The 115,343-nt window shown below is 40.0% G+C and carries 109 protein-coding genes, 1 other RNA gene and 1 CRISPR repeat array (1 of these 111 cut by a window edge); of the genes, 20 read left to right on the top strand and 90 right to left on the bottom strand.

Translation table 11 applies throughout. The annotated features are described in order from the left end of the window. From ACXYSM_RS01840 to ACXYSM_RS01785, 12 genes are all read right to left on the bottom strand, one after another. On the bottom strand, positions 1 to 717 hold the 5' portion of the coding sequence (locus ACXYSM_RS01840; protein ID WP_458634149.1) for a LicD family protein. 129 nt of this gene lie to the left of the window's left edge; only the first 717 of its 846 coding nucleotides appear in the window; the start codon lies at positions 715 to 717; the stop codon falls past the left edge of the window. A gap of 145 nt (positions 718 to 862) precedes the next feature. After that, positions 863 to 2,182 carry an LCP family protein gene (locus tag ACXYSM_RS01835; protein WP_314944622.1) on the bottom strand — a complete coding sequence of 440 codons (1,320 nt, stop codon included), beginning with the start codon at positions 2,180 to 2,182 and terminating at the stop codon, positions 863 to 865. Continuing rightward, entirely contained in the window at positions 2,179 to 3,027 is an 849-nt protein-coding gene (pheA, locus tag ACXYSM_RS01830; protein WP_458634148.1) for a prephenate dehydratase, read from the bottom strand. The genes ACXYSM_RS01835 and pheA overlap by 4 nt, the downstream gene beginning before the upstream one ends. After that, entirely contained in the window at positions 3,024 to 3,500 is a 477-nt protein-coding gene (locus ACXYSM_RS01825) for a shikimate kinase (protein WP_458634147.1), read from the bottom strand. The genes pheA and ACXYSM_RS01825 overlap by 4 nt, the downstream gene beginning before the upstream one ends. Beyond that, positions 3,493 to 4,776 carry a 3-phosphoshikimate 1-carboxyvinyltransferase gene (gene aroA, locus ACXYSM_RS01820; RefSeq protein ID WP_458634146.1) on the bottom strand — a complete coding sequence of 428 codons (1,284 nt, stop codon included), beginning with the start codon at positions 4,774 to 4,776 and terminating at the stop codon, positions 3,493 to 3,495. The genes ACXYSM_RS01825 and aroA overlap by 8 nt, the downstream gene beginning before the upstream one ends. A gap of 89 nt (positions 4,777 to 4,865) precedes the next feature. Continuing rightward, entirely contained in the window at positions 4,866 to 5,204 is a 339-nt protein-coding gene (locus ACXYSM_RS01815; protein ID WP_458634145.1) for a YlbF/YmcA family competence regulator, read from the bottom strand. Positions 5,205 to 5,215: 11 nt separating this feature from the next. Beyond that, positions 5,216 to 6,319 carry a prephenate dehydrogenase gene (locus tag ACXYSM_RS01810; protein WP_458634144.1) on the bottom strand — a complete coding sequence of 368 codons (1,104 nt, stop codon included), beginning with the start codon at positions 6,317 to 6,319 and terminating at the stop codon, positions 5,216 to 5,218. 9 nt (positions 6,320 to 6,328) lie between these two features. Beyond that, entirely contained in the window at positions 6,329 to 7,495 is a 1,167-nt protein-coding gene (aroC, locus tag ACXYSM_RS01805) for a chorismate synthase (RefSeq protein ID WP_458634143.1), read from the bottom strand. Positions 7,496 to 7,504: 9 nt separating this feature from the next. Further along, positions 7,505 to 8,572: a 3-dehydroquinate synthase gene (gene aroB, locus ACXYSM_RS01800; RefSeq protein ID WP_458634142.1), complete on the bottom strand. Its 1,068-nt coding sequence runs from the start codon at positions 8,570 to 8,572 to the stop codon at positions 7,505 to 7,507. A gap of 18 nt (positions 8,573 to 8,590) precedes the next feature. Next, a complete protein-coding gene (locus tag ACXYSM_RS01795; RefSeq protein WP_458634141.1) occupies positions 8,591 to 9,445 on the bottom strand; it encodes a shikimate dehydrogenase in 855 nt (284 codons plus the stop codon). After that, complete coding sequence (gene aroD / locus ACXYSM_RS01790; RefSeq protein ID WP_458634140.1) at positions 9,435 to 10,112, bottom strand: type I 3-dehydroquinate dehydratase; 678 nt, start codon at positions 10,110 to 10,112, stop codon at positions 9,435 to 9,437. The genes ACXYSM_RS01795 and aroD overlap by 11 nt, the downstream gene beginning before the upstream one ends. Then, the gene (locus ACXYSM_RS01785) at positions 10,109 to 11,272 is read right to left on the bottom strand and encodes a class I SAM-dependent rRNA methyltransferase (protein ID WP_458634139.1); all 1,164 of its coding nucleotides are present in this window, start codon (positions 11,270 to 11,272) and stop codon (positions 10,109 to 10,111) included. Before ACXYSM_RS01785 ends, aroD begins: the two co-directional genes overlap by 4 nt. Positions 11,273 to 11,532: 260 nt before the next feature. On the opposite strand from ACXYSM_RS01785, the gene ACXYSM_RS01780 reads away from it, so the two are divergent. Then, positions 11,533 to 12,984 carry an alpha-amylase gene (locus ACXYSM_RS01780; RefSeq protein WP_458634138.1) on the top strand — a complete coding sequence of 484 codons (1,452 nt, stop codon included), beginning with the start codon at positions 11,533 to 11,535 and terminating at the stop codon, positions 12,982 to 12,984. 46 nt (positions 12,985 to 13,030) lie between these two features. Here the strand turns inward: ACXYSM_RS01780 and ACXYSM_RS01775 are convergent, their stop codons facing one another. The 12 genes from ACXYSM_RS01775 to cdaA all read right to left on the bottom strand — a co-directional run bounded on the left by ACXYSM_RS01775 (position 13,031) and on the right by cdaA (position 24,600). After that, a complete protein-coding gene (locus ACXYSM_RS01775) occupies positions 13,031 to 13,705 on the bottom strand; it encodes a DnaD domain-containing protein (RefSeq protein ID WP_458634137.1) in 675 nt (224 codons plus the stop codon). A gap of 8 nt (positions 13,706 to 13,713) precedes the next feature. After that, the gene (metA, locus tag ACXYSM_RS01770) at positions 13,714 to 14,658 is read right to left on the bottom strand and encodes a homoserine O-acetyltransferase MetA (RefSeq protein WP_016466652.1); all 945 of its coding nucleotides are present in this window, start codon (positions 14,656 to 14,658) and stop codon (positions 13,714 to 13,716) included. A gap of 193 nt (positions 14,659 to 14,851) precedes the next feature. Next, positions 14,852 to 15,364: an adenine phosphoribosyltransferase gene (locus tag ACXYSM_RS01765; RefSeq protein WP_006154681.1), complete on the bottom strand. Its 513-nt coding sequence runs from the start codon at positions 15,362 to 15,364 to the stop codon at positions 14,852 to 14,854. 141 nt (positions 15,365 to 15,505) lie between these two features. Next, positions 15,506 to 16,099, bottom strand: a complete 594-nt coding sequence (locus ACXYSM_RS01760) for a hypothetical protein (RefSeq protein WP_458634136.1) — start codon at positions 16,097 to 16,099, stop codon at positions 15,506 to 15,508. After that, positions 16,099 to 17,967 carry an ABC-F family ATP-binding cassette domain-containing protein gene (locus tag ACXYSM_RS01755; protein WP_458634135.1) on the bottom strand — a complete coding sequence of 623 codons (1,869 nt, stop codon included), beginning with the start codon at positions 17,965 to 17,967 and terminating at the stop codon, positions 16,099 to 16,101. Before ACXYSM_RS01755 ends, ACXYSM_RS01760 begins: the two co-directional genes overlap by 1 nt. Beyond that, complete coding sequence (locus tag ACXYSM_RS01750; RefSeq protein WP_458634134.1) at positions 17,964 to 19,163, bottom strand: CCA tRNA nucleotidyltransferase; 1,200 nt, start codon at positions 19,161 to 19,163, stop codon at positions 17,964 to 17,966. The genes ACXYSM_RS01755 and ACXYSM_RS01750 overlap by 4 nt, the downstream gene beginning before the upstream one ends. Continuing rightward, a complete protein-coding gene (dapB, locus tag ACXYSM_RS01745) occupies positions 19,160 to 19,927 on the bottom strand; it encodes a 4-hydroxy-tetrahydrodipicolinate reductase (protein ID WP_458634133.1) in 768 nt (255 codons plus the stop codon). The genes ACXYSM_RS01750 and dapB overlap by 4 nt, the downstream gene beginning before the upstream one ends. A 375-nt stretch (positions 19,928 to 20,302) precedes the next feature. Continuing rightward, positions 20,303 to 21,151 (bottom strand): DegV family protein, encoded by an 849-nt coding sequence (locus ACXYSM_RS01740; protein ID WP_314944659.1) that lies wholly within the window; start codon positions 21,149 to 21,151, stop codon positions 20,303 to 20,305. Between the two features lie 4 nt (positions 21,152 to 21,155). Then, positions 21,156 to 21,530, bottom strand: a complete 375-nt coding sequence (locus tag ACXYSM_RS01735; protein ID WP_004252208.1) for a DUF1149 family protein — start codon at positions 21,528 to 21,530, stop codon at positions 21,156 to 21,158. Positions 21,531 to 21,595: 65 nt separating this feature from the next. After that, positions 21,596 to 22,945, bottom strand: a complete 1,350-nt coding sequence (gene glmM / locus ACXYSM_RS01730) for a phosphoglucosamine mutase (RefSeq protein WP_458634132.1) — start codon at positions 22,943 to 22,945, stop codon at positions 21,596 to 21,598. Positions 22,946 to 22,976: 31 nt separating this feature from the next. Next, the gene (locus ACXYSM_RS01725) at positions 22,977 to 23,756 is read right to left on the bottom strand and encodes a CdaR family protein (RefSeq protein WP_458634131.1); all 780 of its coding nucleotides are present in this window, start codon (positions 23,754 to 23,756) and stop codon (positions 22,977 to 22,979) included. Continuing rightward, positions 23,743 to 24,600, bottom strand: coding sequence for a diadenylate cyclase CdaA (cdaA, locus tag ACXYSM_RS01720; protein WP_458634130.1), 858 nt, complete (start codon positions 24,598 to 24,600; stop codon positions 23,743 to 23,745). The genes ACXYSM_RS01725 and cdaA overlap by 14 nt, the downstream gene beginning before the upstream one ends. Positions 24,601 to 24,732: 132 nt before the next feature. On the opposite strand from cdaA, the gene ACXYSM_RS01715 reads away from it, so the two are divergent. Then, positions 24,733 to 25,701, top strand: coding sequence for an NAD(P)/FAD-dependent oxidoreductase (locus ACXYSM_RS01715; protein ID WP_458634129.1), 969 nt, complete (start codon positions 24,733 to 24,735; stop codon positions 25,699 to 25,701). Between the two features lie 91 nt (positions 25,702 to 25,792). Here ACXYSM_RS01715 and ACXYSM_RS01710 read toward each other — a convergent pair whose 3' ends face one another. The 23 genes from ACXYSM_RS01710 to rlmD form a co-directional block, all read right to left on the bottom strand. Continuing rightward, positions 25,793 to 26,032, bottom strand: coding sequence for a hypothetical protein (locus ACXYSM_RS01710; protein WP_458634128.1), 240 nt, complete (start codon positions 26,030 to 26,032; stop codon positions 25,793 to 25,795). A 5-nt stretch (positions 26,033 to 26,037) separates the two neighbouring features. Next, positions 26,038 to 26,439, bottom strand: coding sequence for a hypothetical protein (locus ACXYSM_RS01705; protein ID WP_458634127.1), 402 nt, complete (start codon positions 26,437 to 26,439; stop codon positions 26,038 to 26,040). Next, the gene (locus ACXYSM_RS01700) at positions 26,421 to 27,668 is read right to left on the bottom strand and encodes an Mbeg1-like protein (RefSeq protein ID WP_458634126.1); all 1,248 of its coding nucleotides are present in this window, start codon (positions 27,666 to 27,668) and stop codon (positions 26,421 to 26,423) included. Before ACXYSM_RS01700 ends, ACXYSM_RS01705 begins: the two co-directional genes overlap by 19 nt. Positions 27,669 to 27,671: 3 nt before the next feature. Further along, the gene (locus ACXYSM_RS01695; RefSeq protein WP_000743073.1) at positions 27,672 to 28,058 is read right to left on the bottom strand and encodes a DUF1310 family protein; all 387 of its coding nucleotides are present in this window, start codon (positions 28,056 to 28,058) and stop codon (positions 27,672 to 27,674) included. Positions 28,059 to 28,105: 47 nt separating this feature from the next. Next, entirely contained in the window at positions 28,106 to 28,408 is a 303-nt protein-coding gene (locus tag ACXYSM_RS01690; protein WP_458634125.1) for a hypothetical protein, read from the bottom strand. Positions 28,409 to 28,412: 4 nt separating this feature from the next. Continuing rightward, on the bottom strand, positions 28,413 to 28,799 hold the full coding sequence (locus tag ACXYSM_RS01685) for a DUF1310 family protein (RefSeq protein ID WP_458634124.1): 387 nt from the start codon (positions 28,797 to 28,799) through the stop codon (positions 28,413 to 28,415). A 47-nt stretch (positions 28,800 to 28,846) separates the two neighbouring features. Then, positions 28,847 to 29,071 carry a hypothetical protein gene (locus ACXYSM_RS01680; protein ID WP_458634123.1) on the bottom strand — a complete coding sequence of 75 codons (225 nt, stop codon included), beginning with the start codon at positions 29,069 to 29,071 and terminating at the stop codon, positions 28,847 to 28,849. Further along, entirely contained in the window at positions 29,068 to 29,463 is a 396-nt protein-coding gene (locus tag ACXYSM_RS01675; RefSeq protein ID WP_458634122.1) for a DUF1310 family protein, read from the bottom strand. Before ACXYSM_RS01675 ends, ACXYSM_RS01680 begins: the two co-directional genes overlap by 4 nt. A gap of 47 nt (positions 29,464 to 29,510) precedes the next feature. Continuing rightward, entirely contained in the window at positions 29,511 to 29,735 is a 225-nt protein-coding gene (locus ACXYSM_RS01670; protein ID WP_458634121.1) for a hypothetical protein, read from the bottom strand. After that, the gene (locus tag ACXYSM_RS01665; protein ID WP_458634120.1) at positions 29,728 to 30,126 is read right to left on the bottom strand and encodes a DUF1310 family protein; all 399 of its coding nucleotides are present in this window, start codon (positions 30,124 to 30,126) and stop codon (positions 29,728 to 29,730) included. The genes ACXYSM_RS01670 and ACXYSM_RS01665 overlap by 8 nt, the downstream gene beginning before the upstream one ends. A 142-nt stretch (positions 30,127 to 30,268) precedes the next feature. After that, positions 30,269 to 31,180, bottom strand: coding sequence for a DNA-binding protein WhiA (gene whiA / locus ACXYSM_RS01660; RefSeq protein ID WP_458634119.1), 912 nt, complete (start codon positions 31,178 to 31,180; stop codon positions 30,269 to 30,271). After that, positions 31,177 to 32,154: a YvcK family protein gene (locus ACXYSM_RS01655; RefSeq protein WP_458634118.1), complete on the bottom strand. Its 978-nt coding sequence runs from the start codon at positions 32,152 to 32,154 to the stop codon at positions 31,177 to 31,179. Before ACXYSM_RS01655 ends, whiA begins: the two co-directional genes overlap by 4 nt. Beyond that, on the bottom strand, positions 32,151 to 33,041 hold the full coding sequence (gene rapZ / locus ACXYSM_RS01650; RefSeq protein ID WP_458634117.1) for an RNase adapter RapZ: 891 nt from the start codon (positions 33,039 to 33,041) through the stop codon (positions 32,151 to 32,153). Before rapZ ends, ACXYSM_RS01655 begins: the two co-directional genes overlap by 4 nt. A 51-nt stretch (positions 33,042 to 33,092) precedes the next feature. Next, complete coding sequence (locus tag ACXYSM_RS01645) at positions 33,093 to 33,473, bottom strand: RidA family protein (RefSeq protein ID WP_001140424.1); 381 nt, start codon at positions 33,471 to 33,473, stop codon at positions 33,093 to 33,095. A gap of 9 nt (positions 33,474 to 33,482) precedes the next feature. Then, entirely contained in the window at positions 33,483 to 34,070 is a 588-nt protein-coding gene (yihA, locus tag ACXYSM_RS01640) for a ribosome biogenesis GTP-binding protein YihA/YsxC (RefSeq protein ID WP_049494688.1), read from the bottom strand. Between the two features lie 8 nt (positions 34,071 to 34,078). Beyond that, on the bottom strand, positions 34,079 to 35,311 hold the full coding sequence (gene clpX / locus ACXYSM_RS01635; RefSeq protein ID WP_458634116.1) for an ATP-dependent Clp protease ATP-binding subunit ClpX: 1,233 nt from the start codon (positions 35,309 to 35,311) through the stop codon (positions 34,079 to 34,081). A gap of 31 nt (positions 35,312 to 35,342) precedes the next feature. Then, a complete protein-coding gene (locus tag ACXYSM_RS01630) occupies positions 35,343 to 35,513 on the bottom strand; it encodes a hypothetical protein (RefSeq protein WP_000442255.1) in 171 nt (56 codons plus the stop codon). Continuing rightward, positions 35,513 to 36,019 (bottom strand): dihydrofolate reductase, encoded by a 507-nt coding sequence (locus tag ACXYSM_RS01625; RefSeq protein ID WP_458634115.1) that lies wholly within the window; start codon positions 36,017 to 36,019, stop codon positions 35,513 to 35,515. The genes ACXYSM_RS01630 and ACXYSM_RS01625 overlap by 1 nt, the downstream gene beginning before the upstream one ends. 128 nt (positions 36,020 to 36,147) lie before the next feature. Then, entirely contained in the window at positions 36,148 to 36,666 is a 519-nt protein-coding gene (locus ACXYSM_RS01620; RefSeq protein ID WP_458634114.1) for a Dps family protein, read from the bottom strand. 149 nt (positions 36,667 to 36,815) lie between these two features. Next, entirely contained in the window at positions 36,816 to 38,597 is a 1,782-nt protein-coding gene (locus ACXYSM_RS01615) for an ABC transporter ATP-binding protein (RefSeq protein WP_458634113.1), read from the bottom strand. Between the two features lie 10 nt (positions 38,598 to 38,607). Continuing rightward, positions 38,608 to 40,344, bottom strand: coding sequence for an ABC transporter ATP-binding protein (locus ACXYSM_RS01610; RefSeq protein ID WP_458634112.1), 1,737 nt, complete (start codon positions 40,342 to 40,344; stop codon positions 38,608 to 38,610). 124 nt (positions 40,345 to 40,468) lie between these two features. Continuing rightward, positions 40,469 to 41,227 carry a triose-phosphate isomerase gene (gene tpiA, locus ACXYSM_RS01605; RefSeq protein ID WP_006148028.1) on the bottom strand — a complete coding sequence of 253 codons (759 nt, stop codon included), beginning with the start codon at positions 41,225 to 41,227 and terminating at the stop codon, positions 40,469 to 40,471. A 117-nt stretch (positions 41,228 to 41,344) separates the two neighbouring features. Beyond that, on the bottom strand, positions 41,345 to 42,712 hold the full coding sequence (gene rlmD / locus ACXYSM_RS01600) for a 23S rRNA (uracil(1939)-C(5))-methyltransferase RlmD (RefSeq protein WP_458634111.1): 1,368 nt from the start codon (positions 42,710 to 42,712) through the stop codon (positions 41,345 to 41,347). Positions 42,713 to 42,767: 55 nt separating this feature from the next. On the opposite strand from rlmD, the gene ACXYSM_RS01595 reads away from it, so the two are divergent. The 3 genes from ACXYSM_RS01595 (at position 42,768) to ntdP (ending at position 44,952) form a co-directional block, all read left to right on the top strand. Continuing rightward, complete coding sequence (locus ACXYSM_RS01595; RefSeq protein WP_458634110.1) at positions 42,768 to 43,544, top strand: aminoglycoside 3'-phosphotransferase; 777 nt, start codon at positions 42,768 to 42,770, stop codon at positions 43,542 to 43,544. 10 nt (positions 43,545 to 43,554) lie between these two features. Next, positions 43,555 to 44,331, top strand: coding sequence for a recombination regulator RecX (recX, locus tag ACXYSM_RS01590; RefSeq protein ID WP_458634109.1), 777 nt, complete (start codon positions 43,555 to 43,557; stop codon positions 44,329 to 44,331). A gap of 87 nt (positions 44,332 to 44,418) precedes the next feature. After that, positions 44,419 to 44,952 (top strand): nucleoside tri-diphosphate phosphatase, encoded by a 534-nt coding sequence (gene ntdP / locus ACXYSM_RS01585; protein WP_004252157.1) that lies wholly within the window; start codon positions 44,419 to 44,421, stop codon positions 44,950 to 44,952. 72 nt (positions 44,953 to 45,024) lie between these two features. Here ntdP and ACXYSM_RS01580 read toward each other — a convergent pair whose 3' ends face one another. The 4 genes from ACXYSM_RS01580 to ACXYSM_RS01565 all read right to left on the bottom strand — a co-directional run bounded on the left by ACXYSM_RS01580 (position 45,025) and on the right by ACXYSM_RS01565 (position 49,080). Then, positions 45,025 to 45,792 carry an epoxyqueuosine reductase QueH gene (locus tag ACXYSM_RS01580; protein ID WP_004252154.1) on the bottom strand — a complete coding sequence of 256 codons (768 nt, stop codon included), beginning with the start codon at positions 45,790 to 45,792 and terminating at the stop codon, positions 45,025 to 45,027. 131 nt (positions 45,793 to 45,923) lie between these two features. Then, the gene (asnS, locus tag ACXYSM_RS01575; protein WP_458634692.1) at positions 45,924 to 47,267 is read right to left on the bottom strand and encodes an asparagine--tRNA ligase; all 1,344 of its coding nucleotides are present in this window, start codon (positions 47,265 to 47,267) and stop codon (positions 45,924 to 45,926) included. Positions 47,268 to 47,416: 149 nt separating this feature from the next. Beyond that, positions 47,417 to 48,595: a pyridoxal phosphate-dependent aminotransferase gene (locus tag ACXYSM_RS01570; protein WP_458634108.1), complete on the bottom strand. Its 1,179-nt coding sequence runs from the start codon at positions 48,593 to 48,595 to the stop codon at positions 47,417 to 47,419. Continuing rightward, on the bottom strand, positions 48,592 to 49,080 hold the full coding sequence (locus ACXYSM_RS01565; protein ID WP_458634107.1) for a cell wall elongation regulator TseB-like domain-containing protein: 489 nt from the start codon (positions 49,078 to 49,080) through the stop codon (positions 48,592 to 48,594). Before ACXYSM_RS01565 ends, ACXYSM_RS01570 begins: the two co-directional genes overlap by 4 nt. 268 nt (positions 49,081 to 49,348) lie before the next feature. On the opposite strand from ACXYSM_RS01565, the gene ACXYSM_RS01560 reads away from it, so the two are divergent. Next, a complete protein-coding gene (locus ACXYSM_RS01560) occupies positions 49,349 to 49,897 on the top strand; it encodes an NADPH-dependent FMN reductase (protein WP_458634106.1) in 549 nt (182 codons plus the stop codon). Positions 49,898 to 49,950: 53 nt separating this feature from the next. Here the strand turns inward: ACXYSM_RS01560 and ACXYSM_RS01555 are convergent, their stop codons facing one another. Beyond that, on the bottom strand, positions 49,951 to 51,141 hold the full coding sequence (locus ACXYSM_RS01555; RefSeq protein ID WP_458634105.1) for an O-antigen ligase family protein: 1,191 nt from the start codon (positions 51,139 to 51,141) through the stop codon (positions 49,951 to 49,953). 212 nt (positions 51,142 to 51,353) lie between these two features. Here ACXYSM_RS01555 and birA point away from each other — a divergent pair, with 212 nt between their 5' ends. After that, on the top strand, positions 51,354 to 52,289 hold the full coding sequence (gene birA, locus ACXYSM_RS01550) for a bifunctional biotin--[acetyl-CoA-carboxylase] ligase/biotin operon repressor BirA (protein WP_458634104.1): 936 nt from the start codon (positions 51,354 to 51,356) through the stop codon (positions 52,287 to 52,289). Between the two features lie 59 nt (positions 52,290 to 52,348). On the opposite strand, the gene ACXYSM_RS01545 is transcribed toward birA, so the two are convergent. From ACXYSM_RS01545 to ACXYSM_RS01500, 10 genes are all read right to left on the bottom strand, one after another. Further along, complete coding sequence (locus tag ACXYSM_RS01545; RefSeq protein WP_458634103.1) at positions 52,349 to 53,539, bottom strand: acetate kinase; 1,191 nt, start codon at positions 53,537 to 53,539, stop codon at positions 52,349 to 52,351. Positions 53,540 to 53,589: 50 nt separating this feature from the next. Then, positions 53,590 to 54,543: a class I SAM-dependent methyltransferase gene (locus ACXYSM_RS01540; RefSeq protein WP_458634102.1), complete on the bottom strand. Its 954-nt coding sequence runs from the start codon at positions 54,541 to 54,543 to the stop codon at positions 53,590 to 53,592. A gap of 95 nt (positions 54,544 to 54,638) precedes the next feature. After that, on the bottom strand, positions 54,639 to 55,214 hold the full coding sequence (gene rpoE, locus ACXYSM_RS01535; protein ID WP_006148015.1) for a DNA-directed RNA polymerase subunit delta: 576 nt from the start codon (positions 55,212 to 55,214) through the stop codon (positions 54,639 to 54,641). A 177-nt stretch (positions 55,215 to 55,391) separates the two neighbouring features. Continuing rightward, entirely contained in the window at positions 55,392 to 56,591 is a 1,200-nt protein-coding gene (locus tag ACXYSM_RS01530; RefSeq protein WP_458634101.1) for an ABC transporter permease, read from the bottom strand. Then, entirely contained in the window at positions 56,588 to 57,481 is an 894-nt protein-coding gene (locus ACXYSM_RS01525; protein ID WP_458634100.1) for an ABC transporter ATP-binding protein, read from the bottom strand. The genes ACXYSM_RS01530 and ACXYSM_RS01525 overlap by 4 nt, the downstream gene beginning before the upstream one ends. Positions 57,482 to 57,675: 194 nt before the next feature. After that, positions 57,676 to 60,081: a phenylalanine--tRNA ligase subunit beta gene (gene pheT / locus ACXYSM_RS01520; protein ID WP_458634099.1), complete on the bottom strand. Its 2,406-nt coding sequence runs from the start codon at positions 60,079 to 60,081 to the stop codon at positions 57,676 to 57,678. A 130-nt stretch (positions 60,082 to 60,211) separates the two neighbouring features. Beyond that, on the bottom strand, positions 60,212 to 61,258 hold the full coding sequence (gene pheS, locus ACXYSM_RS01515) for a phenylalanine--tRNA ligase subunit alpha (protein WP_458634098.1): 1,047 nt from the start codon (positions 61,256 to 61,258) through the stop codon (positions 60,212 to 60,214). A gap of 278 nt (positions 61,259 to 61,536) precedes the next feature. Then, a complete protein-coding gene (gene ldcB, locus ACXYSM_RS01510; protein ID WP_414277204.1) occupies positions 61,537 to 62,253 on the bottom strand; it encodes an LD-carboxypeptidase LdcB/DacB in 717 nt (238 codons plus the stop codon). A 3-nt stretch (positions 62,254 to 62,256) separates the two neighbouring features. Beyond that, positions 62,257 to 62,727, bottom strand: coding sequence for an HIT family protein (locus ACXYSM_RS01505; protein WP_458634097.1), 471 nt, complete (start codon positions 62,725 to 62,727; stop codon positions 62,257 to 62,259). Between the two features lies 1 nt (position 62,728). After that, entirely contained in the window at positions 62,729 to 63,766 is a 1,038-nt protein-coding gene (locus ACXYSM_RS01500; protein WP_458634096.1) for a M42 family metallopeptidase, read from the bottom strand. Between the two features lie 133 nt (positions 63,767 to 63,899). On the opposite strand from ACXYSM_RS01500, the gene ACXYSM_RS01495 reads away from it, so the two are divergent. Further along, on the top strand, positions 63,900 to 64,436 hold the full coding sequence (locus tag ACXYSM_RS01495) for a DUF1307 domain-containing protein (protein ID WP_458634095.1): 537 nt from the start codon (positions 63,900 to 63,902) through the stop codon (positions 64,434 to 64,436). 38 nt (positions 64,437 to 64,474) lie between these two features. Here the strand turns inward: ACXYSM_RS01495 and brnQ are convergent, their stop codons facing one another. The 5 genes from brnQ to ACXYSM_RS01470 form a co-directional block, all read right to left on the bottom strand. Further along, on the bottom strand, positions 64,475 to 65,800 hold the full coding sequence (gene brnQ / locus ACXYSM_RS01490; RefSeq protein ID WP_458634094.1) for a branched-chain amino acid transport system II carrier protein: 1,326 nt from the start codon (positions 65,798 to 65,800) through the stop codon (positions 64,475 to 64,477). A 165-nt stretch (positions 65,801 to 65,965) separates the two neighbouring features. Continuing rightward, on the bottom strand, positions 65,966 to 66,247 hold the full coding sequence (locus tag ACXYSM_RS01485) for a rhodanese-like domain-containing protein (RefSeq protein WP_458634093.1): 282 nt from the start codon (positions 66,245 to 66,247) through the stop codon (positions 65,966 to 65,968). Beyond that, positions 66,244 to 66,834 carry a uracil-DNA glycosylase family protein gene (locus ACXYSM_RS01480; protein WP_458634092.1) on the bottom strand — a complete coding sequence of 197 codons (591 nt, stop codon included), beginning with the start codon at positions 66,832 to 66,834 and terminating at the stop codon, positions 66,244 to 66,246. The genes ACXYSM_RS01485 and ACXYSM_RS01480 overlap by 4 nt, the downstream gene beginning before the upstream one ends. Before the next feature lie 53 nt (positions 66,835 to 66,887). Then, positions 66,888 to 68,288: a dipeptidase PepV gene (gene pepV / locus ACXYSM_RS01475; RefSeq protein ID WP_458634091.1), complete on the bottom strand. Its 1,401-nt coding sequence runs from the start codon at positions 68,286 to 68,288 to the stop codon at positions 66,888 to 66,890. Between the two features lie 9 nt (positions 68,289 to 68,297). Beyond that, entirely contained in the window at positions 68,298 to 68,903 is a 606-nt protein-coding gene (locus ACXYSM_RS01470; RefSeq protein ID WP_458634090.1) for a nitroreductase family protein, read from the bottom strand. Between the two features lie 231 nt (positions 68,904 to 69,134). Between ACXYSM_RS01470 and ACXYSM_RS01465 the strand changes: the two genes are divergently transcribed. The 5 genes from ACXYSM_RS01465 (at position 69,135) to csn2 (ending at position 76,307) form a co-directional block, all read left to right on the top strand. After that, on the top strand, positions 69,135 to 69,944 hold the full coding sequence (locus ACXYSM_RS01465; protein ID WP_458634089.1) for an amino acid ABC transporter substrate-binding protein: 810 nt from the start codon (positions 69,135 to 69,137) through the stop codon (positions 69,942 to 69,944). 373 nt (positions 69,945 to 70,317) lie between these two features. Next, positions 70,318 to 74,448, top strand: a complete 4,131-nt coding sequence (gene cas9, locus ACXYSM_RS01460) for a type II CRISPR RNA-guided endonuclease Cas9 (protein WP_458634088.1) — start codon at positions 70,318 to 70,320, stop codon at positions 74,446 to 74,448. After that, the gene (cas1, locus tag ACXYSM_RS01455; RefSeq protein ID WP_458634087.1) at positions 74,448 to 75,314 is read left to right on the top strand and encodes a type II CRISPR-associated endonuclease Cas1; all 867 of its coding nucleotides are present in this window, start codon (positions 74,448 to 74,450) and stop codon (positions 75,312 to 75,314) included. Before cas9 ends, cas1 begins: the two co-directional genes overlap by 1 nt. Continuing rightward, positions 75,311 to 75,655 (top strand): CRISPR-associated endonuclease Cas2, encoded by a 345-nt coding sequence (gene cas2, locus ACXYSM_RS01450; RefSeq protein WP_414283979.1) that lies wholly within the window; start codon positions 75,311 to 75,313, stop codon positions 75,653 to 75,655. Before cas1 ends, cas2 begins: the two co-directional genes overlap by 4 nt. Continuing rightward, the gene (gene csn2 / locus ACXYSM_RS01445) at positions 75,645 to 76,307 is read left to right on the top strand and encodes a type II-A CRISPR-associated protein Csn2 (RefSeq protein ID WP_458634086.1); all 663 of its coding nucleotides are present in this window, start codon (positions 75,645 to 75,647) and stop codon (positions 76,305 to 76,307) included. The genes cas2 and csn2 overlap by 11 nt, the downstream gene beginning before the upstream one ends. A gap of 89 nt (positions 76,308 to 76,396) precedes the next feature. Further along, positions 76,397 to 78,544: a CRISPR direct-repeat array (repeat unit 36 nt; unit sequence GTTTTAGAGCTGTGTTGTTTCGAATGGTTCCAAAAC). A gap of 57 nt (positions 78,545 to 78,601) precedes the next feature. On the opposite strand, the gene ACXYSM_RS01440 is transcribed toward csn2, so the two are convergent. From ACXYSM_RS01440 to zapA, 4 genes are all read right to left on the bottom strand, one after another. After that, a complete protein-coding gene (locus ACXYSM_RS01440; RefSeq protein ID WP_458634085.1) occupies positions 78,602 to 79,498 on the bottom strand; it encodes a TDT family transporter in 897 nt (298 codons plus the stop codon). Positions 79,499 to 79,695: 197 nt separating this feature from the next. After that, a complete protein-coding gene (locus ACXYSM_RS01435) occupies positions 79,696 to 82,032 on the bottom strand; it encodes an endonuclease MutS2 (RefSeq protein ID WP_458634084.1) in 2,337 nt (778 codons plus the stop codon). A 109-nt stretch (positions 82,033 to 82,141) separates the two neighbouring features. Then, complete coding sequence (locus ACXYSM_RS01430) at positions 82,142 to 82,690, bottom strand: CvpA family protein (protein WP_458634083.1); 549 nt, start codon at positions 82,688 to 82,690, stop codon at positions 82,142 to 82,144. Continuing rightward, positions 82,687 to 82,989, bottom strand: a complete 303-nt coding sequence (gene zapA, locus ACXYSM_RS01425; protein WP_004252047.1) for a cell division protein ZapA — start codon at positions 82,987 to 82,989, stop codon at positions 82,687 to 82,689. The genes ACXYSM_RS01430 and zapA overlap by 4 nt, the downstream gene beginning before the upstream one ends. 86 nt (positions 82,990 to 83,075) lie before the next feature. Here zapA and rnhC point away from each other — a divergent pair, with 86 nt between their 5' ends. From rnhC to recD2, 3 genes are all read left to right on the top strand, one after another. Then, a complete protein-coding gene (rnhC, locus tag ACXYSM_RS01420) occupies positions 83,076 to 83,957 on the top strand; it encodes a ribonuclease HIII (RefSeq protein WP_458634082.1) in 882 nt (293 codons plus the stop codon). Positions 83,958 to 83,961: 4 nt separating this feature from the next. Further along, positions 83,962 to 84,576: a signal peptidase I gene (gene lepB, locus ACXYSM_RS01415; RefSeq protein WP_458634081.1), complete on the top strand. Its 615-nt coding sequence runs from the start codon at positions 83,962 to 83,964 to the stop codon at positions 84,574 to 84,576. 89 nt (positions 84,577 to 84,665) lie between these two features. After that, positions 84,666 to 87,032, top strand: a complete 2,367-nt coding sequence (recD2, locus tag ACXYSM_RS01410; protein WP_458634080.1) for an SF1B family DNA helicase RecD2 — start codon at positions 84,666 to 84,668, stop codon at positions 87,030 to 87,032. A gap of 47 nt (positions 87,033 to 87,079) precedes the next feature. Here the strand turns inward: recD2 and tig are convergent, their stop codons facing one another. From tig to ACXYSM_RS01330, 16 genes are all read right to left on the bottom strand, one after another. After that, the gene (gene tig / locus ACXYSM_RS01405; RefSeq protein ID WP_458634079.1) at positions 87,080 to 88,363 is read right to left on the bottom strand and encodes a trigger factor; all 1,284 of its coding nucleotides are present in this window, start codon (positions 88,361 to 88,363) and stop codon (positions 87,080 to 87,082) included. 112 nt (positions 88,364 to 88,475) lie between these two features. Then, positions 88,476 to 89,108: a response regulator gene (locus tag ACXYSM_RS01400; RefSeq protein ID WP_458634078.1), complete on the bottom strand. Its 633-nt coding sequence runs from the start codon at positions 89,106 to 89,108 to the stop codon at positions 88,476 to 88,478. Between the two features lie 18 nt (positions 89,109 to 89,126). Beyond that, positions 89,127 to 90,116: an envelope stress sensor histidine kinase LiaS gene (locus tag ACXYSM_RS01395; RefSeq protein ID WP_458634077.1), complete on the bottom strand. Its 990-nt coding sequence runs from the start codon at positions 90,114 to 90,116 to the stop codon at positions 89,127 to 89,129. Beyond that, a complete protein-coding gene (gene liaF / locus ACXYSM_RS01390; RefSeq protein WP_458634076.1) occupies positions 90,113 to 90,811 on the bottom strand; it encodes a cell wall-active antibiotics response protein LiaF in 699 nt (232 codons plus the stop codon). The genes ACXYSM_RS01395 and liaF overlap by 4 nt, the downstream gene beginning before the upstream one ends. Positions 90,812 to 90,909: 98 nt before the next feature. Next, positions 90,910 to 91,911, bottom strand: coding sequence for a type 2 isopentenyl-diphosphate Delta-isomerase (gene fni / locus ACXYSM_RS01385; protein WP_458634075.1), 1,002 nt, complete (start codon positions 91,909 to 91,911; stop codon positions 90,910 to 90,912). Then, the gene (locus ACXYSM_RS01380) at positions 91,889 to 92,902 is read right to left on the bottom strand and encodes a phosphomevalonate kinase (protein WP_458634074.1); all 1,014 of its coding nucleotides are present in this window, start codon (positions 92,900 to 92,902) and stop codon (positions 91,889 to 91,891) included. The genes fni and ACXYSM_RS01380 overlap by 23 nt, the downstream gene beginning before the upstream one ends. Then, entirely contained in the window at positions 92,889 to 93,842 is a 954-nt protein-coding gene (gene mvaD / locus ACXYSM_RS01375) for a diphosphomevalonate decarboxylase (RefSeq protein WP_458634073.1), read from the bottom strand. The genes ACXYSM_RS01380 and mvaD overlap by 14 nt, the downstream gene beginning before the upstream one ends. Then, positions 93,824 to 94,702: a mevalonate kinase gene (gene mvk / locus ACXYSM_RS01370; protein WP_458634072.1), complete on the bottom strand. Its 879-nt coding sequence runs from the start codon at positions 94,700 to 94,702 to the stop codon at positions 93,824 to 93,826. The genes mvaD and mvk overlap by 19 nt, the downstream gene beginning before the upstream one ends. Before the next feature lie 122 nt (positions 94,703 to 94,824). Continuing rightward, the gene (cbpF, locus tag ACXYSM_RS01365; RefSeq protein ID WP_458634071.1) at positions 94,825 to 95,853 is read right to left on the bottom strand and encodes a choline-binding protein CbpF; all 1,029 of its coding nucleotides are present in this window, start codon (positions 95,851 to 95,853) and stop codon (positions 94,825 to 94,827) included. Between the two features lie 93 nt (positions 95,854 to 95,946). Further along, complete coding sequence (locus ACXYSM_RS01360) at positions 95,947 to 96,636, bottom strand: response regulator transcription factor (protein WP_006147978.1); 690 nt, start codon at positions 96,634 to 96,636, stop codon at positions 95,947 to 95,949. 11 nt (positions 96,637 to 96,647) lie between these two features. Beyond that, entirely contained in the window at positions 96,648 to 98,072 is a 1,425-nt protein-coding gene (gndA, locus tag ACXYSM_RS01355; RefSeq protein WP_458634070.1) for an NADP-dependent phosphogluconate dehydrogenase, read from the bottom strand. Between the two features lie 76 nt (positions 98,073 to 98,148). Continuing rightward, entirely contained in the window at positions 98,149 to 99,600 is a 1,452-nt protein-coding gene (gene mapZ, locus ACXYSM_RS01350) for a cell division site-positioning protein MapZ (RefSeq protein WP_458634069.1), read from the bottom strand. Beyond that, positions 99,593 to 100,771, bottom strand: coding sequence for a THUMP domain-containing class I SAM-dependent RNA methyltransferase (locus tag ACXYSM_RS01345; RefSeq protein WP_458634068.1), 1,179 nt, complete (start codon positions 100,769 to 100,771; stop codon positions 99,593 to 99,595). Before ACXYSM_RS01345 ends, mapZ begins: the two co-directional genes overlap by 8 nt. Before the next feature lie 82 nt (positions 100,772 to 100,853). Further along, positions 100,854 to 101,235, bottom strand: an RNA gene (gene rnpB, locus ACXYSM_RS01340) — RNase P RNA component class B. 18 nt (positions 101,236 to 101,253) lie between these two features. Next, the gene (gpsB, locus tag ACXYSM_RS01335) at positions 101,254 to 101,589 is read right to left on the bottom strand and encodes a cell division regulator GpsB (protein WP_006152068.1); all 336 of its coding nucleotides are present in this window, start codon (positions 101,587 to 101,589) and stop codon (positions 101,254 to 101,256) included. 69 nt (positions 101,590 to 101,658) lie between these two features. Further along, positions 101,659 to 102,186 (bottom strand): DUF1273 domain-containing protein, encoded by a 528-nt coding sequence (locus tag ACXYSM_RS01330; RefSeq protein WP_458634067.1) that lies wholly within the window; start codon positions 102,184 to 102,186, stop codon positions 101,659 to 101,661. Between the two features lie 67 nt (positions 102,187 to 102,253). Between ACXYSM_RS01330 and recU the strand changes: the two genes are divergently transcribed. Both recU and pbp1a read left to right on the top strand, forming a co-directional pair. Then, positions 102,254 to 102,850, top strand: coding sequence for a Holliday junction resolvase RecU (gene recU, locus ACXYSM_RS01325; protein WP_006150093.1), 597 nt, complete (start codon positions 102,254 to 102,256; stop codon positions 102,848 to 102,850). Then, entirely contained in the window at positions 102,847 to 104,982 is a 2,136-nt protein-coding gene (gene pbp1a, locus ACXYSM_RS01320; RefSeq protein WP_458634066.1) for a penicillin-binding protein PBP1A, read from the top strand. Before recU ends, pbp1a begins: the two co-directional genes overlap by 4 nt. A 78-nt stretch (positions 104,983 to 105,060) precedes the next feature. Here the strand turns inward: pbp1a and ACXYSM_RS01315 are convergent, their stop codons facing one another. Next, complete coding sequence (locus tag ACXYSM_RS01315; protein WP_458634065.1) at positions 105,061 to 107,043, bottom strand: peptide ABC transporter substrate-binding protein; 1,983 nt, start codon at positions 107,041 to 107,043, stop codon at positions 105,061 to 105,063. Between the two features lie 305 nt (positions 107,044 to 107,348). Here ACXYSM_RS01315 and ACXYSM_RS01310 point away from each other — a divergent pair, with 305 nt between their 5' ends. Both ACXYSM_RS01310 and ACXYSM_RS01305 read left to right on the top strand, forming a co-directional pair. After that, complete coding sequence (locus ACXYSM_RS01310) at positions 107,349 to 109,619, top strand: SEC10/PgrA surface exclusion domain-containing protein (protein ID WP_458634064.1); 2,271 nt, start codon at positions 107,349 to 107,351, stop codon at positions 109,617 to 109,619. 125 nt (positions 109,620 to 109,744) lie between these two features. Continuing rightward, a complete protein-coding gene (locus ACXYSM_RS01305) occupies positions 109,745 to 110,227 on the top strand; it encodes an S-ribosylhomocysteine lyase (protein WP_458634063.1) in 483 nt (160 codons plus the stop codon). 59 nt (positions 110,228 to 110,286) lie between these two features. On the opposite strand, the gene ACXYSM_RS01300 is transcribed toward ACXYSM_RS01305, so the two are convergent. Further along, the gene (locus ACXYSM_RS01300; RefSeq protein ID WP_458634062.1) at positions 110,287 to 112,389 is read right to left on the bottom strand and encodes an AAA family ATPase; all 2,103 of its coding nucleotides are present in this window, start codon (positions 112,387 to 112,389) and stop codon (positions 110,287 to 110,289) included. A gap of 405 nt (positions 112,390 to 112,794) precedes the next feature. Beyond that, complete coding sequence (gene pflB / locus ACXYSM_RS01295; protein ID WP_458634061.1) at positions 112,795 to 115,110, bottom strand: formate C-acetyltransferase; 2,316 nt, start codon at positions 115,108 to 115,110, stop codon at positions 112,795 to 112,797. Positions 115,111 to 115,343 lie beyond the last annotated feature (233 nt).

Raw genomic sequence — 115,343 nt, 5'->3', positions numbered from 1 at the left:
GCTGAGATAGGCGTCATAGCCGACCGGAATAGGCATTTCTGTTCCCTCGAAAGGTAGGAAGATGTTGTCTTCAAAGGCCTGAATTGGATACTTTTTCTTCATGTATCCTGGCCCTGAACATAATTCTGTAATGCCATCACTTTCGGCTGGTCCATACTTGGTCATTTCTTTCTCAGCCTTTTTCCAGATACGATAGCGAAGCGATTTAGGAGTCAACCCTAGTAAAATGGTACTACCCCACTTCATGAGAGCTCCATGTTTTTCTGGAATGGTTTGTGCACAAAATAGAGAATAAATCAAAGCCCAGCGGACCTGTTTCTTACGCTCTGCTGGATTTTTAGGGTAGTAGTCCAAGGGAAGAACATCCAAAGCCAAGCCGTGGGGAAGATCCAAATCTTGTTGATAAGGCTTGATACAAGTCGTCTCCTTATCGCGAATGGTGATAAAGAGGTTACGGTCTACATAGTCTTTAGAACTCTTTGATAGGAAGTAACGCTCATCCGCATATTGAGGCCATAACTCTGCTAGTTTTTCATAGTCCTTTCGTGGCATAAAGAAGTCCAAATCATCATCCCAAGGGATGAAACCTTTATTACGAAGGGCACCAATGGCTCCTCCACCACAGAGATAGCACAACAAATCATGTTCTTTACAAAATGCGACGAAATATTCAGCCATTTCCAGACTACGAGCCTGAATCGCTTTCAAATCACTCATGTCTCTCCTCTTCTGTCCAATAACGAGTTATATCATTTTATTATACCATAAAAAAGCCCTAAAAATCCATCAGATACTAAGAAAAATCAAAGCCTGAGACACCCATTTAGTTAGATGTTTCAAGCTTTGATTTTAATTAATTTTTTTATCTGAATCCCATTTGGGCTAGCTTATTCTGGTAAGCTTTTTGATCCACTCGAAGGGCTTGGCCTCCATAGACATCATAGTCATCTACCCAGTCTCCAAGTTCCGGTACTGTTAGTCTTTCAATACCGTTCTGACCTCCTTCGAGGACGGATAAACCGTTGGTCAATAAGAAGGTATAAGGAAGGTTTGTAGATGTCATAGCGAATACTTTACCAAGTGCTTCTGAACCTGTGAAAAGTTTTGTAGGATCTTTAATTTGCTGTAAAACCGCAGTCATGACTTGTTGCTGTCTACGAGTACGACCATAGTCCCCTTCATCATCATCGCGGAAACGTGCATAGTTGAGAAGAGTTGAACCATTCATTTGTTGTGTTCCGACTTTAATAGTTTGTGTTGGTGATTCTGTTTCTGTCGCATGCAAGTCATCACCGACTGTCGCTTCTGTAACTGGAACACCATTTAGAGTTGAAAATTGAGCATCAATAGTTACACCATCAGGGAAAAGGGTGTCAATGGCAGTTGCAAAAGCTTGGAAATCAACAAGGGCATAGTATTTGATATCTAGGTCAAAGTTATCTTTAAGGACCTTACGCACCATTTCAGCCCCTTGTTTTCCTTCTTGTTCCCCCAATTCGTAGGCCAAGTTCAACTTATGGTCGGCTTGTTTTTGACCATCAACAACCTGACTGTAGCCATCAATGTATACTAGGTTGTCACGCATAAAACTTACAAGCTTAAGCTTTTTATCCTTACCACTTACATTTAGAACCATAATAGAATCCGTCCGTGTTTCTGAACTATTCTGTCCAATACGGCCATCTGTTCCTAAGATAAGAATATTGACACCATCTCTTGTATCCTGTCCATTAAAGACTTCAACTTGGGCAGCCTTGGCATCTTTCGACCCGCTTGAGCCATTCGGATTGGCTGACTGGAAACCTTTCAAGAACATGAAAATCATTCCTACTGCAGCACAAAGCAACAGCATTCCTAACCAAGCAAGTATGCGTTTAAAGCGAAAGACTCTTTTTTTCTTTGGTTTCTTCTGCTTAGGAATCTTAGCTTTTGGTTGCGGTAGACTACTACGTCGACTAGCTCGACTTCGATTCGTATAACTCGGAAGGCCTGTGTTAGGTTCCGTATAGTCTTGGCTTTCTGCTTCTTCTACGACAACTGAACGAGCTTCTTGTTGACCATCCAACTTAGCTTGTAAAAAAGCAAACTCTCTCTTTTCTTTATCATTTAGATAGTGGATGTTTTTTAATAGATAGTCGTAACGTAGTTTCTCATGGTGTGTCAGAGGGTTTTCTCTAGTCATTCCTTCTCCTTCCCTTTATCCTGTATGGTATAGATAGGGTAAGCTCCTAGTACTTTATAGTGGATCCCAATCGTTTCTAATTCTTTTTGAGCAAAATGGACCAATTCTTTATCAGCATAGTCCACATCAATGATAAAAAAGTACTCACCTAGTGCTGTTTTTAGGGGACGACTCTCAATCTTAGCTAGGTCAATCCCGCGCCAAGCAAAGGTAGAAAGCGCCTTATATAAAGCTCCTGGAAGATTGTCTGGCAAGGTCAAAGCTAGACTCATTTTTTTAGCATTTGCATTCAAGGGCATTTGCGGTGCCTTGAGACCTAACACCCAAAAGCGAGTGAAATTGGCTTCCATCTCTTGAATATCTTGAGCAATTAATTCCAAACCATATTCTCCAGCCGAACTTTTGGGGGCAATGGCCGCAAAAGGCTGATCTGGATGCTCGGAAACATAGCGCGCAGCGTATGCTGTACTGGCAGTGACTTCTAATTGAGCATTCGGGAAATGTTCGTCGATAAATTTCTTCCCTTGAGCCAAGGCCTGCGGATGAGAAAAGATTTTCTCAATTTTAACTTGCCCTGGCACCGCCATCAACTGTTGATGAATTGGCTGCACAATCTCCGCCACAGCTTGAATTCGAGCCTGGTGGAAAAGATAGTCCAGAGTCTCATGAACACTACCTTCAATAGAATTTTCAACTGGCACTACTGAATAGTCTACCAATCCCTGTTCATAGGCCTTGATAACGTCCGTAATATTTGAAAAAGGCTCTAGTTCCTCATGAGGAAAAGCCGTCTGCACCACATGGTGCGAAAAAGATCCTTTAGGACCTAGATAGGCAATTTTCATGTCAATTCCTCTATAATTTCCTCTGGACTTAGCTTGGACACATCAATAACTTTACTAGCTACTTCCTCATACCAAACCTGTCTTTCTTTAAAAATCGCAGCTAAACCTTCCTTGCTATTCTTTAAAAATAGTGGGCGTTGATTGTCCTTATCAGCTGAAATTCGCTGGTAAAGTGTCTCAAAATCTGCTTTAAGGTAGATGTTGTCTGTATTTTGCTTAAGCAAGGCACGATTACGTGGAGAAATGACTATCCCTCCGCCTGTGGAAATAACTTTATCTGTCTTCAGCAAATCAGCTAGGACCTCTTCTTCTAGCTGACGGAAGGCTGCTTCTCCTTTTTCTTCAAAGAAACGAGCAATCGGCATCCCCAGTCGATCTACCAGCAAGGCATCCATATCTACGAAGTCAGAATCCAGCTTTCTAGCAATAGTAGTTTTTCCTGAACCCATAAAACCTAGTAAAACCTTAGCCATGAATCAAAGTCTCCAAATCATCAAAGAAGCTAGGATAGCTAGTATTAATAGCTTCGGCTCGATCCAATTCAACTTCTCCATCTGCAACCAAGAGAGCTGCAATGGCTGTCATCATTCCGATTCGGTGGTCTCCAAAGGTGTTGACTTTGGCTCCATGGAGGGCAGATTTCCCTTTGATAATCATGCCGTCTGCTGTCGGAGTAATAGTTGCTCCCATGCTATTTAAAGCATCCGCGACAACTTGAATGCGATCCGTTTCTTTGACCTTGAGTTCTTCAGCATCTTTGATAACTGTTTGACCTTGAGCTTGGGTAGCAAGGAGCGCGATAATCGGCAATTCATCAATTAAACGTGGAATCAAGGCTCCGCCAATTTCTGTTCCCTTCAAATCTGAAGTTTCAACAGTCAAGGTTGCAGATTTGGCAATTGGATCCATATCAGTAATCTCTAATTTCCCGCCCATAGCTCGGATAACATCGATAATACCTGTACGTGTTTCATTAATACCGACATTCTTAAGTACCACTCGAGAATTTGGCACAATCAAACCTGCTATCAACCAAAAGGCTGCACTAGAAATATCTCCTGGTACGACAACCGTTTGTCCACTAAGTTTCTGTGGCCCTTGAACAGTGATTTTATTACCATCGACACTCAAATCACCTCCGAATTGTTGGAGCATATCTTCTGTGTGATTACGAGTGCACTCCTTCTCCATAATGACTGACTGTCCCTGAGCTTGCAAAGCCGCAAAAATCAAGGCTGACTTGACTTGGGCAGAAGCGATTGGCAATTCGTATTGAATAGATCTTAAGTTTTTCGTTCCCTTTAAGTGTAACGGTGGCAAGTCTCGCTCTGTCTGACCTGAAATGGTGACTCCCATTTTTTTCAAGGGAAGAGTTACACGATCCATTGGGCGTTTAGAAAGACTATCATCTCCAAACATATCTACTTCAAAGTCTGCGCCAGCAAGTACGCCTGAAATCAAACGAATAGAGGTCCCAGAATTCCCCATATCCAGGGCTTTCTGAGGTGCTTTCAATCCATCCATTCCAACACCTTTAATGGTAACGACACCGTCTTTGTCCTCAATCTCTACGCCGAGGTCACGAAATACCTGTATGGTTGACAAGACATCTTCACCACGCAAGATATCATAAACCTTCGTTTCACCCTCAGCCAAGCTTCCAAAAATGATAGAGCGATGACTGATGGACTTATCCCCAGGTACGCGAATACTACCATTCAAATGGTTAACGTTTGTTTTTAACTTCATACTAGACCTCATACTGACAATACTTTTTCTTATTTTATCATAAAAAGTCAGAAATTTCTTAAAAATTCCTGACTTTATGAGGTAAATTCTTATTTTAAAAGTTCTGAAATTGGTTCAAAGACAATTTTTTCAATATCAGAAAGGTAGATAGAAAGTTGTTGCTGTTTGGCAAAGAATTCTGACAAGAGAGAGTTACCTTGAATCTGCTTGCCAAAGCTTTCCATTTTTTCTTGGAAAGAAGTATCTGGAATTTGACCAGTTTGTGCCATGATTTGGATTTCATGTTGAAAAGCAATATAATCTGCAAAAATTTTGCTTGCTTCTGCATCCGCTTGGATGGCATCTCTAGCTTCTTTAACTGCCTTGTATTCAGGCAATTCGCGTAGTCCACGACTTAATGCATTTGCACTATCATAAATATTTGACATAATTGTCCTCCTTATTTAATAACGACTGTGTAGTCAGTATTTTCTGTAATGACTTGCTCAGCACGTTTTAAATCCTGAGCATTCTTAAAGGAAATTTGCAGAATCCCGTGAACATCCTCACGGTTTTCCTCATTGATATGGATATTGACCAAAGAAGTTCCACGTAGCAATTCCAAGATGCGTAAAATCACATCTTCCTCATCGGGAACATCTACATAAAGGTCAAATGAGCTGTCTACTCCTCCGCGTTTATGGATTTCCATAGCCTGACGTTGCTCACGCGCTTGGTTGAAAAAGTTCCAGATTTGATTTTCATCACCCTTACTGATAGCTTGTCCAATCTCGTCCAAACGGCCCTTGAAGTCCTGGATGCGTTCAATAATGGTATCCCGATTGGATAAGAGGATAGAAGTCCACATACTAGGCTCACTTTCGGCAATCCGAGTCATATCTCGAAATCCACCGGCCGCAAAGCGTCGCGCCATTTCATGCTCTTCAGCATAACTTGCAGTTTGTTCCATCAGGCCTGATGCTAAGATATGCGGAAAATGGCTAATCTGAGAAGTCACTCGGTCATGCTCTTCAGCATCAATTTCAATGAAACGAGCATGGAGACCTGACAGCAAGTCTCTCATTTCTTCGAGCGTATCCGGAGTTGTCAGACTAGATGGCGTGAAGATATAATAAGCATTTTCAAAGAGGTTGACATCTGCAGAAGCCGCTCCTGTCTTGTGACTTCCTGCCATGGGATGGCCCCCCACAAAGCGAACGGACTTATCAGCAAAATATTTTTCAGCTGTAGCCACGATAGCTGACTTGGTCGATCCAGCATCAGAAATAATGACACCTTCTTTCAAGTCCAAGTTGCCCAATTCCTTAATAAAGGTAATGGTTTGCTTGATTGGCAGGGTAAGAATGATGACGTCTGCAAGTGGAGCAAAACTGGCAAAGTCATCCGTCGCTCGGTCAATCATTCCTCTCTCCAAGGCAATATCTCTAGACGCTTGACTACGATTGTATCCTAAAATTTCATAATCAGGATGATCCCGCTTGATTCCGAGTGCCATGGAAGCACCAATCAAACCTAGTCCTGCGATATAGATGGTTTTTGCCATAAGAACTCCTTAATAATTCTTTGTATACTCCCGATGTTTCGCAACAGCTTCTTTTAATTCTTCCAGATTATCAGAGGAGAATTTCTCAAGGATTTCTTGAGCCAAAATCGTTGCTACAACTGCCTCCATAACGACACCTGCTGCTGGAAGAGCAGTAGGATCACTTCTCTCTACTGTTGCTTTATAAGGCTCATGAGTTTCAATATCGACACTCATCAACGGCTTATAAAGAGTCGGAATTGGCTTCATAACTCCACGAACGATAATGGGTTGGCCGTTGGTCATACCACCTTCGAAACCTCCAAGGTTATTAGTCCGACGAGTATAGCCATCTTCTGATGACCAGAGGATTTCATCCATGACTTGGCTACCCTTAAGATGGCCTGCTTTAAAACCAAGACCAAACTCCACACCCTTAAAGGCATTGATAGAAACAACAGCTTGAGCTAGCCTTGCATCTAGTTTGCGATCCCATTGAACATAAGAACCAAGACCAACCGGAACACCTCCGACAACTGTTTCCACAACACCTCCGATGGTATCCCCATCTCGCTTAATCTGGTCAATATAGTCCTTAATCTCCTGCTCACGTTCTTGGTTGACAATAGAAACTTCAGACTGGGCAGCCAATTTCTTAATCTCTGAGACTGTTAAGTTTTCCGGAACATTGATTTCCTTACCACCGAAGATAACAACATGGTTGGCAATTTCGACATCAAGCTCCGCTAAAAGCCGCTTGGCGACTGCTCCAACTGCAACCCGCATAGTTGTTTCACGGGCAGATGAACGTTCCAAAGAATTTCGCAAATCATCAAAGCGGTATTTGATGCCCCCAACCAAGTCCGCATGACCTGGACGAGGATGAGTGATTTTTCGTTTGCTTTTAAGTTTATCCTCAATATCCTCGGCAGACATGATATCCAGCCATTTTTGATGGTCTTTGTTAATGACATCCATGGTAATGGGAGCCCCTGTCGTCTTCCCGTGGCGAACTCCAGAAGTAAAGACAACTTGGTCACTTTCAATCTTCATACGTCCACCACGCCCATAACCGCCTTGGCGACGTTTGAGATCCTCATTGATATCTTCTGCAGTCAAAGGCAGTCCTGCTGGAATTCCTTCAATAATTGCTGTCAGACGAGGGCCATGTGATTCTCCTGCTGTTAAATATCTCATACATTCTCCTTATTTTACTAAGTAATCTTTCATTTCTTCAAGAGAAACTGGGTGAATGGTCGCTGAACCAAGCTCAGGTACCAAAACTAACTTCATGGTATTCCCACGCGTTTTTTTATCGTGAGTCAAAGCCTGATAAAGCTTGTCAAGGTCCCAGTTTTCATAATCAACAGGAAGACCAAATTTCTGACACATTTCTCGGATAGACTGAGTGATTCCAGCTGGCATGAGTCCTTTTTCTTCTGCTACCTTAGAGACCTGAACCATTCCCATAGCTACTGCCTCACCGTGCATGACTTTTCCGTAACCAGCAGTTGCTTCAATGGCATGGCCAATCGTGTGACCAAAGTTGAGATATAAACGAATGCCATTATCCAACTCATCTTCAACTACCATCTTGCGCTTAACCTGGCAAGAATGCTCAATCAAGCTCTCTGAATGTTCCAAAATGCTTTCCACAGAACCATCCATATCAGATAATAGGTCCCAAAGCTCTGGATCTTCGATCAGGCCATACTTGATGACTTCACCCATTCCTTCAATCAACTCTCTCTTACCCAAGGTCTCAAGAACAGTTGGGTCAATCAAAACACCATCCGGCTGAGCAAAAGTCCCCACCATATTCTTGGCAAAAGGGGTGTTAACTCCAGTTTTTCCACCGATAGAGGAATCAACCTGGGCAGTTAAACTAGTTGGAATTTGAACGAAATGAACTCCTCGCATGTAGGTTGAAGCCACAAAACCAGCCAAATCGCCAACTACACCACCGCCGAGGGCTACGATGCCATCACTACGAGTCATATCCTGTTTAACTAAAAATTCATAGACTTTCTGAACTGTAGTTAGGTTCTTACGTTCTTCCCCCTCTAAAAAATCAAAAACTGCTACTTGAAAACCAGCATCCTCCAAACTCAATTTAACCTTTTCTGCATAGAGTGAAGCCACACGGTTATCGGTTATAATCACAATTTTTTGTGGTTGCCAAAGTTCGCGCAACCATTTTCCTGCTTGAGACAAGCATCCTTTTTCAATCTGAATATCGTAAGGATGATGTGGAAGGTCTATTCTAATTTTCATAGCAGGTCTCCTTTTTCTTTATTGGTACTTTTGTTTTAATAATTCCCAGATTTGATCTGTTGGCATTTCCTTGCCTGTCCATAACTGAAAAGCTTCTGCAGCTTGGTAAAGCAACATGCCAAGGCCATTGATCGATTGATTCCCCTGGTTTCTTGCCCATTTCAAAAATGGTGTTTCAAAGGGTTGATAAATCACATCTGCTACCATGAGCTTGTCTGGTAAAACGATGCTGGTCGGGATTGGCTGAGAGGATCCATCCATGCCCACACTAGTAGCATTGACCAAGAGGTCAGCTTTAGTGATGCTGTCTTGAAGATCTTGAACATCCTCTAATGCAAATAAATCTACTCTAAATCCAGTCGCATTCTGTATTTTTTCTAAGTAAGGTCTTGTTTTTTCCATGGATGAAGAACGAACAAAGACAGAAATCTGACTCACTCCATCCAAGATTGCCTGTGCCAAAATTGCCTTGGCTGCACCGCCTGCTCCTAACAAAACCAGTCTTTTCTTTGATATTTTAAAAGAAGGCAAGCTCTTAAAGAATCCCTTGCCATCTGTGTTATATCCAATTAATGTTCCTTCTCGATTCACAACTGTATTAACTGCACCAATTAAACAAGCCTCTTCGCTCAACTGGTCCAGATAAGGAATCACTTGTTCCTTGTAAGGCATGGAAAGATTGATTCCATACATCTGGTAGCGACGAATATTGGCAACTGTTTCTGCTAGTTCAGCTGCATCTACTTCCCAAGCAAGATAAACACCATTGGTATTGGTTGCTTCAAAAGCGCTATTGTGAATAAAGGGAGAAATGGAGTGTTTGATAGGATTTGCGACTACAGCTGCTAAACGTGTGTAGCCATCAATCTTCATTTAGAAGCTCCCTAATTTTTTTCATGCTAGATAGTGAAATTTGTCCTGGAGCACTAGCTTCATCTAGACTTGCAAAAGACCAACTAGAACCAGTCACATCTGAAGTAATACGAGAGACCTTGCCCACTTTTCCCATAGAAATCGTTACATATTCTTGTTCAGGATTCAGTGTTTTAAAGCCACGTGTAAAGTTCATCAGATCCAACACATCTTGTTCTGTATTAGCCATAACAGCTATTTTCACAACCTTAGGGTTTAAACTTGTCAACTCAGACAATATTTCCATTAGATTCTCAGGTGTTTCTTGGAAGTTATGGTAGCTCAAGACGAGATTTGGAAAGTCCAACATCTGATCAAAAACATCCTTGTAGCTAAAATATTCAAAATCAATATAATCTGGTTGATAAAGCTGTGCCACTTCCTTGATCATTTGAACATACTCTTCTGAAGAGAGCTCAATTTGACCACCCTCGGCACGAGTACGTAAAGTGAAAACAAGCTCACGACCTGCAAATTTTTCAAAAATAGCTGGCGCTACCTGCAAAATAGCTTCCTTAGGTAAGAAGTCAGCTCGCCACTCAATGATATCAGCATCTTGGTAGCGCAACACATCAATAGCCTGAGCCTCTTCTATACTTCTTGGCATTACGGAAACAATTAATTTCATTTACTAACCTTCATGGTAATCACTTTGAGGTAATTACTACTTTCATCTTTTTCATTGTAGACAAAGTCTGCTGGAAGTCCATATTTATGAAGGACCTGATACTTTCTTCCTGCAAAACCTTTGTTAATTTGTTCTGTAAATTTTTGACGGGAAACATTAGCAGCATTGGTACTAGCAATAATGATTCCACCTGGATTTAAAATCTCTAAGCTTTGAGAAATCAACTTGTGATAATCCTTAGCTACAGAGAAGGTTTGTTTTTTATTTCGGGCAAAGCTAGGTGGATCCAGAACAATCACGTCATAGCTTAAACCTTTCCTCTTAGCATATTTAAAGTATTCAAAGACATCCATGACAAGCAAGCGATGATTGTCTAGACTTAAACCATTGGCAGCAAAATGAGCTGCTGATAATTCTCTTGAACGCTTAGCCAAGTCCACAGAAGTCGTTTCAATAGCTCCCCCCATAGCTGCAGCAACTGAAAAAGCTGCTGTGTAGGAAAACATATTGAGTAAGGATTTCCCCATGGCCAAACCATCAACCAAACTCCCACGAACTTCATGTTGGTCCAAGAAAATTCCTGTCATGAGACCGTCATTCATGAAGACTTGGTAAAGAACTCCATTTTCAAGTATCGTGAAACATTCAGGTGCATCTTGACCATAGATATGAGCAGACTCATAGTCTAGACCTTTAAAGCGTATTTTTTCATAAGCACCTAAGACTTCAGGAAAAATTTGACTAAAAGCTGCTATAATCTCTTGGCGAAGACTATAAATATAGGAGTTATACCAAGAGAAAACTACATAATCCCCGTAGAGGTCCAGAGTCATTCCACCGAAGCCATCACCTTCTTGATTAAACAAACGAAAGGCAGTTGTCAACTCATCTTGATAGTAGGTAGATCGTTTTAGTTTGGCTTTTTCAAACAAGCTTTCAAAGAAGGTTTGATTAAAAGAAGTTTTCTGGTTAGTTACAAACCAACCAATTCCCTTATTTTGTCGGGATAAATAAGCCTTCCCTAAAAATTCTTTGCTTTGGCTGAAAAGTTCAACTTCCTGATCAGTTTCAGATAAGTCTGGAAAATCAACTTCTTCCAAAAGAACCTGACCTTTGTGGAGCTTTTTTTCGACACGCCGACTGACGAATACTTTATTCATAGATACAATTATATCAAATTTGTTGAAAATTCACAAAGTAGAAAGTGATTTCTCCATTGATGTCATAGGAACTATCCAAACTTTTCGTTTCTGCTTGATGGTTTCTAAATGAGAATGGTCATTTGTGTTGAGAAATTTCATTCTATTACCGTAAAAATAGACATTCATATCCTGAGGTCTATTTTTGTAGCGCAAACGTTTGTGCATTTACTTGCTTTGTGGTAAAATGATTCTCAAATTGTTAAGTATGAGGACCATCTATGAAAAATCAAACCCTAATGCAATATTTTGAGTGGTACCTTCCCCATGATGGACAACACTGGACGCGACTTACCGAAGATGCTGAGCACCTTGCAAATCTAGGAATTAGCCACGTCTGGATGCCACCTGCCTTTAAAGCTACCAACGAAAAAGATGTCGGTTATGGTGTCTATGACCTTTTTGACCTCGGTGAATTTGACCAAAAAGGAACTGTCCGTACCAAGTACGGCTTTAAAGAAGACTATCTTCAAGCCATTCAAACACTTAAATCACATGGGATTCAACCTATGGCTGACGTCGTCTTAAACCACAAGGCAGCTGCAGACCGTTTAGAATCCTTCCAGGTTATTGAAGTCGACCCAGAAGATCGTACAATTGAACTTGGAGAACCTTTTACCATCAATGGTTGGACAAACTTTACTTTTGATGGAAGACAAAACACCTACAATGATTTCCACTGGCACTGGTACCACTTCACAGGAACTGATTACGATGCCAAAAGACGGAAGTCTGGCATCTATCTCATTCAGGGAGAAAACAAAGGTTGGGCTCATGAAGAATTAGTCGATAACGAAAATGGTAACTATGACTATCTCATGTATGCGGACTTAGATTTTAAGCATCCAGAAGTCATACAAAATATCTACGATTGGGCTGATTGGTTCATGGAAACGACTGGCGTAGCTGGTTTTCGCTTAGATGCTGTCAAGCATATCGATTCCTTCTTTATGCGTAATTTCATTCGTGACATCAAAGAGAAATATGGACAAGACTTCTATGTCTTTGGAGAATTCTGGAATCCAGATAAGGAAGCCAACCTTGACTATCTCGAAAAGATTGAAGAGCGCTTTGACCTTGTCGATGTCCGCCTTCACATGAATCTCTTTGAGGCAAGCCAAGCTGGTTCAGACTACGATTTGCGAACCATCTTTAATGATAGTCTAGTTCAAATCAAACCAGATAAGGCTGTAACCTTTGTCGAAAACCATGATACTCAACGAGGACAAGCTTTAGAATCTACTGTAGAAGAATGGTTTAAACCAGCAGCCTATGCTCTTATTCTTTTGCGCGAGCAGGGTCTCCCTTGTGTCTTTTACGGAGACTACTACGGTATCTCTGGTCAATATGCTCAGCAAGATTTTAAAGAAGTTCTTGACTGTCTCTTAGCTATCCGAAAAGATTTGGCTTATGGAGAGCAGACGGACTACTTTGATGACCCTAATTGTATCGGTTGGGTTCGTTCTGGAGCTGACAACCAATCGCCTCTTGCCATTCTTATCTCAAACGCTCAAGAGAATTACAAAACCATGTTTGTAGGTCCAGAATGGGCTGATCATACTTTTGTTGATTTACTTGGCAACCATTCAGACCAAGTAACTATTAATGCTGAAGGATATGGTGATTTCCCAGTTGCTGAACGTTCTGTAAGTGTTTGGGGACTTGCTAATTAAAAACAAAAAAACTTGCCTGATTGGCAAGTTTTTTTATTATTCGTTATTAGTCTTTCCATAGATCCATAGCATTTTTAAAATCAGATGAAACCTGAACATTTTGAGGGTTTGTTGCCTCTCTCTCTTGACGTTTCGCTTCTACCTGGGCTACGCTCCTAATCCCTTCATGACGCCAGTTTCGTAGAATTGCTTGGATATATTTCCAATTTGGTTTTCCATTTAGAACAGCTTCTCGTAAGGCTTCTTTTATCAAATCCGCACTAGTTCCGTCTTCTCTCAAACTCTTTTCCAAATCTTCAATTTCAAATGGGCTCAATAGACGACCTAGCTCCTGTTGGAAAGTATCTACCAAGCTCTTTAAATCATTAGGAGCAGATTGCACCTGGTTTGGAGCTTGTTTTTCCAAAAGTTGGTCTAGGCGCTCCAAGGCAAGAGTTGCATCGAAAATTACTTCTATTTCACCATTGAGTTCAATCGTTCGGTATTGAAGCAACCCCTTATCAGTCAAGCGGGAAATTGCTTGGTTGACTTCAGTAACTTGCTTGCCAATTTTTTCAGCAATCTGACTTGGAGACAATTCACCTAAAGCCGTTGTATTCTGTAGGTAAAAGAATTGCCAAACCAAGAAATCATCGCTTGACGAGAACAGTTGATTGTAATGTAAGAGCAGGTCACTCGGTAACACTAAGTTCCCTGATTTAAAAGCATCTAAATATGTCATAATTCCTCTTATAAGTATCCAAAATGAGACACATCATCTTCTACACTCTTCCACTCAAAAGGCGTTTCTTGGTATACTGCATAATTTACCCAGTTACTGAAAAAGAGGGCTGCAGATGAACTCCACCTCATACAAGGAAGTTCATGAATGTCATCATTTTTGAAATAATTTTCTGGTATATGTGGATCTAAACCAGCATCTAGATCTCTAAAATATTCCTTTGCGAGCGTATCGCGATCATACTCTAAATGCCCAAAGCTATAGACTTCTCTCAAATCTCGACTCGCAAGGATAGAGACTCCTACCTCTTCTCCTGATGCTAAAATCTCTAGATTTGTTTTGTTTAGAATATCTTCTTTGTGGACTTCTGTATGGCGAGAATGAGGGGATACATATAAATCATCAAAACCTCTCAGTAGAAGATGACCTTCTTTCAAAACATCTTGAGAATAAATCCCAGAAAGCTTCTGGTCCATCTGGTATTTATCTACGCCATAGCGATAGTATAGACCCGCTTGTGCTCCCCAGCAAATATACAGGGTTGAAAAGACATGAGTCTTAGACCAATCGATAACCTTAGTAAATTCCTCCCAATAGTCCACTTCTTCAAAAGGGAGATGTTCAACTGGAGCACCTGTAATAATCAAGCCATCAAAATACTGGTCTTGAACTTCTGAGAAGGTCTTATAAAAAGTCTTCATATGCTCAGAACGAGTTGTTTTCGACTGATGACTTTCCATATATAAAAATTCAATATCTAACTGCAAAGGAGTATTGGCTAAATGGCGTAAAAGCTGAGTTTCTGTAACCATTTTCAGTGGCATCAAGTTTAAAATCAGAATTTTCAGTGGTCGAATATCCTGATGAGCCGCCCTCTGGTCATCCATGACGAAAATATTTTCCGTTCGTAAAATCTCAACTGCTGGTAATTTTTTATCAATTCGAATCGGCATAGAAATCTCCTTACTGTATCATATTGGACTCAAGTAACCTGACTGTCATCAAATGGAAAAATCAAGCTGATGACACTTCTTCCCTTTATTATACTGTAAGAAGATATAGTTTTCAATTATAGTTTTTCTCTAACTAGATATAGCTTATTTTTATATCAAATGAAGAGAAAACAGCCCTAGGGACTGTTTTTCATTAATAATGCATCAGCACTTTATAGTCGTAATCTCCGATAGCTTCACGACCTTTGAGTTCATCCAGTTCGATTAAGAAGGCACAACCTGCTACGACTCCACCCAATTTTTCAATCATTTCGATGGTTGCTTTAACAGTACCACCTGTTGCCAAGAGGTCATCTACAATAAGAACACGTTGACCTGGTTTGATAGCATCTGCGTGCATGGTCAAAGTATCAACACCATATTCTTTTTCGTAGTCAGCTGAAATCACTTCGCGTGGCAATTTCCCTGGTTTACGTACAGGTGCAAAACCAATTCCCAACTCAAAAGCGACTGGACATCCAACGATAAATCCACGCGCTTCTGGACCTACGATCATATCGATCTTTTTGTCAGTAGCATATTGAACAATTTCACGAACAGCATAACTGTAGGCATTTCCATCTGCCATCAATGGGCTAATATCACGGAAAGTAATTCCTTCTTGTGGATAATTTTCAATACTTGCAATGTAATCTTTTAAGTTCATAGCGTTTCTTTCTTTTAAAGTTTTTACTCCCTATTATACCATAATTCCTAGAAAAGCAAAATAGAAAGAAGCCTTGGAATATCCTTCCAAAGCCCCTCAGTCCTTCATAAAATTCGGAGATTCACTCGCTCAATGAAATCTTTACTTCTTTTTGCTTTTAGTGCTTTGATTTCGCTCGCGATTTTGTTCGATGCGCCACTCTCGCTCAAAGTAAGACATGGTTTCAAATACTCTCTTTGGTAAGCCAACATCCAGCAAATAGATTGGGATTTTCAAAACGTTAGAATGTTTTGAACTTGTAAATCTACTTCGAAGACGATACCAGAAAAAGTTGGATTTTAAAAGTTCCTTGTCATAAAACTGAACCTCAATTATATAAAAATCCCTTGCATTTCTACTACCCTTAATTCTCGTGAGAGCAAACTTTTCTACCTGTCCCCAGGAATAAAACTGCCAGTCTTTCTTTGGATATGGTTTATAGAAAAATCCTTGAGCCGTACATTTCAAATACTCTTTATCAGAAAAAAGCCGTCGCAAATGTTGATACAAAATGAAGCCAACGATGATGATTAAGAAACCAATAAAGAGAATGAAAGCCACCAATCCCGCAGGTGCTTCTTCGGGATAGCTCAGCAAAAACGAAAAAATCCAAAGTAGAAGAGCCAATTCTAGTAGATAAAGAATAAGGCTCAAAACGATTTTCTTACTACTCCATTTAATAATTGTTTCTTCCATTAAGCCAACTCACTTAAATATTCATAGCGTTCATATTTTTCCAGTAAGTCTTCATTTTTCTCGTCTAACTCTTTTTGAAGGGTAGCTAGTTTCCCAAAGTCAGAACCATTTGCTAGCATTTCTTCCTCTATAGAAGAGATGCGGTTTTCCAAGGCTTCGATGTCACCTTCAATACTTGCCCATTCCTGCTTTTCTTGGTAGGTCATCCGTTTCTTTTCTTCACGGACTTTAACGACTTTTTCCTTCTCAACTTTTTGACTTTGTGTTACTGCTTCTGCTTCAAAGGCCTTTTCATCTAGATAATCTGTATAATGTCCAAAGAAAGGACGAATGGTCCCGTCTTCAAAAGCAAGAATCTTAGTTGCTACCTTATCAAGGAAATAGCGGTCGTGACTAACTGTCAAGACTGGTCCTGCAAAACCTTGTAAGAAATTTTCTAGAACTGTTAAGGTCGCAATGTCTAGGTCATTTGTTGGTTCATCCAAGAGAAGCACATTGGGTTTTTCAAGGAGTAATTTGAGGAGGTAAAGACGCTTCTTCTCTCCACCTGACAGCTTCTCAATCAAAGTACCGTGTGTTGAACGAGGGAAAAGAAATTGTTCTAGTAATTCTGCAATGGATGTCGTAGAGCCACCGCTCGTCTTAACTTCTTCTGCCACTTCTTGCAAGTAATTGATAACTCGCTTGCTTTCATCCAATCCTTCGATTTGTTGCGAGAAATAGGCAATGCGTACTGTTTCACCGATGATAACTTGTCCTTCAGTCGCTTCAAGTCTTCCTGCAATAAGGTTAAGAAGGGTTGACTTCCCAACACCATTGTCCCCGACGATTCCGATACGGTCTTTGGCTTGTACCAAAAGATTAAAATGTTTCAGAATCGGTTTATCGTCATAGGCAAAGGAAACATCCTTAAACTCGATAACCTTTTTACCGATACGGCTAGTTTCAAAATTCATGCTCAAGTCTGTCTCAAGGCTAGTATCTGAAACTTCTTTTTTCAAGTCATGGAATCGATTGATACGAGTTTGTTGCTTAGTCGCACGAGCTTGCGGTTGCCGTCTCATCCAAGCTAATTCTTGTTTGTAAAGTTGTTCCTTTTTATGAAGAAGAGCTGCGTCACGCTCATCCTGTTCAGCCTTGAGACGGACATAATCTTGGTAATTCCCCTGATACTCTGTTAATCCACCTCTATCCAATTCAAAAATTCGCGTAGAAAGAGCATCTAGGAAATAACGATCGTGAGTGATGAAGAGGACGGTCTTCTTGGAATTCTTCAAGAAAAGTGTCAGCCACTCGATGGTCGCAATGTCCAGATGGTTGGTTGGCTCATCAAGAAGCAAGAGATCATGATTTCCTAAAAGCACTTGCGCCAATTGAACCCGTCTACGAAGACCACCCGACAAAGCTCCAACAGGAGTTGATAATTCTTGAATTCCTAGTTTACTGAGAACAGTCTTGACCTGACTTTCGATTTCCCATGCTTGAAGAGAATCCATCTCCGCCATGACCCGTTCTAGACGCGACTGCTTTTCCTCACTGTAGTTGAGCATAAGCAGTTCATACTCCCGAATTAACTGGATTTCTTTCAAATCACTTGATAAAACAGTATCCAAGACAGTCTTACTATCATCAAAATCGGGATTTTGAGTCAGGTAGCCAATCTTGTAATCACTCTTTGCTGAAAATGGGCTTACGTCACCATCAAAACCTGAAACGCCAGAAAGAACATCTAGAAGGGTTGTTTTCCCGGTTCCGTTGACACCGATAAGACCGATGCGATCTAAGTCGTGGATGATAAAAGAAATATCCTTAAAAACGGTCTTGTCACCAACGGATTTGCTTAGTTTTTCAACGATAAAATCACTCATTTTCTCTCCCTTAGGTAAGCATGGATGGCTTTACGGTCATTTTCCAATTCTCCATCCACAATAGCATACTCAATTTCTTCTAAAACATCCCCTAATTCAGGACCTGGATGATAGCCATATTCCTTGATAAGAATGCCACCATTAATTTGAATCTCTTTCTTATCATGAATAGCCAAGCTCTCGTAAGTTTCTGTGATTGCTTGTGGGTTGACTTCCTTCCCTTGAGCTCTGCGAAGATTTTCAGCCTGTAGAAGCAAGTCCAAATCAAAACGGTAACAATCACGTTTACCTAGCTCCCCTTCTTCTCGGAGAGCCAAAATAGACAGCAAATCCTGTACCTGCTTAGCAAATTGGCGTGAAGTCTTCCAATGTTTCAAAAACTTTTGAGCATCTTCCACTTCTAAAACCCATAAAAGTGCTGCCCAAGCTTGCTCAGAAGATTCAAAAGTAAAATCTTTTTCTAAATCAAACAAAGACTGGAGTTTTTCCTGACTACCAGCCATATCTGGAAGATAATCATAAGCTTGACTCTCAATCATAGATGATAAACCTACTTGCCAATAGGGAGCCAGTAAAAGCTTATCAAACTCGACAAAGGTGCGCTCCACAGAGATTTTCTCCAAGAGTGGCGTTAAGGCCTTCATCGCTTCAAACGTTTCTTGCTCGAGTTCAAAACCAAGACTAGCTTGGAAACGAAAGCCACGCATGATGCGTAGCGCATCTTCATTGAAACGTTCACTAGCTACACCGACAGCTCGCAGAACTTGATTTTCTAAATCTTTGAGACCATCAAATAAATCGACGATTTCTCCTGTCTCATCCAAGGCAAAGGCATTGACTGTGAAATCTCGGCGTTTGAGATCTTCTTCGAGTGAACGAACAAAAGAAACAGAACTTGGTCTCCGATAGTCTACATAGACATCCTCTGTTCGAAAAGTAGTGACTTCGTACTCTTCATCTCCATCTAAAACCAAAACGGTCCCATGCTCAATGCCGATATCAGCTGTGCGTGGAAAAATCTGCTTGGTCTCTTCAGGATAAGATGAAGTCGCGATATCCACATCATGGATGGGACGATTGAGTAGGGCATCCCTAACAGAGCCACCAACAAAATAAGCCTCAAATCCTGCTTCTTTAATTTTTTCTAATACTGGTAAAGCCTTCTGAAATTCAGAAGGCATTTTTGTTAATTTCATAGTAAGTGTTCTAATCCATAGACAAGCTCATGACGCTTGACAACTTCTTTGATTCCCAAATTCACTCCTGTCATGAAGGAGCTACGATCATAGGAGTCATGACGCAGAGTCAATCCCTCCCCTTGATTTCCAAAAATGACCTCTTGATGGGCTACCAATCCTGGCAAGCGAACTGAATGGATTCGCATACCATCAAAGTTAGCTCCACGTGCTCCCGCAATGAGTTCTTCCTCATCATTAGCACCTTGTTGAATAGACTCACGAACTTCAGCCATCAACTCGGCTGTTTTAATAGCTGTCCCGCTCGGAGCATCTTTTTTCTTATCATGGTGGAGTTCAATAATCTCCACATTTGGGAAGTATTTAGCTGCCTGTGCTGCAAATTGCATCAGCAAGACAGCACCCAAGGCAAAGTTCGGAGCAATCAAGCCACCCAAGCCTTTGGAACGAGACAATTCTTTTAATTCTTCGATTTCTTGACTGGTGAAACCTGTCGTTCCTACTACTGGGGCAAAGCCATTTTCAAGAGCAAAGCGTGTATTCTCATAGGCGACAGCTGGTGTAGTAAAGTCCACCCAAACATGGGCATCAAAACCTGCTAAGTCATTTTTATCATTGAATACTGGAATTCCTTGCCATTCAGATGCAGACTCAAAAGGATCCAAAACAGCTACTAGTTCAAGTTCAGGATCAGACAAAACCATCTGACAAGCAGCTTGCCCCATTCTTCCCTTAAAACCTGCGATAATCACTCGAATACTCATCTCTACTCCAGCCTAAGATACAAAGGACGTTAGCTGACCATGAAAAATAGGGGATGGCGCTGACTTTCCATGAAAGGCAAGACAGGCATCTTTTTTCAAGAGGCAGATAGTCCGTGTTCAATTTCTAAAATACAAAGCCTGCAAGAACACAAAGTGAAAATAGGAGTTCTAATCAAGGAGTAGATACTCCTTGGAAGAACTGTCTTTTTCACACAGGGTTCCAGGCGTGTTCAATTGCTAAGATACAAAGGACGTTAGCTGCCCATGAAAAATAGGGAATGGCGCTGACTTTCCACGAAAGGCAAGACAGACATCTTTTTTCAAGAGGCAGATAGTCCGTGTTCAATTTTAAGATACAAAGCCTGCAAGAACAATCTAGACAATTGGTGTATAACCTAAAGCAATACTTCCTTCTCCAAGGTGAGTCCCGATGACACTACCAAAGGTTGCAATTGAAATGTCTGTAGCTACTCCGCCGTCTAACAAAAGCTGAAGCAAATCAGCTGCTTTTTGAGGAGCATTCCCATGAATTACAGTAATCTGATAATTTCCATTACTTGTTACTTCTTTGACAATTTCAACCAAACGTTTTGTTGCTTTCTTCTCTGTACGAACCTTCTCATAAACTTCGATAACACCTTGGTCATTGAAATAGAGGATTGGTTTAATGCTAAGAAGGTTCCCTAAAATAGCTGCGCCATTTGATAAACGACCACCTTTAACCAGATGATCAAGGTCATCTACCACGATAAAGGCAGAAGTATTTTCAATCTGTTCGGTTAACTTATCTAGTATAGACTGGAAATCATCTCCCTGCTCAGACCATTGAAAAACACTTTCTACCATGAAACCTAGAGGGGCACTTGTAATACGAGTATCAGGAAAAGCAATGGTTAGACCTTCAAACTCATCCGTCATATACTGGATGTTCTGGTGAAACCCTGAGATTCCAGAAGATAGGAAGAGACCCAAAACATGAGTATAGCCTTTTTCTTTTAATGATGATAAAATTTCATCCAACTTTGCAATACTTGGTTGACTTGTTTTAGGTAGTTCAGATGAACGAGCCATTTTTTCATAAAATTCTTGAGCGGTTAGATTTACACCTTCAACATACTCCTGTCCGTCGATATTCACAGGAATGTCAAGCACAAATAAATCTTCTTTCCGCAAGGTTTCCGCTTGTAGAAAAGCAGATGAGTCTGTTATGACCGCTAATTTCATTTTTTTAAAACTCCAAATTAATTCCTGGTAAATCTAGTGCAATTTCCGTTACTTCATACGTCAAACGGTTTAGCATATCCAAAGAAGGACGAGCAAGCGTCTCAACTTCTTCTTGACTAAAGTCACTTGGTTGATCTACGATACGACCTTCAACGTGGTTGACTTGAGAAATAGTACCGCTGATAACAAATTTATCAAAGACAATCATAAAGCTCAAAACAACTACGAGAGAAGTCACCTGATTTTCTTGGTCATGTTGAAGTAGTTGGAAGTTCACATCAACCTTTGTTTCAGGAATTCCGTTCTCATTTTCCCATTCAAAGTTACGAGCATCAAAGTGATACTGACTTACAAATTCTTGTTCACGTTTTAAATTCATCATATTCTCCATGGTTACAATTTACTTTGAATTGTAACATATTTTCTTATTTTCTGCTAACTTTCCTAAATTCCGATTTCTGCTTTCACAACTTCAGCAATGGTATCCACATAGTAATCTACCTCTTCAGTTGTTGGTGCTTCAGCCATGACACGCAAGAGTGGCTCAGTTCCACTTGGGCGAACGAGAATACGTCCGTTACCTGCCATCTCTTCTTCCATCTTATCGATAATAGCCTTGATAGCTGGTACTTCCATGGCTTTGTCTTTCATAGTGTTTTCCACACGGATATTAACCAATTTTTGTGGGTAAATTGTTACTTCTGATGCCAACTGAGATAAGCTCTTACCCGTTTCTTGCATGATCTTAGTCAATTGAACTGCTGAAAGTTGACCATCACCAGTTGTATTGTAGTCCATCAAGATAACGTGACCTGATTGTTCTCCGCCTAGATTGTAGCCTGATTTTCTCATTTCTTCAACTACATAGCGGTCTCCAACAGCAGTGACTGCTTTATTGATTCCTTCACGGTCCAAGGCTTTATGGAAACCAAGGTTAGACATAACTGTTGTTACAATTGTATTTTGAGCCAATTGACCTTTCTCAGAAAGGTATTTACCGATGATATACATAATCTTATCACCGTCGACAATATCACCGTTTTCATCTACTGCAATCAAACGGTCACTATCACCATCAAAGGCCAAACCGATAGCTGACCCGCTTTCTTTCACAAGTTCTTGCAAGGCTTCTGGATGAGTTGAACCAACGTTCAAGTTGATGTTCAGTCCATCTGGAGTTTCTCCGATAACCGTTAATTGAGCACCCAAGTCTGCAAAAATTTGTCGAGCACTTGTTGAAGCAGCGCCATTTGCAGTATCCAATGCTACCTTCATCCCTTCAAGAGCTGTTCCAGTTGAAACAAGATAAGCTTCATACTTGCGCAAACCTTCTGGATAATCAACTACAGTCCCTAAACCTTCAGCACTTGGACGTGGAAGAGTGTCTTCACTCGCATCAAGCAAGGCTTCGATTTCTGCTTCCTTGTCATCGTCAAGTTTAAATCCGTCACCACCAAAGAATTTAATCCCGTTATCAAGGGCTGGGTTGTGGCTAGCTGAGATCATGACACCTGCACTTGCTCCCTCAGTTTTAACCAAGTATGCTACTGCTGGTGTTGCAAGAACGCCAAGCTTATAAACGTGGATTCCAACTGAAAGAAGACCAGCAATGAGAGCTGCTTCTAACATTTGACCTGAAATACGTGTATCACGTCCTACGAAAACTTTAGGCGCTTCTGTCGCATGTTGACTGAGGACATATCCTCCGAAGCGACCCAATTTAAAGGCCAATTCTGGCGTTAATTCTACGTTTGCTTCTCCACGGACTCCGTCCGTTCCAAAATATTTACCCATTTTAACATTCCTTTTCTAGTATATTTTTAATTTAAGATTCTGACTTCGTCTCTGCTGATGTCGTTGAAGAGTTTTCAGTAGACGAAGTGTTACTTGTTGTGCTTGTGCTACTTGTTGTTCTAACAGCTTTAGTTGAAACTTTCATAGTCGTTTCAAAAGGTGTAATTACTGTTGGTAAGACAGATCCATTTTTATCAACAGCTTGCAAGGGAACGGAACCAGAGTAGTTTCCTGTAATCTGTTCACTCGTTGGTAAAACTGCAACAATCCGATCAATCTTAGATAGTGTATCCGCATCACTAGTTACTGAAACTTTTTCATCAGAAACAGTCACACGTTCGATTATAATCTTCTCATCAATTTGACTAGAATCAATTTGAGGTACAACAGGTACATTATCTCGAGTAACTTTCTTACCAATCTTTACTGTGATCTTTTGTGGTGTTGCTACAGCTGTCAAACCACTTGGAAGATTTTCAATGGTCAAGGGAACTTCAATCGTACCTTCTGTAGCTTGCGTCAAATCAGCAGTCACTTTAAATTTACGAGTGCTCTCCTGCATCTCACTAGCCAAGGTGACTCGATTCGAACCCGTCAAAAATACCGTTACTTCCGAGCTGAAACCACTGATAAAATATTGCTCACTATCATACTGAATATCAATCGGTACATTGACTACTGTATTGGTATAGGTTTCAGTTTTAGTTTGTCTTGCGTTGGTATTGTTTTGATAATTGATTGATGTTGCATAGATAAACAGGACACATGCAAAGAGGAGTGAGGAGATGATATAAAGACTATTTCTTTTCATTATTCCAACCTCCTAATAGACGTTCTTTTAAGCTTAGTTCTTGTTCATCCTTAGGTATCAGAATACGACGTAGTTCTTCCTCGAATTCTTCCAAACTTAAGTCATGTTTGAATACACCGTTGTAGGTGATAGAAATACCACCGGTTTCTTCTGATACAACAAATGTAAGGGCATCTGAAACTTCGGATAAACCAATGGCTGCACGGTGACGAGTTCCGAACTCTTTAGAAATACCTGTGTTTTCAGTCAATGGTAGATAGGCAGAGGTTACTGCAATTCTTTCTCCACTGATAATGACTGCTCCATCATGGAGCGGCGTATTAGGGATAAAGATGTTAATTAATAACTCTGCAGAAATCTTAGCATCCAAAGGAATTCCTGTAACGATGTACTCCTGCAAGGTTCTCACACGTTGAACAGCTACCAAAGCTCCAATCTTTCGCGGGCTCATATACTCAACCGATTTTACAAAAGCCTGTACCATCTGCTCTTCTGAACTTATAGGAGTATTTGAAAAGAAGTCCGTAGCTCGACCTAATCGTTCCAAACCTGTCCGAATTTCTGGAGAAAAGATAACAACCGCTGCAATAACTCCATAGGTAATCAATTGGTTAATCAACCAGGAAATAGTCGTCAAGCCCAAAAAATTAGCCGCAATCTGAGCTAAGATAAAAACTAAAACGCCTCGAACCAAAATCATAATCTTGGTTCCTGCAATTGATTTTGTAAATTGATATAAGATATAAGCAACGATTAGAATATCAATCACATTTATCGCAATACTCCAAGGACTGGAAAACAAACTAGACCAGTATTGAAGATTAGATAATTGCTGAAAATTCATCCTGTGTCCCCTCTCCAAAAAAGCTTCTCTTCATTATAACATTTTTAATGGAAATTTTCTCCCCCCTACCTCATTTTAAATTGGTAGAAAATATGATAGAATAAAATGATAAAAATGAAATAAGGAGAAACCATGTCTGAATTATATGATATTACCATCATAGGGGGTGGCCCAGTTGGTCTTTTCGCAGCCTTTTATGCAAATTTACGTCAAGCTAAAGTACAAATCATTGACTCTCTTCCTCAATTAGGTGGTCAACCTGCCATCCTTTATCCTGAAAAACAAATTCTTGATGTCCCAGGTTTCCCGAATCTCACTGGTGAAGAATTAACGAATCGCTTGTTGGAACAATTAAAAGGTTTTAATACACCTGTACACCTCAACGAAACTGTTCTTGAAATTGAAAAAGAGAATGATGTATTTAAGATAACAACTACTAAAGGTATTCATAGTAGTAAAGCTGTTATTATCGCTATGGGTGGTGGAGCTTTTAAACCACGTCCACTTGAATTAGATGGTGTTGACGGTTATGAAAATATCCATTATCACGTTTCTAATATTCAACAATATGCTGGCAAGAAAGTAACCATCTTGGGTGGAGGAGACTCTGCGGTAGACTGGGCCCTAGCTTTTGAAAAGATTGCTCCTACTACTCTAGTTCACCGTCGAGACAACTTCCGTGCCCTCGAGCATAGTGTACAAACTTTGCAAGAGTCTTCTGTGACTATCAAAACACCATTTGTGCCAAGTCAACTTCTTGGAGATGGTCAAACTCTGGACAAACTGGAAATCACAAAAGTTAAATCAGATGAAGCCGAAAGCCTTGAACTGGACCACCTCTTTGTCAACTATGGCTTCAAATCATCAGTTGGTAATCTTAAAAATTGGGGATTAGAACTGAATCGTCATAAGATTATCGTCAATAGTAAGCAAGAATCAAGCCAGGCTGGAATTTACGCTATCGGCGACTGCTGCTACTACGAAGGTAAGATTGACCTGATTGCGACAGGTCTTGGCGAAGCACCTACTGCTGTCAACAATGCCATCAACTACATTGACCCAGAACAAAAAGTACAACCAAAACACTCTACAAGTCTATAAGAAAAAAACCACGAATCCTAGGATTCGTGGTTTTAGAGTTCATCTGCAATAAAAAGCAACTTACTGGAATTTTACCTTAAAAACTAAAAGTCTACTTTGTACCATTTAAAGCATCTGGATATTCTTTACTCTTTGTTTCTATAGTTTCAACTACTTTTGTAGAAAATTCACCCTTCATCGAACTATCAATGTTTTTCGAAACTTCTTTCAAACTTTCTTGAGCACTTAATAGAGAAATCTTCATATATTTTTCTGTATCTTTTTCTATATTTCGTAGAGCTTCCTCGCCCCCTGCGAAAAAATCATTAATGTAATCAAATACATTCGCCATGATCCTTAACCTCGTTCTTCTAAGCGTCTTTGATGCTCCTGTGCTCTGTCAAGCTCATCTTCTAAGAGACGGTGTTGTCGCTTGTAATCCTGTTCGAGCTCCAATTCTTCTTGTTCGAGTTGCCCTTGTCTATTTCTATACGCCATCTCGATTTGCTGACTAAAGTTGGATGCTAACCGATTAGATTGATAACGCCATTCGGTTGTATCTCCACCTATCTGGTCCAAGCAATGAGCAACAATTTGATGCTTTTCTTCAATCATATGACGCAACTGTTGAAACTTATAGTTTGCTTCTTCGTACTGGTTTTCGATTTTTTTATAAGAACGTCGATAGTCATCCTCACATTCTTCAATACGTTGGCGCTTTTTCCTAATTTCATCCTCTATCATGTCATACTCTCCCATTGCTTAAATTCATTAGCTAATTCTTTATCTTCATCTAATTTTTTCTGAATACCGTTTTTGATTTGCTTTTCTAATTCTGTAAAATCTTTCTCTAATTGTTTCGCAGTATCAAGAACTGGAGTAAACCTCTTTTGAATGACACCAATAGTTGTTTCATAGTTCACCCCTCCCTCAGAATAGGCAACCTCAGTTTCATACGGACTTAGAATAAAACCCCAAGGAACATTACTACAAGATACAAGCACTTCACTTGCATCTTGAACCCCTTCATTATATATTTTTTTGAGAACGCCTAGCTCTTCTGTTACAATATAGCAAATACCTGAAGCCGTAAGCTTAGCTTGTTCAGAGTCGAGAAAGATTTGCTCATTTGATGTAAACCCATCAGCAGCTAGACTCTTCTTAATCCTTTTGAAACTCTCCATTTTAATCAGAAAGTTGTTATAAGCGACTGTACTGGTATTGGAGAGAATTTCAATTTTCCCATCCTTATCTAAGCGATAACCATAGGTCATATGCTGATTTACAAAACCTTCTTGTTCACTATCTACATAATAAACCATACCTACAGAACCGATACTACCCTTGTTAGGATCTCTTCCAACCATGCTAATCTTATCTTTAGGGTCAGCATAGTTGTAGATACGTCCTTTAATCTGATCGACAATTTTTCTCTGTTCAGGGCTAAGGATTCGGTAGACATCAGGTCCGTTGTAGATATAAGCCTGTTGGATTCGTTCGATTTGGGCCGCTTCAAGAGCAGCCATAGCATACTGAGCATCCATAGATCCAAGCGAATGCCCGTAAATGTTAATCTTGGCATTGGGATATTTTTCCATGATATCTTTCAAAGCTCTGGCAGAGGCCTTTAATTGTTCAGTAGATTGATCGCGATCGCTGAGGTCACTTTGCATGATGATTCTCTTAGCTATTACTGAATCATTTTCTGCCCAGTCATTCCAGACATCTGGTGCTTCATTCAAAATATGATCTGGACCCGTAGAACCACGAAAGAGAACCGTTACTTCCTGTACATCCTCAGCATTTTCTTTGGGATTTTTTACAACTGCATAAACCTGCTCGCCAGCTCCTGTGGTATTGTTGTAGACTTGGGTGACAGTGCCAATTTGATCACCATTAGGAGTTTCCGCTATACGATTCAATCGTAAATCTTTATATTCAGCCATTGCAGTTTGAAGATTAACTTCACTCACATATTCTTCAGTCATGATCTACTCTCCTAACAACTTACTCAACTCTCCAGAATATGTATAGCCACTGGGCTCTAATTTCCCCTCGCTATTTCTTACAATACCGAATTGAATATCTAATTTTTCATTATTATTAATATAAGTTTTAACCTCTATACCTCCCATTGGATTATAATATAAACTTTCATTATCAATCACATAGTCACGGATAATTCCTTCTTTAGTAAAAGCTTTTGGATCTTTCTTTTTCATATATTCTTCATAAATTTTTCTCGCCTCATCGCTTGTTGCGATAGCTATCATTTCTTGTTTCTTTTGGTATTGGTGCATGCTACATCCTCCTACTGCGATTCCAATCACTGCTAAAATACTGATTAAAATAATCATACTTTTTTTAGGTTTTTTCATGGTGCCTCCTTTATGCTATCCTATCAATAAATTAGGAACGAACTTACTCATAGTATAGCATAATTTTCCTCTACGTCCTCAGCTTTTTCTTTGGGATTTTTTACAACCGCATAAACCTGCTCGCCATCACCTGACACGGTTTCCATGGTTCTTCCGGTAACACTCCCCCTTAAGGCCTCCAGTTCTTTTACTCCTGGTGGAAGAGTGACATGGCCAGTATTGTTGTAGACTTGGGTGACAGTGCCTAATTCCTCATTATTATGAGTTCTAGCAACATTATCTAACTTTAAATTTCTATATTCTGTCATAGCTATCTGAAGCTGTTTATCATTGACATATTCTTTTTCCATAACCCTATTCTCCAAGAAGTTTTGCTAATTTCCCTGAGTATATATAACCACTAGATTTTAAAATACCTTCATTATCTTTAACGATTCCAAATTGAAATTCCAAATCTTTATCATGATTCACATAAACTGTAACCTCCATCCCTCCCATGGGATTGTAGTATAGGCTTTCATTATCAATTTCATACGATTTGATAACACCATCGTCAGTTAAGGCATTTTGATCCAATGCTTTCATATGACTTTCATAAACCTTTCTTGCCTCATCACTTGTCGCGATGGCAATCATTTCTTGTTTCTTTTGGTATTGGTGCATGCTACATCCTCCTACTGCTATTCCAATTACTGCTAAAATACTGAATAATACTATCATACTTTTTTTAGGTTTTTTCATGGTGCCTCCTTTATGCTATCCTATCAATAAATTAGGAATGAACTTACTCATAGTATAGCATAAGTATCCTCTATATCCTTAGCTTTTTCATTGGGATTTTTTACAACTGCATAAACCTGCTCGCCCGCTCCTGTGGTATTGTCGTAGACTTGGGTGACAGTGCCAAGTTCTCTTTCATATTGGTCATATAAAGTTCTTCCTTCACCCATGTTATCCTGATACTCTGCCATTGCGGTTTGAAGGTTATCTTCTTTAACATAATTTTGTGTCATTCATTATTGCCTTTCAAAAGTTTGGATAATTTTGGTGAAGTAGAATAATATGCTGAATGGTATGAGCCATCTTTGTTTTCAATCAAATTATAATTTATATTTAATTCATTATCTTTGTTGATAATCACTGAAACCATTAATCCCCCCATTGGATTATAACTTAAGCTACTTTCATCAATCTCATAATTCTTTATAATTCCTTCATCGGTGAATGCTTTGGGGTCTTTTGATTTCATAAAATGTTCATAAACCTTCTTCGCCTCATCGCTGGTCGCAATGGCAATCATTTCTTGTTTTTTTTGATATTGGTGCATACTACATCCTCCTACTGCTATTCCAATGACTGCTAAAATACTGAATAAAATAATCATACTTTTTTTAGATTTTTTCATGGTGCCTCCTTTATGCTATCCTATCAATGAATTAGGGACTAACTTACTCATAGTATAGCATAACTTTCCTCTACATCCTCAGCATTTTCTTTGGGATTTTTCACAACTGCATAAACCTGCTCACCCGCTCCTGTGGTATTGTCGTAGACTTGGGTGACAGTGCCAATTTGATCTCCACTTTGAGTTTTCACAACATGATTTAAATCCATTTCAGAGTCATACTCTGTCATTGCTATTTGAAGATTTTTATCGTTTACATAGTCCTTAATCATTTTTTCCTTCTTCCAAAATCCTGTTTAGGTCACCAGTATATCCATAGTATGCAGTGCTATAGGTACCATCTCCATTATCTATTAAGTTAAAATTCATCCTAAGATCTTTTTTCCCGTTCAAAAATAAACGTACCATTAAACCTCCCATTGGATTATAGGAAAGTTTTTCTTTATCAATTTCATAACTCTTAATGATACCCTCTTCGGTCAGTGCTTTGGGATCTTCTTTCTTCAAATATTCTTCATAAACCTTTCTCGCCTCATCGCTGGTCGCGATGGCAATCATTTCCTGTTTCTTTTGGTATTGGTGCATGCTACAACCTCCTATTGTGATTCCAATGACTGCTAAAATACTGAATAATACTATCATACTTTTTTTAGTTTTTTTCATGGTGCCTCCTTTACGCTATCCTATCAATAAATTAGGTACTAACTTACTCATAGTATAGCATAAAAACGATTTCTCATCAAAATGCCTCACACATATTTAATGACTTCAAAAAAACAACCACGAATCATATGATTCGTGGTTGTTACAGTTCCTCGGCAATTTTATTAATCTTTCTCAGTCGATGATTGACACCACTTTTTGTGAGTGGATTTGTCAAACTGTCTGCCAATTGCTGGATAGAATAATCTGGATGTTGGATACGCAAATGCGCTACTTCCTGCAAATCGACTGGTAAGCTATCTAGTCCAACAGTATCAATGATTTTACTGATATTGTTGATGGTTTTCATGCTTGCAGAAACTGTCCGAGCGATATTGGCTGTCTCTGCATTATTGGCACGATTGAGGTCATTACGAGTTTCTCGGAGAATCTTGACACCTTCAAAAGTATCACGTGCCTGCATGGCTCCGACTAAAATTAAGAAATCCATAATATCTTCCGCTCTCTGAAGATAGGTCACCGCACCTTTTTTTCGTTCAATAACCTTGGCATCTAGCAAAAACTGCTGCAAAAGCGAAGCAAGCCCTTGGGCATGGTCCACATAAACCGAACTAATTTCTAACTGATACTTGCCTGACTCGGGATCTCTGATGCTCCCATTTGCTAAGAATGCACCACAGAGATAGGCACGACCCGCTTCCTCGTCTCCTAAAATATCTGGATCAATCCCTGTTTCCAAGCCAAAGAAAGAATCTGCTAAGCGTAAATCCGCTAACAGTTCTTGAACACGTTCATCTGTAAAAACAGTATAGACACGATTTTTTCGAAGATTGCTTCTCTGGTGGTGACGAATCTCAGACTTAATCCCATAAAAGTGTAAGAAAGATTCATAGAGATGACGAGCCAACTTGGCATTTTCTGTAATGACGGACAAGGTCAAACCAGAGCTCGATAAACCAATACTACCCGACATCTTGATAATAGCTGATAATTCATAACGACTCAGGTGATGCTGACTTAAAATTTCTTCTTTTACTGCTACTGTAAAACTCATTTTCTCACCTGTATGATACGCATGAGCTCATCTACGATTAAATCACCATCGTGAAAGGCTCCCCCATTTTCCAAGCGTAGAAAGTTGGATGAAATAACACGTGGGACTTGCTTACACAAACCTTCAAAATCATGCTCAACCTGCACCAAATATTCATCAAAACGGTTGGTATCCATATAGTCCCTCGGAACCTTTTCTATATTCACAAGGACAGTATCGATAAATGGACGACCCAAATGGCGATGCAAAACTTCTACGTGATCACTATCTGAGAAATGCTCAGTCTCTCCTCGCTGGGTCATAATGTTGCAGACATAAGCAATTTCAGCCTTGGTTTCCAGAAGCGCCTGACCAATTTCTTCAATAACGATATTCGGCAAAATCGAAGTAAAGAGTGAACCTGGCCCCAAGACAATCATATCACTCTCAAGAATGGTATTGACGACTCGGCGACTTGCCTGTGGTTTTTTATCATCCAGAGTATTGGTAACATAGACATGGTCAATCATTCCTGGATGATCTGCAATGTGACTTTCCCCAGCTACTTCTGATCCATCTTTGAAGACAGCATGGAGTGTCAAAGGATGGTCACTTGATGGGAAAATCTTCCCTGTAGTATGGAAGAATTTACTCAGCAATTGCATGGCATTGTAGGTTGAACCCTGCATTTCAGAAAGTCCTGCTATGATAATGTTCCCTAATGGATGACCGGCAAAAGCACCTGCATCCTCAGAAAAACGGTATTGAAAGACTTTCTCGTAAAATTTTGGCATATCTGACATGGCCACAAGGACATTACGCAAATCGCCTGGCGGTGTTAACTGTTGAATATTTTTACGAAGTTCACCTGAAGAGCCGCCATCATCAGCAACGGTTACAATGGCTGCGATGTCCACATCCTTTTCCCGTAGACTATTTAAAATAACAGGGATTCCGGTTCCTCCACCAATCACCGTAATTTTGGGTTTTCTCATGAACGGTTTACCGTTTCCTTTCTTCGGTCTTTATCACGATGACTTTCATTTACAGGCCAATCTTTAGATAAATCATTTGCTAATCGCTTGGCAAAAGCAACGCTTCGGTGTTGGCCACCTGTACAACCCACTGCAATGGTTAAAACAGATTTACCTTCTTTTTTATAACCCGGTAGAATTGGTTCAATCAAGGCTAACAAATGACGATAAAAATCTTCAGATTCCTTATGATTCATGACATAGTCATAAACTGCCTGGTCTTCACCTGTCTGGTTACGAAGTTCTGGGAGATAGTAAGGGTTTGGCAAGAAACGCACATCAAATACTAAATCGGCATCAATTGGAATGCCGTATTTAAAGCCAAAGGACATCACCTCAATACGGAAAGACTGCGTTTGTTCTTGGTCCGAAAATTGCTCTGCAATGGTCTTACGAAGTTCACGAGGTGTTAACTCTGTCGTATCTACCACGTTTTGACTCATGTTTTTCAAAGGAGCCAAGAGCTCTCGTTCCAACTTGATTCCATCTAAGATACGACCGTCTGCCGCAAGAGGATGGCTTCTTCTGGTTTCCTTATAGCGCGCCACCAATTCCTTATCAGCTGCATCCAAAAAGAGGATTTTGAAATCCAAATCATCTTGATTTTCCAATTCATCCAAGACTGCCTGAATCTCTGAAAAGAAAGAACGACTACGCATGTCCACCACTAGGGCTAACTTGTGGTCATCATCCTTGGTCTCTACCAACTGTAAAAACTTTGGCAAGAGGGCAGGTGGCATATTATCGATGGTGAAATATCCTAAATCTTCAAAAGATTGAATGGCTACCGTTTTCCCTGCACCACTCATCCCTGTTACAATCACTAGGTGAAGTTGTTTCATTGTCATCATAATCTCCTTATATCAAAAGAAGTTTGGAAGAACCAAACTTCAACTCGCTTATCCAATCTCTGCGATGACTTCAATTTCGACTTTTACATCGCGAGGAAGACGAGCTACTTCCACAGCTGAACGAGCTGGAAATTCCTTATTAAAGGCTGTTTGGTAAACCTCGTTAAAAGGTACAAAGTCGTTCATATCACTCAAGAAGCAAGTTGTTTTCACCACATGGTCAAAATCTGTTCCCGCTTCTGCTAAAATCGCTCCAATGTTTTTCAAGACTTGTTCTGTCTGTTCTTGAATCGTTTCTCCTACGATTTCTCCAGTTTCAGGAGATAGAGGAACTTGACCGCTAGCAAACAAAAGGTTGCCAACAATTTTTCCTTGAACGTAAGGCCCGATTGCCTTTGGAGCTTTATCTGTATGAATTGTTTTTGCCATATGTATTCCTCACAATTTTTCTAAAATAGCATCCCAAGCCTGGTCCATTCCTGCTTTTGTTACGGATGAAAAGAGGATAAAATCATCACTTGGATCGAAGTTTAATTTCTTTTTAATTGCTGATTCGTGCTTGTTCCATTTACCGCGCGGAATCTTGTCTGCCTTGGTCGCTACAATGATGACAGGAATCTCATAATATTTAAGAAATTCGTACATCTGTACATCATCTGCTGACGGATCATGACGAAGGTCAACGAGACTAACCACTGCTCGAAGATTTTCTCGAGTGGTTAAGTACTCCTCAATCATGCGTCCCCATTTTTCGCGTTCCTTTTTGGACACACGGGCATAACCGTAGCCAGGTACATCTACAAAACGCATCTTATCATCAATATTAAAGAAATTAAGTAGTTGTGTTTTCCCTGGTTTTCCAGAGGTACGAGCTAGATTTTTTCGATTGAGCATAGTATTGATAAAACTAGATTTACCAACATTTGAGCGACCTGCAAGAGCAATCTCAGGAAGTTCATCCTGCGGATAGTGGGACTTGTTGGCTGCACTCAGCAAAATCTCAGCATTGTGTGTATTGATTTCCATGGTCACCTCTAGGCTGTCTCTAGGATTGGCTTAGCTGTCCCATCAACCGCTTCTTTTGTGATACGAACTGTCTTCACATTTTCTTGACTTGGAACTTCGAACATAACATCTAGCATGGTTTCTTCGATGATTGAGCGAAGACCACGAGCACCCGTTTTACGTTCGATGGCTTTATTGGCAATTTCCTGAAGGGCTTCGTCATCAAATTCAAGCTCTACATCGTCATATGAAAGCAAGGTCTGGTATTGTTTCACCAAGGCATTTCTTGGTTCCTTCAAGATGCGAACCAAGTCATCTACGGTCAACTGCTCCAAGGCTGCAAAGACAGGCAAGCGTCCAATCAACTCAGGAATAATTCCGAATTTTTGAATATCTTCTGCGATGATCTCTTGCATGTAAGAGCTATTTTCATCAATTGCCTTGTTGTTTTGTCCAAAACCAATGACTTTTTCACCCAAACGCTGTTTGACAATTTCTTCGATTCCATCGAAGGCACCACCCACGATGAAGAGGATATTCTTAGTGTCCACTTGAATCATTTCTTGTTGTGGATGTTTACGTCCACCTTGAGGAGGTACACTAGCTACAGTTCCTTCGATAATCTTGAGGAGGGCTTGTTGGACCCCTTCACCAGAAACATCACGTGTGATAGAAACATTCTCACTCTTCTTAGCAATCTTGTCAATCTCATCGACATAGATAATCCCACGTTCTGCACGCTCGATGTTAAAGTCAGCTGCCTGCAAGAGTTTGAGGAGGATATTTTCAACATCCTCACCCACATAGCCAGCCTCAGTAAGAGCTGTTGCATCCGCAATAGCAAATGGTACATTCAAACTTTTAGCGAGAGTTTGAGCAAGGAAAGTCTTCCCTGAGCCAGTTGGGCCAATCATTAGAATGTTTGATTTTTGCAAATCAACATCTTCATGATCTTCGCGAGTGTCATGGAAATTGATGCGTTTGTAGTGGTTATATACAGCCACTGCAAGAGCACGTTTGGCACGATCTTGACCGATCACATAGTGGTTCAAGATGTTTAAGAGTTCAATAGGTTTTGGTACTTCAGACAAGTCTGCCAAAACTTCCTCAGCCAACTCCTCACGAATAATTTCCTGGGCCAACTCTACACATTCATTACAGATAAAGGCATTGTTCCCAGCGATTATTTTTTTAACTTCTTCTTGGCTTTTGCCACAAAATGAGCAATAAACCATCATATCATTTTTCCTATTTGTAGGCATGATTCCCTTCCGTTCTAACTATTCTTTCTATCTAAAATAAGGTCATATAAAAAGCATGAATGCTATTTACCAAGTTTGTAAAGGCATTAAGCCAAAGTAGAGTAGCAAGTCCAAAGCGCTTTTTACGAAAAGCGTGTGTTCCAGCTACAAGACAGACAGCACACAAGAGAGCTGTAAAAAATCCAAAAATACTGCGCTCCATTAGACTTCCTTTCTCTTTCTATATTCGATGGTAAAATTATAGGCATTTTTTTCATCTTTGCTATAAGATTTACTTGTAACGGTCTCAAAAACAGTCAAGTCAAAATCTTCAGGGAAATAGGTATCCCCTTCAACTTGAGCATGAATTTGTGTCACAATGATCTCATCCAGATAGGATTCAAAAAGCTGAAAAATCTGCTTTCCACCAAGGATGTACAGATTTTTATCCTGATGATGATACCAGTCCAAAACATCCTCAACACTTTGGAAAACCAATGCACCATCGATTGTTTCTTCGGGATTACGCGTCAAAATCAAGGTTTCACGCCCTGGAAGTAAACGTCGTCCCATTCCATCAAAGGTTACACGACCCATTAAAATGGCATGATTCAAGGTTGTTTCTTTAAAATGTTTTAACTCTGCTGGCAAATGCCAAGGAAGACGGTCATCTTTTCCGATTACACCCTTTTCATCTTGAGCCCAAATGGCTACGATTTTCTTTGTCATGCTTTCATCCTTTTCATTGATAGTTCTATTTTATCAAAAATCTTCAAAAAAGACTGTTTTGGAATGCCCTCCTGAATAGAAAAAAATCCGTAGAAAACTTCTACGGATTTTTAGAAAAATGCAGTATCTTACAAACCAGGTGCTTGTCCTAATTCTGCTGCAAGCATCCAGACTGTTTTTTCAAGGTCAGCCTTAGCACCAACGAAGATATCATTGGTAACATCATCGCCTTCTTCATCTGTTACATCCAAAGCTTTTTGGAAAAGAGTGATGAGGTAACGATAAATGTCAAGGACACGTTCCAAACTTTCTTCGACATTGCGGAACTCTCCAACTTCTTCTTCGATTTCACTGTGTTGAAGGAATTCTGTCAAAGTAGAGTATGGTTTCCCACCGAGTGTAATCAAGCGTTCGCTGATTTCGTCTAGGTAACCATCAAGGCTATCCATGTATTCATCCATCTTAGGATGCCATACCATAAAACCACGTCCGCGCATGTACCAGTGTACTTGATGAAGAGCGATATGTGCTACATACAAGTCTGCAACGGCTTGATTCAAAACTTTCTTTGTATTTACTAGCGCTTCAGGAGCTGTCTTAGATAATGTTGTTACATCTTTTAATGCATCTTTTTTCAATTCAACCATTTTTCTCACCTCATAATATTATTTTTGTAACCATATTTATTGATTACTACCTTAGTATACTACACCTAGTAGACAAAAGCAAGAAAATTAACCCATATTAAAAAAGTTGTAATTGACTGATAATTTAAGAAAATGAGTGGCTATTTACCCTAGCTATTTTCTCTGTTTTTACTAGAAAATTGACTTTGATAAAGATCATAATAGAAACCTTTTGCAGCCAAAAGACTTTCATGATTTCCCTGTTCGATTATCTGTCCATCTTTAAGTACCAAAATCTTATCAGCTTCTTGTATCGTAGAAAGTCGATGTGCAATGACAAAGCTTGTTCTTCCCTTCATCAAACGTTTCATGGCCTTTTGAATCAAGAGTTCTAAACGAGTATCGACTGATGAGGTCGCTTCGTCCAAAATTAAGATTTTAGGATCCGCCAAGAGAGCACGCGCGATCGTTAACAACTGTTTTTGCCCAAGAGAAATATTACTTGACTCTTGGTTCATTTCCATGTTATAGCCACCAGGAAGGGTGCGGATAAAGTGGTCAACATTGGCCGCCTTAGCAGCTTCAACGATTTCTTCATCTGTTGCATCCAGATTTCCAAAGCGAAGATTTTCCTTGATACTGCCTTCATAGAGCCAGGCATCCTGTAGGACCATCCCAAACTGTCGACGATAGTCCTGACGAGACAGATCACGAATATCATGGCCATCCACTAAAATGGCACCAGCTGTCACATCGTAAAAACGCATGAGAAGGTTAATCAAGGTTGTTTTCCCTGCTCCAGTAGGTCCTACGATGGCCACCATCTCTCCAGGTTCAACATCTAGGTTGAAATTACGAATCAATGGTTTGTTTTCCACATACTGGAAATCGACATTTTTGAAACTAACTTGACCTGTCAATGGTGCTAGTTCTTTCACTTCAGCAGTTTGGACTTCTTCCTGTTCATCTAGAACTTCGAAGACGCGATCAAGCGAAGACTTAGCACTTTGCATTTGTCCTGCTAATTGAGTGATATTTTGAATTGGTTGACTAACCTGCCACACATACTGAACGAAGGCCTGCATATTACCAATCGTCAAACGCCCTGCAATAACCTGCAATCCACCTAAGACTGCAACAATCAGGTAGGTTAAATCAGATACGATGTGAAGGGCAGGCATCATCAAACCTGAAATAAAGCTAGCCTTGAATCCGACTTGTTGCAATTCATCCGTAATCTTTTCAAATCTCTCTTGAGAGTTTTCTTCGCGTCCGAAAAGTTTTAAAACATTAAAACCTGTCAAGTTTTCTTGCACAAATCCATTCATTCGTCCCAATATAGCTGCCTGCTGTTTAAAGTACGGCTGCGAACGATTTAGAATCGTTTTAGCCCCAAAATAAGTCACTGGAATCGACAAGATAACAATGATAGCCAACTGAAGATTTAGATAGAGGACCATTCCCATAACAAAAATAATGGTAAAGACTGCATTAACAATCTGTAAGAAGGATTGTTGGAGTGCATTAGATACGGTCTCTACATCACTAGTAAAACGTCCCAGCAAATCTCCAAATTGGTGCTTGTCAAAGTAAGACACAGGGATGCGGTTGATTTTTTCGCTCATTTCATTTCGCAAATCCTGTATCATAGACTGGACAGCATTGGTCATGAAATAGTTTGAGTAGTAAGAACCCAACTCATAAAAAAGGCCACGCAAGAGATAGATCACCAGAATCACTGAGATATAGCTAGTATTAAGTCCAGCTCCTGCAACACCATTTGCCATGGCAAGGAGGTTGCTAGTTAACTCAGTGATAGCAAGCCCCAATACGAAAGGCTCGATAACACTCATTATGACGCTGACTATTTTCAAGAAGACTGCAAAGAAAACAGAGAAACGGTAGGCTTTTAAATAGCTCCATAGACGAGCTAGACTAGATTGTTGTTTCATCCTTTACCTCCTATTCTTCTGTCAGAGACGCATCTTTCAACTGCGACTCAGCAATTTCTCGATAGATATCATTGGTTACCATCAATTCTTCATGACGTCCACGACCAACGATTTCGCCCTTATCAAGGACGATAATCTGGTCCGCATCCATAATGGTTCCAACACGTTGCGCAACAATCAATACAGTAGCATCTTGAGTCACTTCCTTGAGACGACGGCGCAAGATAGCATCTGTACGGTAGTCCAAGGCTGAGAAGGAATCATCAAAGATATAGATATCTGGACCCTTGATGACTGCGCGGGCAATCGACAAGCGTTGCTTTTGACCACCTGATAGATTGCTTCCCCCTTCAGCCAGATGAGTTGCAAAACCTTCTTCTCGACTTTCGATAAAGTCTTTGGCTTGGGCTACATCAGCTGCTTGGTGCAAGTCCTCATGACTGGCGTCCTCTTTTCCGTAACGGAGATTATCTGCGATAGTCCCTGTAAAGAGCAAGGCTTTTTGTGGAATAAAACCAATTTTCTGGCGGAGTGATTTGAGACGGTAATCACGGACATCAACACCATCGACCTTAATTTTCCCCAGTGTAACATCATAAAAACGAGGAATTAACTGAACCAGAGTAGACTTACCTGACCCAGTCGAACCGATAAAAGCAATGGTTTCTCCCGGTTTAGCAGTAAAGGAAATATTATGCAACACAGGGCTTTCTGTTTCCCCAGGATAAGCAAAGGTCACATTTTCAAATTCTAGATAACCATGAGTTTCAGTCTCTTGAACTCCATCCTCGTTTGGGTCAATGGAAATGGGCATGTCCATGATTTCCTTCAAACGCTCACTAGATACAGCCGTACGTGGATACATGGTAAAGAGGTTTGACAAGAATAGGAAGGATAAGAGAGCGTGGAAACTATACTCGATAAAGGCAACCAAATCCCCAATCTGCAAACTTCCTTGCTTGAGAGGATCCAAAGCAAACCAAACGATAGCTACAATCATGGCAATAATGATTTGCACAAAAAGTGGTTCCGTCAAACCAGTTAATTTGAACAAGCGATTCGAATTATCCGCATAGATTGCATTTTTCTCTTCGAAACGTTTTTCTTGGAAGTCTTCACGAGCAAAGGCACGAATCACTCGCAAGCCCATCAAATTTTCACGGACATACTGGTTAATCTTGTCCAGTGTTTTCTGTTGCTTTTCAGATAAAGGACGCGTTTTGACCGCCACATAAATGACTACTACAGCTAGAAAAGGAACGGAAAAAGCGACAATCCAGGCCAGTGAGGGACTCGTCAAGAAAATCATGAGAATACTCGACAGCATCATCATGGGAGTGATGACACCCAACTTAAGCGTCTGTTCTGCAAACTGCATGAGGACAAAGGCATCACTGGTAATACGAGTAACTAGTGAAGACACACCGATTTGTTCATATTCGTGATGAGAATACTCTTGTAATTTAGCATAAACTTCATTTCGCATATCCTTAACCATATTAGTGGTCAATTTACTAGCAGCATAAGATAGCACAATCCGTCCAAATGTTCCCAAGACGATTATGACCAACATGATGATAGCCCAAAAATAGAGCTTGTCCTTGTCGCCTTGGTTGATTCCTTGGTCAATCATACGAGCAAGAACAGTCGGTAGACCTAGATTGACAATGACAAAGAAAATAGCTCCGAGAAAGTCTAAAATCAACCACTTGGGATAACGTTTGAGATAAGACCAAATATAAAGCATAATTCTCCTTTCCTTTTCATTCAAAATGCAGAAAAGAGCGTGCTTTCGCACGCCTTTTTACTAAAAAGAAGACAGGCAGTCTTAACCTCGAGGGAGGGAACTGTCTGTCTCAGATATTTGAAGCTTATTTTACAAAGTCAAGCAATGCCAAGAAGCTTTCTGGATCAAGTGATGCACCACCAACAAGAGCTCCGTCAACGTCTGGACAAGCCATGTATTCTGCAACGTTTTCAGGTTTAACTGAACCACCGTATTGAACACGTACTTTATCAGCTACTTCTTGACCAAAGTCAGCTGCTACAACGTCACGAACAACTTTACACATTTTTTGTGCATCGTCTTGTGAAGCTGATTTACCAGTACCGATAGCCCAGATTGGCTCATAAGCGATAACTGATGAAGCTACTTGTTCTGCAGTCAATCCTGCAAGAGCAGCTGAAACTTGAGCACCTACGAATTCAGCAGCTTTTCCTGCTTCGTAAGTTTCAAGTGACTCACCACAACAGATGATTGGAAGCATACCGTTCGCAAAGATTGCTTTTGCCTTTTTGTTGATGTCTTCATCTGTTTCGTGGAAGTAGTCACGGCGCTCTGAGTGACCGATCACAACATAGTCAGTACCGATTTCTTTCAAAACTTGTGGGCTAGTTTCACCTGTGAAAGCACCTGCATTTTCAAAGTAGCAGTTTTGAGCAGCAACTTTAAGGTTAGTTCCTTTAGCAGCAGCAAGAACTGTTGTCAAGTCAAGTGCAGGAACTGCGATCCCAGCTTCAACAAGGTCAGCTGAAGGAAGTTTTGATGCTACAGCTTCAACGAATGCTTTTGCTTCTTCTGGGTTTTTGTTCATTTTCCAGTTACCAGCGATAAATGGTTTACGTGACATTTCACATACCTCTTTTTTCATTTTATTTTCTATTTATTTTATCATAAATATAGGGAGCTTGCAAATCTTACTCTGTAACTAGAAGTCTTCTTTTCAAATACTTTCCAGTCGTCAATTCTATTTAGAGTCTGGCTTTTTCCTGGTTAATTTGACCACTGCTTCTGTCCTAGCCGTGTGCGGAAACATATCAACTGACTGGATATAATGCAGGTCATAGACTTCAACCAAGCGGACTAAATCACGCGCCAGGGTAGATACATTGCAGGAAATGTAGACCATCTTTTCAGGAGCGTATTTGACGATGGTATCCAAGAGTTTGTCATCTAAACCGGTACGAGGCGGGTCTACAATCAAGGCATCGGCACGATAGCCTTCCTTGTACCAACGAGGGATAATTTCTTCTGCAATTCCAGCCTCATAGTGAGTATTGGTATAACCCATGCGCTTGGCATTTTCTTTGGCATCCTCAATAGCTTCTGGAATAATATCCATCCCTCTCAGACTTTTAACTTTTTTGGCAAAGGCAAAACCAATGGTTCCAACACCACAATAGGCATCAATCAGATGGTCATTCTCATTTACGTCCAAAGCCTTAACGGCTTCACTATAGAGAATTTCTGTCTGTTCAGGATTGAGTTGGTAAAAAGCTCTTGGTGAGAGAGAAAACTCATAGTCTAATACACCCTCACGAATACTATCCTGTCCCCAAATAATCTCTGTCTTGTCCCCATAAATCTCACTAGTTTTAGCAGTATTGGTATTGATTGCGACAGTCACTACTTCAGGATAATCCTTGACTAAATCTTTCACAAATTGAGTCAGATTTAATTGACGATTGGTCACAATGATAATCTGAACTTGCCCAGTTTTCCGTGCGCGACGAACCATGATGGTCCGAACACCCAGAATTTTCCGTTCATCTGTAATCGGAATTTGATGATAGGTCAAGAGTTCTGCCATTCGATTGGCAATCGCTTGTGTCTCCTTGTCTTGAACCAGACAGTCTTTTAGCTCAACCAAGTAGTGCGAATTTTGAGCATATAATCCTGCCTTGACCTGACCCTTAAACTTTCGAGTTTGGAATTGTAGTTTAGCTCGATAATACTTTGGTTCCTGCATACCAATAGTTGGTCTGATTTCATAGTTTTCATAGCCTGCAGGTGCAAATTTTTTCAGAGCTTGATGGAGAAGATCCGTTTTAAACTCCAGCTGCTTGTCATAATGCAGATGCATGATTTGACAGCCTCCACACTCATTATAAATGGTGCAGTCTGGTACCACTCGAAACTTAGATTTTTTATTGACCTCAAGCAGTTTGGCCTCAACGTAATTACGCTTAACAGAAGTCACCTGACAATAGATATCTTCTCCCTTGAGGGCACCTGGAACAAAAACAAGGGTTTTCTGGTAAAATCCGATACCCTCCCCGTTTATCCCCATACGCTTGATTTTTAATGGAATTTTTTGTTTGACTTTAAGACTCATAAGTCTATTATACCACGTAGTTTCTCAATGGTTAAGAATATGTTACAATAAAACCATGAATACAAAGATATCTCATTTTTCCCCATTGGATTTTCCTGAGCAATTACGAATTTATATAGAGGGAGCAACTCTTTCTGACAGCTCTTCTCATTCAGGCGCAAGGGTTCTCTATCTTGATTCAGGTTACTATTTGAAAATAGATCAAAAGGGAAGATTAGAGCGAGAAGCTAGAATTGCAAGTTGGTTTGAACAAGAGGGAATAGGAACTCCAGTCATCCACTATCTATCTACGGATAAAGACTACCTCCTGACGAAAGAGGCTATTGGTCATAATACTCTCGCTTTTTTAGACCAACCAGATAAAATTTGCCGAACCATGGCAGAGGCTCTTAAAAAACTTCATAGCTTTTATCCGCAAAATTTTCCATCAGAAAATCATTTACAGGCCTATAAAGACAGAGCCTTTAAAAACTATAAAAAAGGGGAGTTCTATGCCAAGGCCCTCCTACCCCAATTCCAAATCAACAGTCGCGAAGAGGCCTTCCAACTCATCCAAGAACAAGGGCACCTTTTAAAGACAGATGCCTTTATTCACGGGGATGCCTGTCTACCGAACTTTATTCTAAAGGATGCTGACCACTTCTCTTGCTTTATTGACCTTGGCTTAGCTGATTTCAGTGACCGACATATCGATCTCTTTTGGGCAGTTTGGTCCCTCAACTATAACCTACATGACCCTAAATACGCTGAACTATTTCTTGACTATTATGGGAGAGAACAGGTCGATGTAAATAAACTTCGACTCGTTGCTGCCTTTGAAGCGTTTGGATAAAAGGAAAACCATGAAAATCACAAAACTAGAAAAGAAAAAAAGACTCTATCTGCTAGAACTTGATAGCGACCAAACCTGCTATATTACCGAGGATACCATTGTTCGTTTTATGTTGACCAAGGATAAGGAAATTAGTCCTCAAGAGTTTGCAGAAATTCAGACCTTTGCACAATTTTCCTACGGAAAAAACTTGGCGCTCTACCACTTATCCTTCAAGGCTCGTACTGAAAAGGAAGTCAGAGACTATTTAGTTAAACATGAGATTGATGAGAAAATCATACCACAAGTCATCCAAGTCCTCAAGGATGATAACTGGATCAATGACCGTCAGTATGCCTATGCGATCATCAATTCCAATCAGCTATCTGGTGACAAGGGAAGCTACATGCTGATACAAAAGATTTCTCAAAAAGGAGTTGCTAAGACCCTTATCCAAGAAGTCTTACAAGAATTTAACATGACGGAAGTCGCAGAGCGTACAGCCGAAAAATTACTGAGAAAATATCAGGGCAAATTTCCTGCTCGCGCTCTACAAGATAAGATAATCCAAAATCTTACCAACAAAGGGTTTTCCTACTCGGAAGCTAAAACAGCATTTGACCAACTGGATAGCCAGGTAGAAGAGGAAACTGTTCAAGAACTAATCTTTAAAGAGTTGGATAAGCAATATCGAAAATATTCGCGTAAGTATGAAGGATACGAACTCAAGCAGCGTTTGACCCAAGTTTTAGCACGAAAAGGCTACGATTTTTCGGATATAGCCAGCGCTCTCAGAGAATATCTTTAATTTTTTCATGAAAAACTAAGAACTTTAAACAAAAATGTGATACAATAGTAAACGATAAACTTATAAATTGTAGAAAGTTGGTTAGTTATGAAACTTCCAAAAGAAGGCGACTTTATTACAATTCAAAGTTATAAGCATGATGGGAGTCTTCACCGTACTTGGCGAGACACCATGGTACTAAAAACAACAGAGAACGCTATTATCGGCGTCAACGACCACACACTTGTTACCGAAAGTGACGGTCGTCGTTGGGTAACTCGAGAACCGGCTATTGTTTACTTTCACAAAAAATATTGGTTTAATATCATCGCCATGATTCGTGATAATGGGATTTCCTACTATTGCAATATGGCTAGCCCTTATTATCTAGACGAAGAAGCTTTAAAATACATCGACTATGATTTGGATGTTAAAGTTTTTACAGATGGCGAGAAACGCCTCTTGGACGTCGAAGAGTATGAACGTCATAAGCGAAAGATGAATTATCCTGATGATTTAGACTATATTTTGAAAGAACATGTTAAGATTCTTGTTGATTGGATCAACAATGAACGAGGCCCCTTCTCAGAAGCCTATGTCAACATTTGGTACAAACGCTACGTAGAACTAAAGAATCGGTAAAGTTGTCAAACTAGGGTGTCTGCCCTAGTTTTTTTATAATCAAAAAAAACCTGCCTTAAGGCAGGTTTTCGTTTAAATGTCTAATTTTGTAACGGTGAACTTGATATGGGAATAATCTTTCTCGATATCCTTATCTACCATAAAGGCTGTTGCATCCTTCTTGACCTGCACCAAGTCGATATTCTGGGCTTGAGCTGCATAGACACAGCCACAGTAACATTGGCGATAGATGTCATATTCTTCACACATCTCTACAGAACGCTTGTAGCCTTGATTCTTCTTGAAATCACTCGGAAGATAATGAGTGGTGTAAATTTTCTGCACATCAATCCCGATACTATTGATGGTTTGTGAATTTTTGTGAGGACTGATGGTTAGGGCCGAACCAAAGTAGTCAAATCCTAAATCCATAGCCACCTGCGCTGTCTTATCCAAACGATAGTCAAAACAAACCTTGCAGCGATCCCCACCTTCCGGTTCTTCTTCCAAGCCTCGAACCAGTTTACGGTATTCATTGGGTTCATAAGGTGCTTCTAGATATTGGACATTGTTGCCAGTTCTCTCATTAAAATCACTGACAAACTTTTGGGTCACATAAGCACGCTTGTGATACTCAGCCTTGGGATGGATATTGGAATTAGCAAAATAAATGGTCACATCGGCATACTTAGTCAAGTACTCTAAAGTGTAGGTACTGCAGGGAGCACAACAGACGTGCATGAGAATAGTTGGTCTTTCTTCATTTTTTTCCCAAACTTGGACCATCTTTTGCATGACACGGTCATAGTTGATCTTTTGATTGGGATTCATCTTACTTAGAATTTCTTCAACATCAATCATGCTCTTCTCCTTTTCTTCTTGTTATTTTATCACAAGAAGGCTCTTTGGGCAAATAGGCTATAGTTCATTCATGAATCGATAGAATGATTGAATTTAAAGTAAAAACGCCATCTGGCGTTTTTTTATAGTTATTAAGGTTTAATACGGTGTAACATACGTGGGAATGGAATAGCCTCACGAATGTGTTTTGTACCAGCTGCGAAGGTTACCATACGCTCGATACCGATACCAAATCCACCGTGTGGAACTGTACCGTATTTACGAAGGTCAAGGTAGAATTCGTATTCTGTACGATCCATACCAAGTGATTCCATCTTCGCAACAAGGGCATCGTAGTCTTCCTCACGCATTGAACCACCGATGATTTCTCCATACCCTTCTGGTGCGAGCAAGTCCGCACAAAGAACGCGTTCTGGATTACCAGGAACTGGTTTCATGTAGAAGGCCTTGATATCTGCAGGGTAGTTAATCACAAAAGTTGGCACACCAAAGTGGTTTGAAATCCAAGTTTCATGTGGTGAACCGAAGTCATCACCATGCTCGAGATGCTCATAGTCAGCGTCTTCGTCGTTTTCATGCTCTTGCAAGAGATCAATGGCTTCATCGTAAGTGATGCGTTTAAACGGCTCAGTAATGTAGCGTTTCAAGAGCTCTGTATCACGCTCCAATGTTTCCAAGGCTTGAGGAGCACGGTCAAGAACACCTTGAAGCAACGCTTTAACATAAGCTTCTTGCAAGTCAAGTGACTCATCGTGTGTCAAGTATGAATACTCAGCATCCATCATCCAGAACTCTGTCAAGTGACGGCGAGTCTTAGATTTCTCTGCACGGAATACTGGACCAAAGTCAAAGACGCGACCTAGAGCCATAGCACCTGCTTCAAGATAAAGCTGACCAGATTGACTCAAGTAAGCTGGTGTTCCAAAGTAGTCTGTTTCGAAAAGTTCTGTAGAATCTTCTGCAGCATTTCCTGAAAGGATTGGGCTATCAAATTTCATGAAGCCATTCTTATCAAAGAACTCATAAGTTGCATAGATAATAGCGTTACGGATTTGCATCACTGCTACTTGTTTGCGTGAACGCAACCACAAGTGGCGGTTATCCATCAAGAAGTCTGTTCCGTGTTCTTTTGGAGTAATTGGGTAGTCTTGAGATTCACCGATGACTTCGATGTCTGTAATATCCAACTCATAACCAAATTTTGAGCGCTCATCTTCTTTAACAATCCCTGTTACAAAGACTGAAGTTTCTTGGCTTAGACGTTTGATCGTATCAAATTTTTCAAGACCTACTTCTTCACCAAATTTCTCGATAAAGTTTGGTTTGAAAGCCACGCCTTGGAAGAAGGCAGTTCCGTCACGCAATTGCAAGAAGGCAATTTTTCCTTTTCCTGACTTGTTAGCAACCCAAGCACCAATAGTGACTTCTTGACCAACGTAGTCTTTTACTTCGATAATTGTTACACGTTTTGTCATCATTTATCTTCCTTTTTTCGTTTAACTTGTCTAAAGACATTATTACCCACTATTGTACCACAAATAATGCCTGATAGCTAGCTTGTTCGACAGAATTTCATAAGTTTTTAAACACAAAAACCTCCGTCAAGACGACGAAGATTTTATTTTTATTTTTCCATAAATTGGTGCAAGCGACGAATAGCTTCTTTGAGTGTATCTAGGTCTGTCGCATAACTGAGACGGACATTCTCTGGTGCTCCAAATCCTGCTCCTGTAATCAGGGCCAGACCCACTTCCTCAAGAATAGCCGTTGTAAATGCTGTTACATCTGTATAGCCTTTCATCTCCATAGCTTTTTTAACATTTGGGAAGAGGTAGAAAGCTCCTTGCGGTTTGACTACTTCAAAGCCAGGGACTTGGCACAAGAGAGGATAAATAGTATTGAGACGTTCCTCAAAAGCCTGACGCATGGTTTCTACAGAGTCTTGTGGACCAGTTAAGGCCTCGATTGTTGCGTATTGTGAAACAGCGGTTAGGTTTGAAGTTGTTTGACCAGTCAATTTGCTCATAGCAGCAATAATTTCTGGATCACCTACTGCATAACCAACACGCCATCCTGTCATAGCGTAGGCCTTAGACACTCCATTGATGACAATAGTTTGTTTGCGAATAGCTTCTGATAGACTAGAGATCGGAACGAACTCATTCCCGTTATAGACCAAACGACCATAAATATCATCGGCCAGGATAAGAATATCATGTTCAACAGCCCAATTTCCAATGACTAACAATTCCTCACGAGAATAGATCATCCCAGTCGGATTAGATGGTGAGTTAAGAACCAAGACTTTGGTCTTACCTGTGCGAGCAGCTTCTAATTGCTCCACAGTTACTTTAAAGTGATTGTCTTCCTTGGCTTGGACAAATACTGGAAGGCCTTCTGCCATCTTAACCTGATCCCCATAGCTGACCCAGTAAGGTGTTGGAATGATAACCTCATCACCTGGATTAATCACAGCCATAAAGAAAGTATAGAGTGAGAACTTGGCACCAGTCGCAAAAGTGACCTCATTAGCTGCCACAGAATAACCATAGTATCGTTCAAAATAAGTATTAACTGCTGCTTTTAACTCAGGCAAACCTGAAGCCACCGTATAGAAAGAAGCACGTCCATCTCGAATGGCTGCAACCGCAGCATCCTGAATATTTTCAGGAGTATGAAAATCGGGCTGACCTAAAGTCAAGAAAAGAACGTCTTTTCCTTCAGCCTTTAACTTCTTTGCTCTTGCATCACTAGCCAGAGTGACACTTTCTTCCATCTCTAAGACACGTTTGGATAATTTCATTGTTTCTCCTTTTCGACTAAGGCGCCAGATTCAAAATCTACTAGATAATAGTCTCCTCCAGACTTGATTTCCCAGACAGGCTTTTCAGCGTACCGTCCGAAGGTAATCTTGTCGATCTCAGTTGCTCCTTTTTCTCTGACAACTGCTTCTGCTTTTTCTTGAGAAGTACCATTTTCTAGTTGATATACGTAAATATTGTTGCTACTTTTCTCTACTAAGACAGCAACTGATTTCTGGTTCTTATCTTGGCCAAGAACACTATAATAGCTTTCTAAACCATTGAAGATATCAATCTGGCTAACCGTTTCTAGATTTACATACTGCTTAGCGAGTCTTTCACCTTCTACCTTAGCAGTTCGATAAGGCTTCATGCTGAGCCATACTAAGTAGAGAAAGGAAGAAGTGATGACTAGAGTTAACAAAGTTATACCAATAATGTACTGAAATAATAGGGAATTTTTTTCTTTTTTCTGTCTCTTTTTCACTCGTCTATTTTACCATCTATCCTAGTGAATTACAAGTGAAGTTAGGGGAGGAATCTGGATTTTCAATCCGTTTTTAGGATATCATTACACAACTTCAAGCCGTGTTTTTATAGACTTTTCTACGCTCTTCATTTTTAATTAAAAACTTAGATTCTATTGATTTTATTTTCTGAGCATATCCCTTGCAAATGATTTTATTCTGTTGTAACATATATTGTAACAACAGAGTGATTCAGATTAAAAGATTAAAATTAAAAGGAGACTCCCTATGTCTAAAAAAGTATTGTTTATCGTTGGTTCACTTCGTGAAGGTTCATTCAACCACCAAATGGCATTAGAAGCTGAAAAGGCACTTGCTGGCAAATCCGAGGTAAGTTACCTTGACTACTCAGCCATTCCTCTCTTTAGCCAAGACCTTGAAGTTCCTACCCTTCCAGCTGTTGCAGCGGCTCGCGAAGCTGTTCTAGCTGCTGATGCTATCTGGATCTTCTCTCCAGTTTACAACTTCTCAATTCCAGGGACTGTGAAAAACTTACTTGACTGGCTTTCACGCGCAATTGACTTGTCTGACACTCGTGGAGCATCTGCTCTTCAAGATAAGATTGTTACGGTATCATCTGTAGCTAACGCTGGACACGATCAACTCTTTGCGATTTACAAAGACCTCTTGCCATTTATCCGTACACAAGTCGTTGGTGATTTTACCGCAGCTCGTGTCAATGATTCTGCTTGGGCAGATGGTAAACTAGTCCTTGAAGATAGCATCACTACTTCTCTAGAAAAACAAGCTGAAGACTTAATTCAGGCTATTCAATAGTCTCATATGAAAGAAAAAGATAGTAGAAAATTTTATTTCTACTATCTTTTTTGTTAATCAACAAGTTCTGAAATCATACTATGTTTGAGTGGTAGACTACACATCACTAGAAGGAAGATGAAGGCTGATTGAACCCAGAAGAGGGCCAAGTCAAAAATTCCATGTACAGCCACTACTGTTAAAAATGAAAGATAAAGTCCAAGGATAGGTCTTTTACTTGGTACCTGACTCATATCAATCAACATTCGAATTGGATCTGAAGAAGCAATCCCTAATAATACAGTACCTACTACACCGTAACTCAATATCGTATCAATGTATATACTATGAGCATGTTCGTGATAAGGAGCAAAAATACGAGGATAGGAATGCATATAAGTTAGGGGCCCCTCGCCCCAGAAGGGATTTTGTTTGAATAAGGTCATACCTGCATTCCAGATCGACACTCGTTCTTCCATAGACGAATCGAGCGTCCCCATTCGAACTCCCAAATCGCTCGAGAAGAGAAAGGCTAGACCAACACCAAAGACTCCGATACTGAGCCAGAAGGCACGCCAGTTCTTAATGGTAGTGAAAAGATAAATAATCGCACCAAAGATAATAGCTGGAAAAGCTGTTCTATTTTGGGTGAAATTCAAGCCAAACAAATTTGCAAAGATTGCAATGAGAGAGAAAATTCTCAACCATCTCAATCGAGTCGTACTAATTAGGTAGAATCCAATCATAATACAGAAGCAACAGATAATCCCATAATAATTAGGATTAAAGAAGGCTACCTCTGCACGGTTCTGATGCCAGACCTGCATCTTTGGTGATAAGAAAGTATAATCAAATTTCTTTACAATCTGAAAATGCTCTAAGGCTGCAAAAACTGATGCTAGCACACTAAGCGACATAACCGATTGCAATACCAATCTGAAAAACTTAGGGGTTAAATGGGCTTGGTAATAATAAAAGAAAATTGCAAAGAGGAACATCCCTAAAGTGGAAACCATCCCCATAACATTTTGAGCTAAAAGAGAGATAACACCACTATAGCCGATAAATAAAAGTAAGATAGAATGGTGGGATAATCGTTTTAATATCCCCTTCATCTCTCCTGTAAATATTAGACCTATTAAGTAGGCGATAAAAATAATAACGAAAATATAAAAAGGCAAGAAAATACTTAGAATAACACCTAACAAGACTAGTTCTTGCTTGGATAAGCCTTTCAATTTTTCAATGATACCTATTGATTTCACAACAGATCCTTTCTCTCTGTGCTAAAAAACTCAGATAAATAAACTATTAAAACATTTTACCATTTTTCAAAAGATTTGAAAACCACTTTGTCCATGGCATCCTAACTAAAACTAGGTAAAATTTTTATAGTAGACTAAGATACCTCTCAAAGCGCGCATCCTTTTTTAAAAATATGGTACAATAAATCTAGTTGTTCCAGAAAGGACCTAGTATGAAATCCTACCAAGAAGTTTACAAAATTTTAGCTCATGAAACAGATTATTTAAGCGGAGAGAAAATCGCTGAAATATTAAACCTCTCTCGCACCTCTGTTTGGAAGGCTATCCAACGCCTCCAGCAGGAAGGTTTAGAAATTGACAGCATCAAAAACCGTGGCTACAAACTTCTTCACGGTGACCTAATCTTACCTCAAGAAATAGAAGCTAACAGCCCAATCTCAGTTCAATTTAAGCCTATCACCAAATCAACCCAGAGTGATGCCAAGGAGGCCATGGAAGCTGGTGCCAAAGGAGACATACTCTACCTATCAACAGGCCAAACTATGGGACGTGGTCGATTTCAACGCCCCTACTATTCTCCAGAACAAGGTGGGATTTACATGTCTCTCCACCTCAAGCCCAATCTCTCTTATCTAGATTTGCCAGCCTATACACTCCTGACTGCAGCCGCAATTTATAAGGCTGTTAAAAACCTTTGTCTGATTGATTTAGATATCAAATGGGTCAACGATCTCTACCTAAATCATAAAAAAGTAGCCGGCATCCTAACCGAGGCCATCACTTCTATAGAAACTGGACTGGTTACAGATGTTATCATTGGGGTTGGAATTAACTTCTCTATCGCTAAATTTCCTAAAAATTTACAAGGGAAAGCTGGAAGTTTATTCTCTCAAAACAGTCCAATCACTCGCAACGAACTGATTGCTGAAATCTGGAAATGCTTCTACGAAACTGAGGTCGATGAGCTGCTTTACCTTTATAAAAAACAATCAATTGTTTTAGGCAAAGAAATTTCCTTTAAGAAAGATCAAGAAATCATCTCAGGAAAAGCTTGTGATATCTCTGACCAGGGGCAACTACAGATCCAATTAGCTACTGGTGAAAGAATTTGGCTCAATAGTGGCGAAGTTTCGCTCACTAAATGGTGAAGTATTTTTGAAAAATAAAAAATCGACCTCTCTTTCGAGAAGGTCGATTTTCTTATCTTTTATTTTTTCAAACGTTCAACGTCACGAGCAATGACAAGTTCTTCATCAGTTGGGATGACAAGTACGCGAATTTTTGCAGCATCTGTAGAAATGTCTCCAGTTACTCCAAAGACATTTTTCTCTGGGTCTAGATCACAACCAAACCAAGAGATACCTGAAATAACTTTCTCGCGCACAAGAGTTGCATTTTCACCAACACCAGCAGTAAAGATAATAGCGTCTGCCCCGTTTAGGACTGCCAAGTATTGTCCAATGTATTTTTGGATACGGTCAACATACATTTCAAAGGCAAGAATAGCATCGTGATTGCCTTCGTTCACACCATTCTGAACATCACGCATGTCACTTGATAAGCCTGAAACGGCTTGAAGACCAGATTCACGGTTTAGAATACGGCTAATATCATCTGGAGTCTTGAAGTCTTCTGTATGCTCCATCAAGTAAGGAATGATAGCTGGGTCAATATCACCAGTTCTTGTTCCCATCATCACACCAGCAAGTGGAGTGAATCCCATAGAGGTATCAATTGATTGACCTCCCTTAACAGCTGTGATAGAAGCACCATTACCGATATGGCAAGTGATCAATTTCAATTCTTCGAGTGGACGTCCCAAAAGTTTTGCTGCTTCTTGGGCTACGTACTGGTGGCTTGTACCGTGAGCTCCATATTTACGAACCTTGTTTTCTGTATAGTACTTCGTTGGTAATGGATAACGGTATGCTTTTTCTGGCATTGTAGTGTGGAATGATGTATCAAAGACTGCTACACTTGTAATATCTGGCAACAACTCTTTGAAGGCACGAATACCAGCAGCGTTTGCAGGGTTGTGCAAGGGCGCAAGAAGTCCTAGTTCTTCAATTTTTTCTAAGACATCCCCTTCAACTACGGTAGACTCTTTGAAGTATTCTCCACCTGCAACAACGCGGTGTCCGACACCAGTAATTTCATCATAAGCTTTAATAATTTCAAAACGAATCAAGTCATCAAGTAAGATTTTTACAGCCAAGGTGTGGTTTTCGATATCAAGAATTTGTTGCTCAGAACGACCATCAAACTTAACTGTTGATACAGAATCCTTCAATCCAATTCGCTCAATCAAACCTTTTGCAAGCACCTTTTCTTCTGGCATTTGGTACAGTTGCCATTTCAAGCTAGAGCTTCCAGCGTTAATTGCAATGGTTTTTGTCATAATTTTATTCCCCTTTTTAAGCGTTTTCAACTATTATATCAAAATTTACACTAGATTTCATGCCCTTGACACCAATTTTGAAAATTTTCCTTAAATTCCATCAAAATCTCAGGGTCACGAAGACTTGTCAGTGGATATACAAATGGCTCAACCCCTTCTCCCGTCTTCTTTTGTAGGACAAAAATGGTCTTAGACTGGGCTCCTTGGGCAAAGAGATCCTCTGGCAAAGCTATGATAGCTACTAATTGAGCCTGTTCAGTGAGCCAGGATTTCAAGAGATCACTCTGAGGACTTGTCAGGAGATCTGTTGGAGCTAGAAAAATCGCATAGCCTCCTGTCCTGAGATACTTGAGTGATTGTTCCATTAACAAATGATGAGCGTAAGTATGTTCGCCCTCAGCTGCAACTTGGTAACGCGAAGCTATCTGATTATCTGGGTAGTAGCCAATAGGAAGGTCGCTCACAATGATATCACTTTCTTTTAATACTTGTGGACGTACCGCATCTCCTTGGACAAAGCCCATTTGAAGATCCATAACTTCTGCCATACTTGCAGCCAAATCAATTAAGAGATCATCTATCTCAATTCCGAGATAGTCTACTTTTTTGTTCATAGCTATCAAGAAGCTAGCACCCAAGATTCCCATCCCAGAACCCAACTCTAATAGACTTAAATCTTCAGCGGGCCACAGTTGTTCTATCAAAAAAATTATCAAGTGACCAACCGCATCCGGGGTGAACTGGTGATTGGCTTGAAGAGGTTCTGTTTGCCCTGCCTTCATTAACAAAAATTGATAGGTCCGTAACCACTCCTCTTTTCGGAGTGCCAATCGTTTTAGAGCCTGGTTATTTTTTTTGACTTGCTCTAGATTGGTTTGACCATCTAGATAAATCCCATTTTGTTCAATTAAGGCATCATAAAAGCTTGTCGCCAAATCGTTTTGAATGATTTGGACATTTTCTAGTAAATAGGTATATGCTTGTTCAATTTTTTCAAAATCCATAATCTTATCTTACCAAAAATTGGACTATTTTTCCATTCTTCCTTATGAGAAAATGAACTAAAAAAACAACAAGGACATTTCCTTGTTGTTTGGTATTATTCTTCTTCTTCCTCAGAATCTTCGTCATCTTCTTCAACGAGATCAACATCTTCCCCAAGATCGTCTGGTGCGATTTCGTTGATTTCAGCGTCGTAGGCTTCTACTTCGTTCTTCTCATCGTCTGGATTTTCATCATCATAAGAAAGAGCTGGATCTTCTTCGTAGGCGTCCTCATCCTCTGGATCATCTGCACCATAATCAATGGCATCCGTATCTCCATCCATAAAGGCATTAACACGTTTTTTCTTAGCCTTAGGTGCTACTTCTTCATCGTCACTTTCTTCAAGAGCAATGATTTCTTCGTCAATTTCATCTACTCCATACCATGAACGAAGGCCCCATTTGTTATCTCCAAGTGAGATAAAGCTACCATCAAAGTTCAACTCTGTATAGAACAAAGGTAGGGCTTCGCGAATATCGCTATTAGAGGTACCAAGATAGTTTTGGATTTCATTGACTAAATCGCTAAAATGCATCTCGTGATCGCGACCACGTTGTTCCAAGATGGCACGAGCCACCTCAATCATAGATAGTTCACTTTTTTCTTGCCCAGCAAATACTTCTAATTCCAAAGCGTTTCTCCTCTTTTTTTTACTACTAAAGCCAGAGCATATAAACTCTGGTCTCATTTTATCACGTACTTTTTATTGTACGATAATTTTCTTTATTAGTCAAAGGTTTAGAAGAAATAATGTGAAATATTTCAGTTAATTGAAAGACCTGGGAGATACATTCACAGGTCTGTTACTTTATTTATAGCTTAAAGCTCGTTTAAAGGTTTTCCAGATACCTAAATCATCTGTTTGGAGGACTAGGCTGGCATACATACGTCCGATAAAGGCTGTTGCGGTTACGGCAAATACAACTGTTATTGCAAGCGAAATCCATGCTTCTAAACTACTTGCATAACCATTAATAGCTCTGAAAGGCATAAAGAAAGTTGAGATGAATGGGATATAGGAGCCGATTTTCAAAATCAAATTGTCTCCTGCAGCGCCTAGGGCAGTAACGCCAACAAAACCAGCTATTATCAAAATCATCAACGGAGATAAGGCCTTTCCTGCATCTTCAGGGCGAGAAACCATAGAACCTAAGAAGGCTGCCAAAACCACATACATAAAGAGACTGACCAAGACAAACAACAAGGTATTGACTGAGAAGGCTTCTCCTAAGTGGTTTAGGATACCTGAATTGGCCAAGATAGGCATATCTTTAAAGAATAAGATTGCTCCCAGTCCGCCTACAACATAAATACCAATATGAGTCAAAATGACAAGAAGTAAGGCAATCATACGAGCGTAAAAGTAGTGACTAGCACGAATACTTGAGAAGACCACCTCCATAATTTTTGTCCCTTTTTCACTAGCCACTTCTTGAGCTGTGACACTAGCATAAGTAATCAAAATCATATAGAGGAAGAAACCCAGTCCAGCTGCTGCAAAGGTTTGGACCATCTTTTTACTTTCCTTGGCTTCATCAATCTGCTCTGAGAATTGAATCGTTTGTGCCAAGTGTTGTTCCTGTTCCTGAGATAAATGCGCCTCCGTACGGTTGAGTTGGTATTGGAGTTCATTCAACTTAGTGGTCACAGCTAACTTTATACCACTTTCAAGGGAAGTTTCACCGTGATAGACTGCCTTGAGGACACTACCTTCTTGGTCAATCGTTAGATAGCCCTTGATTTTTTCATCCTTGACAGCTTCTTGGGCGCTTGCTTCATCCTGATAGTCAAAATTAATGCCATTGGTCGATTTAAGACTCTCTGTTACAGCAGGCACTGAACTAACTACTGCCACCTTATTATTCTGAGCTAGAGAGGAGCCTTGGAGATAGCCAATTCCACCAGACAAGCCGATAAAGAGAAAAGGTGAGATTACCATAAAGAAGAAACTCCAGGATTTTACATGACGTAGATAAGTTTCTTTGATTACAACCAACATATTTCTCATACTTCCACCCCTGATTCTAGTTTAAAGATTTCATCAATTGTCGGAGCTTGCTGGTCAAAGGTCGCAATATAGTGTCCTTGAGTCAAGATAGTAAAGAGCTCCTGCCCAGCATTTTCATCATCTAGAACGAGTTTCCAAGTCCCCTGCTTGGTCAAGCTCACATGAGTGACATGAGGAAGACTTTCCAGTTCTTCCTGGCTTTTTTCACTTGCAACAAAAAGTCTCGTTTTGCCATATTGATTCCGAACATCTTGGACAGGTCCATGTAAGACTACTTGTCCATCACGAATCATAAGGATATCATCACAGAGTTCTTCGACATTGGTCATGACGTGGTCTGAGAAGATAATGGTCGCCCCACGTTCTTTTTCTTTGAGGATAACCTGCTTGAGCAACTCGGTATTAACTGGGTCTAGGCCACTAAAGGGTTCATCAAGGATAATCAAATCTGGTTCATGCATTAAAGTAATGATCAGCTGGATTTTTTGTTGATTCCCTTTCGAGAGACTCTTAATCTTGTCTGCCAATTTTCCCTTTACTTCTAGCTTCTCCATCCATTGAGGGAGTTTTTCTTTGACTTCTTTTGCATCCATGCCTTTTAGGGTTGCCAAATAACGCACTTGTTCTAGAACTGTCAACTTAGGCATGAGGCTACGTTCCTCAGGTAAATAGCCAATCCGAGCATAGGTTTCCTGACGAATATCCTCGCCATCAAACTGAATGTCTCCCTGATAATCTAAAAATTTCAAAATACTATGGAAAATAGTGGTCTTTCCTGCACCATTTTTTCCAACTAGACCTAAAATACGCCCTGGTAGTGCTTGGAAATCTACACCAAATAGAACTTGCTTAGGGCCAAAACTTTTTTCAAGATTACGGACTTCTAACATATGCCACCTCCTACTAATCTTACCCTCATTATACTCCTTTTTTTAGCCATTACAAGGATTTATGTACATTTTTATTAGTAGAATTTACTAGGAATTTTTTTCTCAAAACAAATCAGATTCAACCTTATTTTTCTTTCTAATATTAGGCATTTACAAAGATAAAAAAATCCATCCTTAGGATGGATTTTTTACTGTTAACGCACTTCTGCATTCACTTTTTCTTCGAGCGATGCTTGGATTTTTTCCATGTAGCGTGCGACTTCTTCGTCTGTCAAGCTATCTTCTGGATTTTGGAAGGTCAAGCTATAAGCCATAGACTTCATACCAAGTCCTAGTTTTTCACCTGAGAAGACATCAAATAGTTTGATAGCTGTCAAACGTTTCACTCCTGCAGCTCGAATGGCATCAACTACATCTTGGTGAGTGACTTCTGCTTTGAGAAGAAGAGCGATATCACGACTCACCGCTGGGAACTTGGTAATTTCCACAAATGGAGCAGCTGGTTGAAGGGCTGCTTCGATAGCTGAAAGGTTCAGTTCTGCTACATAAGTCTCTGGAATATCATAAGCCTTAGCTGTTACAGGGTGCACTTGACCGAGGAAACCAAGAATTTGGTCACCGAGTGAGATCAAGGCTGTACGTCCTGGGTGGAGGCTCTTGATCTCTTGCGTTGCGGTATAAGTCACCTCAAGTCCTAGACGAGCAAAGAGGGCTTCCAAGATTCCCTTGGCATAGAAGAAGTCAACAGGGACTGCTGGTGTTTGGAAGTCTTTTTCAGCGACTAAGCCTGTCAAAGCAAAGGCAAAGCTATTGATTTCATTTGGCAATTCTTCTTTTGGATTTCCTGTTTGCTCGAAGACTTTTCCAATCTCGTAAAGGGCCAAGTCTTTGTTCTTACGAGCCACGTTGTAAGCAACGGTATCCAAAATACCTGAAACCATATTTTGACGGAGGACGGAACGATCCACAGTCATTGGCCACATGAGCTCTGTTAAGTTGCTTGGAGCTGTAGTGAACTCCACTGCTTTTTCAGGTGTTGTCAGAGCGTAGGTAATGATTTCAGTCAGACCTGCCCCTTCTGCAATGGTGCGCACTTTACGACGCAATTTTTGAGTCGCAGTCAATTCACCGGCTGTCCCATCGTCTTTTGGTAGACTAGTTGGCAAGCGGTCATACCCATAAATACGTGCGATTTCTTCAAAGAGGTCCGCTTCGATAGTGATGTCCCAACGGCGACGTGGTACGCTCACTGTGAAGCTTTCTGCATTTCCAGAAAGGCCAAAACCAAGACGACGGAAGACATCTTCGACATCCGCGTAGGAAAGCTCTGTTCCAAGGACACGGTTCACGTCTGTAAGAGTGGAAGAAACTTCCACATCTGAAGTATCCAACTGGCCTGCTGAAACGATGCCCTTACGCACGGTTGCACCAGCCAATTCTGCAATCATGCTCGCTGCCGCATCGAGGGCTTCATTAACGGTTGCCACATTGATACCTTTTTCAAAGCGAGAAGATGATTCTGAACGCAGGTTGAGGCGACCACTTGTCTTACGGATAGATTTGCCATTGAAGACAGCAGCTTCAAGGACGACACGACTAGACTTTTCAGAGATTTCTGTAGCCTGACCACCCATGACACCTGCAAGGGCTACTGGTTGGTCTGCAACAGTGATCACGAGGTCACTTGTTTCCAACTCACGCTCTTCCCCATCCAAGGTCACTAATTTCTCACCAGCACGTGCTTCACGTACGCGGATGTCAGTCCCTTCAAAGGTATCCAAGTCAAAGGCATGCATAGGCTGACCAAAGTAAAGCAAGATGTAATTGGTTACGTCGACTACGTTATTGATTGGACGGATGCCTTCATTCATGAGGAGATTTTGCAACCATTGTGGACTTGGTGCGATGGTTACGTTGTCCAAGATGCGGGCTGCATAATAAGGAGCCTTGTCTGTATCAATGCTGACAGAAAGAGCATCCGCTGCAACTTGGTCTGTTTCTGTTAAGGTAAATTCTTTAAAGGTCACTGCCTTGTCATAGATAGCTGCCACTTCGTGCGCAACCCCACGCATAGAAAGAGCGTCTGCACGGTTTGGAGTGATGGAAAGTTCGATAATTTCATCATCCAAGTCTAGATAGGAGAATACTTCCTCACCTGGAACAGCATCATCTGGCAAGATTTGGATGCCATCTGCGAATTCCTTTGGTACAACGGAGTCAGAAATGCCCAATTCACCAAGTGAACAGATCATCCCTAGTGACTCTAAGCCACGGATTTTCCCTTTTTTAATCTTGTAGTTATCCGCAATGCGAGCACCCGGAAGAGCCACCATAACTTTGATGCCTGCACGCACATTTGGTGCTCCACAGACGATTTGACGAGCTTCTTCTTCACCCACATTGACTTGGCAGACATGCAAGTGTGTTTCTGGCACATCTTCACAAGACAAGACTTCTCCGACGACAATTTTTGAGAGACCAGCAGCTGGTGATTCCACACCTTCTACCTCGATCCCTGTAGTTGACATTTTTTCAGCCAACTCTTGTGATGGCACATCAATGTCCACTAATTCTTTTAACCATTTGTATGATACTAACATAATTCTGATCGTAAGATCTCAATAAGTGAGACCTTTTCAATTCCTTTCTTTTTCTTAAAGTCAGTCCTCACCATTTCTCACCGAGAGAAAATGATCAGAACTGTATAGGATTGTGTTTCAGGTTTCAATCTTATTTAAACTGTTCTGAGAAGCGAATATCTCCTTGGTAGAATCCACGGATATCGTTGATTCCATAACGGAGCATAGCTACACGCTCTTGTCCAAGACCAAAGGCAAAACCAGAGTAAACAGTTGCATCGATACTACTCATCTCAAGGACACGTGGATGAACCATACCGGCACCCATAATCTCGATCCAACCAGTTTTCTTACATACGTTACAGCCGGCTCCTCCACACTTGAAGCATGAAACATCCACCTCAACAGAAGGCTCAGTGAACGGGAAGTATGATGGACGCAAACGGATTTGACGCTCTTTACCAAACATTTTTTGTACAATCAACTGGAGGGTTCCTTGAAGGTCAGCCATAGAGATGTTTTTCCCAACAACCAAACCTTCGATTTGGTGGAACTGGTGACTGTGAGTTGCATCATCCGTATCACGACGGAATACACGTCCTGGTGAGATCATCTTCAAAGGACCTTTTGAAAAATCATGGGCATCCATAGCACGCGCCTGAACTGGAGACGTGTGAGTACGGAGCAAGATTTCTTCTGTGATATAGAAAGTGTCCTGCATATCACGGGCAGGGTGGTCTTTTGGAAGATTCATACGTTCAAAGTTATAGTAGTCTTGTTCTACTTCAAAACCATCCACTACTTGGTAACCCATCCCGATGAAGATATCTTCAATTTCCTCACTAGTTTGTGTGAGGACGTGACGGTGACCAGTCGCAATTGGACGACCTGGAAGCGTAACATCAATGCTTTCACTTGCTAGTTGAGCTTCCACTTTCTTTTCTTCCAAGAGCTTAGCTGATTCTTCAAATGCAGCTGTCAAAACATCACGAGCTTCATTGACGTGTTTCCCGATAATAGGACGCATTTCTGCAGAAACGTCTTTCATCCCTTTAAGAATTTCAGTCAGTGATCCTTTTTTACCAAGGACAGAGACGCGCAATTCTTGCAGCTCTTTTTCATTTTCAGCAGAAATCTGCTTCAAGCTAGCTAGCGTTTCTTCACGAAGCGCTTTTAATTGTTCTTCAATAGTTGACATAATTCCTCCATCAGTCTCTCGTAGATAAAAAGAAAACCACATGCCAAAAACTCCACACTCGGAGCGTTGACACGCGGTACCATCCGTTTTTATCTGACAAGTCAGACCTTTATTTCTGAATCCATAGGCAAGTGAATTCACCCAGCTTTCATATAGAGAGCTTTCAGTCACGGCTCTCCTCCCTGATATATTTCCCCTGAGATACTAGTCTTGCAGATTCCTATTTAATTATTATTCATTTTATCAAATTTCAAGCATTCTTGCAAGATATTTTGCGACTAATCAACATAGTCTCCACCTTCAAAGCCGTAATACTCTTCCAAGCTGAGACCACTTGCAGCGATGTCCTTGGCTTCTTTTCCGACGTAGCGAAGGTGCCATTCTTCAGCCATATAGCCTGTTTCTTTTTCCTTACCTTTGAGATAGCGAACGACAAAACCATAGTCTGCAGCATGATCTAAAAGCCATTGGGCAGCTTTTTCTTCTGTCACTAAATCTCCATCTGTACCGATAAGGTCAAATGCTAGTCCAGTTTGGTGTTCACTATATCCAGGCCGTGCAGAATAGCGGTCAGCCTCTGCCTTTCCGTCTTTGTTGACATAGTCCTGATAAAGTTGAGTTTGAGTTTCATAACTTCTGAAACCACTATAGTGGTCGCTGATTGGGAAACCTGCTTCCTGCATAGCAGCAATAAGCTTCAACAACTCCGCCTTTGCTGTAGGATTTTCTCCAGGATTATAGTCCTTAGACAAGGGATAATGCTTATTAGCGATAACAATCTCATCGTACTTCCCTTGAACGCTATAGTAATCTCCCTTATTAACTACTTCTGCCTTTTTCTGGCTTGCTTCCTGAGATTTACTACCGACAGTCCCTTCTTGGACGGTTTTTTCTTCAGTTGAAGTCTGATTTTCTGAAGTCGCTGGCTTTTCTTGCGAACAAGCTGCCAATGTCAGGGCTAGCAATCCTGATAATACAAGGTATCTTTTTTTCATTGTTTATCCTTTCATTTCTATCATTTGGTCCAAAGTTTCAGATAAGGTTTCAACCAAACCTTCTAATTTGCTTCCCTTAACCTGATATTCTTCAGCGACCATTTCTTCCCAAGGAACCCACCAAACTGGACCACGACCATTAAGACCGTGTCCCTTCATATCACCCTCTCGTCTCGGAAAAATATGCCAGTGGGCATGTGCATCACCGTTTCCCAACAACTCTACATTCATCTTTTGAGCAGAAAAAGCTTTAGAGACAGCTTCTTGGACCAAGCTCATTTCCACTAAAAAGCGAATTTTGATACTTGGATTTAGATGGTGTAATTCTGTAACATGTTCCTTTGCCAGGAATAGAGTATAGCCTTCAAAATACTGGTGGTCTCCAATCACAACATATCCTGTTTCCAGTTCCTTCACAAAGTAAGGATTTTCCCCTGACTTAATCAATTCAATTCGTTGGCAAATCAAGCACATCTTAGTCTACCAATCCACTCTTGAGGTAAGCGTCTACCATACGCTCGGTAGCAAGAACAGAATCGATATGAGTCCGCTCGTAAGAGTGACTAGACTCGATACCCGCTCCTAGAAGAGCGTGTTTGACTTCTGCTCCAGCTGACATAGCTGCAGAAGCATCCGAACCGTAAAATGGATAGATATCGAGTTTAAATGGAATGTCTTGGTCTTTTGCCAAGGCAACCATATGTTGACGGAATTCATAGTGGTAAGGACCTGAAGCATCTTTGACACAGATAGATACTGTGTACTCGTCCGTCTGCTGGTCGTCCCCCATTGCTCCCATATCCACAGCCAGATATTCGACAACTTGACTAGGGATACTTGAGTTAGCACCATGCCCCACTTCCTCAAAGACTGAAAAGGCAAAATGCGTAGTGACAGGAAGTTCAACTCCTTCTTCCTTATAGACTTTGAGGAGATTGAGAAGGATAGCCGCACTGACCTTATCATCCAAATGACGCGATTTGATAAATCCTGTCTCAGTTACGACAGTTCGTGGGTCAAAGCTGATAAAGTCACCAACCTCAATACCAAGTGCGCGTGTTTCTTTTTCATTGGTCACTTTTTCATCCAAACGAACTTCCATATTGTCCTGCGTGCGTTCAGCAGTGCCAGCATCCTTGTAGACATGGCAAGAAGTCTGGTGGATCAAAATGGTACCAGAAACAGTTTTACCTGTACTAGCCACATGAACTGTACAGTTTTCGCCTTCAATCATATTCCAAGGATAGCCACCGATACGGTCCATTTTGAGACGACCGTCTGGTTTGACCGCACGAACAATAGCCCCCAAGGTATCCACATGGGCAGTTACATAACGTTGTTTGTCATCGTTTTTACCTTTAACAGTGACATTCACTCCACCTTTAGCAGTGCGTATTGGTTGATAGCCTAGTTTTTCAAGAGTCTCAACTAAATAATTCGTAATTTCACGTGTGAAACCAGTTGGCGATGCGATAGCAGTTAATTCTTTGATATATTTTACAGTTTGATTCATTTCTTCACCTCTTGCTACCATTATATCACTTTTCCCATTTTAGTATGTGTAAAAAGGAAAAACGAATATACTTTGATTGTAAAAGCATTTTATGGTATAATGAAAAAAGTTCTTATGATGAAAGGAAAAAAATATGAACAAATATTTCAAAACGACACTTCTCTTAGCCTTACCGTTGGCATTCTTGTTGGGATGTTCAAAACAAGCATCAACAACCTCGAACTCTTCAAAAGCAGAGACAACTGAGGTAAAAACTACTGAAGTTGAAACAACTGAAAAGAAATCCGAACTAAAAACTGTTACTTTTGTAAATGATTCTCAGCCCGGCATCCAGTCAACATTGACCTATACAGTTGATGGTGATAACGTTGTGAAACAAACCGCACATAACGTCGCTGACCCTGAAGCCCTAAACAATAATGCAGATGATTTAAAAAATCTAATTGAAGAAACCTACAAAGGATACAAGGGACTCAAAGGTGTCACATTATCAGTCGAGATTAAAGATGGTAAAGTCGTTCAAGACCTTGAAATCGACCTTTCAGTTGCAAGCCTAGATGAACTTAGAAAAGCTTTACCAGAAGAATACTCAGGCGTTGGAAAAAATGTAAGTTTTAAAGCCTCTAAGAAAATGTTAACAGAACATGGTTATAAAGAACAAACGAACTAATAGTAATTGAAAAAACCTTGGCATAAGCCAAGGTTTTTTTATTCCATCTCAAAAGGTTCACTCTTTTGCTTATTTGGAAGAACAAGAGATAGTAAGATTCCAACAATCGCTGGTACTAACCATGGCAAGGAAGCCTTAGCAAATGGTAGAGCATTCACAATATTGGCAAGGAAGGTCACTTCAAATGAACTTCCCAAGACACTAGCTACGGCAATAGCTGTTACAAGCCCCATTGTCAACTGCATACCTGGTTTTGAAAGTGGTACAAACTTGTTCACAATTACAATCATAACAATCACAATGGTAATTGGATACAAGATAACTAGGACAGGGATTGAATATTTAATGATTGCATCAAGACCAAGGTTGGCAATTGCAAAACCAATTAAGGTAAAGACAGTCGCATAAACCTTATAGCTGAGTTGTGGGAAGCGTCCATTAAAGAATTCCGCAGTTGAAACAATCAAACCAACAGTCGTCGTGAAGCAGGTTACTGTTACCATGGCTGCTAGGAATAATTGAGCTGTTGAACCAAAGATTTCTTGGGTCGCTTGCGACAAGATATAAACTCCTGGAGTTCCACCCTTCATCGCTTCTTCTGTCATCGGGAAGTGATTTCCAAGGAAACCTAAGCCGATGTAAAGGGCACTAAAGCCAAGCGCTACGACAATTCCGACTACCCAAATGGTTGAGATGTACTCTTTTTTACTTGAAAATCCAAGTTGTTTCAAGGTTTCAACCGCGATTACACTAAAGGCAACAGATGCGAGAGCATCTAGAGTATTATATCCTTCAAGGAATCCTGCTCCAAATGCTGAAGCTTGATATGCTTCTGTAGCTGCTTGTGGAGCATTTCCACCATATTTGAGAGCTCCAAGAATTACCAAGATGATAATCAAGAGGGCAAAAACTGGAGTCAAAACACGGCCGATACGATCCAAAATCTTTGAAGGATTAAGCGCGATTAAGAATGCTGCAACAAAGTAGATAAGGGTAAAGACAATCAAGCCTAGACCTTTGTCAGCATCTGCCAAGAGGGGACTAATCCCTACTGCATAAGAAGTTGTTGCAGTACGTGGAATGGCAAAGAATGGACCAATCGACAAGTACAAAACTGCTAGATAAATCGTTGCAAACCAAGGGGAAATCTTTGTAGAAATCTCATAGATATATCCCTTAGGATTTAAGGTCCCGATGATCAAGGTCAAGACGGCAAGTCCGACACCTGAAAGTACAAATCCTGCAATGGCAGGGAGAAAGTGTTCCCCAGATTGAGCACCTAGGGTAGGGGGGAAAATCAAATTACCCGCACCAAAAAATATTCCAAACAGGAGTAATCCTGTTAAAGCACCTTTTTTAGCCATAAACTCTCCTTATAAAAAATAAAATACTTTCTTAGTATAACATGATTAAAGGCTTGAAAAGGCTATCTCGGAATAATTTTAAAATGTTTTCAATTTTCTGATTTTTAGAGCAAATAAACTCCCTTTAAAACCTTTCTTATTTTCGGTCTTAAAGGGAGTTTTTTCTTATTCTAAGGCATCCATGCCACCTTGGACATTGATAACCTCATATCCTTGTTCTGCTAAAAATTGACAAGCGCGTGCTGAACGCATTCCTGATTTACAAATTACGTAGTAAAGTTGGTCTTTGTCCAGTTGTTTATAAGTATCCGCTAATTGGCTGAGAGGTAAATTACGAGCGCCTTCTAAATGAAGAGTCTCAAATTCCTCTACTTCTCTCACATCTAATACAGAAAGCGACTCTTTCTGGTATAGTTGGTAAAAATCATTAAAAGTAATTTCTTTCATTTTTCTTCTCCGAGAATTTTTTGAATTCTTTCTTTCAAGTCAGGCAAGACTTCTTCCTCAAACCAAGGATTTTTTTTCATCCAGATTTGGTTACGAGGTGATGGGTGTACCAGAGGGAAATAATCTGGCAAATACTCTTTAAATTGACGGACACGATCTGTTACCTTTCCACTGACTTTATCATGTAGATAGTAGGCTTGGGCATACTGACCAATCAAGAGTGTTAATTGAATATCTGGCAATTCTTTCAGAAGTTTAGGGTGCCACTTTTCTGCAAAACCAGGACGAGGTGGTAGGTCTCCGGATGTCCCATGTCCTGGAAAATAGAAATCCATGGGCATGACAGCAAAGTAACCTGAATTGTAAAAAGTATCTTCGTCCACACCCAACCACTCTCGCAAGCGGTCGCCACTTTTATCCTTCCAGTATAGTCCTGCTTCTTGTGTTTTGAGACCTGGCGCCTGCCCGATGATATTAATACGAGCAGTTTTGGGAGCTGCAAAGAGAGGTTCGATTCCTTGCTCAGTATAGTGTTGATTTTGTGGGTCAGCCATGATGGCTTGTTTGATTCTTTCGATTTGAGACATCTACTCTCCCTCCAAAAAGAAGTCTAAGCATAAAATCTCAGACTTCTATAGCATTATTTGATCAATTCATAGATAGCTTCAGCGTAGATGGCTGTTGCACGGAAGAGATCATCCAAGGCGATAAATTCGTTGGCTTGGTGCATGGTATCGATAGAATCTGGGAACATCGCACCGTAGGCTACACCACGCTCTAAGAGACGTCCGAAAGTTCCGCCTCCGATAACTTGCTCATGACCTTGAAGACCTGTTTGTTTTTCATAAACATTTAACAAGGTTTGGACAAGTGGATCTTCCATTGGTACATAGTGAGGTGTGTGACCATGTTCTGATAAGCTAACAGATACAACTGGCAAGCTTTCAAGAACTGACTTGATTTGCTCTGGACTTGTTCCTTTTGGATAACGAAAGTTAAGGGCAATGGTATTGTCAGCACTTGTTTCATCAAAGCGGAAGACACCAGCATTCATAGAAAGGGCACCCATCTTTTCATCCACATGAGCCACTTTCAAGTTTTTGCCTTCGTGGTCATTCAAAAGAATCTTACCAGCAATGTCAAGGAAGTCTTTTGCAGATCCTTCAAAGGCAAATTGGCTGAGGAAGAGAGCAAGGTAAGTCGCACCATTGACACCTGAAGCAGGCATAGCACCGTGAGCAGATTTACCGATAATCGTAACCTTGTACTTGCCGTTCTCTTCTTGAATTTCTCCTCTAAGCTTGTGCTCTGCAACAAAGGCATTTAGTTTCGCTTGCAAATCAGCCAAGTCCCCTGAAACGACTGCTGTTGCTGATTCTGGCACCATGTTTTCACGCAAACCACCTGTGAAGCTGTGAAGACGAGCTGCACCCTTGTTTTCACCAGCAAAGTGGAGGTATTCTGTGATATTTCCTTTTTCACCATTAATAATAGGGAATTCAGCATCTGGAGAGAAACCAAAGTCTGGCTTCGCAAGTCCTACATGCTCAAAGTAGTAGTCCATATCTGCCCAACCTGATTCTTCATCAGTTCCGACAATAAAGCGAACTTTTTTAGAAGTTGGAAGACCAAGTTCTTTAATGATTTTCAAACCATAGTAACAAGCCGTTGTAGGACCTTTGTCATCTGAAGCACCACGCGCATAGAGACGACCATCTTTGATAGTTGGAGTGTAAGGATCAGTGTCCCAACCACTACCTGCTGGCACCACGTCCATGTGGGCAAAAATACCGAGAACTTCTTCCCCTTCACCAAACTCAAAATGTCCTGCATAGTTGTCGACATTTTTTGTTGGGTAACCATCACGGTCTGCGATTTCAAGGAATTTCTCCAAAGCTTTTACCGGACCAGGTCCAAATGGGTGCTCCGCATCTGCCTCACTGTCATCGCGTTCTGAGTTGATTTCTAAGAGGCTAAATAAGTCAGCCAAGAGGGCTTCTTTACGTTTTTCTACTTCTGCTGTAAAATCAATAACTGTCATTTTTACTTCCTATCTTTTTTCGATAATTTCATCTACTGGCAAGCGGTAGCTTGGTTCCAACTTCTCGTCTGTGTACCCTACTGTGATCAAAAGTTCTGGACGGAAGCGCTCTTCAATTTCCAAGACTTCATTGGCTTTTGATTTATCAAAACCAAGGATAATGTTTGAACCGATTCCCTGGTCAGTCAATGCAAGGACTAGGTTCATCGCAACCAACCCTGCATTAAGGGCTAGGTAGTCACTGATTTGTTGTTCATTGTAACGCGCAAACTCTGCTGGAAGATTTTTCATAAAGTACTGAAGTTGTTCTTCTGAGAAGTTCTTTGCTCCACCAACACGGGCAATCTTGCGAGCTCGTTTAGCTAGGTCAGTATCTGTAAACAAGGCAATGGTTACAGGGGCAGATGCTACTTGCTCAAAGTTTGCACCGTAAGCTAATTTGGCTAGTTCAGCATTTCTCTCACGAACCACAACAAACTTCCAAGGCTGACTATTGTGAGCACTCGGTGCCAAGGTTGCGATTTCAATAGCTGTTCGAACATCCTTGGGATCAACCGGTTTATCAATAAAATGCTTAGTCGCATGACGTTTTTTATTTAACTCAAGAAATTTCATAATTGATTTCCTTTTCTATTTCTACTGCTTCCATTTTACCACATTCTGAAAGAGCTTGCAGAGATTTTTCATTAGTGACCTAAATTATCTTTTTCTTATCTGATTTAAATTTTAGATTACAAACTTAAACTGAAAATTATAATATTTTTCTATCACTTCCATAAAAAATATATATTGGCTATTTGATTGATTGTCTGGTAAGCTAGATAGCATTAAGTAAAGGAGACACACATGAAAAAATTATTCTTATTATTAGCCATTAGTCCCTTGCTGGTGGCCTGTGGACAATCTAAACAGGAAAGTGCTTCAACTTCTACTACTAGCCCTAAAACCATTGTCGTAGCAACTGCTGGAGACATTCCACCTTTTGACTTTGAACAAGATGGTAATTTAACTGGATATGATGTTGAAGTTTTAAAAGCGGTCGATGAAAAACTAGATCAATACAAGATTGAATTTCAAAAAACAGCTTGGGAAAGTATCTTCCCTGGAGTTGATGCTGGACGTTACCAAGCTGCTGCCAACAACTTGAGCTACACCAAAGAGAGAGCCGACAAATACCTCTACTCCCTACCTATCGCTAAAAATCCTTTGGTTCTCGTGAGCAGAAAAGACAAGGTTCTTACCTCTCTCCAAGACATCGCTGGTAAAACTACACAGGATGACACTGGAACTTCTACTGCCAAGGTCGTTACTGACTGGAATCAAAACCACTCCGACAATCCTGCCACCATCCAATACTCTGGTGAGGATGTCGCTAAACGCCTGACTGACCTCGCCAATGGTGAATTTGATTTCCTAATCTTTGACAAAATCTCTGTTCAAAAAATTATCCAAGACCGTGGCTTAGACTTGAACGTAGTTGACTTGGAGAGCAATGACAATCCGAATAACTACATTATCTTCTCAAGCGACGAAAAAGAGTTCAAAGAGCAATTTGACAAGGTCCTCAAAGAACTCTATCAAGACGGAACCCTTGAAAAACTCAGCAAGACCTATCTTGGTGGTTCTTACCTACCAGATGCATCAGAATTAAAATAAAGAACAAGCAGTATCGAATATAAATAAGCTCTCGTATAGAGAGCTTTTTGCATACAAAAAAAGCCATCCTAGCGGATGACTTTCTAGCAACCGAATCGGTGCTCACTTTTTCAAGTTGTGTACGGACAAAGCCTTATTTTAACTTGCTGTGTTGTTTCGAATAGTTCCAACACTCATATTGTACTTCATTCTTTAAAAAATATCAAGAAATAACACATATAACAGGACAACATCATATCTTGACTTTTAATATTGAAAACGTTCTATATTTTGTTGATTTTAACAAGTAAAAGATATATAATTTAGTTGATGTTAATATATTAGCGTTTGCTAAGAGTAATCTAAAAAAGATAATAAAATGGGAGAGAAATTGATGATTAAAAAACCATACTCTATCGGTCTTGATATTGGTACAAATAGCGTCGGATGGGCCGTCATTACAGATGACTATAACGTTCCATCGAAAAAGATGAAAGTTCTAGGAAATACCAATAAAGAATTCATTAAGAAAAATTTAATCGGAGCTTTATTATTTGATGAAGGGACTACTGCTGAGGATAGACGTCTCAAACGAACAGCCCGTCGTCGCTATACTCGTCGTAAAAATCGTCTTCGCTATCTTCAAGAAATCTTTACTGAGGAAATGAGTAAAGTGGATAGTAGTTTCTTTCATCGATTAGATGACTCCTTCTTAGTTCCTGAGGATAAAAGAGGAAGTAAATATCCTGTTTTTGCTACCTTGAAAGAAGAAAAAGAATATCATAAGAATTTCCCAACTATCTATCATTTGAGAAAACACTTGGCGGACTCAAAAGAAAAAGCGGACTTACGCTTAATCTATCTGGCATTAGCCCATATGATTAAATACCGAGGACATTTTTTATACGAAGAATCTTTCGATATTAAAAACAATGATATCCAAAAAATCTTTAATGAATTTTTAAGTATTTACGACAACACATTTGAGGAAAATTCACTTAGTGGACAAAACGCCCAAGTAGAAGCAATTTTTACTGATAAGATAAGCAAATCTGCAAAGAGAGAACGCGTTCTAAAACTCTTTCCTGATGAAAAATCCACTGGTTTGTTTTCAGAATTTCTCAAATTAATTGTAGGAAATCAGTCTGATTTTAAAAAACATTTTGATTTAGAAGAAAAAGCTCCACTTCAATTCTCTAAAGATACCTATGATGAGGATTTGGAAAACTTACTCGGACAAATTGGAGATGGTTTTGCAGACCTTTTCCTGGTTGCTAAAAAACTCTATGACGCCATTCTTCTATCAGGAATCTTAACTGTTACAGATCCTTCAACCAAAGCTCCACTATCAGCATCTATGATTAAGCGCTATGAAAGCCACCAAAAAGACTTGGCAGATTTAAAACAATTCATCAAAAACAATCTTCCAGAAAAATATGATGACGTTTTTTCTGACCAATCTAAAGATGGATATGCTGGATATATCGATGGTAAGACCACTCAAGAAGCATTCTACAAATATATCAAAAATCTTCTCTCTAAATTCGAAGGAGCTGATTATTTCCTTGATAAAATTGATCGTGAAGATTTCTTGAGAAAACAACGAACCTTTGATAATGGTTCTATTCCTCATCAAATTCATCTTCAAGAAATGAATGCTATTCTCCATCGGCAAGGAGAACACTATCCATTTTTGCAGGAAAATAAAGAAAAGATAGAGAAAATCTTAACCTTCCGTATTCCTTACTACGTTGGCCCATTAGCTCGTGGCAATCGTGATTTTGCTTGGCTTACTCGAAATTCTGACCAAGCAATCCGACCTTGGAATTTTGAAGATGTTGTTGATAAAGCAAGCTCTGCGGAAGACTTCATCAATAAGATGACTAGCTATGACTTGTATCTCCCAGAAGAAAAAGTTTTGCCCAAGCATAGTCTATTGTATGAAACATTTGCTGTCTATAATGAATTAACCAAAGTAAAATTTATTGCAGAAGGATTGAAAGACTATCAATTCCTTGATAGTGGACAGAAGAAGCAAATTGTCAATCAATTATTCAAAGAGAAAAGGAAAGTAACTGAAAAAGACATCATCCAGTATCTACACAATGTTGATGGCTACGATGGAATCGAACTAAAAGGAATTGAAAAACAATTTAACGCTAGTCTTTCTACTTATCATGATTTACTCAAGATTATCAAGGATAAAGAGTTTATGGATGAACCTGAAAATGAAGAGATTCTTGAAAATATCGTCCATACGCTAACTATCTTTGAAGATCGTGAGATGATCAAGCAACGCCTTGCTCAATATGACTCTCTCTTTAATGAAAAAGTAATCAAAGCACTAACTCGTCGACATTATACTGGTTGGGGAAAACTCTCTGCCAAGCTAATTAACGGTATCTGTGATAAAAAAACTGGTAAAACGATTCTTGATTATCTGATTGATGATGGTTACAACAATCGTAACTTTATGCAGTTAATCAATGATGATGGGCTTTCTTTTAAAGAAATTATCCAAGAATCACAAGTGGTTGGTAAGACAGACGATGTGAAGCAAGTTGTCCAAGAACTTCCAGGAAGTCCTGCCATTAAAAAGGGAATTTTACAAAGTATCAAGATTGTTGATGAACTTGTCAAAGTTATGGGGCAGGCCCCTGAATCCATAGTGATTGAAATGGCACGAGAGAATCAGACAACTGCAAGAGGGAAAAAGAATTCCCAACAAAGATACAAGCGCATTGAAGATTCACTGAAAAATCTGGCATCTGGGCTCAACTCCAATATTCTAAAAGAACAACCAACAGATAATACTCAACTTCAAAATGAGCGTCTCTTCCTTTATTATATCCAAAATGGAAAAGATATGTATACAGGGGAAACCCTTGACATCAATCAATTAAGCAACTACGACATTGACCACATCATCCCACAAGCCTTTATAAAGGACGATTCTCTCGATAACCGTGTCTTGACTAGCTCAAAGAATAATCGAGGTAAATCTGATAATGTTCCAAGTTTAGAGGTTGTTCAAAAAAGAAAAGGTTTTTGGCAAAAATTGTTGGATTCAAAGTTAATTTCAGAACGTAAATTTAATAATTTAACCAAGGCTGAACGAGGTGGACTAAATGAGCGAGATAAAGTTGGCTTTATCAAACGTCAGTTGGTTGAAACACGGCAAATCACAAAACATGTTGCACAGATTTTGAATACTCGCTTTAATACAAAAGTGAATGAGAAAAACCAGAAAATCCGTACAGTCAAAATCATCACTTTGAAATCCAATCTAGTTTCCAACTTCCGTAAAGAATTTAGGCTATACAAGGTGCGAGAAATCAATGACTACCACCATGCACATGATGCTTATTTAAATGCTGTGGTTGCTAAGGCTATCCTTAAGAAATATCCTAAACTAGAACCTGAATTCGTCTATGGTGACTATCAAAAACATGATCTTAAGAGATACATCTCAGGAAGTAAAGACCCTAAAGAAATTGAAAAAGCAACAGAAAAGTATTTCTTCTACTCAAACTTGTTGAACTTCTTCAAAGAAGAGGTACATTACGCAGACGGAACCATCGTAAAAAGAGAGAATATCGAGTATTCCAAGGATACAGGAGAAATCGCTTGGAATAAGGAAAAAGATTTCGCTACAATCAAAAAAGTTCTTTCCTATCCACAGGTGAATATTGTGAAGAAGACAGAAGAGCAAACCGTTGGACAAAATGGTGGTCTGTTTGATAACAATATTGTGTCCAAGAAAAAAGTAGTTGACTCAAGCAAATTAATCCCTATCAAATCTGGTTTGTCACCTGAAAAGTATGGTGGCTATGCAAGACCTACAATCGCTTATTCAGTTCTTGTTATAGCAGATATTGAAAAAGGAAAGGCTAAAAAATTAAAGAGAATTAAAGAGATGGTTGGAATAACCATTCAAGATAAAAAGAAATTTGAAGCAAATCCAATCGCCTATCTCGAAGAATATGGTTATAAAAATATCAATCCTAATCTTATTATAAAACTACCTAAGTATAGTCTCTTTGAGTTTAATGATGGACAGCGAAGATTATTAGCAAGCTCTATTGAATTGCAAAAAGGTAACGAGTTGATTTTACCTTACCATTTCACTACTTTGCTTTACCACGCACAGCGAATTAATAAAATTAGTGAACCAATTCATAAACAGTATGTAGAAACACATCAAAGTGAATTTGAAGAATTATTAACAACAATCATTTCTTTATCTAAAAAATATATCCAAAAACCAATTGTTGAATCATTATTACAACAAGCGTTTGAGCAAGCCGATAAAGATATTTATCAGTTAAGCGAATCCTTTATCTCGCTGTTGAAACTCACCTCATTTGGAGCTCCTGGAGCTTTTAGATTTCTTGGTGTTGAAATTAGTCAATCAAATGTACGATATCAATCTGTGTCTTCTTGTTTCAACGCCACCCTCATCCACCAATCCATCACTGGTCTCTATGAGACTAGGATTGACTTAAGCAAACTGGGAGAAGACTGATGGGATGGAGAACCGTTGTTGTCAATACACATTCAAAGCTTTCTTACAAAAATAATCACTTGATTTTTAAAGATGCCTCCCAGACAGAGTTAATTCACCTGTCCGAGGTGGACATCCTGCTTTTGGAGACAACGGATATCGTTCTCTCCACTATGCTAATCAAACGCTTGGTGGATGAAAATATTCTGGTCATCTTTTGTGATGATAAACGTTTGCCGACGGCATACTTAATGCCCTACTACGGTCGGCACGATTCCAGTCTGCAACTCTCTCGCCAAATCACATGGAGCGAGGAAGCTAAAGCACAAATTTGGACCACCATTATTGCACAAAAAATTCTCAATCAGGCCTTTTATCTGGGGAGTTGTGGTTTTCTAGAAAAATCTCAGTCCGTCATCGATCTCTATCATGGTTTGGATTTATTTGATCCTAGTAACCGCGAAGGGCACGCAGCTCGTATTTACTTCAACACCTTGTTTGGAAATGATTTTAGTCGTGAGCAAGATAGTGATATCAATGCTGCCTTGGACTACGGCTACACCTTGATTTTGAGTATGTTTGCGCGTGAAATTGTGTTGTCTGGCTGTATGACTCAGTTTGGATTGAAACATGCCAACCAGTTCAATCAATTCAACCTAGCTAGCGATATTATGGAACCTTTTCGTCCGATTATTGATAGGATCGTCTATGAAAATCGAAGCAGTTCTTTTGTCAAAATCAAACGAGAGCTTTTTACTATCTTCTCAGATACCTTCCACTACAACGGCAAAGATATGTACCTGTCCAATATCGTCAGTGACTATACTAAGAAAGTCATCCAAGCTCTCAATCAACCCGAGAAAGGAGTTCCTGAATTTAGGATATGAGTTATCGATATATGCGTATGATTTTAATGTTCGATATGCCCGTTGATACCGTAGAGGAACGTAAGGCCTATCGGAAATTTCGGAAGTTCCTCATAGATGAGGGATTTATCATGCACCAATTCTCCATCTATAGCAAGCTCTTGCTCAATAACTCTGCTAATAACGCCATGATTGAGCGGCTCAAGACTCATAACCCTAAGAAAGGAAACATTACTCTCTTAACCGTTACAGAAAAGCAGTTTTCTCGCATGATTTACTTAAATGGCGAGCGAAATACTAGCATAGCAAACTCAGATGCTCGTTTGGTTTTTCTGGGAGAGGAGCCTAAAGATGAAGATTAATTTCCCATTATTAGATGAACCTTTAGTTATTGAAAATGCAACTTTTTTAGTGCTGGAAGATCAAATCACTTTTTCAACTATCGTCAAGCAGTTCTACCAATATACCGATGATGGGGAGTTGAAGTTGTTTGATAGAAATCTAAAAACTCTGAAAGAGGCTGAATTGCTAGTGATAACGGATGTCTTGGGATACAATCTCAACTCACCTGCCATGCTAAAGCTAATACATGCTGATTTAGAAAATCAACTCAATGACAAGCCCGAAGTTAAGTCCATGATTGAAAAGTTGGTTGCTACGATTACAGAATTGCTGGCATTTGAGTGTTTGGAAAACGAGTTAGATCTAGAGTATGATGAAATTACCATTCTAGAGTTAATCGATGCACTTGGTGTCAAAGTCGAAACCCTGAGTGATACACCTTTTGAAAAGATGCTAGAAATTGTTCAGGTTTTTAAATATCTTTCTAAAAAGAAACTCCTTGTTTTCATTAATGCATCCGCCTATCTATCAAAGAATGAGTTAGTAAATTTGATAGAGTATATCAAACTAAATCAACTAAGAGTTTTATTTGTCGAGCCTCGAAAAGTCTTTGAGTTTCCGCAGTATGTACTAGATCAAGACTATTTCTTGAACCTTGAAAATATGATATAATAAGAGTAACAATTGGAACTTGACGAGCTAAAGTCTGGCTGAGACGAATGGCGCGATTACGAAATTTCGTGAGAAAATTTTTCTACGAGGTTTTAGAGCTGTGTTGTTTCGAATGGTTCCAAAACAAGCTATTTAATTTTTAGATTAGTTTTTATGTTTTAGAGCTGTGTTGTTTCGAATGGTTCCAAAACAAATTTACAGGCTGATAGGTACTGATTCAGGTTTTAGAGCTGTGTTGTTTCGAATGGTTCCAAAACAGATTCATTGATAGCAATATCTTTCAGACTGTTTTAGAGCTGTGTTGTTTCGAATGGTTCCAAAACACTACTTGAATATGTAGGACTTGACGGAATGTTTTAGAGCTGTGTTGTTTCGAATGGTTCCAAAACTTAGCAATGAAACGCAGATACAATTTTTTTGTTTTAGAGCTGTGTTGTTTCGAATGGTTCCAAAACTTTGCTACCGACTGCACGAAAACCTTGGGTGTTTTAGAGCTGTGTTGTTTCGAATGGTTCCAAAACACGGTAAAGATGCAGTCGGGGACATTTTGGGTTTTAGAGCTGTGTTGTTTCGAATGGTTCCAAAACATTGAAGATGTTTGCAAATGCTTGCGCAAGGTTTTAGAGCTGTGTTGTTTCGAATGGTTCCAAAACTGCTACGTTCCGCAGAAGCAGCAGGCTTACGTTTTAGAGCTGTGTTGTTTCGAATGGTTCCAAAACGTCAAATTATTTTCAACTCTCCACATTCTGTTTTAGAGCTGTGTTGTTTCGAATGGTTCCAAAACCTCCCGTATTATCTACTGCATCCAATGACTGTTTTAGAGCTGTGTTGTTTCGAATGGTTCCAAAACGGTTCTTTTGTAAGAACTTTCATTTCTACCGTTTTAGAGCTGTGTTGTTTCGAATGGTTCCAAAACGGCCTTGTGGTCCTATCGGTCCACGCTCTCGTTTTAGAGCTGTGTTGTTTCGAATGGTTCCAAAACATAATTTGGTGGATGAGCATATTGAAATCAGTTTTAGAGCTGTGTTGTTTCGAATGGTTCCAAAACACCGACCAATCCAATTGAATCACCCCCTTTTGTTTTAGAGCTGTGTTGTTTCGAATGGTTCCAAAACCAGACGAAGAACTTAAAGCAAAATTTGAAGGTTTTAGAGCTGTGTTGTTTCGAATGGTTCCAAAACTGTCCATTTTTTTTAGCGATACAGTCGCATGTTTTAGAGCTGTGTTGTTTCGAATGGTTCCAAAACAAGTCACATCTGTTGATTGTAAATTCTGTAGTTTTAGAGCTGTGTTGTTTCGAATGGTTCCAAAACTGCGGATTCTTACCATATCCAAACTCATTCGTTTTAGAGCTGTGTTGTTTCGAATGGTTCCAAAACGTAATAATCGTTTTATCCCTCGAATCTAGCGTTTTAGAGCTGTGTTGTTTCGAATGGTTCCAAAACCAAGATATGAAAAAATCAGAAACACTAACAGTTTTAGAGCTGTGTTGTTTCGAATGGTTCCAAAACAGCCCGCCTCATTGGTTGCCCAGCCTGTAGGTTTTAGAGCTGTGTTGTTTCGAATGGTTCCAAAACTTTACTGAGATACCGTTGGATGCCCAGTTAGTTTTAGAGCTGTGTTGTTTCGAATGGTTCCAAAACTCGCACCAGTTATCGCTAATTGTATCGTCCGTTTTAGAGCTGTGTTGTTTCGAATGGTTCCAAAACCTTGACTCACATATATTTCCAATGACTGTTGTTTTAGAGCTGTGTTGTTTCGAATGGTTCCAAAACAATAATGGAGGTCTAAGTGGAGGTAGTGCTGTTTTAGAGCTGTGTTGTTTCGAATGGTTCCAAAACAAAGTATCTCCAGAGAATTTCGCTAAGGGTGTTTTAGAGCTGTGTTGTTTCGAATGGTTCCAAAACAAGGAATTTCTTATAAAGACGCATATAAGCGTTTTAGAGCTGTGTTGTTTCGAATGGTTCCAAAACAGCAGTTTTAGCTTGTAGAGTCGGTTCAATGTTTTAGAGCTGTGTTGTTTCGAATGGTTCCAAAACAAGTCACATCTGTTGATTGTAAATTCTGTAGTTTTAGAGCTGTGTTGTTTCGAATGGTTCCAAAACTCAACAAATGGTTTGATAGTATCTGTCACAGTTTTAGAGCTGTGTTGTTTCGAATGGTTCCAAAACCTCATTTGCGAGCCTTGGGGGCTCTGTGGCGTTTTAGAGCTGTGTTGTTTCGAATGGTTCCAAAATACTTCTCAAACTAAATATAGAATAAACCCCTAACACTTCTCCGTGCTAGGGGGTCTTTTATTTTCTTAAATATCTCACATATTCTACTAATACGTAGACAAGGATTGTTAAACAAATGATAGTTTCTAACCAAACGAGGAGATTGAGGATCGGAAACTGCAGAATGCCTTGGGACATTTTCAAGGAAGTTGCCGTGATGATGGTTGGGAAAGTCAGGGCTGAAAAGGCTGGTTGAAATCCCTGTTTTAAAATTCTCGGCAAGCGACTAAGGACAAAGAAAAAGAAAGTCTGAGATGCAAGGACCATGACCAGCAAAATCCAGCTAGGAAGGTCTGGACCTCCTATCCGAACTAGTGCTGCCAACAGGAGAGAAAATGGAGCACAATAGATCCCTTCTTGCCCTAGTAAAGCCAGTGGCAATGGATTCTTTTTCAAATCTTGATAAATGAGAGGATAAAGGATAAGGGTTAAGATAAAACCAAAAATCCAAGCTCCATAGGCAATCCCAACTATCCCCACTACTGGGTAAGTCAAGCTTGCCACTGCGATTCCCACATAAAGAACCGTCCAACTTGGCGTTGCGCTCGTCCTTGGTTTAGCCTGAACGTAATTGATAGTAAAGTAGATAATTAAACCGACATCCAGTAGAAAGGCAAACCACCAGAGAACTTGTGCAATAATACTCAAGCTCATAGGTAATACGCGCAACAAATAAGTCGATAAAATCATCCCTGCCATGGGAAAGGTCGCCATTCCTGACAAGACGGGTGCTTTCTTCAGTTCTTGCTTACTTTCATGCCAGTTATTGAGGTGGCTCACCAAAAAATATAACCATAAAATCAAGCCTGACAAACTAAAGATGTGTGATAAAAGCGGAAAAATATCCAAGATGAGATTTCCTGCTCCAGCCAATCCCAATAAGCAACCTGAAAAGGCTAAGGGGAGTTTTTTCATACCAACCTCCGAAAATAACGTTACTATCAGTATAACATAATTAAAGCTCAGCTAGACAAGCCTTCATCAATTTTTTTGGCTATAAAACGATTGTCCCCTTTTAAAATACTCACTAACAATAATGATTAAAATAAATTCATCAAAAAAGTACCTATCACTTGATAGGTACTCTTTTGACATTTCATTCTATAGCTTGGTTAGCCTTTAAAGGTTACGATGGTTGCACCACTCCCACCTGCATTTTGCGGTGCATAGCCAAAGCTCTTGACTTGCTTGTTTCTTTGCAGGTATTTGGTTACCCCTTCACGGATGACCCCTGTACCGATACCATGGATGATATCCACTTGAGCCATATTGTTGAGCAAAGCTTGGTCAATAAAGGCATCCAAGGCTTCCATAGCCTCCTCATAGCGTTTGCCACGAAGGTCTAGTCGAGCCTGTGGACCTTTACCACCTGCCCTTTTAACTATGTTGACTTGTTTCTTCTTGACTGGTGCTTCTTGCTGAGCTTGTACCAAGTCAAATTCCTTCTCTTCAAGCGTCATCTTAATCAAGCCAACCTGAGCCTCCCAACGACCGTCCTTGAGTTGATTGGTCAAGGTACCCCGTTGACCATAGCTTAAAACGATAATATCATCTCCAACTTTTGGAGCTCGTTTTTTCTTGGCTTTTTGGAGAACCTTGTTTTTAGAAAGATCAACTTTTTCAGGTGCTAACTTCTTGAGTTTGGCCTTGGCTTCGATAATTTCATGTGGTTTTAGTTGAGATTTGCTGTGAAGATTTTTAAGAATATCATCACTTTCAGCCAGAGCCAATTCAACGATTTCGGCAGCTTGCTCACGCGCCTTATTGAGTTCAGTCTCCTTCTCACGATTTAGCTCATTGTAGAGTTTTTTAAGAGCACGATTCATCTTAAGGTTTTCTTGCTCGACTTGGCGAATATTCTCAAGACGTTTGCGGCTTTCAAGTGTCTGCTCTTCCAATTGCTCAATAATGCGATTGACATCATTGTCTTGATTAATCTGCTTGCTAGCGTCACCTACGATGACATCTGACAATCCTAGACGTTTAGCAATCTCAAAAGCGTTGCTTCGACCAGGTACGCCTTGCATAAAGCGATAGGTCGGGCGCAAGCTAGCTGTATCAAATTCCATGCTGGCATTCTGAACATAAGCCGTTTCAATTCCGTAGGCCTTGAGTTCAGGATAGTGAGTGGTTGCCATAGTCTTGACCTGACGCAAGCGCAAGTCCTCTAAGATTGACATGGCAAGGGCAGCTCCTTCCTGGGGATCTGTTCCTGCTCCAAGCTCATCTAGCAACAAGAGCGAGTTTTGATTGACCTTACCAAGAATATCAACGATATTAGTCATGTGACTAGAGAAGGTTGAAAGACTTTGTTCGATGGATTGTTCGTCTCCGATATCCGCAAAGACCTCCTCAAATATTCCCACACGACTTCCCTTATCCGCCAAAATCGGCAAACCTGACTGGGCCATCAATTGCGTCAAACCTAAGGTTTTAAGCATAATAGTCTTACCACCCGTATTGGGACCAGTGATGACGATGGCTGTTAGATCCTTACCAAAGTGTACATCATTAGCAACAGCATTTTGCACCAAGGGATGACGAACATGGAGGAGTTGAATCTCCTGTCCTTCAGAGACTTGAGGCACTACTGCTCCAGTTTCTTGGATAAAGCGAACCTTAGCCCGAATCAAGTCCAAATGTCCAATAATCCAGGCATCATTTGCGATTTCAGCTGCATGCGGTCTTACTCGTTCAGAGAGTTCCTGAAGAATACGCATCATCTCATAGCGTTCATCCGCACGCAGACTGGCGATTTCTTCGCTCAGCTTGACCACTTCACGCGGTTCAATATAGACAGTGTTCCCACTGGCAGAAATATCATGAACCACACCGGCAATCTTATTACGATAGGTGTTTTTGACAGGGAGAACCTGGCGACCATTTCTACTAGCGATAATGCCTTCTGTCAACATCTGTGCCTTTTGTTTGAGAAGTTCTTGCAAGACGTCACGAACTTGGCTCTCGCTATCATGGATTTTACGACGGATTCGTGCTAGTTCTTCACTAGCAAAATTCTCAATAAATCCAGCTTCATTGATGGCTTGGAGATTACCCTGCAGATGTGGAAAATCATGAAGTTTCTCAAACCAATTTGCCAAGTGGTCCAAGCGGACATTTTCAAGATTGTCATAGAAGTTTTTCAGTTCACGACTGGCAAAAATGACACGTTTGAGAAGGAGAAACTCCTCGATGTTGAGGTCTGCTCCCATCTCCAAACGTTTGCAGGTTGCAGCAATGTCTTTGGTTCCTGAGATACTGAAATGTGGATGCTCGACAAAGAGGTCTTGCATCTCCTTCATCTCTGCAAAGGCCTGTCTAATTTTATCAGCTTTATCTGTTGGGACTAGCTCTTTTAACTGTTCTAGTCCTTGTTCCGTCAAAAGATGAGGTTCAAATAAAGCCTTGACCTTGTTAAATTCTAACGTTTCTAGTATTTTTGTATTCATCTTATTTCCTTCGTAAAAAAGTTATGGCCTTTCTTATTTTTAACTCTTTAAATCAATCTCTTACTTTTCGAAATTGTAAACAAAAGGCTAGGAATAGTTCCCGCCCTTTTTAACCGATTATTTTAGTAACCCAAAGCTGTTTAATAAAATTAGTTGTGAATGGAATGCTTTGGATGATATGTCTAGCTACAAAGCTATTTTCAAGTGAATTTTGAACAATTTGTAATGGCACAGTCGCGAGAATCGTTAGCATCATCTGGAGGACAAATAAGGTCACACCTATTGATAGCACACCCGCACCGATACGATAGTATTTCCCATCAAGTATCTTACTTGGTACTAGGTTTAGAAAAAGACCAAGCAAACGGCCGATGCAGTAAAAAATCGTAAAGGCTAAGAGGAAGCCGACACCTGCATAAAAAACCTTATCTAGTTGGAAAAGTTGATTGGATGGGAAAAAGAAAGTTCCCTGTCCTTCCTGCGGATTAGCATAAGGGATTAATAAATTGAACTTCTGCCCTAAAGCTAGGTAATATTTGCTTGCAAAATAAGCAGAGGCAATCGTTGCTACAAGATAATATGCTTGCAAAATAATTCCTCTGCGGTAGCCAATATAAAAGCTCCAAGCAAGGATTAATAAGAGTAGAATGGAAATCATAGGGAATCCTCAATCTTACTCTGCTCTTGTTTAGCCGCAACTACTTTATAACGGAGCGATTCTAACTCTTGCTCCTTATCATCAAATTCAATCTCACGGCTGAGCTGTGTTGACAAGCAGTTAACTGCTAAGAGAATAGCTACTGTCTCATCATCAGCTCCAGGCATTTGTTCTTTGATTGCTTCATACTTTTCCGTCGCAACTTTAGCAATCTCCTCCATGAAAAGATTGTCATGTTCAGTTGTCAGCGTTAATGTTTTTTTCCCAAATGTAAACTTGAATCGATTTAAATTTGCCATAAAATTCACCTCAAGATATTATACCAAATTTCACTTAGTTTGTCAGTTTTTACCAATTCTAGCGCATTTATGGTACAATAGAGACTATGGCAAGTATCACATTAACTCCGAGTGAAAAGGAAATTCAGGCTTTTGTTCAAAAGCATGAACATGCACTCACTCCTAGTAAAAATCCCTATATTCGCTACTTTTTAAAGCTTCCTCAAGCCAGTGTTTCCGTCTATACATCTGGGAAAGTCCTCTTGCAAGGAGAAGCCGCTGAAAGATACGCTAGCTTTTTTGGTTATCAAGTAGCACAAATAGTTAGCGGGCAAAATTTCCCCTTGATTGGAACAGATGAAGTTGGAAATGGTTCCTACTTCGGTGGTCTGGCTGTAGTGGCGTCATTTGTAACTCCTGATCAGCATGACTTTTTACGAAGACTCGGGGTTGGAGATTCTAAAATACTAACTGACCAAAAGATTCGTCAGCTTGCTCCCCTTCTTAAGGAGAAGATTCAGCATCAAGCACTCCTTCTTTCGCCAAGTAAGTATAACGAAGTCATTGGGGAACGCTATAATGCTGTTTCTGTCAAGGTAGCTCTTCACAATCAAGCAATCTTTCTCCTCCTTCAAAAGGGAGTTGAGCCTGAAAAGATTGTTATTGACGCCTTTACCAGCTCACAAAATTATGAAAAGTATCTAAAAAATGAAGCCAATCATTTTCCTAATCCAGTCACGCTAGAGGAAAAAGCTGAGGGCAAGTACTTGGCTGTTGCGGTTAGCTCCATCATTGCGCGTGATCTCTTCCTAGAAAATCTTGAAAACCTAGGACGAGAGCTAGGCTATCAACTTCCAAGTGGTGCTGGAGCTGCTTCTGACAAGGTAGCTAGCCAAATCCTTCAAGCATATGGAATGAAAGGGCTCGGCTTCTGTGCAAAGTTGCATTTTAAAAACACAGAAAAAGCTAAGCAACTTCTAGAAAGGTAAAAGTATGAATTATTTTAAAATATTTTTAAAAGAGTGGGGAATTTTCTTCCTGATTATTGCATTAATAGGTCTCAGCCGTCTTTTTCTGTGGAGCAATGTTCGTGTAGAAGGACACTCTATGGACCCTACTCTAGCTGATGGAGAAATTCTCTTCGTTGTCAAACATCTCCCTATCGATCGCTTTGATATAGTTGTCGCTCATGAGGATGAAGGGAATAAAGATATTGTGAAACGGGTTATCGGATTGCCAGGTGATACCATCCGTTACGAAAATGATAAGCTCTACGTCAACGACAAAGAAACCGATGAGCCTTACCTAGCAGATTACCTCAAACGCTTTAAAGAGGATAAACTCCAATCTACCTATGCTGGAGATAGCTGGGATGGAAAAAAAGGCGAGTACTTCAGAAACCTTGCTGAAAAAGCTCAAGCATTCACCTTAGATGTAAATTACAACACTAGCTTCACCTTCACTGTTCCAGAGGGGCAATACCTCCTACTTGGTGATGACCGTCTGGTATCTAGTGATAGCCGACACGTTGGTACTTTTAAAGCAAAAGATATCATTGGAGAGGCAAAATTCCGTTTCTGGCCACTCAAACGTATCGGAACAGTTTAAAAATACTAAGAGGCCGAGAATACCAATCTCAGCCTCTTCTCATTCTATTCTGAATGATCTTTTCTCATTCATGAATGTAAAGGAATTATATGGAAGTCTATTTTACAGGTACGATTGAACGTATTATTTTTGAAAATGTCAGCAATTTTTACCGTATTCTCCTCTTAGATATAGAGGATACCAATGCTGAGGACTTTGATGATTTCGAGATCATTGTGACAGGAACTATGGCTGATGTCATCGAGGGAGAGGAATACACTTTTTGGGGGCAGATTGTCCAACACTCCAAATACGGAGAGCAACTACAAATTACCCGTTACGAAAGAGCAAAACCAACTAGTAAGGGCTTAGTCAAGTATTTCTCAAGTAGCCATTTCAAAGGGATTGGTCTCAAAACTGCCCAAAAGATTGTGGAACTCTATGGAGAAAATACCATTGATGAAATCCTGGAGCATCCTGAGAAACTCGAAACCATCTCAGGACTATCTTCTAAAAGTCGTGAGGCCTTCGTTTCTACACTTCGTCTCAACTACGGTACTGAAATGGTCTTGGCCAAGCTTGCCAACTATGGCATTCCTAATAAATTAGCTATTCAAATTCAGGATACCTACAAAGAGGAAACTATCGATATCGTTGAAAATTATCCCTATCAGTTGGTAGAAGATATCAAGGGATTGGGTTTTACCATCGCTGACCAATTGGCGCAAGAATTGGGCATTGAAAGCCAGGCACCTGAACGTTTCCGAGCAGGACTCATTCATATCCTTTTAAACGCTTGTATGGAAAGTGGGGATACTTATGTTGAAGCTAGAGACTTATTAGAAAAGACTCTAACCCTACTTGAATCCTCACGACCTGTGGAATTAGAACCCAGTCAACTTGCACAAGAATTATCCAATCTCATTGAAGAAGAAAAAGTTCAGCAGGTTGATACGAAAATCTTTGACAACAGTCTCTTTTTCGCTGAAGAAGGAATTCACAATCACCTCATTCGTATTCTTGAAAAAGAAGACCCCAATAAACACGAAATAAAAACTATCCAGGAGCATATCGCAACTGTTGAGAAGGAATTAGGCATCCAATACGATGCCATTCAAAAACAGGCAATCTGCGATGCTATCCAAAACAAGGTCTTTATCCTGACTGGCGGACCTGGTACTGGAAAAACCACTGTTATCAATGGGATTATTGCTGTCTATGCTCTATTAGAAGGACTGGACCTTCGAAAGAAAAGTAATCTACCGATTCTCCTTGCTGCTCCAACCGGTCGTGCAGCACGTCGCATGAATGAACTGACAGGCTTGCCTAGTGCAACGATTCACCGCCACTTGGGTATGACTGGAGACGACGATACCAGTCATTTGGAGGATTATCTAGATGCTGATTTTATCATTGTAGACGAGTTCTCTATGGTGGATACCTGGCTAGCCAATCAACTCTTCTCCAATATCTCCTCTAACAGTAAAATTCTCATTGTCGGAGATAGTGACCAGTTGCCATCGGTTAGTCCTGGTCAAGTTCTGGCTGACTTGCTTCAGATTCCAAGTATCCCACAAACGAGATTGGAACGAATTTATCGCCAGAGTGAAGAATCAACCATTGTCACACTTGCGAGTCAGATTCGTCAAGGAATTTTGCCTGCAGATTTCACTCAGAAAAAAGCAGACCGTTCCTACTTTGAAATCGCTAGTAGCCATATCCCTGCGACCATTGAAAAAATCATAGATGCTGCTATCAGAAGTGGCATCCCTGCACGTGATATCCAAGTTCTGGCTCCTATGTATCGTGGTACAGCAGGAATCGATGCCATCAATCAACTCATGCAAGAACTGCTCAACCCTCTTCAAAAGGGACAGATTAGTTTTGAGGCAAGTCAGTTTCAGTATCGTAGCGGAGATAAGGTTATTCATTTGGTTAACGATGCAGAAGTTAACGTTTTTAACGGAGACCTAGGCTACATCACAGACCTCATTCCTGGAAAATACACTGAATCTAAACAAGATGAAATGATGATTGATTTTGATGGGAACGAAGTCGTCTATCCACGCAACGAATGGTATAAAATTCGTCTTGCCTACGCCATGAGTATCCATAAATCTCAAGGAAGTGAATTCCCAGTTGTCTTTCTTCCCATCACCAGTGCTAGCAAGCGCATGCTGGAGCGTAATCTCATCTACACTGCTATTACTCGGGCTAAAAGCAAACTCATCCTACTCGGTGAACTTCAAGCCTTTGATTATGCAACTAAACATATCGGAACTGCTCGCAAAACCTATCTGATTGAACGTTTCAGTGACTTAACTGAAAGTTCTGAGGAACGAAATGATCCTGTTCTCGAAATCACAGATCCGACGAACCCTCATCAATCTTACATACTAACCGAAGAAAACTGGACTAGTATCCCAGCTATGATTGGGATTAGCCAAGATGACCTTGAGGAGTTTTTCGGAAAATAAAGCACAAGAAAACCCACCGACTCCGGTGGGCTTTTTATCTTTTCAGATTATTTTACTGTTGCAGTGCTTGTGATCAATTCAACAGCTTTCTTGATTGTGATATCGTGTTTCAACATGTCAGCTGAAAGCAAGCTTTGTACTTGAGCAACTTCCATGTTGTAATCTGCAGCCAATTGCTCGATTTCTTTTTGGATTTCTTCTTCAGTAGCGTCAAATCCTTCAGCTTTCGCAACTGCTTCGATAACAAGGTTAGTCTTCGTGCGTGACTCAGCTTCTGCTTCGTATTGTTTGTGAAGGTCTTCTTGAGTAGTTCCAGTGATTTGGAAGTACATATCAGGGTTGATACCTTGACGTTGCAAGTTTCCAAGGAACTCATTTACTGAGCGGTGAACTTCTTCGTGGATCATTTCTTCTGGAAGTTCTACGATTTCAGCATTTTCAACTGCTTTATCGATTGCTGCACCTTCAACGGCATCATTGTATGCTTCTTCTTTAGCAGCTGCTAATTCTTTACGATATTTTTCTTTCAATTCGTCAAGAGTTTCAACTTCTTCATCGATATCTTTTGCAAGTTCATCATCAAGAGCTGGAACTTCTTTAGCTTTAACTTCGTGGATAGTTGTTACGAATTTAGCTTCTTTACCTGCAAGGTCTTCTGCTTGGTAGTCTTCTGGGAATGTTACGATAACGTCAACAGTTTCACCAGCTGAGTGTCCAACCAATTGGTCTTCGAAACCAGGGATGAATTGACCTGAACCAAGTCCAAGTGAGAAGTTTTCACCTTTTCCACCGTCAAATTCAACACCGTCGATAGAACCAACAAAGTCGATCACAACAGTGTCGCCATTTTCAGCAGCACCTTCTTTGATCACCAATTCAGCCAAGTTGTTGCGTTCACGTTCGATACGCTCTTCAACATCAGCGTCAGTTACTTCTTTATCTACATCAACTGATACTTCAAGGTTTTTGTATTCACCCAATTTTACTTCAGGTTTTGTAACAACTTCAGCAGTGATAACCCAATCTTGACCTTTTTCCATAGATGTTACGTCAATTTTTGGTTGCGCAACAACTTCAAGACCAGCTTCTTTAACAGCTGCTTCATAAGCGTCTGGCAAAAGAGCATTCAATGCATCTTGGTAAAGTGCTTCTTCACCAAATTTTTGGTCGAAGATAGGACGTGGAAGGTGACCTTTACGGAAACCTGGAACGTTAAGAGTTTTCTTTACTGAGTTAAATACACGGTCCAATTCTGGTTTGATTTGGTCTTGAGAGATAGTGAAAGTCAAGACACCACGGTTTGTTTCTTTGTTTTCAAATGATACAGACATTCTGTCATTTCTCCTTAAAATTTTTAATACAGTCCATTATACCACATAGTAGCGAATTTTTTCAAGTAATGGATGCGCTTTTCGTCCATGCATAAGTTACATCCTATGTCCCCTAAAATTCATCAGGACCTACCAAATGGTGTTGAAAGGCATAGACAGCTGCCTGGGTACGATCACTGACCTGAAGTTTGGCAAGAATATTGGAGACATGGGTTTTAACCGTCTTGAGTGAGATGAACAATTCATCAGCAATACGCTGATTTTCATATCCCTTTGCAATCAGTTGAAGGACATCCCGTTCTCGCGCAGTCAATTCTTCGTGAAGTTCCATATGATTACGGTGGTATTCTACTTTCTTACTCACCTCTTGTTCGATAGCTAGCTCTCCAGCTGCCACCTTTTGAACAGCATGGAACAATTCATCGGCACTTGATGTCTTGAGCATATAGCCTTTAGCCCCAGCATTTAAAACTGGCATGATTTTTTCATTGTCTAGATAAGAAGTCACAATCAAAATTTTAGCCTCCGGCCATTCTTTGAGAATAGCTAGAGTTGCGTCAATCCCATTGACTTCTGGCATCACAATATCCATCACAATCACATCGGGGCGAAGATCCAAAGCCATTGCAATTCCTTCAGCTCCATTAGTTGCTTCTCCAACAACCTCTACATCATCTTGTAGTTCAAAATAACTTTTTAAACCCAGACGCACCATTTGGTGGTCATCTACTAATAATAGTTTCATTTTATTTCCTTTTGTTCGTCAATTAAGCAAGGGTATGCGAATATCCACTGCCAGACCCTGCTTGGGTGCTGTTAATAGTTGGATGCTCCCTGCCATATCTTCCACTCGTTCTTTGATATTTCGCAGACCATAGCTCAGTTCGTCAACATCATCTAACTGAAAACCGCGACCGTTGTCTACTACCTTTAACTGCAAGCCTGTTTCCGTTTGATAAAGATAAACATCTAGACAAGAAGCTTGGGCATGACGGAGAGTATTACTAATCAGTTCTTGGACAATACGAAAGACATGCTCCTCAATTTTTTTAGGTAATTCGTCTACCTGATATTTAAAACTGACTTTGAGTTCACTTTTTTCTTCCAATTCTTTGAGAAGCAACTGAATCCCCTCAACTAGACTCTTTTGTTCCAGTTCAATAGGACGTAAATGTAAGAGTAGAATACGCAAATCTCTCTGGGCTGTCTCCAAAATAGCTGTCACACTCTGGAGTTGTGTCTGCATCTTCTCTTTGTCTAATCTAGAAGCTTGTTGACTGAGTCCTGATAAAATCATATGGGCAGCAAAAATTTCCTGACTAACCGTATCATGCAAGTCACGCGCGATTCGCTTGCGCTCCTTTTCAATAATCACTTCTTCCTTAACCAAGGCTTGATTGTCCGCTTTTTGAATGGCTTCTGTCAACAAAGCAAGCTTACCTGATAAGTTTCTAAAACTCGCGTCTAAATCAGCATCTCCAAGGCTTTTAATATCTTTACCAGCTAGCAGACGTTTAAGATTTGCTTGGATTTTTCTTCTTGAAATTTCGTCAGCCATTGTCCAAAACAAGACCAATAAAAAGGCTAGAGCAAGACTAAACATCAAAGCTAGAAATAGGACTTTTTCTGTCTTTTCTAAATCTTGGAAGAGAGAAGTCCACTCCAAATCTAAGACCTTAAAAATGCTTCGAAATAGAAAAGCAACAAAGAGAAATGAGGTGAGACCAATTAAAATATAGGGTTGCTTTTTCATCCTCTCACCACCTCAACATCTCCAACCATAGTTGTCAAAAGAATCTTAACACTTTTAGGACTCTTGAGATAATCTCTGGTTTCTTGATGGAATTGTTCATTGCGTAAAGAACGCTTAGGCTGGTCAAAGAAGGTTAAATCTCCATACAGAGAATTGACACTGAGGCTGACTTCTACATCCACTGGTACGATAATTCTAGTCGTACCGACCAGTTTTCTCAAGATGATGACATTATCATGATTGCTCAAAATCACGTGCTCTAGATGAATGGTATCCTTCCCCATAAGGCGAAAGAGATTGATATCATCAAAACGACAAGTCTGGTAACTTGAAAAATGGTGGAGATTTCCAAACCAGCGATTTTTCTCCCTCTTTACCGTCACTACTTCCTCAAAAACCAGATTGGTATCTTCTCTTTCCTGGTTCATCATAGGGTAAAGCAGGAACAGGCTGTATATCAAGGCCACAAAGATGGCTAAAATGACAAAGGGATTGAGCATGATGATAAAGAAAAATAGGATGCTCACTGCTACTAAAATAAAATTGTTTCCCTGTTTTCCAGTATAATATCGAATCAGCAGTAAAAACAAGAGCAAAATCAGTAGAAAACGGGAAAAATGCTCTGATACCATCATAATCAGAGCTCCTGTCAATAAACAAGCTTCAATAAATAGAAAAATTTGGAATTTTCGCATGTATCCGTCCTCTCTATTTAATTGTATCACAAATCCCAAAAGTCACATCAGTCTGAGGAATGATAAAGAGGTCGGGACTAAAATCCCGACCTCTTTCTTTACATTTGGTCTTTTGCTTCTTTTAATTTTCCATATAGGAGATAGTCGACCTCTTGTAAATCCTCAATTTTTTTACAATTAAGGGCACACATAATCAAGCGCAGGTCTTCCTTCCAGCTTTCAACAATGGAAATAACGACCTCAACAGAGTAATTTTCAACCAGCTCTAACATAGTGCGTGATAGACCAACTGCCTTGGCTCCAAACACCAAGCATTTGATGATATCTAGTGGATTGCGAACTCCTCCACTAACCAAAAGTTCCATCTTGTCTTTCCAGTCTTGGGCATTCAGAAGAGCCTGCATGGTCGATTGACCCCAGTCATTTAGGTAATCACGCTGTCCACCGCGACGGTTTTCGATATAGGCAAAGCTCGTTCCCCCACGACCAGACAAATCAACGGTTCGTATTCCCATCTCATAAGCCTTAGCAATGGTTTTCACATCCATGCCAAAGCCGACTTCTTTTAAAACAAGTGGCACAGAGATTTGCTCAGCATAATCTTTCAGATTATGCTGCCATAATCTAAATTGACGCTCACCTTCTGGCATGAGCAATTCCTGCATGACATTAACATGAACTTGTAATAGAAGGGGATTCATCTCTTTCACTGTTTGTAATCCTAGTTCTACAGGTTTGTCTAAGCCAATATTGGTTCCAAGAAGGAGGTCAGGGTAACTAGTTTTGACTGAAAAAGAGTCATCTGAAGGATCCTTGAGAGCAGCACTGTAAGAACCCGTTACAAATAAAATCCCACAAGCATCTGCCACCTGAGCCAGCTTTTGATTGATTTCTCTCCCCTTATCGCTTCCACCCGTCATGGCATTGATATAAAAAGGAAAGTCCCATTTTCGCCCTGCAAATTCTGTCGAAAGGTCAATTTCATCTAAGTCATATAAAGGTAGCGAGGAGTGGATCAACTCCACTTCATCAAAACTATTATAAGTACTGTTTTGTTCAAGGGCATAGCGGATGTGTTCATCCTTCCGATTTGTCGTCATGTCCCATCCTTTCTTGATACAAGAGCTCAATTCCTAAATCAGCCCAGCGTTTTTTCAGTAATGTGGTCGAATCTTGGTCAAAGCTAAGTGCAATCCCACAGTCTCCACCACCAGCACCACTGCTCTTAGCAACAGCTTTCAAGTCTTGGCTGGCATTTTTTAATTGCCTGAGCGAAGGTGTGTAAATATCTGAACTCAAGCTTTCTAAAAGTTGGCTGGCTTGTTCCAGCAAGTCAATAATGGTTTCTTCTTGACCTACCTCCAAAGCCTTTACCAAGTTAGCTACTGTTTCTTTTGAAGCCTGTAAAAAGCTAGAGTTCATATTATCCTTAATTTGCTTGACCATATGACTTGATACAGCCACTTCCTTAGTCCAACCAACCAGAAAATCAAATTTCAAAGCTGGTTCAACACTCCTAATAGAAAAGCCCCAGTCACGTGCTAATACAGCCTGCAAGTCTTCTTTTTCTAGCCAATCTGCCACTTTCTCACGGTCAAATGACTGATAGAGGACAAGGTCTTCTGATACGATACAGGCAATGTCCCCCATGGAGCCATTGTCCCCACGTTTAAGAAGTACAGCACTCGCCAATTTAAACAAGAGTTCTCTGTCAGCTAATTTTTCATAGAAGGCAAGCATGGCCTTGATAACCAAAACAACCACACTGCCACTAGAACCTAGGCCAAATTTCTTCCCGTCGCGTTCCATTTTCCCACGAATATCTAAAGAAAAAGGCTGCAGTTCAACTCCTTGGGCAGTTAGATACTCCTCCACCAAGGCAACTGTTTCTTGAATCAAGGTATAAGAGGAATCCGGTCGCAAGTCTACACTATAGGAAAACATATCTGAGTAGAGTCGATAATTATTAGACGCTTTAATCTCAGCCGTCATATAGATGGGAATAGCCTTTATTAGCGCCAACTGTCCTGGTTCTAAAATGGCATACTCCCCAGCCCAATAGAGCTTCCCACAAGTTTTAACAATCGTCATCTTGGCTCAAATCCTTTGTTTTTGAAACGATTAAGCGATAGCGTTGACCTAAAAGTTCTGACAAATGTTCCAAGTCCTCTTCCAAGCAAAGAACCTTGACATTAGGGCCCGCATCCATGGTAAAGTAGCAAGATTCTCCTTGTTCTCTAAGCTGACGAACAAAATCCATAGCCTCATAACTAGCATCTGTCAGATAAGAGAATGATGGAGTGGCTGTCTTTGTCGTAGCATGCATAGCCAAGGCGTTCTTCTCTGTCAATTCTCCAACTTTCTTAAAGTCATTTTCCTTGAGGTAGACTAACATATCCTTGTAATCTTGTTCAGATTGACGAATCCACTCATCAAAAGTCGTAGAAGTCTCCACACAGAGCTTCATCCCATCTCGACTGGAAATTGGTTTTTTCTGGTCTTCCAAGACCAACATAATCATAGCGAGTTTCAAGTCAGTTTCGACAGGATAAATCTCTCCACTATCCTTGTCCCAGGCTGCCAAGGGGCCATAAAAACTACGAGATGAAGAACCCGATGCAAATTTAGCTTCCAAAGCCAATTCTCTGCGATTCAGCCCAAGTTGGAAATATGCGTTACAAGCTTTGACCAAGGCAGATAAACCACTGGAACTTGAAGAAAGGCCTGCTGCTGTTGGCATATTGTTCTTAGTATCGATACGAACAAACCCTGCTCCTTCAGGACGGTAGCGGTCAATGATTTTTCGCATCTTGGCATGCTCAGCTTCGTTTTGCAACTGACCATTGATGTAAAAGGCATCCGCCTTTGCATCTGCTGCTAAAGGAGAAAGTGTCGTCTCCGTATACATATTTTCTAAAGTCAGAGAGATACTGCTAGTCGCAGGAACCATCTCTTTTTCTGCTTTCTTTCCCCAATATTTAATAATAGCAATATTGGCATAGGAACGTACTGTTACAGGCTTTCGATCCATGTCTGAACAGCTCCTTTCTCTTCTAATCTTTCAGCTAAATCTTGAGCTTGGTGATAGTCGGCTACTAAGGCTATGATACAGCCACCTAAACCACCACCACTCATCTTAGCACCTAGAGCGCCATGTTGAAGAGCAGTTTCAACCAAGGCATCTGCCTCAGGGCTACTAACTCCTATTTCTTTTAGATTTCCATGTGCTTTTGTTAAAATCTCTCCCAGCTTCACGGCATCTTTTGTCTTTATTGCTTCTTCTGCTTGCTGGGTCAACTCTCCAAGTGCATATAAGAAAGGCAAAGCTTCCTTACCCTTGCTCTCTACAACTTGAATAGCTTCACGAGTGTGTCCATAGACTCCTGTGTCTGCAATGACCAGATAAGCCGACAAGTCCATGGCTAGTTCTTCAAAACCAACATTCTTGATAAAACGAATAGGCTGGTCACTCAGACAAGTCTTGGCATCCAATCCACTAGGGTTCATATGAGCGATCATCTCAGCCCGATTGACCAGGATTTCTAACACATCATGAGGAAGTTCTGCTTCAAAATAATCAAACACTGCGCGAATAGCCGCAATGCTAATGGCTGCCGAAGAACCCATTCCACGTTTTTCTGGAATAGCAGAGTCAATTTGGCAACGGATGTATGCATCTGTGATATTCAGATACTCGAGAGAAGCATAAACGGCCATGGACAAGGTGTCCTCTTCAAAAAGACGCCATGGTGTCGCTGTTGGAACCACCCGACAAGTCACTTCAACCTCTAAAAGAGGCAAAGAGATGGCTGGGTAGCCATAAACCACTGCATGCTCTCCTATTAAAATAATTTTACTATGTGCCTGACCGACACCAACTTCTTTTGTCATTTAATCCTACTATCAGACGAAAAGCGTCTGTTTCTAGATAAAATTTTAGAACTTTATTCCTTTCTATTTTATTATATTTTCACAAAAAAAGCGATTGTTTCCTTCACAATCGCTTGTTTTCATTACTGGACCCACTCGCCATTATAGTTGACGTAGTAGCCACCTACTGTAGTATTCACAGCTAGAGCACCTGAACTATAGGCATAGTACCATTTACCGTTAACTTGGAACCATCCAGTCCTCATATCGCCATTACTTGTATTGAGGTAGTACCAAGTTGAGCCGTCTTGAAGCCAGCCTGTCGCCATAGCTCCTGATGAACGGAGGTAGTACCAATCGCCATTGATAGAAGCCCAACCTGTCTTCATATCCCCATTTTCAGCATCAAGATAATACCAAGTTGAGCCGCCTTGGTACCAACCAATTGCCATAGCTCCTGATGAACGAAGATAGTACCACTTGTTACCAAGATATTGCCAACCCGTTTGCATTGTAGCAGTTGTTGGATCTAGATAGTACCATGGAGCAGCTTTTAGCTTATCTTCATCATATGTAAGAGGAAAATCCTTAACCCAACCACGTGCTAGCTCCCCAACAGTCAATCTGTTGATGCGAGAATCAAAGCCACCATCCTTCTGTAAATAATACCAGTGCCCCTCATCATGAACCCAACCGGTTTTTAAGGTGTGATAACTTCTTTGGTCTTCAAAATAGTAGACTCGTTTCTCTGCTGGACTATCATATTGTTCCCCATGATGCTTGTTGACATTTGTAGCTGTTTTTGCTTCTAAAACTTGCTTACCAACAAATTCTTGTAGCACCCCATCTTGACCAAAGTAAAACCAATCTGGTCTAAAAGCAATATCTTGCCTTATAGAAGAACCAATCGTAACCCCTTCGTGTGGAGCAGGTATATATTGCCAGCCGACAACCATCTCTCCAGATAAAGGATCAAAAAAATAGTACTTACCATCAATCACTCGCCAGTAGGTTTCTTTGAGTTCCCCCTTCTTGTAGTAGGTTCTACCATTTTCTTGGACAAATTGCCAACCTTCTGAATCAGTGTCATCTGCTAATACTGTACTAGTTGCTAATAGACTAAAGAAAAATACTGCTAGTCCACCTTGCATCATTTTTTTCAAAAATTTCATTCTTGCTTCCTCCAAAATGATTGTAGCAAAGACTGAACTATATGTCAATATATAATGATTTCAAAAAAGCAGTTACACAAGGTAACTGCTTTTCTATTCTTGCATGGTATAACCCACACCACGCACGGTTTTAATGTAACTTTTTTGACCTTTTACGTCAAGTTTGCTACGTAGATAACGGATATAAACATCCACGATATTGGTTTCGGTCGCACTTTCGTACTTCCAAACACTTTCCAGCAACTGCTCTCGAGTTAAAACTTTCTTGCTTCCCATAAGGGTAGCCAAAAGGTCATATTCACGACGTGTGAGGGCGATCATTTCCTCACCACGATAGACAGTATGATGTTCTACGTCCATACGCAGATTGCGATAGGATGTCGGAACCTTCATTTGACTACAGTGTTGGTCGATAAAATCCCGACCTCGGAAAATTGCTGCAATACGAGCCACCAAATCATCAATAATGACTGGCTTGTAGATATATGAAACAGCGAAACGCTGGATTGTTTCAAGTTGGTCTTGCAATTCTTCTCGATGATCCAAGACTATAATAACCGAAGCTGGCTTAGTCCGACTCAACTGTTCTGCAAAACCCTGGGCTGTCATATCCCCTAGATGAGCATTCAGTAAAATCAAGTCATAGTCAGTCTGAAGAGCCATGGAGAGGGCTTTTTGACCCTCTTCTACCTGATCAACTCGGTATTGCTCTTTTTGGAGTTCCAGACTTAAAAAATGAGCTAGATTTCTTTCTTTCTCAAGTAATAAAATCCGTTTCCCCATGGCTGACCTACTTATTTTTCATCATACCAAGAGTAGTGGAATGTTCCTTCTTTGTCTTTACGTTGGTATGTGTGGGCACCAAAGTAATCACGTTGTGCTTGGATCAAGTTTGCTGGAAGGTCAGCTGAACGGTAGCTATCAAAGTAAGTGATGGCTGCTGAGAAGGTTGGTACTGGTACTCCAGCTTGAACTGCAAGAGCTACGATATCACGAACAGATTGTTGGTACTTAGCAGTGACATCCAAGAAGTACTCATCCAAAAGAAGGTTAGCAAGGTCTGCATCACGGTTGTAGGCATCCGTAATCTTTTGCAAGAAACGAGAACGGATGATACATCCATCGCGCCAGATAGAAGCGATATCTGCAAAAGGCAAGTTCCAGCTGTATTCTTTAGAAGCCACACGCAATTGCGCAAAACCTTGTGCGTATGAAATGATTTTTGAGAAGTAAAGGGCTTGACGGATCTTTTCAATCAATTCAGCCTTGTCTCCTTCAAATTTGAAGGCAGCTGGTTTTGGAAGCACCTTGCTAGCGTGTACACGTTCTTCTTTGTAAGTAGAGATATAACGGGCAAATACTGATTCCGTAATGAGTGACAATGGGACACCAAGGTCAAGCGCTGATTGGCTAGTCCATTTACCAGTTCCCTTGTTACCTGCAGCATCCAAGATATAGTCTACGATTGGTCCATCTTGACCTTCATCATCTTTACGTCCAAGGATGTCCGCAGTGATTTCGATCAAGTAGCTATCCAATTCGCCCTTGTTCCACTCAGTAAAGATTTCAGCCATTTCTGGAGCTGAAAGTCCAAGTAAGTGTTGCATCAAATCATAGCTTTCTGCGATCAATTGCATATCACCATACTCGATACCGTTGTGGACCATTTTCACGTAGTGGCCAGCTCCATCAGGACCGATGTAAGTCACACATGGTTTGCCATCTTCTGGTGCTTTTGCAGAGATTTCTTCAAGAACATCTGCTACCAATTCATAAGCTTCTTTTTGTCCACCAGGCATGATAGAAGGACCTTCAAGGGCACCTTTTTCACCACCAGAGACACCGGTACCGATAAAGTTGATACCAGAGTTGGCCAATTCTTCATTACGACGGATGGTATCTTTGTAGAAAGTATTTCCTCCGTCGATCAAGATATCGCCTTTATCCAAATGTGGAAGAAGAGCTTGGATGGTTGCGTCTGTACCAGGTCCTGCTTGAACCATGAGCATGATACGACGTGGTTTTTCAATTGAGTTTACGAAGCTCTCAATATCATAGCTTGGCACAAAGTTCTTTTCAGGATGGCAAGCAACAACATCTTCTGTTTTTTCTTTACTACGGTTATAGATAGCAACTGTGTATCCACGAGATTCAATATTAAGGGCAAGGTTACGACCCATTACGGCCATACCAACAACACCAAAGTTTGCTTTTGTCATGTGACACTCCTCTTATTTAATATGTTTTATTTTATCACGTTTATCTGTGAAAAGAAAGAATTTTATAACAATTTGACTAGTAGTCTAAATCATCCGCATGGCCAGAACCATTCCCAACAAAGTATCCTGTCTTACAGTTTAGAGTGAAGAGATAAGTTCCATCTGGTTTGTAAAGATTGTAATATCCATTGCCATTCACAATATTTACACGTTCCAAGATATATTGGTTTCCAGTGATATATCCACGCGCACGGGATGTCTCAAGGATTTGTTCAAGAACACCATCTGCAAAGGTCCAGGCAGGATTACTACTATCGTTTACAGCAGATTGATTATACGGTACTCGGCTAGCACTTCTTTGCAAATTAACACCTTCGCTTGACAAGCCACTATTAGTAGATGCCGCAGTATCACTTGTTGAAGTAGATGGACCGCTTTCTGTTGTTGGGCTTGACGCTTCCTGGCTCGCTGCCGTTGTCGAGGCTGTTGTGGAGGCTGTTGTGGTACTTGCTAGTTGGCTCTTTCCAAGGCTGATTGCTTTATCAAGCAGTTTATCAATTTCTGTATTACCAGTCTTGATTTCCGTGAATTTAGCATCCGCTTTGATTTTTGCATTTGTATCCAAGACACCATCTGTAATGGCTAGAGTTTCAAATTGAGAGTTCACTTCTTGGATAGCCTTTATTTGGGTTTCTAGACTATCATATTTTGATTTGGCTAGAGTATGTTCTCTCGCTCCTTCAAGTTTATCTAGAAGTTCTTTCAATTGATTCAGTTGACTAAACTGGCTATTTTTAAGAGCCGTTTTGTTTTCATCAGTATAAAACGTGTCGTAGAGCGTATTAAATTGTTCATAGACTGACTGATTGCTTACCAAACCTGAATCCGCCGCCTTCGTTTGAAGCTCTTGAGAAGAACGCGTAATCTGACGATAAACGTAATAGCCACCTCCAAAAATCAAGAGGAATAGCAAAATAATGGCTGACAAAATTGCCCATTTCTTTTTATTTTGTGGTTCATCATCTGCTTGAGCAGAACGAGACAAGGGTTGAAGTTGTTCTTCATTTTCCTCATAAACCACTGCAACTTCGGAGTTATCAACCTCAGCCATTTCCACAGCTTCCAATTCATCCTTAAAAGGTTGCTCGAGAACTCTGGTTTCCTCTTCTTCGGCTTCTTGGGCAACGATTTCAGTTGTATCTGTGGCTACTGCAAGAGCAATTGCTTCCTCTTCCGGACTTAACACATTTTCTTGTTCAGCAGTTTCTCTCACTTCTTGGATCATATCATCCAAGCTTTGAGTAGACTCCTCTTTTTTCGTTTGTAAATTTTCAAATTTGTCTGCTTCGATTTCTTCACGGTGTTGCTTGATATATTTATCTAAGATGGTATCATCTGGAGTCACACCTGCTTCAACTTCTTCGTTCTTACGAATAGCCTGACCAACCGTTAAATCTTTAGCCTCTTCAAATTCAAACTTAGATTCTTGCTCACCCTTGTGATGGCGATTGCGTCTTTTCTTACTCATTTGCATTCCTTTCTACTTTGACATCTTGTCTTTTCACTCGTTGACCAAAATATTGATATAAATCAACTTTCAAAGTACCGTTATAGAGTTTCCGTTTTTTATCAGCCTGACTACCATATTTACTTTCAAAAGCTTCATCACTGGTCAGGATAAATTTACTCCAGGTTTTAAGTGGTGCAAATACCTCTCCCATCTCAGCATAGAGCTTTGTTACTCCTGCGTCATCTGATAAGCGTTCCCCATATGGTGGATTCGAAATAATAACTCCATTAATCTTATCTGTTCGCAAATCCTGCACGCGCATCTGCTTAAAGTGGATATCCTTAGAAACCCCCGCAGCCTGAGCATTTGCCTTAGCAATTTCCACCATGCGACCATCGATATCACAGCCCATGATGTCTAGCTCAATCTCACGATTAATCTTCTTGCTAGATTCAGTACGAATTTCCTGAATCAAACGATCACTAACCCAATTCCATTCTTCGAAAGCAAAGGAACGGCGTAAGCCTGGCGCCATATTACGAGCAATCATAACTGCCTCAATACAGAAGGTTCCTGAACCACAGGTTGGATCAATCAAAGGTTTATCTGGATACCAGTTTGATAATTGCAGAATTGCTGCTGCCATGTTCTCTTTAATAGGAGCACCACCTTTTTCAGTACGATAACCTCGTTTGAAAAGACTAGAACCACTTGTGTCAATCATGATAGTTGCAACATCTTTAAGAATTGAAACCTCTATTTTAAACTCTGGACCATTTTCCATCAAGGGAACGCCTTCTGGTCGAGCATAATGTTTCTGCAATTTCTTGACAACTGCCTTTTTAGAAATAGCTTGAACACTAGGTTCATTATGAAGTTTTGATTTGACACACTTAGCCTTTGAAATTGGAAAACGCGCTCCAAGTGGTAAATAGTTTTCCCAATCTAAGGCAAAAACTCCTTGAAAAAGTTCTTCAAATGTTTTTGCGGGAAAAGTCCCAACAACAATCTTAATCCTATCTGCAGCTCGTAGCCACAAATTGGTTTCAATAATTGCCTTTACATCTCCTTCAAAGCGAACGCGACCATTCTCAACTTGACAATCATAGCCAAGTGCACGCACTTCCCGACCTACAACAGCCTCTAAGCCTGCTGCAGCAGTCGCGATTAAATTAAATGTTTGTTTCATGTCAGTCTTTAAAGACCTTTCTCTTGTTCACCTTTAAAAAATGAGGTTGAGAAAATTTCTCAGCCCCAACCTATATGCAATTTTCTATAAGCCATGTTTTGTTCCAGAAGTGACTAGGACCACTTCTTTCGATAATCATCTGTCTACCACTAACAGCTAGAAGCTGCTAGCAGTCAGAGTACTACGTTCGTTTCCGCGCACTCCATGCCCCGACCAAAATTTGGGTTGCTAGCTTGAGGGGTTTACCGCGTTCCACTCTCTCTGTTTCCAGAGAGACTTCGTCACTGTGGCACTTTCAGAGCTACTAAAACATATCCGAAAACTTAGTCTATTCACTCGCCGTAACGATTTCTCGTCCCTAGGCTTATGGTTTCGCCTAGCACAAACACTACAGGCATCACAGCCTGTGCTAGCATGGACTTTCCTCATGAAAAGATAAACTCTCCACGCGATTATCCAAAAATTGCACAACTGTATGATTCTTAGAAATCAGAATTTTCTACGATTTGTTTTCCAAATACTTCTTTTTCAAGACGATTCAAGCGTTTCAAGATATCAAAGTTAGTCATAGAAGTCGTACTTCCAAGCTCAGCAGGCTCAGACGTTACAGATACAGGTTCCACTTGAGGTTTGTTCGCCAATTGTTCTTTCAATTCTGCGACTTCCAAACGCAATGATTTAACCAACGCTGCATAAGTTTCATAATCCTTGATAACGTCATCTAAGAATTCATCTACCTCTGCTTTACTGTATCCACGTACTTCTCTTCCAAAATCCTGCTCAAAAATATCCTTTGCTGTAAAAATAATACTTGCCATGTCTCTCTCCATTCTCAGTTACTAGTATTATTATATAAAAAAAGGCAAACAAAAAGCAAGGTCAAAGCCTCAATTTTCGGAAAAATTTTCGGCTATTTCGTTTAAATCCTCAAATGTTAATCTTTTTGTAATATAGTTGTCTTTCTTTTTCATCAGTTCGTAAAAAAATCTCAGTTTTGTTTCGTTTTCTTCATCGTAAAAAAGATAGGCTCCGTCTGTATTTTCGAGCAAAAAAATCTGATAATCTCTCAGTTGACCTTTATGTTCATAAGTCGGATAGGCATACTTAATAAAATCGACTTGTTTAAAATCACTCAATTTGACCTGGTTAGCTTCATTCCAATTCGAGCCATGTGTCTCAAAGTCAAAAATGGTCGCCAGTTGAAACCCATAGTCTTCTTTCATGTCTCTAGCTACTTCTAAGACCCAGTGCTCAAAACCAAGAGAACCCGTAAACACTAGCCATTGCAAGCCTTCCTCAGCCAATCTTTCCAAATCTCTACGAATGGCTTTTTTGATAATTTTTAAGCGAATGTCCTTATCATTAAACACTCCTAAATCAAAAGCTGAGTATCCCAAAACCAAGGCTGTATGCATTTTTTCACCCTTTCTGAAAACCTTTGTGGTATAATAGAGTGATGTTATTGTACCAATAAGGAGGACTATGGTCAACTATCCACATAAACTTTCATCTAAACCAAGCAAAACTTCTCTACCTCAAACTAAAAATTTCGCAAATCGAGGTATGAGCTTTGAAAAGATGATTAATGCTACCAATGACTACTATCTATCACATGGAATAGCAGTCATTCACAAAAAGCCAACCCCAGTTCAGATTGTTCGGGTCGACTACCCTCAACGGAGTCGCGCTAAAATTGTTGAAGCCTATTTTAGACAAGCTTCAACTACTGACTACTCGGGTGTTTATGAAGGATTTTACATTGATTTCGAAGCAAAGGAAACCAGACAAAAAAATGCTTTCCCGATGAAGAACTTCCATTCTCATCAGATACAGCATATGGAACAGGTTCTTGAACAAAAGGGAATTTGCTTCGTTCTAATCCATTTTTCTTCTTATCAGGAAACATATTTATTACCGGCGATTGACCTTATCCGTTTTTATCAACAGGATATGGGGAAAAAATCAATGCCGCTTGATTATATTCGAGAGCATGGTTATGTGATTGAACAACAAGCCTTCCCTCAAATACCTTATCTCGATATCGTCAAACAACATTTACTAGGTGGTAAAACAATATGAACAAACAACTTATCTGGCGCATTGCTAAATATTTAGGAATTGGATTTTTAGCAGCCTTTATTGCTGCAATATTGATTGGTGGAAGTGTCTTCTTCTACTATGTATCTAAAGCACCAGAACTTTCTGAAAGCAAACTTGTCGCAACAACTTCAAGTAAAATTTACGACAGTAAAAACGAATTGATTGCTGACTTAGGAGCCGAGCGTCGTGTCAATGCTCAAAGCAATGAAATTCCTATTGAACTGGTCAATGCAATTGTCTCTATCGAGGATCACCGTTTTTTTAACCATAGAGGAATCGATAGCATTCGAATAGCTGGAGCTTTCCTGCGAAACTTAACTAGTAGAGGTGGCCTCCAAGGTGGTTCAACCTTGACGCAACAGTTGATAAAATTAACTTACTTTTCAACTTCTTCATCAGACCAAACAATCTCACGTAAGGCCCAAGAAGCTTGGCTAGCTATTCAGTTAGAAAGAACTGCGACCAAACAAGAAATTTTGACATATTACATCAATAAGGTATACATGTCAAATGGTAACTATGGTATGCAAACTGCAGCTCAAAGTTACTATGGTAAAGATTTAAAAGACCTATCAATTCCACAACTTGCTCTTCTAGCCGGAATGCCACAGGCACCTAACCAATACGATCCTTATTCTCATCCAGAAGAAGCAACAGAACGTCGTAATCTAGTCCTATCAGAGATGCAAAAGCAAGGCTATCTAACAGCTGAACAATATGAAACGGCTATAAATACACCTATTACTGATGGCTTACAAAGTCTGAAAGGAAGCAACTCCTATCCTCCATACTTAGACAATTACCTCAAAGAAGTGATTGAACAAGTTGAAACAGAGACAGGCTACAACCTTTTAACTACTGGAATGGATGTCTACACTAACGTAGACCAAGACGTTCAAAAGCGTCTTTGGGATATATACAACACAGATGAGTATGTTTATTATCCGGATGATGAACTTCAAGCAGCTTCTACTATCGTAGACGTTACAAATGGTAAAGTTATTGCTCAGCTTGGTTCAAGACACCAGTCAAGCAATGTATCCTTCGGACTCAATCAGGCCGTTGAAACCAACCGTGACTGGGGTTCTACTATGAAACCAATCACAGATTATGCACCTGCACTTGAATACGGAATTTACGACTCTACCGCAGCAATCATAAAAGATGCCCCTTATAACTATCCTGGAACAGATATTCCTGTTTATAACTGGGATAAAGCATACTATGGAAACATCACACTACAATATGCAATCCAACAATCGCGTAACGTACCTGCCGTTGAAACACTTGAAAAGGTTGGTTTAGACAAAGCCAAGACTTTCTTGAATGGTTTAGGTATTGACTACCCGGATATGCACTATGCCAACGCTATTTCAAGTAACACAACTGAGTCAAACAAAAAGTACGGAGCAAGTAGTGAGAAAATGGCTGCTGCTTACGCTGCTTTTGCTAACGGTGGTATCTACCATAAACCAATGTATATCAACAAGATTGTCTTTAGTGACGGTAGTTCAAAAGAGTACTCTGATCCTGGCTCACGTGCCATGAAGGAGACTACTGCCTATATGATGACAGAAATGATGAAAACCGTATTAACCTACGGAACTGGTCGTGGTGCCTATATGTCTTGGTTACCTCAAGCAGGTAAGACGGGTACATCTAACTATACAGATGATGAAATTGAAAATTACATTAAGAGATACGATTATGTCGCACCTGATGAAATGTTTGTAGGATATACCCGCAAATATTCAATGGCGGTTTGGACAGGTTATTCAAATCGTCTCACTCCAATCGAAGGAGATGGATTTAGAGTAGCGGCCAACATCTACCGATCAATGATGGAGTACCTTTCCGAGGATGATAACCCAGGTGATTGGACAATGCCTGAAGGTCTATATCGTAATGGTGAGTATGTTTTCAAAGTTGGCGCTCGTAGTAACTGGATCCCTCAAACAACCCAACAAGCTACTACAGAAGCTCCTACTACAACAACCGAAAATCAAACTACAGTAGCTGAAACTACTGGCCCAAATAATGGACAAAACCAAACTGTTCCAAATACAAATCAAAATCCTCAACAAAATCCAAATCCTCAAGGACAACAATAATCTTAAAAGACCTAGAAAACATCTTCCTAGGTCTTTTATTAATGAAAAAGTGGAGTTAATTACTAACTCCACCTTTTTTTATTTTACATGGTTTGCAAGATCTTCTTGCGCTTTTTTATTAGATTCTTCTTTTTCTTTCTTCCATTTATCTTGAGCTTTTTGATATTCATCAGCAGTTACTGGTTTATCTTGAAGTTCAAGGTACTTGTACAGGAGGGCTTCACTCATACCCTTGTTACCTGAGTAAGCAAATGGAAGGGTGAATGGCACCATCTTAGACAACATTGGACGTCCAGTTTGAGAAGTTGTTGGAATAATCAAAGCGCTATCTGTCAACCAAGCTTGGGCAGCAGCATATTTATCATAACGTTTTGAAACATCTGTGTCTTCATTACCAGCTTCAACAACCATCTTTTCGTAATCTTCCAAACCAACTTGTTTGGCAGCAGCATTGTTTGTACCAGCATCAAATCCTAGATAAGTCTTAGTATTTTCACCAACAGATGGTTTGATGATATCAAGGTAAGTAGATGGGTCGATGTAGTCTGGAGACCATCCAACGTTATCTGAGAGATCCCAATCTTCTCCAGCAGCTGTTTCAGCAAAGTAGGTAACATTAAGAACTTCATCTTTTTGAAGTTGTTGAATGTCAATAACAACATTGTCAGTTCCTAACGTTGCTTCAAGTGATTGTTTCAATGACTGAACACGTTGAACTTTTGTAGTATTAGTTTGGTCAACTGGCATATCCAAATGAATTGGGAATTGAACGCCTTCTGCTTGGAGAGCTGTCTTAGCTTTAGCAAATTCTGCTTTCGCTTTTTCAGGATTGTAAAGACCATCTTGAGCGTCATCTAGATTGACATCTTTCCACTCATCACCATAGGTTACCAATTTTTCTTTAACTAATTCACCAAAGTTTTTACCATCTGCTTGTACGAAAGCTGGTGGTACGAACAAGTTACGAAGAAGTTTGCTTGCTCCACTTTCTCCATTTACTTGAGAAGCATAAGCAGTTCTATCAAAACCAAAGGCGATGGCTTGACGGAAGTCTTTGTTTAGGAGAGCTTTTTTAGTTGATGTCTTTTGTTCATCCGTAGTCTTAGAAGTGTACTTGTAAGACTGACGGTCAATATTTGTCCCAACTAAGAAAGTAGCAGAATCTTGTGGTGTATAAACGATGTTATCCTTAAACTCTTTTTCAAGTTCAGGATATCCTGCACTTGTTGGGAAGAGACGAGCCATTGAGAAGCCGCCATCCTTAAAGGTGTCTGCAAGTTTTCCTGTATCTTGACCATCCCAGAATGATAGTTTTACTTTATCAATATGAACATTGTCCTTATCCCAGTAGTTTGGATTCTTTTCAAATTCTACTGAAGATTTTGCTACCAATGATTTCAACAAGAAAGGACCGTTGTAAAGAATACTGCTTGGATCAGTTGCTTTGGCAAAGTCACTTCCTTTAGAAGTAAGGAATTCTTCATTGACTGGTGCAAGAATACCCATGGTTGTCTTAGAGTTCCAGAAGCTTTCTGGTTTATTCAAAGTGTATTGAACAGTTTGATCATCAATTGCCTTGATTCCAACTTCTGAGAAATCTTTTACTTCACCTTTGACATAAGCGTCAAGACCTTTAATAGATTCTTGAACAAGATAAAGGGCTTCTGACTTATTATCAGCTGCATATTTAAGACCTGTTACAAAGTCTTGAGCTTTCACAGGTGCATACTCTTCACCTTCAGAAGTGTACCACTTAGCATCTTTACGAATTGTATAAGTGTAAGTCAAACCATCTTGAGATACTGACCAGTCTTCTGCCATAGATGGCACGAAGTTCCCGTAACGGTCATTCTCCATCAAACCGTCAACAACATTACTTGTGATATTAGCAACCGCAGCCTTACCTGTTGTCAGATAGTTGAGGCTGTCTGGATCTGTTTCATAAACGTAAGAAAAAGTTTTCTCACCTTTTGCACTAGAGCCTGAACCTGAACAAGCTGCCAAAACACCTGACGCTAACAGAGTCACTCCTGCTAGGGCCATTACTTTTGAAAATTTCATAATAAACTCCTTTATGACTTTTTATACATTATAATCCCTTTTTAGCTCAGTGTCAATACAATTTTCAGAATTTTTAAAACTTATTGAATTGAATGTTTTTTGATTGTCACTTTTATGTATGTCAGCATAGATTTCTAATGATTTTTTAACCTATCCGAGAGTCATTTTAGCTATCTTGCTTGTCCTATATTCTTTCGATTTAGAGTAGATTTTTAGCTTATTTAAAACCCTAATGCACTACCTTATTTGGTTGACATTGTAACTATATTTAAGTTATAATATAAATTATAGGAGGAATTATTTTCATGAAAAAAATTCAAAAACAATTCATTATCGGTGCCGCGCTTCTAGCAAGTACAGGAATAGTAAGCACTGTAAATGCGGATACTGCACCAGTAGAAAGCAAAACACTTTCTACTAAAGATAATAAAGCTTCTGTTACTAAAGAAACGGTTAAACAGCAAACTGAACTTGTCGCCAAAGCTAAAGAAAATCTAAATAAAGCTTCTAACAATAAAGCTAAGGCTGAAGAAAAATTGGCTGAAGCCCAGAAAGATTCTATTGACACGAGCGAAGCAGCTATTGCCAAAGCCCAATCATCTGTGACCGATGCCCAAAAACAAGTTGCTCCAGCTGAAAAAACTGTAGAGCAAGAGAAAGCATCGCTTGAGGCAGCCAAAAAAGCTGAAATGGCTCAGCAAGAGCTTGTTAAAGAAGAACAAAATAAATTAAAATCTGCCAAATCTGAAACAGAAACTGCCAAAAAATCCGTCGAAGCGGCTCAAAAAGAACTTGATAGCAAAACTGCCGATGAAAAAGTTCAAAAAGCTAAAGAAGAGTTAGATAACGCCCAAAAACGTTTGACTGACCACGAAGAAGAATTGAAGCAAGCTGAAGTTGCTGATGCAAAACGCCAGTCTGCCATCAACAAAGCTGAAGCTGAGATTAAGGTTGCACAAGCAGAAATCAAAGAGAAACAGAAAAAAGTTTCTTCACAAGATCAAGTCAAAAACACATTTACCCTATCACAAAATTACATCAAAGCTGTAAAATCTATAAGAAGTGGAAGCTCCTCTCAGTTAACAGATGAAGCTAAAGAAGTCCTTTATAAAGAAGCTAGTGTATTAAAAACAACAAACAACTATATCAGTAGCAAAAAAGATGCTGAACGCATCTATGACATTAATTCTATTCCAAAGGATGTCCTTCTAGAGCTCAACTTCTACACTCAAGACTTAATCAATCAGATTCGTAAGCAGGCAGGAACTAGTCCAGTAACAGTGACCCAAAACAGTATAGACTATGCTGCAGCTCTTGCTCAAGCTGCCCGTGAAGAAAAATACAAATACCAAGCTAAGGATCCAATTACTTCAACAGTTGGAACTCCAAGTAGTGTTGTAACTAAACACGGACTTGATAAGTTTGGCTACCGTCCAACCGGACTTAACCAACTTGGGTTCTCTCCAACCCTAGCAAGCCAAGAAAAAGTTTCTGTAGACTACTTGAAACAAGCTATTTATAACAATATTAAATTCCAACTATTTGACTTAGGCGATAGCGTAGGTGATCGTTCAAGATCTACAATCTATGCTCAAAAAACTGTTGGTAGCTTGGATATTCATAAAAAAGGAGCCTTTCTAGCAGTTAGCTTCAGTAACAACGGTATTATCAACCGCGTTAATATCCTTCTTTTCAACAACTACGACAATGATATTAAAGACTATTCTAAGATTACTCCAGCTTTGATTAATCCAAATACGGCTTCAAAAGATGCTGATGCATCCCGTAAGGACTTGGCAGCTTCTCAAGCAAAACTAGAAACTGCTCAACGTGATTTGAAGATTGCAAAAAATAAAAATGAAACAGCTCCACTACTACGCCAGGTTGTTAAAACAGCTAAGGATAAAGTAGCTCATGCAGAAAAAGCCTATCAAAAAGCTCTAAAACAAAGTAAAGACTCTCTATCCGAAGATACTAAACTAAAACTCGCAGCCCTAACTAAAGCTAAGGATGTTCTTAAGGACAAAGAGGCTTCACAAAAATCAGCACAAGCTAATCTTGATAAGGCAACTGAAAAACTGACTCTTTTAAAAGCTAAAACAATGGTAGCCCAAACTAAAGTCGCTAAAGCTGAAACTTCTCTTGCTGAGGCTAAAAAGACTGTTCAAGATGCTAAAGACTACTTATCTCGTCTCAAAAATGCACCAGCCCTTCTTACAGAAGCTGAACAAGCTCTTAAAGTTGCTAAAGCTGATTTAGTCGTAAAAGAAGAAATCTACAAAGTTGAAGCAGCAAAATTAGAAGGTTTGTTAGCAGCCTTTGCTATTCTTGAAAAAGAGCAGCCATCATCTCCGAGTTTAGAAAATGGTAAAAATAAGGCTGAGTTGACGAATCTGACTGCTAAAACAAAAATTGCTCCTTCAACAGTTAAGAAAGATAGTAAACCAGCTTCAAACTACCAAGCCCCTACTAAGGTTCTTCCTAATACCGGTTCTAATCAATCATCACTTTCTCTTGCTGGTTTAGGACTCCTTTCACTACTTGGTCTCACAGTGATAAAACGTTCAAAAGACTAAATTCGATTAGTCAGTCTGTAATTAGTTTCCCCCATTCATAATTGAATGGGGCTTTTATTAGTTTCTAAAGGTATCATAGCTTAGCTTTATGATATAATGAAAGAAGAAAGTTGAAAGGAAATACCATGTCAAAAGAAGTTATTGTTGAAAGTTTTGAACTAGATCATACGATTGTAAAAGCACCTTATATCCGATTGATTGGAGAAGAGACTGGACCGAAAGGAGATATCATTTCTAACTTTGATATCCGCTTGGTTCAACCAAATGAGGACTCTATCCCTACTGCTGGACTTCATACTATTGAGCACCTCTTGGCTAAGCTAATCCGTACTCGCATCGACGGTATGATCGATTGTTCACCATTTGGTTGTCGCACAGGATTCCATATGATTATGTGGGGACGTCATTCTAGCGCTGAAATCGCAGCTGTCATCAAGGATTCATTGAAGGAAATCGCTGAAACAACAACTTGGGAAGATGTCCCAGGAACAACTATTGAATCTTGCGGAAACTACAAGGATCACAGCCTCTTTTCTGCTAAGGAATGGGCAAAATTGATTCTCCAACAAGGAATCTCAGACGATGCCTTTGAACGTCATGTCATCTAATAATAAAAAAAGAAACCAGCTTTTGAACTGGTTCCTTTTTTTATTTTCTAAATCTTGATTTAGGCTTTTTCACGAATGACCAAAACACCATCTTCCATGTCAGCTTCTAGGTGTTTAGCATCAAGGTTATCCAAGTGGAAGTCTGTGACTTTGTCACGAATTTGTTGTTCAACCACACGACGGAGTGGACGAACACCCATGACCTCATCGTAGCCTTCTTCAGCCATGTATTCTTTAGCAGCTTCGCTCACTGCCAAGTCAATATCTTTCTTAGAAAGCGTCTTGTTAACTTCAATCAACATAAGGTCTACAATCTTAGAAAGATCTTCTTTGCTCAAGTGTGAGAATTCGATGACAGCATTGAAACGGTTAAGGAATTCTGGACGGAAGTAAGGTTTCAAACGATCCATAAGTTCTGGTTTATCAGCATCTTCTGTCAAGTTAGCTTCGTAACCAAAGCTTGCGTTTGAAGTTGCGATAATCACCGTATTCTTGAAGTTGACAGTGTTACCTTGACCATCTGTCAAACGACCATCATCCAAGACTTGAAGAAGAAGGGTGATGACTTGAGGGTCAGCCTTTTCAATCTCATCCAAAAGTACGATTGAGTATGGATTGCGGCGAACACGTTCTGTCAAGGTATTGTTGTTGTCATCGTATCCAACATAACCTGCAGTTGTACCAATCAATTTAGATACGGCTGTACGGTCGCTATATTCTGACATATCTAAACGGATGATGGCATCTTTAGTACCGAACATATCAAGAGCTAATTGTTTAGCCAACTCAGTCTTACCAACACCAGTAGGTCCTACAAAGAGGAAGCTACCGATTGGACGGTTACCTTCATCAAAACCAGCACGGTTACGACGGATCGCTTTTGCTACTGCCTCAACAGCCTTGTCTTGACCGATAACCTTGGTTTGCAAACGATGACCCATATCTTTCAATCGTTCGATATCGGTTGCACCCATTTGTGATACTGGGATTCCAGTCATCCGTTCGACAGACTCAGCTACATCATTTACAGTAGCTGTAACCTTGTGATCTTCTGTATGATTAGCAATTTGCTTTTCAAGCTCTTCGATACGGACTTTTGCATTTAGAGCTGCTTCGTAATCTTCTTTAGCCGCAGCTTCTTCTTGTTTAGTTTTTTCCGCTTGAATTTCGTGCTCAACTGCATGTACGTCTGTCACTGGGTGTTGTGCTGCCAAGTGAGCTGCTGTCACATCCACAAGGTCAATAGCCTTATCAGGCAAGCTACGTTGTGGAATATATTGTACTGAGTAATCAACAGCCGCTTTCAAAACTTCATCTGGCAAAATAACATTGTGGTGTTGTTGATAAAGATCTCGAATACCTTGAAGAATCTTGAAAGTATCTTCAGCAGATGGAGCATTAACCTTTACTTCATTGAAACGACGAGCAAGAGCAGCATTTTTCAAGATTGTGTTACGGTATTCATCTTGAGTTGTTGCACCAATCACTGTCAATTCCCCACGTGAAAGAGCTGGTTTCAAGATATCAGCAAGTCCTTTAGAACCTTGACCATCACCTGTGCTACCAGCACCAAGGATTTGATGAATTTCATCGAAGAAAAGGATAATATTTCCAGCTTCTTTGACTTCGTTTACCAAGTTTTGAATATTTTCTTCAAAGCTACCGCGGTATTGAGTTCCAGCCTCAAGACCAGAAATATCGATGGAGATGATTTCCTTATTCTTAATCGCAGCGGGAACATCACCGTTCACGATAGCTTGGGCCAATCCTTCTACTACTGCAGTTTTACCAACACCAGCATCACCGACGAGTACTGGATTATTCTTTGTGCGACGAGAAAGAATTTCAGAAGTTTCTTGGATTTCTTTATTACGTCCAATCACTGGGTCCAACTTCCCTTCACGTGCTTCTGCTGTTAAGTTACGTCCAAGTTTTGCAAGAATCCCATCTTGTTTCATACCTTTACCTTGAACGTACTGAGCTTGTTCACTTCCTTCGCTTGGAAGTTGACCAGTTTGACGGTAAATAGCGAATTCTTCAGGCGTTACTTCACGGCCGTTAATCAAGTAACGACGGTTTTCTGAACTGTATCCACGCATACCACCCATCAATTGGTTAAATAAATCATCCATGTTGTTAAAGTTATTAAAGTTATTATTCATATTTCATACCTCGTTTGTTTTCAAATTTACTCAGTCAAAATAATTTGACTTTCTCTGACCTTTATTTAAAAAAATTTAGACTAGCTATTTGCTACTCTACGTATAATTTCAGGTTTTTCTTTATCCAATACAGGTTTTTCGATTGGACTTCTAAAAATACTAATGTTAACCATAGGTTGTACCTCTTTTCTAGGTTTTACCCATACTTTGATCTTAAGATAGTATATACAATCACCTTAAAATCAAGGTTTTCCAAGGACTTTCATAATCCTTATGTTCTTAGTATATCACTTTGGTCAGTTTTAGTCAAGAGTTTTGACCAAATTTGACTAATTTTTTTTAATAAATTTTTATAACAAAAAAACCAGTCAGAGTGACTGGTTTTTGATTTACTATTTATAAATCTTAGCTCAATGCATCATCCATTGAAAGAACTTCGTGGAAGACACGTTGTGTTAATTCAGTTTTTTGTTCTGGAGTGAGGTATTTAGTGTTTACACAGTATCCAGAGATACGTACGATTACGTCTTCACCTGACATGATCTTTTCGTAAACATCGTTCAAGTCCATAACGTTCAAGTTAACGTGTTGTCCACCGTTTTCGAAGTAACCATCAAGGATTGTTACCAAGTTATCAACTTGTTCGTCACGAGTTTTACCAAGAGCACGTGGTGAAACTTGAGTTGTCAATGAGATACCATCAGCTGCATAACCAAAGTCAAGGCTAGCAAGTGAGTTCAAGTTTTGCAACCATCCACCTTTAGCTTTGTTAGATGGGTTAGCACCTGGTGAGAAGAATTCAAGTTTGGACAAGTTCACAGAACCATCTTCGTTGAGGTATACACCTTTGTGGACTGGTGAGTTACCAGTTTGTTTAGAGTAAGCAACGTTAGATGTGATTGTCAAAAGTGATACAGTAGCTTCTGCGTCTTTGTAAAGTTTGTGGCTACGTAGACGAGTTGTATAAGCTTCGATCAACCATTCTGCCAATTCGTTTGAACGTGGGTCATCTTCACCCCAACGTGGGTATTCACCGATTGTTTCGTAATCGTAGATGTAGCCATTTTCGTCACGGATTGGTTTAACGGTAGCATACTTGATAGCTGACAATGTATCAACAGTGTTAGCAAATCCACAGATACCGAATCCCATGTTAGCACGTTGTTTAGTTGGCAAGAAGGCCATTTGAACAGCTTCGTAGTTGTACTTATCAGTCATGTAGTGGATGATGTTCAAAGCATCTACGTAAGTGTCAGTCAACCAGTCAAGAGATTTTTCAAAGTTAGCTTTAACTGATTCGAATTCAAGAACTTCGTCACGGATTGGTTCGATGTCAAATACTTTATAGTCTTTATGAACATCGTCGTAACCACCGTTCAAACCAGTAAGAAGAGCTTTAAGAACGTTAACGCGAGCACCGAAGTACTGGATGTTGTGACGTTGTTCTTCGTTTTCTGGGTCAAGTGGAGACACACAACATGAGATACAGCTCATTTCACCGTATCCATCTTTAGCCATTGTTGTAACACCTTCGTATTGGATTGAAGAGTGTTTGTGGCTCATGTGCATACAGTAGCGACGGAAGTTGTATGGCAATTTATCAGTCCAAAGAACTGTCAAGTTTGGTTCTGGAGAGTTACCGATGTTGTCAAGAGTGTTCAAGAAACGGTAGTCCATCTTAGTAACACGGTGACGACCGTCGTTACCCATACCAGCCATAGAAGTTGTGATGAAGGTTGGGTCACCTGAGTACAATTGGTCATAAGCTTTTGTACGAGCAAATTTAACTGTACGAAGTTTCATAACGAAATCATCAACAAATTCTTGGATTTCTGATTCAGTAAATGTACCACGAGCAAGGTCACGTTCTGCGTAGATATCTAACACGATTGGCACACGACCTAGAGATGTAGCTGCACCGTTGATAACGCGGCAGACAGCCATGAAGGCAATGTTTACCCATTGGATAGCTTCTTTAACGTTCATCGCTGGTTTACGAACATCAACTCCGTAAAGGTCACCTAAACGAACAACTTGTTGCAATGCTTGATATTGAAGGTTGATTTCTTCACGAAGACGGATTGTCTCTTCATCGATTTCTTCGATTGAGTTCCAATCGTTTACTTTTTCTTGCATCAAGTAGTCTGCACCGTAAAGAGCAAGACGTGCGTACACACCAATGATACGTCCACGTGAGTATGAGTCTGGAAGACCAGTTACAGTGTGAGCGTGACGAGCGCGACGAATGTTTGAAGTGTAAGCACGGAAGATACCATCGTTTACTGTTGTAACGTATTTAGTGAAAATTTCGTGAACAGCTGGATCTGGTTCGTATCCATTTTCCTTCAAAGTTGTTTCAGCCATACGGATACCACCTTTTGGCATAAAATTCAATTTGAAGAGTTCATCATTTTGGATACCGAAGATCAATTCGTTTTCTTTGTCGATAAATCCAGCTGGAATATCAGCAATAGAAGTTGGACGAGTATCCATTGGGAAACGAGTTTCTTCGTAGTGTGCTTTAGTTTCTTCTACGATTTTTTTGATGTGAAGTGAACGCTCTGTTGGTCCTGCAAGGAAGCTTTCATCTCCATCATAAGGTGTGTAGTTAGCTTGTACAAAGCGTGTTACACTTGCTTTTTCTTTCCAGTCAACACCTTTAAAGCCTTCCCAGGCTTTGTCAAAAATGTCCTGTGCTTCAACAACTGTCTTAACAACCATGTTAATGTCCTCTTTTATCTTTCTAGTAACAGTCATCTGTTACATTCATGTATTCAGTATAACACACAGTAAACGATTTCAACAAGTGAAATCACTATTTTTCAACACTTTCTTTTATAATACAGTTGTTATTTTCCCGTAAACTGTAGTATAGTTTTGAAAAATAATTAGCTATTTCCTATTTTTTCAGAAAAAAGGTATAATAAAGCTAGAAAATCTATCAAAGAAAGGAC

Source organism: Streptococcus sp. V940 (assembly GCF_054353495.1).
Note: the sequence above shows the minus strand (reverse complement) of the source record. Positions and strands in the feature narration are given on the sequence as shown.

Coding starts and splice junctions, on each gene's coding strand:
- ACXYSM_RS01360 (WP_006147978.1), bottom strand. CDS start 96,636: ATGGGGAAACGGATTTTATTACTTGAGAAAGAAAGAAATCTAGCTCAT.
- pheA (WP_458634148.1), bottom strand. CDS start 3,027: ATGAAAATTGCCTATCTAGGTCCTAAAGGATCTTTTTCGCACCATGTG.
- ACXYSM_RS01625 (WP_458634115.1), bottom strand. CDS start 36,019: ATGACAAAGAAAATCGTAGCCATTTGGGCTCAAGATGAAAAGGGTGTA.
- ACXYSM_RS01680 (WP_458634123.1), bottom strand. CDS start 29,071: ATGACACAAAATTATGTTAAAGAAGATAACCTTCAAACCGCAATGGCA.
- rnhC (WP_458634082.1), top strand. CDS start 83,076: ATGGCAAGTATCACATTAACTCCGAGTGAAAAGGAAATTCAGGCTTTT.
- ACXYSM_RS01655 (WP_458634118.1), bottom strand. CDS start 32,154: ATGAGAAAACCCAAAATTACGGTGATTGGTGGAGGAACCGGAATCCCT.
- rlmD (WP_458634111.1), bottom strand. CDS start 42,712: ATGAGTCTTAAAGTCAAACAAAAAATTCCATTAAAAATCAAGCGTATG.
- ACXYSM_RS01310 (WP_458634064.1), top strand. CDS start 107,349: ATGAAAAAAATTCAAAAACAATTCATTATCGGTGCCGCGCTTCTAGCA.
- ACXYSM_RS01570 (WP_458634108.1), bottom strand. CDS start 48,595: ATGAAATTATCCAAACGTGTCTTAGAGATGGAAGAAAGTGTCACTCTG.
- tpiA (WP_006148028.1), bottom strand. CDS start 41,227: ATGTCACGTAAACCATTTATCGCTGGTAACTGGAAAATGAACAAAAAC.
- mvaD (WP_458634073.1), bottom strand. CDS start 93,842: ATGGATCGAAAGCCTGTAACAGTACGTTCCTATGCCAATATTGCTATT.
- ACXYSM_RS01315 (WP_458634065.1), bottom strand. CDS start 107,043: ATGAAATTTTCAAAAGTAATGGCCCTAGCAGGAGTGACTCTGTTAGCG.
- ACXYSM_RS01630 (WP_000442255.1), bottom strand. CDS start 35,513: ATGGAGCGCAGTATTTTTGGATTTTTTACAGCTCTCTTGTGTGCTGTC.
- ACXYSM_RS01815 (WP_458634145.1), bottom strand. CDS start 5,204: ATGTCAAATATTTATGATAGTGCAAATGCATTAAGTCGTGGACTACGC.
- ACXYSM_RS01760 (WP_458634136.1), bottom strand. CDS start 16,099: ATGGAAGAAACAATTATTAAATGGAGTAGTAAGAAAATCGTTTTGAGC.
- aroB (WP_458634142.1), bottom strand. CDS start 8,572: ATGAAAATTAGAATAGACCTTCCACATCATCCTTACGATATTCAGATT.
- ACXYSM_RS01755 (WP_458634135.1), bottom strand. CDS start 17,967: ATGAGTGATTTTATCGTTGAAAAACTAAGCAAATCCGTTGGTGACAAG.
- ACXYSM_RS01330 (WP_458634067.1), bottom strand. CDS start 102,186: ATGCATACAGCCTTGGTTTTGGGATACTCAGCTTTTGATTTAGGAGTG.
- ACXYSM_RS01525 (WP_458634100.1), bottom strand. CDS start 57,481: ATGTTAGAAGTCCGTAATCTTGAAAAAAGTTTTGGCCCTAAGCAAGTT.
- ACXYSM_RS01400 (WP_458634078.1), bottom strand. CDS start 89,108: ATGAAACTATTATTAGTAGATGACCACCAAATGGTGCGTCTGGGTTTA.
- ACXYSM_RS01530 (WP_458634101.1), bottom strand. CDS start 56,591: ATGAGAAATATGTTGGTTGTAATCAAAGAAACTTATCTACGTCATGTA.
- cas9 (WP_458634088.1), top strand. CDS start 70,318: ATGATTAAAAAACCATACTCTATCGGTCTTGATATTGGTACAAATAGC.
- ACXYSM_RS01670 (WP_458634121.1), bottom strand. CDS start 29,735: ATGATTAAGGACTATGTAAACGATAAAAATCTTCAAATAGCAATGACA.
- rapZ (WP_458634117.1), bottom strand. CDS start 33,041: ATGACAATGAAACAACTTCACCTAGTGATTGTAACAGGGATGAGTGGT.
- cas1 (WP_458634087.1), top strand. CDS start 74,448: ATGGGATGGAGAACCGTTGTTGTCAATACACATTCAAAGCTTTCTTAC.
- recD2 (WP_458634080.1), top strand. CDS start 84,666: ATGGAAGTCTATTTTACAGGTACGATTGAACGTATTATTTTTGAAAAT.
- lepB (WP_458634081.1), top strand. CDS start 83,962: ATGAATTATTTTAAAATATTTTTAAAAGAGTGGGGAATTTTCTTCCTG.
- ACXYSM_RS01775 (WP_458634137.1), bottom strand. CDS start 13,705: ATGACATATTTAGATGCTTTTAAATCAGGGAACTTAGTGTTACCGAGT.
- birA (WP_458634104.1), top strand. CDS start 51,354: ATGAAATCCTACCAAGAAGTTTACAAAATTTTAGCTCATGAAACAGAT.
- cas2 (WP_414283979.1), top strand. CDS start 75,311: ATGAGTTATCGATATATGCGTATGATTTTAATGTTCGATATGCCCGTT.
- ACXYSM_RS01500 (WP_458634096.1), bottom strand. CDS start 63,766: ATGAATCAAACTGTAAAATATATCAAAGAATTAACTGCTATCGCATCG.
- ACXYSM_RS01595 (WP_458634110.1), top strand. CDS start 42,768: ATGAATACAAAGATATCTCATTTTTCCCCATTGGATTTTCCTGAGCAA.
- whiA (WP_458634119.1), bottom strand. CDS start 31,180: ATGAGTTTTACAGTAGCAGTAAAAGAAGAAATTTTAAGTCAGCATCAC.
- aroD (WP_458634140.1), bottom strand. CDS start 10,112: ATGAAATTAATTGTTTCCGTAATGCCAAGAAGTATAGAAGAGGCTCAG.
- ACXYSM_RS01685 (WP_458634124.1), bottom strand. CDS start 28,799: ATGAAAAAACCTAAAAAAAGTATGATAGTATTATTCAGTATTTTAGCA.
- aroC (WP_458634143.1), bottom strand. CDS start 7,495: ATGAGATATTTAACAGCAGGAGAATCACATGGCCCTCGTCTGACAGCA.
- ACXYSM_RS01700 (WP_458634126.1), bottom strand. CDS start 27,668: ATGACTGAAGAATATGTGAGTGAAGTTAATCTTCAAACTGCAATGGCT.
- ACXYSM_RS01785 (WP_458634139.1), bottom strand. CDS start 11,272: ATGAATAAAGTATTCGTCAGTCGGCGTGTCGAAAAAAAGCTCCACAAA.
- ACXYSM_RS01610 (WP_458634112.1), bottom strand. CDS start 40,344: ATGCTTTATATTTGGTCTTATCTCAAACGTTATCCCAAGTGGTTGATT.
- brnQ (WP_458634094.1), bottom strand. CDS start 65,800: ATGGCTAAAAAAGGTGCTTTAACAGGATTACTCCTGTTTGGAATATTT.
- ACXYSM_RS01545 (WP_458634103.1), bottom strand. CDS start 53,539: ATGACAAAAACCATTGCAATTAACGCTGGAAGCTCTAGCTTGAAATGG.
- pflB (WP_458634061.1), bottom strand. CDS start 115,110: ATGGTTGTTAAGACAGTTGTTGAAGCACAGGACATTTTTGACAAAGCC.
- ACXYSM_RS01435 (WP_458634084.1), bottom strand. CDS start 82,032: ATGAATACAAAAATACTAGAAACGTTAGAATTTAACAAGGTCAAGGCT.
- ACXYSM_RS01780 (WP_458634138.1), top strand. CDS start 11,533: ATGAAAAATCAAACCCTAATGCAATATTTTGAGTGGTACCTTCCCCAT.
- ACXYSM_RS01540 (WP_458634102.1), bottom strand. CDS start 54,543: ATGGATTTTGAAAAAATTGAACAAGCATATACCTATTTACTAGAAAAT.
- ldcB (WP_414277204.1), bottom strand. CDS start 62,253: ATGAAAAAAAGATACCTTGTATTATCAGGATTGCTAGCCCTGACATTG.
- clpX (WP_458634116.1), bottom strand. CDS start 35,311: ATGCCTACAAATAGGAAAAATGATATGATGGTTTATTGCTCATTTTGT.
- ACXYSM_RS01465 (WP_458634089.1), top strand. CDS start 69,135: ATGAAAAAATTATTCTTATTATTAGCCATTAGTCCCTTGCTGGTGGCC.
- recU (WP_006150093.1), top strand. CDS start 102,254: ATGGTCAACTATCCACATAAACTTTCATCTAAACCAAGCAAAACTTCT.
- dapB (WP_458634133.1), bottom strand. CDS start 19,927: ATGAGTATTCGAGTGATTATCGCAGGTTTTAAGGGAAGAATGGGGCAA.
- ACXYSM_RS01695 (WP_000743073.1), bottom strand. CDS start 28,058: ATGAAAAAACCTAAAAAAAGTATGATTATTTTAATCAGTATTTTAGCA.
- ACXYSM_RS01765 (WP_006154681.1), bottom strand. CDS start 15,364: ATGAACTTAAAAGATTACATTGCAAGTATTGAAAATTATCCACAAGAA.
- metA (WP_016466652.1), bottom strand. CDS start 14,658: ATGCCGATTCGAATTGATAAAAAATTACCAGCAGTTGAGATTTTACGA.
- ACXYSM_RS01810 (WP_458634144.1), bottom strand. CDS start 6,319: ATGGCAAAAACCATCTATATCGCAGGACTAGGTTTGATTGGTGCTTCC.
- ACXYSM_RS01495 (WP_458634095.1), top strand. CDS start 63,900: ATGAACAAATATTTCAAAACGACACTTCTCTTAGCCTTACCGTTGGCA.
- liaF (WP_458634076.1), bottom strand. CDS start 90,811: ATGCGAAAATTCCAAATTTTTCTATTTATTGAAGCTTGTTTATTGACA.
- ACXYSM_RS01725 (WP_458634131.1), bottom strand. CDS start 23,756: ATGAAAAGAAATAGTCTTTATATCATCTCCTCACTCCTCTTTGCATGT.
- ACXYSM_RS01430 (WP_458634083.1), bottom strand. CDS start 82,690: ATGATTTCCATTCTACTCTTATTAATCCTTGCTTGGAGCTTTTATATT.
- ACXYSM_RS01345 (WP_458634068.1), bottom strand. CDS start 100,771: ATGAAACAAACATTTAATTTAATCGCGACTGCTGCAGCAGGCTTAGAG.
- ACXYSM_RS01735 (WP_004252208.1), bottom strand. CDS start 21,530: ATGAATTTAAAACGTGAACAAGAATTTGTAAGTCAGTATCACTTTGAT.
- ntdP (WP_004252157.1), top strand. CDS start 44,419: ATGAAACTTCCAAAAGAAGGCGACTTTATTACAATTCAAAGTTATAAG.
- mvk (WP_458634072.1), bottom strand. CDS start 94,702: ATGACAAAAGAAGTTGGTGTCGGTCAGGCACATAGTAAAATTATTTTA.
- ACXYSM_RS01560 (WP_458634106.1), top strand. CDS start 49,349: ATGTCTAAAAAAGTATTGTTTATCGTTGGTTCACTTCGTGAAGGTTCA.
- ACXYSM_RS01615 (WP_458634113.1), bottom strand. CDS start 38,597: ATGAAACAACAATCTAGTCTAGCTCGTCTATGGAGCTATTTAAAAGCC.
- ACXYSM_RS01705 (WP_458634127.1), bottom strand. CDS start 26,439: ATGGGAGAGTATGACATGATAGAGGATGAAATTAGGAAAAAGCGCCAA.
- gndA (WP_458634070.1), bottom strand. CDS start 98,072: ATGACAAAAGCAAACTTTGGTGTTGTTGGTATGGCCGTAATGGGTCGT.
- csn2 (WP_458634086.1), top strand. CDS start 75,645: ATGAAGATTAATTTCCCATTATTAGATGAACCTTTAGTTATTGAAAAT.
- yihA (WP_049494688.1), bottom strand. CDS start 34,070: ATGGAAATCAATACACACAATGCTGAGATTTTGCTGAGTGCAGCCAAC.
- ACXYSM_RS01675 (WP_458634122.1), bottom strand. CDS start 29,463: ATGAAAAAATCTAAAAAAAGTATGATTATTTTATTCAGTATTTTAGCA.
- recX (WP_458634109.1), top strand. CDS start 43,555: ATGAAAATCACAAAACTAGAAAAGAAAAAAAGACTCTATCTGCTAGAA.
- ACXYSM_RS01825 (WP_458634147.1), bottom strand. CDS start 3,500: ATGGCTAAGGTTTTACTAGGTTTTATGGGTTCAGGAAAAACTACTATT.
- asnS (WP_458634692.1), bottom strand. CDS start 47,267: ATGACAAAACGTGTAACAATTATCGAAGTAAAAGACTACGTTGGTCAA.
- pepV (WP_458634091.1), bottom strand. CDS start 68,288: ATGACAGTTATTGATTTTACAGCAGAAGTAGAAAAACGTAAAGAAGCC.
- pheS (WP_458634098.1), bottom strand. CDS start 61,258: ATGTCAACTATTGAAGAACAATTAAAAGCGCTTCGTGAAGAAACGCTA.
- gpsB (WP_006152068.1), bottom strand. CDS start 101,589: ATGGCAAGTATTATTTTTACAGCAAAGGATATTTTTGAGCAGGATTTT.
- ACXYSM_RS01480 (WP_458634092.1), bottom strand. CDS start 66,834: ATGTCTCAAATCGAAAGAATCAAACAAGCCATCATGGCTGACCCACAA.
- ACXYSM_RS01305 (WP_458634063.1), top strand. CDS start 109,745: ATGTCAAAAGAAGTTATTGTTGAAAGTTTTGAACTAGATCATACGATT.
- ACXYSM_RS01470 (WP_458634090.1), bottom strand. CDS start 68,903: ATGAAATTTCTTGAGTTAAATAAAAAACGTCATGCGACTAAGCATTTT.
- ACXYSM_RS01710 (WP_458634128.1), bottom strand. CDS start 26,032: ATGGCGAATGTATTTGATTACATTAATGATTTTTTCGCAGGGGGCGAG.
- ACXYSM_RS01690 (WP_458634125.1), bottom strand. CDS start 28,408: ATGGAAAAAGAATATGTCAATGATAAACAGCTTCAGATAGCTATGACA.
- pheT (WP_458634099.1), bottom strand. CDS start 60,081: ATGTTAGTATCATACAAATGGTTAAAAGAATTAGTGGACATTGATGTG.
- ACXYSM_RS01485 (WP_458634093.1), bottom strand. CDS start 66,247: ATGAAAGAAATTACTTTTAATGATTTTTACCAACTATACCAGAAAGAG.
- ACXYSM_RS01395 (WP_458634077.1), bottom strand. CDS start 90,116: ATGAAAAAGCAACCCTATATTTTAATTGGTCTCACCTCATTTCTCTTT.
- tig (WP_458634079.1), bottom strand. CDS start 88,363: ATGTCTGTATCATTTGAAAACAAAGAAACAAACCGTGGTGTCTTGACT.
- ACXYSM_RS01740 (WP_314944659.1), bottom strand. CDS start 21,151: ATGAAATTAGCGGTCATAACAGACTCATCTGCTTTTCTACAAGCGGAA.
- cbpF (WP_458634071.1), bottom strand. CDS start 95,853: ATGAAATTTTTGAAAAAAATGATGCAAGGTGGACTAGCAGTATTTTTC.
- cdaA (WP_458634130.1), bottom strand. CDS start 24,600: ATGAATTTTCAGCAATTATCTAATCTTCAATACTGGTCTAGTTTGTTT.
- ACXYSM_RS01835 (WP_314944622.1), bottom strand. CDS start 2,182: ATGACTAGAGAAAACCCTCTGACACACCATGAGAAACTACGTTACGAC.
- ACXYSM_RS01645 (WP_001140424.1), bottom strand. CDS start 33,473: ATGGCAAAAACAATTCATACAGATAAAGCTCCAAAGGCAATCGGGCCT.
- ACXYSM_RS01620 (WP_458634114.1), bottom strand. CDS start 36,666: ATGGTTGAATTGAAAAAAGATGCATTAAAAGATGTAACAACATTATCT.
- ACXYSM_RS01665 (WP_458634120.1), bottom strand. CDS start 30,126: ATGAAAAAAACTAAAAAAAGTATGATAGTATTATTCAGTATTTTAGCA.
- ACXYSM_RS01750 (WP_458634134.1), bottom strand. CDS start 19,163: ATGAAATTAACAAAAATGCCTTCTGAATTTCAGAAGGCTTTACCAGTA.
- ACXYSM_RS01795 (WP_458634141.1), bottom strand. CDS start 9,445: ATGAAGATTGATGGCTACACACGTTTAGCAGCTGTAGTCGCAAATCCT.
- ACXYSM_RS01505 (WP_458634097.1), bottom strand. CDS start 62,727: ATGTGCTTGATTTGCCAACGAATTGAATTGATTAAGTCAGGGGAAAAT.
- ACXYSM_RS01715 (WP_458634129.1), top strand. CDS start 24,733: ATGTCTGAATTATATGATATTACCATCATAGGGGGTGGCCCAGTTGGT.
- zapA (WP_004252047.1), bottom strand. CDS start 82,989: ATGGCAAATTTAAATCGATTCAAGTTTACATTTGGGAAAAAAACATTA.
- ACXYSM_RS01300 (WP_458634062.1), bottom strand. CDS start 112,389: ATGAATAATAACTTTAATAACTTTAACAACATGGATGATTTATTTAAC.
- glmM (WP_458634132.1), bottom strand. CDS start 22,945: ATGGGTAAATATTTTGGAACGGACGGAGTCCGTGGAGAAGCAAACGTA.
- ACXYSM_RS01440 (WP_458634085.1), bottom strand. CDS start 79,498: ATGAAAAAACTCCCCTTAGCCTTTTCAGGTTGCTTATTGGGATTGGCT.
- pbp1a (WP_458634066.1), top strand. CDS start 102,847: ATGAACAAACAACTTATCTGGCGCATTGCTAAATATTTAGGAATTGGA.
- aroA (WP_458634146.1), bottom strand. CDS start 4,776: ATGAAGTTAAAAACAAACGTTAACCATTTGAATGGTAGTATTCGCGTA.
- mapZ (WP_458634069.1), bottom strand. CDS start 99,600: ATGAGTAAGAAAAGACGCAATCGCCATCACAAGGGTGAGCAAGAATCT.
- ACXYSM_RS01380 (WP_458634074.1), bottom strand. CDS start 92,902: ATGACGATTGTTAAAACTTGTGGGAAGCTCTATTGGGCTGGGGAGTAT.
- ACXYSM_RS01580 (WP_004252154.1), bottom strand. CDS start 45,792: ATGATTGATGTTGAAGAAATTCTAAGTAAGATGAATCCCAATCAAAAG.
- fni (WP_458634075.1), bottom strand. CDS start 91,911: ATGACGACAAATCGGAAGGATGAACACATCCGCTATGCCCTTGAACAA.